The sequence below is a fragment of the Streptomyces sp. NPDC104381 genome (assembly GCF_055583745.1).
The window spans coordinates 573,497-688,839 of the sequence record NZ_JBVJNK010000003.1; the positions used below are offsets into that span (position 1 = coordinate 573,497).

Here is a 115,343-nt window from a genome sequence, read left to right on the forward strand (position 1 = left end):
CGCTGAAGATCTTCGACCAGGTCTACATCATGACCGGCGGCGGCCCCGACGAGTCCACCCGGCCGATCCTCCAGTACGTCTACCAGCAGGGCTTCACGGGCTACCGCATCGGCTACGCCTCGGCGGTCTCGTACATCTTCTTCGCCCTGATCCTGACCGTCTCCCTGGTGCAGCCGCTGCTGTCCCGGCGCCGAGCTGAGGAGGCCGCGAAGTGAGCGGTACGACCACCGTCACCACCGGCCCCGCCGCGCGGTCCGGGCGGGCCGCCGACGGCGGGGGCCGCCGGCCCCGCTGGACGCCCGGCAGGATCGTCCTGCTCGTCGTCGCCCTGCTCCTCACCGCGGCCTGGCTCCTGCCGCTCGCCTGGGCCGTCGCCACCTCCCTGAAGCCGGAGGGCGACACGACGCGCACGCCCCTCTCCTGGATCGGCTCGCGCGTCACCTTCGAGGCGTACAGCAAGGTCTGGGAGTCGGGCGACCTGATGGTCTGGCTCATGAACTCGGCGTACGTCTCCGTCATGACCACCCTGCTGACCGTCGTGACCTGCGCGATGGCCGCGTACGGATTCACCCGCACCGAGTTCCGGGGCCGCCGGCTGCTCTACGGGCTGGTGCTCGCCGGCATCATGGTGCCTCCGCAGGTGCTCATCGCGCCCCTGTTCCGCGAGATGGTCCAGCTCGGCCTCGTCGACACGTACTGGGGGGTGATCCTGCCCCAGGTCGCCGTGCCCGCCATGGTGTTCATCCTGGTGAAGTTCTTCGAGGGCGTGCCCCGGGAGCTTGAGGAGGCCGCCTTCTGCGACGGCGCGGGGCGCTGGCGGGTCTTCTGGACGATCGTCCTCCCGCTGTCCCGGCCCGTGCTGGCGGCCGTGGCGATCTTCACGTTCATCTCCACCTGGAACAACTTCCTGTGGCCGTTCCTCGTGACCACCGACCCCGGCGGCATGACCCTGCCCGTCGGCCTCGTCAACGTCCAGTCGAGCTTCGGGGTGCGGTACGCCCAGATCATGGCCTCACTCGTGATCGCCGGGACGCCGCTCCTGATCGTCTTCGCGTTCTTCCAGCGGCAGATCGTGCGCGGCATCGCGCACACCGGTCTCGCCGGCCAATAAGAGGCCACGCCGCACGCGACGGCCCGTACGGACGGCACGGCGTCCGTCCGTACGGGCCGTCAGGCGATCTCCGCCCCCCGCGCCAGCAGCAGCGCCACATCCGCCGAGGCCGCCACCACCGTCCCCGCGAGAGCCGCCTTCCGCCATGACCGGGCCGGCCGCGGACCCGCGCACACCACCGCCGCCGCCACGGCGCAGAGGGCGACCCCGGAGAGTACGGCGGGAATCCGCCCGCCGGGCGCCCCCGAAGGCCCCAGGACCAGCACCAAGGCGGCCGCCGCGAGCGGGACGGGCAGCAACAGCCGGACACGGGCCGGGCCCAGCCGCTGGGGCAGACCGCGCACACCGGCCCGCAGATCCTCCTCGATGTCCGGCAGCACGTCGCCCAGATGGGCCGCGACGCCGAGCAGCGCACCGGCGGCCACCGCCCACCACACGGGCCACGGGCTTCCCGGCAGGCTCAGGGTGACCAGACACGGCAGGCTGCCGAAGCCGATCGCGTACGGCAGCCACGACAGCACCGTCCCCTTGAGCCGCAGGTTGTACGCCCACGCCGCCGCGACCCCGGTCAGATGGGCCGCGCCCGCCGAGGCGCCGCACGCCAACGACAGCACCGCGCACAGGAACAGCGCGGTGAACGCGGCGGCCCACACCGTGCCCCGCCCCACCGTGCCCCGGGCCACGGGCTTCCCCGGGCGTGCTGCCCCGGCGTCGCGGGCGGCGTCGAACGCGTCGTTGCACCAGCCCACGGAGAGCTGTCCGGCCAGCACGGCGGCCGCGACCAGCACCGGACGGCCGTGATCAGCACCCGAACCGACGGCCAGCGCGGTGGCGAGCCCGGTCACCGCCACGACCGGGCCCGGATGACAGGACAGCGCGAGCCCGGCCGGCGCGCGGGACAGGCGCGGGGCCGCGGAGCGCGCCGGAGGCCGGTCCGTGGTGTCCATGGGCCGATCGTAGGGACACCCCGGCGCACGAACACGGCAGCCGCGCGCGTCGCATGTGCGCCGATTTGCCCGGTTCTGTAGGCAGGATGTCAGGCATGACCTCTCCGAAACGGTGGCCACGGTGACCCGCGTCGCGGCTGTGCACGGAGCCCTGCCGCCCCACCGCCACGCCCAGGCGGACGTCACCGACATGGTGGCCCGCACCTGCCTGCCCCCGGGAGCCGACCGCCGCGTACTGGACCGGATCCACGCCAACGCGGGCGTACGCACCCGGCACATGGTGCTGCCCCTGGAGCGCTACGGCGAACTGGACGGCTTCGGGGCGGCGAACGACGTGTTCGTCGGCGCCGCCGTCGAACTCGGCGCCGAGGCCGTGCGCGGCGCCCTGCGCAAGGCCGGGCTGCGCCCCGACGACGTGGACCTGCTGATGTTCACCTCGGTCACGGGGATCGCGGTGCCCTCCGTCGACGCGCGGCTCGTCGGACGTCTCGGCCTGCGCCCCGACGTGAAGCGGCTCCCCGTCTTCGGACTCGGCTGCGTCGCCGGAGCCGCCGGGGTGGCGCGGCTCCACGACTACCTGCTCGGACGGCCCGGGCAGGTCGCCGTGCTGCTCTCGGTCGAGCTCTGCTCCCTGACCTTCCAGCGCGACGACGCCGGCCCCGCCAACCTGGTCGCCACCGCCCTGTTCGGCGACGGCGCGGCGGCCGCCGTCCTCGTCGGCGGCGACCACCCGGCACCGGCGGACGGCCCCGAGGTGGTGGACACCCGCAGCCGCCTCTACCCGGACACCGGGCACGTCATGGGCTGGGACATCCGGGACTCCGGCTTCACCGTCGTCCTCGACCCCGCCGTCCCCGACGTCGTACGCCGCCATCTCGCCGAGGACGTCAGCGGGTTCCTCGAACAGCACGGGCTGAAACCGAAGGACATCGGCCGCTGGGTGTGCCACCCGGGCGGGCCCAAGGTCCTGGAGGCGGTCACCGACGTCCTGTCCCTGCCCGACGGCGCCCTCGACGTCACCTGGAGCTCCCTCGCCGAGGTCGGCAACCTGTCCTCCTCCTCGGTCCTGCACGTCCTGCGGGACACGATGGACCGCCGGAGGCCCGAACCCGGCACGCCCGGCCTGCTGATGGCCATGGGCCCCGGCTTCTGCTGCGAACTGGTGCTGCTGCGCTGGTAGTCCGGAGGAACACATGATCTGGTACGCGGCCCTCGTGCTGGCCGTCGCCGCCGAACGCCTGGCCGAGCTCGCGGTGGCGCTGCGCAACGCACGCCGGAGCCTCGCCCTGGGCGGCACCGAGGCCGGACGCGGGCACTACCCGGTGATGGTCGCCCTGCACACCGCGCTGCTCGCCGCGTGTCTCGCCGAGACCTGGGCGGGCGGCCGCCCGTTCGTACCCTGGTCCGGCTGGACCATGGTGGCCGTGGTGGCCGCCGCCCAGGGGCTGCGCTGGTGGTGCGTCGCCACCCTGGGCCACCGCTGGAACACCCGGGTCATCGTCGTCCCCGGCCTGCCCCTGGTGACCGGCGGGCCCTACCGGTGGCTGCGCCACCCGAACTACGTGGCCGTCGCGGCCGAGGGAGCCGCCCTGCCGCTGGTCCACGGCGCCTGGATCACCGCCGTCCTGTTCACCGTGCTCAACGCCGCCCTCATGACCGTACGCGTCCGGTGCGAGGAGGGCGCCCTGTCCCGCCTCGCGGGGGCGGAGGCCGGCGCGTGATCGACATCCTGGTGGCGGGCGGCGGGCCCGCCGGTCTCGCGGCCGCGATCCGGGCCGCCGGGGCCGGCCTGGAGGCCGTCGTCGTCGAACCGCGCCCCACCCCCGTGGACAAGGCCTGCGGCGAGGGGATCATGCCCAGCGGAGTGGCCGCCCTGCGCGCCCTGGGCGTCACCCCGGCGGGCCGCGACCTCCTGGGCATCCGGTACGTCGAGGGCGCCCGGCAGGCGGAGGCGGCCTTCCGGGGCCACCCCGGGCGCGGCGTCCGGCGGACCGAACTGCACGCCGCCCTGCACCGGCGGGCCCAGGACCTCGGGGTGCGGATCGTCGAGGGCCGGGCGGCGGAGGTGCGCCAGGGGCCGGACAGCGTCACGACGGCGGGGCTCACGGCCCGCTGGCTGATCGCCGCCGACGGCCTGCACTCCCCGCTGCGCCGGGCGCTGGGCCTGGAACGCCCCTGCCCCGCCCCGCGCAGATACGGACTGCGCCGCCACTACCGCGTCGCCCCCTGGACGGACCTGGTGGAGGTCCACTGGTCGCGCCACGGCGAGGCGTACGTGACGCCGGTGGGGGAGCGGCTGGTGGGCGTCGCCGTGCTCAGCCGCCACCGCCGCCCCCACGAGCAGCACCTCGCCGCCTTCCCCGAACTGGCCCGCAGGCTCACCGGCCTGGAAGCGGGCGCCGTACGCGGCGCCGGCCCGCTGCGCCGCAGCGCGAGCGCGCCGAGAGCCGGACGGGTCCTGCTGGCCGGTGACGCCGCCGGCTACGTCGACGCGCTCACCGGTGAGGGCATCGCCCTGGCGGCGGCCACGGCGTCGGCGGCCGTCGACTGCCTCGTGGCGGGGCGGCCCGAGGCGTACCCCGCCGAGTGGGCCCGGCTGACACGACGCCACCGGCTGCTCACCGCGGCACTGCTGCGCGCCGCGGGGCACCCCTGGACCGGCGGTCTGATCGTGCCCGCCGCCCACCGGCTCCCCCCGCTCTTCGCCGCCGCCGTACGCGCCCTGCAGTAGCCGCCCGCCGTCACCGGGCTCCCGCCGGAGGGCCGGGAGTCCGGTCTGCCATCCTGTGCGGGTGCCGCCCACACCCCGTACGCCGCAGCCCGTCACGCCCGACCCGCCCCACCCGGCGATGGACCCGCTGATGACGCAGTCCTGGCTGGACCTCGCCTTCCTGCACTGGGCGGCCGACCCCGGCGACGTCGCGCCGCTCCTGCCCGCCGGGACCGAGCCGGACACCCTGGACGGGGTGACGTACGTCGGGCTGGTGGCCTTCCGGATGCACCGCGTCGGCTGGCTCCGCCTCCCCGGCATCCCCTATCTGGGCACCTTCCCCGAGACCAACGTCCGGCTGTACACCCGGGACGCGCAGGGCAGACGCGGGGTGTCCTTCCGTTCGCTCGACGCCTCCCGGCTGATCCCCGTGGCCGTCGCCCGGGCCGCCTTCAGGCTGCCGTACATGTGGTCCCGGATGGAGATCCGGCGCCGGGCCGACACCCTCACCTACACCAGCAGACGGCGTGTCCCCGGCCCCCGGGGCGCCCACAGCCGCATCGTGCTGCGCACCGGCGGACGCATCGACGAGCCCACCGAGCTCGAACACTTCCTGACCGCCCGGTGGGGCATGCACAGCACCTTCCACGGACGCCCGCTGTATCTCCCGAACGCGCACCCCCGCTGGCCCCTGCACCGCGCACAGCTCCTGGAGTGCGACGAGAGCCTGGTGACGGCGGCGGGACTGCCCGCGCCCACGGGTGACCCGCTGAGCGTGCTGTACTCGCCCGGTGTTCCGGTGCGCTTCGGCCGCCCCGGGGCACCGTAGCCGTGCCGACGCTCCGCAGAGGGCGCCCGGTCCCGCACCTCACGGCTCCGCGTGACCGCACCGGGCGGCGAGGAGGCGGGAAGCCGTGTAGAAAGGGGGGCATGGCCGGACGCTACGGCCGCCCGCGTTCGTTTCTCGGGATGAGAAGCCTCGCTGGTCAGGTCTTTCTCCTGCAGGTGGCGATCGTGGTGTTGCTCGTCGCTGCATCCGTGGCCGCGCTCGTGCTGCAGTCGCGGGCCGACAGCGAACGCGAAGCCCGCAATCGCTCGGTCGCCGTGGCCGAGACCTTCGCGAACGCCCCCGGCGTGGAAGCGGCGCTGCAGAGCCCCGATCCCACCGCCGAGCTGCAGCCGAAGGCGGAGGCGGCGCGCAAGGGCTCGGGCGTCGACTTCATCGTCGTCATGAACCTGCAGGGCATCCGCTACACCCATCCGCTGCCCGACCGGATCGGCAAGAAGTTCGTCGGCACCATCGGCCCCGCCCTGGAGGGCCGTACCGTCACCGAGACGGTGGACGGCACCATCGGCCCGCTCGTCCAGGCCGTGGTGCCCGTGACCGGGGCGAACGGCGAGGTCGTGGGCCTGGTCTCCGCGGGCATCACCATCAAGAACGTCAGCGGCGTCGCCGAGGGCCAGTTCCCCCTCCTGTTCGGCTCGGCAGGCGGGATCCTGCTGCTCACCATGGGAGGCACGGCGCTCGTCACCAGGCGCCTGAAACGCCAGACCCGGGGTCTCGGCCCGACCGAGATGACCCGGATGTACGAGCACCACGACGCCGTTCTGCACGCCGTGCGGGAGGGGGTGCTCATCGTCGGCGGCGACGGACGGCTGCTGCTGGCCAACGACGAGGCGCGAAGGCTCCTGGGCCTCCCCCCGGACGTCGAGGGCACGCCCGTCACGGAGCTCGGGCTCGACCAGGTCATCAGCGGGCTGCTGACCTCGGGACGCAGCGCCACCGACGAGGTGCACCCCGTCGGCGACCGACTGCTCACCGTCAGTCAGCGGTCCACGGACCGCAACGGCGGACCACCGGGCACCGTGACCACCCTGCGGGACACCACGGAACTCCAGGCCCTCACCGGCAGGGCGGCTCTGGCACGCGGCAGGCTCAAGCTCCTCTACGACGCGGGCACGGAGATCGGCACCGCCCTGGACGTCGTACGGACGTGCGAGGAGCTGGCGGACTTCGCCACGGCCCGGTTCGCCGACTACGCCACCGTGGACCTCGCCGAGGGCGTCCTGCGCGGCGAGGAGCCCACGGCCGTCCGCGCCACCACCGACGGGCTGCGCCGCTCGGCGTTCAGCGGCCCCCGTGACGACACCGGACTCCACCCCCTGGGGTCCGTGATCCGCTTCCTGCCGTCCACGGAGATCGGCGCCGGCCTGCTCAGGGGGGAAGCCGTCCTCGACACCGACCTGGCGCGGCTCGCCGGCTGGCAGCAGCAGAACCCGGAACGCGCCGAGCGCATCGTGGAGAGCGGATTCCACTCGCTGATGGCCGTCCCGATGCGGGCCAGGGGCGTGATCCTCGGCGCCGCCCTGTTCTGGCGGTCCCAGAGCCCCGATCCGTTCGAGGACGAGGACCTGTCCGTCGCGGAGGAGCTCGTCGCCCGCGCCGCCGTGAGCATAGACAACGCCCGCCGCTACTCACGCGAGCACAACGTGGCGGTCACCCTGCAGCGCAGCCTGCTGCCCCAAGGGCTCCCCGACCAGAGCGCCATCGACGCCGCCTACCGGTACCTCCCCGCACAGGCCGGGCTCGGCGGGCTCGGCGGCGTCGGCGGCGACTGGTTCGACATCATCCCGCTGCCCGGCGCCCGGGTCGCCCTGGTGGTCGGGGACGTGGTGGGGCACGGACTCCACGCCGCCGCGACCATGGGGCGCCTGCGCACCGCGGTCCACAACTTCTCCACCCTGGACCTGCCCCCCGACGAACTGCTCTGGCACCTGGACGAGCTCGTCGCCCGTATCGACCAGGACGAGTCGGCCGAGGGCTCCGAGGGCGGCGGCGTCACCGGGGCCACCTGCCTCTACGCGATCTACGACCCGGCGTCCGGCCGCTGCACCATGGCCCGGGCCGGCCACCTCCAGCCGGCGATCGTCAGCCCCGAGGGCGACGCCGTCTTCGCGGACGTGCCCGGCGGCCCGCCCCTGGGCCTCGGCGGCATGCCCTTCGAGACCCTCGACATGCAGCTTCCGGAGAACAGCCGCCTGGTCCTCTACACGGACGGCCTCGTCGAGGACCGGCAGCGCGACATCGACGAGGGGCTGGAGATGCTGCGCGACACCCTCTCCGGACACCCCGACCGGACACCCGAGGAGACCTGTGAGGCCGTCCTGCGCGTCCTGGTGCCCGCCAAGGCCCGGGACGACGTCGCGCTGCTCGTCGGCCGTACGCGCCGCCTCGCCGCCGAGAACGTCGCCGAGTGGGACGTCCCCTCGGACCCCTCGGCGGTCGCCCGGGTCCGCTCCGACGTCTCCCGCAAGCTGACCGAGTGGAACCTGATCGAGGAGGCGTTCACCACCGAGCTGATCCTCAGCGAGCTGGTCACCAACTCCATCCGCTACGCCAACGGCCCCATCCGCGTACGTCTGATCCGTGACAGGACGCTGATCTGCGAGGTGTCCGACCGCAGCAGCACCTCGCCCCATCTGCGCCAGGCCGCCAGCATGGACGAGGGAGGCAGGGGACTGTTCCTCGTCGCCCAGCTGGCCGAACGCTGGGGCACCCGCTACACCGACGACGGCGGCAAGGTCATCTGGACGGAACAGGTGCTCCAGCCGGAGATCGACGGGCTGGTGTGAGCGCGCCGCGGATGCCGCGCGCGGAGCCGGATTCCGTCGAACGACTCGACGGGCGCGCAGTCCCCGGGTGCGGCCGGATACGCGATCGCCGTGGCGGCGGATCCTGGAGGAGATCGGCCCGTCCTACCGGGTCCTGGGGGAAGCCGCCCTGATCGACGCGCTGGTGCGGCGGCTCCCCGGCCTGGCGCCGGTCCACACCTTCCTCTGGATGGAGGCCACATCCCCCTCCGGTGCCGCCACCGCAGACGTGAGGTGGCTGAACGCCCGCGAGGAGAAGGAGGCGACCTTGCTGTTCGACAGCGCCTCGGCATGACCAAGCGCCTGTTCGGGGCGGCGCACATCGCGGCCCGGTGAGGCCAGGGGGCACCCCGGATCCGAGGTGGTCAGCCGTCCACCTCGGGTCGCTGCGGGGCACGAGCCGCCGCGACGATCCGCTCCAGGGACGCGGCATGGTCCCGGAAGCTCCGCCTGCCGTCGGACGTGAGCCGTACCAGGGTGCGGCGTCCGCCGACGTGCTTGTCCTTCCGGACCTCGACGTACCCCTTGGCGGCGAGCGAGGAAAGGTGCTTGGAGAGCGCGGAGTCACTGGTGGGGATGGCGTCCCGCAGGAATCCGAACTCCGTCCAGTTCGCCGGCGCCAGCAGGGCGACGATCGTGAGGCGCGCGGGGACGTGCAGGAACTCGTCGAAGCCCTCGTCCATCAGCGACGCACGCTCTCACCGCGCCCGCGCTGTTCACGCGCCACGACCGCGGCGCCCCACCCGTGGGCGATCAGCACCCCTGCGACGCACACGGCCGCGGCCGCCGCCACGTGCGGGGCCGGTACGCCGACGGAGCCCGCGAAGTCCGAAAGCAACCGGAAGACACCCACCAGCACCAGCCCGATCGCTACTCCCTGGAGCGCGTTCCTGTGCGTGAGAGGCATGCGGACGGGCGCCTTGCGCACATGGACCGTGATCGTGCCCGCTGCCAGCAGCAACGAGGGGATCAGCACCGCCCCGCCCCATGGATTCGGCAGATCGTAGGAGGCGAACGCCGCGAACACGAGCAGTGCCTCGACAAGAAGGTAGGGCCAGGAGAGTCCGTGGCGCACGTGCTCGGCGCGGGCCTGCTCGCCTCGGCGCCGGACCTCGTCCAGTGCGTTCTGCGCGTCGTGAAATGTCATGTGGCTCCCTGCCCCGCCCGGCACACGTACTTTCCTCACAGGAAAGTAGCAGGTGTTTTCCTCCGAGGAAAGTAGCGTCCGGCCGGGACGTCACCGGCGGCACTCCAGGAACAGGTGGGGTTCGGGCACGGATCCCGGGAGGTCCGGCGTGAAGACCGTGCTGTCCTCGTGCACGACCGTCAGCCCGGCCCCGGCCACGAGCGCCCTGAGCGCCTCGGGCCCGAAGCTGGTCACCCGTACGTCCTGGCCCATGAAGACGGCGCTCACGCCCTCCACGTCCAGCGGCACGGTCGCCAGGACCAGATGGCCGCCCGGCCTGAGCGCCCGCGCCAGGCGGAGCACGAGGGAGCGCTGCTCGTCGCGTGACATCTGCAGCAGGGAGAAGTACACGCAGACCGCGTCGAAGCCCGACTCCTCCAGCCGGACCTCACGGATGTCGGCGCAGCGGAACGACGCCCCCGGGACACGACGCGCCGCCAGCTCCACCATGACGGGCGAGACGTCGACGCCCAGCACGTCGTGCCCCGCAGCGGCCAGGGCCTCGGCGGTCGGCCGGCCCGTCCCGCTGCCGACGTCCAGGACCCTGCTGTGCGGCGCCAGCCGCTCCAGCAGCCGGTCCAGCGACTCGCGGTGCGCGGCCGAGCCGGCGAAGGCCGTCTCGTAGTCGGCGCCGATGGCGTCGAACGCCTCGGCCGCCGGGTGCCTGCTGCCCTCTGCCATGAGGTGCGTCCCCTTCCGGGCTCTGTTCCGACGGAATACGGCTAGGGGATCGGGATCACGGGCTACGGGATGCGGCCGACCGCGACGTAGACGCCGCTCAGCTCCGGCTGCGGGGCCGGCGTGCCGCGGAACCACTCGGGGGCCGTCACGAGACCGGGCTCGACGATGTCCAGGCCCTCGAAGAAGCGGGCGAACTCGGCCCGGGTGCGCAGCGCGAGCCGGATGCCGCCCTTGCCGTACTCGGCCGCGCCCTGTTCACCGCGCTCGGGGTTGACGTCCGAGGCGCCCTGGGACAGCACCACATAGCTCCCGGCCGGCAGGGTGTCCACCAGGGTGCGCACGAGGGCCCGCGGGTTCAGGTCGTCCGGGAGGAAGTGCAGGAGACCGAGGAGCGAGAGGGCGACGGGCCGGTCGAAGTCCAGCACCTCGCGGGCCGCCTCGACGATCGTCGCGGGCTCGCGCACATCGGCGTGCACATAGTCCGTGGCGCCCTCCGGGCTGCTGATCAGCAGGGCCTCCGCGTGCCGCAGGACGATCGGGTCGTTGTCGCAGTAGACGACCCGCGACCGCGGTTCGATCTCCTGGGCGATCTGGTGCAGATTCGGCGCGGTCGGGATCCCCGTGCCGATGTCGAGGAACTGGGTGACGCCCTCGCCCGCCAGCCAGGCCGTCGCGCGGTTCATGAAGGCACGGTTCTGGAACGCCCCGGCCTTCGCCTCGGCCGGCAGCTGCCGGGCCACCGCCTGGTCCACCGGGTAGTTGTCCTTGCCGCCGAGCAGCGAGTCGTACACGCGTGCCGAGTGGGGCCTGCTGGTGTCGATCGGGGGCCGGGGTGTCCCAGTCGTCATGACGCGCTCCGTCGCAGATGAGGTGAACCGCTCCGCCCGTGAAGTCTGCCACAGCAACTCACGGGAGGGCGGCAGACGTTGAGCTCGCGAGGTAGCGGCAGCGGCCCCGGGAGTACGCGCCTCCCGGGGCCGCGCACGGGCCGGGTCTCAGGGGGCGTCGACCAGGTCGTGCTTGGGCACGGTCACCGTGCGGGCGCCCGCCTTTCCGCCCAGGACCACCTTCCGCAGGGCGCTGTTGTTGCCGAGGTCGGTCTCCTTGAGCCGGTTCTCCGGGTTGGCCAGCACCTGGATGTAGTACGTGCCGTTCGGCAGCCCGGTGATGTCGAAGGACTGCCCGGGAAGGTCCTGGGTGTACGTGTCGCCGGAGCCCACGTCGAGCACCTCGCGTACGGAGATGGAGTTCTCCTGGCCGCACGCGGTGGACAGATCGGTGTTGTCCGGGTGCCAGTTGGCGTTCTTCACCGTGTAGTCGACCGCGTCGGTGTTGGCCAGGCAGAAGGCCTCCTTGCCGCTGCGGACGGTCTCCTTCTTGTCCGCCTTCAGCAGCCGGTAGCTCGCGAAGTCGGTGAAGTGCCAGTGCTCATGGCCCGGGCGGGGATCCCACTCCATGGTGCCGGTCGGGGTGTAGCCGACCTGCTTGCCCGAGGCGTCGTAGAAGTACTGGTAGGCGTCCATCAGCTCGTTGCCCGGCTTGCGGAAGCCGTCCACCACCAGCTGCGCGGGACCCGCGTTCCACACGTTCGCGCTGAAGGCCAGGTAGTCCCTGTCCGGTGCGTCGGCGTCGCCCTCACCGATGGTGATGCCGTACGCCGGCAGGGAACGCAGATCGGGCTTGGGGACGTCCGGCACGCTCGCCCTGCCCGTCGGGCGCTGCGCGTTCGGCCCGACGGCGGGTGCCTGCCGGGAGCCGTCCGTACGCCCGGGACCGTCGCCCTGCGCCGACCTGAACCCCACCCGGTCGGCGGCCCACGGCACGGCGGCGGGCGCGGGCGGGTACGGGCCGTGGCCCACGTTGTACGAGGTGCCCGCACCGGTGGTCGCGGACACCGGGGCGGGGGGACGGGCCGCGGCGTGGCCCGCGTGGCCCGCCGCGTGCGCGGCGTGCCCGGTCGCGGAACGGGTCCCCGGGGCCGAGGCGGTGTTCTCCTCCTCCCAACTGCGCTCGCGCACGGTGACCTTGACGGTCTTAGGTTCGTCGGCGATCCCGAACAGGTCGCGGTAGCGCTGGGTGACGGCCACCTCGGCGGTGTACTTCCCGGCGGGGAGGACGACCGGCTCCGCGTAGTAGCCGGCGTAGGTGTTGGAGGCCCAGCCGTTCTCGACGCCCCACACCGAGCCGAGCGTGAACGGGTTCGTGGGGCAGCTCTCGGGATACTTCGACGTGGCGGGCGCGTCCGGCTGCACCCTGCCCGACGCGTTGTTCGGGCAGAACGGCTCCGTCCGGGTCACCACGGACTTGCCCGCGGCGTCCCGGACCGTGATCCGGACGAAGTCCGGCAGCCCCGAGAAGTTCTTGACCAGGCCCTTGGGCAGCGCCTTGGTCCGGGTCTTCTTCCCGTCGCGGATGATCTGGGTGGCGACGACCGGATCCTTGTAGCTCTTGCGGGTCACGCGCAGTTCGAGCGGGGCGCCGGAGGCCGTCAGATAGGTCCCGAGGTCCAGGTAGACACCCGGGTCCTCCTTCCACGAGTCGAGCGTGACGGACGCCGACGCGGCGACCAGCCCGAGCCGCGGAACGGTGGACGTCCTGCCGGTGTCGGGCGAGGCGGCGGTGACGCCGGCGGTCACGGCGATCGCCGCGGCGGCGGCGAGTGCCGGGCGCCACAGCCGGCTGCGGGGGGTTCTGGTGCTCATCCTTCTCCGATGTCCGAGTGCCCCGTGGGGCGGTGGAGTCGCTTTGCCCATGAGAGAGGACAACCACGGCCGGAGGTTGTCCGAAATCCCGCGAGGCACGGAATGTTGGCCGAAATCAGGCATTGAGGTGTGCAATCAGACATTTCCCTGTTGTTTCCGCCCCGGCCTCCGGAGGGCTGTGCTAGGCGCCCGAGGTCCGTGTGACCGCTCACGGGCGCGAAACGGGCGCGGTTCCGGGCGAAGCAGGCGCCGGACGGGCGCCGTTCCGATGACCTCGTACGACCACCAGCGAGGGTGCCCGCAGCGAAACGGGCATGAACGGGCACAGCCGGGTACGCGAAGGAGCTGGTCGTGGAGCCGTTTCTGCTTGTACAAACAGTGCGTGGGCCCGAACGGACGCCGGGGCCACACCGGATTTCGCACTAGTGCAGGGATGTGTCGTGGGCACCGAGGAACGCCGACGGGGAATTCTCGAAACGGCCCGGCGGGACGGTTCGGTCGACGTGAACCGGCTGGCCGAACAGTTCGAGGTGGCCAAGGAGACCATCAGGCGCGACCTGCACACCCTGGAGGAGCACGGTCTCGTACGGCGCACGCACGGTGGTGCGTACCCGGTCGAGAGCGCGGGGTTCGAGACCACCCTGGCGATGCGCACCACGCACCACGTCCCGCAGAAGTCACGGATCGGCGCGGCCGCCGCCGACCTGCTCGGCGACGCCGAGACGGTCTTCGTCGACGAGGGCTTCACCCCGCAGCTCATCGCCGAGGCACTTCCCCGCGACCGGCCGCTGACGGTGGTCACCGCGTCCCTGGCCGTCGCCACGGTCCTCGCGGACGCCGAGAAGATCGCCGTGCTCCTGCTCGGCGGACGTCTGCGCGGCAGCACCATGGCGACCGTCGACCACTGGGCCACCCGTATGCTCGCCGACTTCGTCATCGACCTCGCGTACGTCGGCGCCAACGGCATCTCCCGCCAGTACGGGCTCACCACCCCGGACCCCGCGGTCGGCGAGGTCAAGGCACAGGCGATGCGCAGCGCCCGCCGCCGTGTCTTCGCCGGCGTCCACTCGAAGTTCGGGGCGGTGAGCTTCTGCCGGTTCGCCGGGGTCGGTGACTTCGAGGCCATCGTCACCGACACCGGCCTGCCCTCGGCGGAGGCGCAGCGCTACTCCCTGCTCGGCCCGAACGTGATCCGCGTCTGACAGCACGTCGGGAACACCCCCGCTTCCCCAGAACTCCACCCCGCCCCCGTCCCCGTCCCCGCCCTACCCAGGGAGGCCGGGGCCGGAGGGCAGCCCCGCCATGCCCGTGACCGTCAGGAGAGCCGGAGAGCACGGGCGCCGATCCACGAGCCGCTACGACCGATCAGGAGAACTTATGCCCCACCAGCAACGACGCCGTGGGACCCGCGTGCGTGCGGTCGCGGGCACGGCAGTGATGACCTTCCTCGCCGCCGGGTGCGCCGGAGCCGGCGGCACCGCGTTCGGAGGAGGTGACGCACTGAACGTACTCATGGTGAACAACCCGCAGATGGTGGAGTTGCAGAAGCTCACAGCCGAGCACTTCACCGAGGAGACCGGCATCAAGGTCCACTTCACGGTGCTGCCGGAGAACGACGTCCGCGACAAGATCAGCCAGGACTTCTCCAACCAGGCCGGGCAGTACGACGTCGGCACCATCAGCAACTTCGAGGTGCCGTTCTTCGCGAAGAACGACTGGCTGCACCCGCTCGACACCTACGCCGCCGAGGACACCGCCTTCGACCAGGAGGACATCCTCGAACCCCTGAGGGACTCGCTCACCGCCGAGGGCAAGCTCTACGCCGAGCCCTTCTACGGCGAGTCGTCCTTCCTCATGTACCGCAAGGACGTCTTCGAGGCCGAGGGCCTCACGATGCCCGACCACCCCACCTGGCAGCAGGTGGCCGACCTCGCGGCCGGCGCGGACGGTGCCGAGCCCGGCATGAAGGGCATCTGCCTGCGCGGACTCCCGGGCTGGGGTGAGCTCATGGCCCCCCTCACCACCGTCGTCAACACCATGGGCGGCACCTGGTTCACCGAGGACTGGAAACCCCAGCTCACCTCGCCCGAGTTCAAGAAGGCCACCCGCTTCTACGTCGACCTCGTGCGCAAGCACGGCGAGCGCGGCGCCTCCCAGTCCGGGTACGCCGAGTGCCTCAACAACATGACGCAGGGCAAGACGGCCATGTGGTACGACGCCACGGCCGGCGCGGGCTCGCTGGAGGCGGCAGGCTCCCCGGTGAAGGGCAAGATCGGCTACGTACCGGCGCCGGTGGAGAAGACCAAGAGCTCCGGCTGGCTCTACACCTGGGCCTGGGGCATCCAGAAGGCGTCCAAGAAGTCCGACGACGCCTGGAAGTTCGTCTCCTGGGCCTCCAGCAAGGAGTACGAGTCACTCGTCGGCGAGACCAGCGGCTGGTCCAACGCCCCCGCCGGCAAACGCGCCTCCACCTACGAGAACCCCGAATACCGCAAGGCCGCAGGCGCCTTCGCGGACGTCACCGAGCAGGCCATCTCCGGGGCCGACGCGAAGAACCCGGGCACCCAGCCACGCCCCGTCCCGGGAATCCAGTTCGTCGGCATCCCCGAGTTCACCGATCTCGGCACCAGGGTCGCGCAGGAGATCAGCGCGGCCATCGCGGGCCGCCAGTCCGTCGACAAGGCGCTGGCCACCTCCCAGAAGCTCGCCGAGCAGGTCGCCAAGGAGTACCGATGACCACAACAGTCGGCACCACCCCCCAGTCACCACCCCGGCCGTCCGCGGCCCCGGCCCCCAGGGCGAACCGCGCCAAGGCCTGGGCCACCAGGGCCCCGCTCCTGCCCGCGCTGGTCTTCCTGATCGTCGTCACGCAGCTGCCGTTCGTGGCGACCCTGGTGATCTCCCTCTTCGACTGGAACTCCCTCAGCCCCGACAAACGCGCCTTCAGCGGGCTCGACAACTACGCCTCGGTGTTCACCGACGCCGCGCTCCGCGACTCGGTCCTCACCACCATCCTGCTGACCGTCGGGGTCGTCCTCGCCACCGTCGTCATCGGACTGGCCCTCGCGCTGCTCCTGGACCGTACGTTCTTCGGCCGGGGCATGGTCCGCACCCTGCTCATCACACCGTTCCTGATCGTGCCCGTCTCCGCCGCCCTCCTGTGGAAGCACGCCCTCTACAACCCGGAGTACGGCCTCCTCAACGGCACACTCAGCTGGATCGGCGACCTCTTCGGCGACACGGACCCGAGCCAGCCGGACTGGATCGCGGACATGCCGCTGCTCGCCGTCATCACCGCCCTGGTCTGGCAGTGGACGCCGTTCATGATGCTGATCCTGCTCGCCGGGCTCCAGAGCCGGCCCGCCGAGGTCGTCGAGGCCGCGCGCCTGGACGGGGCGAGCGCCTGGCAGACCTTCCGCTACTTGACCCTGCCGCACCTGCGCAGGTACCTCGAACTCGGGGTGCTGCTCGGCGCCGTCTACATCGTGCAGAACTTCGACGCGGTGTTCACCATCACCGCCGGCGGGCTCGGCACCGCCAACCTTCCGTACACGATCTACCAGACCTTCTACCAGGCCCATGAATACGGACTGGCGTCCGCCGCGGGAGTCGTGGTGGTGATCGGCACGATCATCATCGCCACCTTCGCGCTCCGGACCGTCTCGTCCCTCTTCAGCGAGGAGGCGAACCGCGCATGACCACAGCCACCGTCCCCGCCCCGTCCGCGTCACGGATCCTGCGGCGCGCCAAACGCCGCTCCACCGCGCTGGGCCTGCTGGCCTGGGCGGCAGGACTCGCCTTCTGCCTGCCCGCGCTGTGGATGCTGCTGACCTCGCTGCACGCGGAGTCCGACGCCGCCACCAACCCGCCCTCCGTCTTCGCGCCGCTCACCCTCGACGGCTACCGGGCCTTCTTCGGCGCCGACACCGGTGTCACCCCGTGGCCGCCGCTGCTCAACTCCCTGGGCGCCTCGTTCTTCTCCACGGTCCTGGTGCTCCTGCTGGCGCTCCCGGCGGCGTACGCCCTGTCCATCCGGCGCGTGCGCAAGTGGACGGACGTGATGTTCTTCTTCCTCTCCACGAAGATGCTGCCCGTCGTCGCCGGGCTCCTCCCGGTCTACCTGTTCGCCAAGAACGCCGGGATGCTCGACAACATCTGGCTCCTCGTCCTGCTCTACACCTCGATGAACCTGCCGATCGCGGTCTGGATGATGCAGTCCTTCCTCGCCGACGTACCGGTGTCCGTCATCGAGGCCGCCCAGGTCGACGGTGCGCGGCTGCCGACGGTCCTGGCCCGGGTGGTCGCGCCGATGGCCGCCCCCGGCATCGCCGCCACCGCGCTGATCTGCTTCATCTTCAGCTGGAACGAACTGCTCTTCGCGCGGGTGCTCACCGGCGTCGTCGCCCAGACCGCACCCGTCTTCCTCACCGGATTCGTCACCAGCCAGGGCCTCTTCCTGGCCCAGCTGTGTGCCGCGTCCGTCGTCGTGTCCCTGCCGGTGCTCGCCGCCGGCTACGCCGCCCAGGACAAACTCGTCCAGGGCCTGTCTCTCGGAGCAGTGAAATAATGCGGGCAGCGATCGTCGAAGCACCCGGCAAGATCTCCGTCACCACCGTCCCCGACCCCACGCCCGGCCCCCGCGAGGTCGTCGTCTCCGTGGCCTCGTGCGGACTGTGCGGCACCGATCTGCACATCCTCCAGGGCGAGTTCGCGCCCAGCCTGCCGCTCGTCCCGGGCCATGAGTTCGCCGGGGAGATCGTCGGCGTCGGGCGCGACGTCACGGAACTGGCCGTCGGGGACCGCGTCGCCGTCGACCCCTCCCTGCACTGCCACGAGTGCCGCTACTGCCGCAGCGGACGCGGCAACCTCTGCGAACGCTGGGCCGCCATCGGCGTCACCGTCTCCGGCGGCGCTGCCGAGTACGCCGTGGCGCCCGTCGCCAACTGCGTCCGGCTGCCCGAGCACATCGACGTGAAGGACGCCGCCCTCATCGAGCCGCTGTCCTGCGCGGTCCGGGGCTACGACGTACTGAGCAGCACCCTCGGCGCCGAGGTCCTGATCTACGGCTCCGGGACCATGGGCCTGATGATGCTGGAGCTCGCCAAGCGCACCGGGGCGGCGTCCGTGGACGTCCTGGACGTCAACCCCGACCGACTCGCCACGGCCGGCCTCCTCGGATGCTCCCGCTCGGCGGCCGGTGCCGACGAGCTGGAGCGGCCCGGCGGCTGGGACGTCGTCATCGACGCCACGGGCAACGCCGCCGCCATCCAGGACGGCCTGGGACGCGTCGCCAAGGGAGGGACCTTCCTCCAGTTCGGGGTCGCCGACTACGCGACGACGGCCGTCATCGAGCCGTACCGCATCTACAACCAGGAGATCACCATCACCGGGTCGATGGCCGTCCTGCACAGCTACGAACGCGCCGCCGCGCTGTTCGCCACCGGGGTCCTCGACCCCGCCGTGTTCATCAGTGACCGGCTGCCGCTCGACCAGTACCCGCAGGCCATCGACCGCTTCAAGGCGGGCATCGGCCGCAAGATCGTGGTCGAGCCGTGACGGGCGGCCCGGGCGCCGTCCTCGTCCTCGGCGAGGCCCTCGTCGACCTCGTACCCGTGGCCGGGGACGGCGGCGTACGGGCCGCGCAGTTCGGCGGGGCACCGGCCAACGTCGCCGTCGGGCTGGCCACGCTCGGCACCCCGGCGGCGTTCGCCGGAGGGCTGGGCGGCGACGGCTTCGCCCGGATGATCGAGGACCGGCTGCGGGCCGCCGGGACCGACCTCATGCTGTGCGCACGCTCCGGCCTGCCCACCGCGCTTGCGGTCGCCGAGCCCGGCGAAGGGGGGAACGGCTACCACTTCCACCTCCAGGACACCGCGACGTTCCGGCTGCCGGACCTGTCCGCGCGGGTCGCCGGATTCGGGGCCGTGTACGTCGGAGGGCTCGCGGCCGTCGTGGAGCCCGCGGCCTCGGCCGTACGCGCGACCGCCGCCGCGGCCTCCGAGCACTCCCTCCTCTTCGTGGACCCCAACGTCCGCCGTGACCGCACCCTGGGCGCGGACGACGGCGCGGCGGCGCTGCGCGAACTGTGCCGCCTCGCCCACGTCGTGAAGGCCAGCGACGAGGACCTGGAGCTGCTGTGGCCGGGGGCCGGCCCGGAGGAGACCTGCCGGGAACTGGCGGCCGGAGGACGGCTGGTGGTCCTCACCCGGGGGGCGCGGGGGAGCACGGCCTACACCGCGTCCGCCCCGCCCGTGTCCGTCGCGGCCGCCCCCGTCGAGGTCGTCAACACCATCGGCGCCGGGGACGCGTTCGCCGCGGGCCTGCTGAGCCGGATGGGCTCCCGCGGCTCGTTCACCGCCGCACAGGATCCGGAGGAGGTGCGGGACATGCTGGTCTTCGCCTCCGAAACGGCCGCCTCGGTGTGCGCGCGGGCGGGGACGGAGCCCACCGCCCCCGCGGGCATCTGACCGAGCCCGCCGCGACACGGCCGGGATGCGTACCCACCGGTGGGTGCCCATCCTGGCTGTGTGGCCCGGAGCCCCGACTGCGTCGCAGACGCGAGGGTGAGGCATCCTCTGCTGGTCGGGCAGAACGGGCCCGCGGAGGCGAGTGGCTTGTCCCCCGCGGTCTGTGACGGAGAAGGATTCGGACCAGATGGCAGAGAACTCGGACCTGTTGGCCTTCGTGCGGGCGCGCCTCGCCGAGGAGGAGGACATCGCGCGCGGGGCGGGCGGCGACGGCTGGCGCACTCCGGCCGAGGCGCCCGGAGAGGTGCACGACCGTACGAGCGGTATCGCGTTCGTCGTACGGTCGCGGGGCTACGACCGGCACATCGCCTTCCAGGACCCGGCCCGGACCCTGCGCCGCATCGAGACCACCCGGGTCCTCCTGGACGAGTACGAGGAGATCGCGGCCCTGGACACCGACCGTCCGGCCCAGGACTTCACCTCGGGCCGCGCCGTCGGGCTGGGGTTCGTCGTCCGGCAGATGGCCGCCGAGCACGCCGGGCACCCCGACTACCGGGTGAAGTGGCTGCCCCGCTTCTCCCACTGGGGCCCCTCCACCCCGGAATGAGGCACCTCCCTCCCGGGTCCGTCCCGCAGGGCGACCGGCCTCCGGGAATGCTTAGGTGGAAGGACCGCGCGTGAGCCGACCCCCTGGAGGAGACGCGTATGACGGGCACAGCCGGTCCTCTGGAGGGCCGTGTCGCCGTGGTGACCGGCGCCGCACGGGGGCTCGGCGCGGCCCTCGCACGGGAGCTGGGGAACCGCGGCGCCACGCTGGCCCTGATCGGCCGGGAGGCCACGGGGCTCGCCCGCGTACGGGACTCGCTTCCCCGCCGGGCATGGTGCTGGGAGGCCGACGTCACCGACGACGCGGCCATGGCACGGGTGGCCGAGGAGGTCCAGGAGCAGCTCGGGCCCGCCTCGGTGGTGGTCGCGAACGCGGGGCTGGCCGAGGGGGGACCCTTCGGCGAAACCGACCCGGCGACCTGGCGCCGCGTGATCGAGGTGAACCTGATCGGCAGCGCGATCACCGCACGCGCCTTCCTGCCCCAGCTGCGCGCCACCCGCGGCTACTACCTCCAGATCGCGTCGCTGGCCTCCATCGGCGCGGCGCCCATGATGAGCGCCTACTGCGCCTCCAAGGCCGGGGTGGAGTCGTTCGCGCACTCGCTGCGGGCCGAGCTCGCCCACGAGCACGTGGGGGTGGGCATCGGCTATCTGAACTGGACCGACACCGACATGATCCGCGGCGTCGACCAGCACCCCGTACTGCGTGAGCTGCGGGCGCACATGCCGAGGCCTGCGCGGAAGGTCTACCCGGCGGAGACCGTGGCGCGCCGCATGGTCCGGGCGGTCGAGCGGCGCAGCGCCGCCGCGTACCTGCCGGGGTGGCTCCGCGCCACGCAGCTGGTGCGCGCCGCCATGCCCCCGGTCGTCACGGCGCTGTCGAAGCGCGAGCTGCCCGTACTGGCGCGGAAGACCCCGTTCGTGGCCACCGGCCTGCTGGGGGCAGGCGGCAGGGCCGACGCGGCAGGCCGGGGAGGGCAGGACGGCTGAAGCGGCACCGTGCCGGGGCCGCGGCCCGTCACCAGCGCCGGTTCACGGCCGCCTTGCCGCCGGTGACCAGCGTGGCCGGCGGTACGTCATCGGCCACCACCGCCCCGGCGGCCACCACGGCGTCACGGCCGATGCTGACGCCGGGAAGGATCGTGGCACCGGCGCCGATCCACACGTTCTCCGCCACGTCGATGGGGCCGCCGCTCAGCCACTCCCGCCGCTCCCCGGGATCGACGGGGTGGCCGACGGTGATGAACGTGACCTTCGGTCCCACCATCACGCGTTCGCCGAGCCGGATGCCGGCGTAGTCGAGGAACGTGCAGTTCTGGTTGATGAACACCCGCTCCGCGAGATCCAGCCGAAGACCGTGGTCCGTGTAGAACGGCGGGTAGAGCGTGACCCTCGGCGGCAGCGGCCTGCCGAAGATCCGCTCGAACAGCTCCGCCTTGCCCGTCTCGTCGTCGAAGGGCAGGACGTTCAGGCGGGAGGTCAGCTCGGTGACCCGCAGGACCCGCTCCGCCATGGCCGTGAACTCGGGGCTGTGGATGCGCATGAGGTGGTCGCTGGGCATGCCGCGATCCTTTCTGGTGTACGGGGTGACCGGACAGGGCCCGCCCGCCGTGGTCAGCGGCCGGCGGTGTCGCTTCAGGGGCGTCGAGCCGTCGCCCAGGACGGGCGCCAGACCGCTCCGGGGAGCGCGGGCAGGCTTCCGAGGTGGTCGATGACCCCACGCAGCGCCGGATGGGGGTTCGTACCCGGGACGAGGAGGGAGAGCGGGTACGCGAGGACCGGATCCACGACCGGGATGCGGCGCAGGTCGTGACCGGCCGGCCAGAGGTAACGGTCACGCGCCCCGACGAGGGTGGCCACATCCGCCGAGGCCGCGAGGGTGTCCAGGAGCACCTCGTCCCCGAAGTGCGGGCCGGCCGCGTCGACGCGCAGGTCGAACGAGGTGGTGAGCTGATCGTAGAACTCCGACCATTCACTGCGGGGCGCGATGCCCGGCACCCAGATCCGGTGCCCGCGCAGCCGCTCCGGTGTGAGGCTCCGCGCGGAGGCCAGCGGATGTCCCGGGCCCACCAGGAGCTCCAGCGGGGAGTCGAACGCGTGGATCATCCGTACGTCCTGCGGCAGCGCGTCCTGGGTGGTGACCGTACGGAACGAGGCGTCGACGTCGCCCGCCGCCACGGCGGCGGCCGCCACACGCGGGTCGTCGACCCGCAGGGTCACCACGTCCAGGCCGGTTCCGGGGCGCGACCGCCAGTACGCGTGGAGGACGACGGCCTGCGCGCTGCGCAGGCCGAGCACGTCGATCCGCAGGGACCGGGAGCCCCGCCCGACCGCGCCGACGGCGCGCTCGACCCCGGCGACGACGCCGCGCGCGTGCGGAAGGAACGCCTGGCCGTCGAGCGTCAGCTCGACTCCCCGGGCGGTACGGGTGAACAGGCTGACCCCCAGCTCTCGCTCCAGGGCGGCGATCCGCTTGGAGACCGCCTGCTGCGTCACCCCCAGCTCGTCGGCCGTACGGCTGAGCCGTCCGAGCTCGGCGGCCCGGACGAACGATCGCAGTGCTTCGGTGTCCACCGGTTCACCCTAGGCGCGCACAACCGACGGTTGTGGCCCCCCGGGCGCCGGTTGTGGACCCCCGGCGGCGCCCTGCGCGTACGGCTCGGCCAGACTGGCGCCCACGCCGCGCGGTCCGGCCGGCCGCGACCGAGTCGTCACAGGGGAGACGCCGCCGTATGAACACGCCACCACCACCGTCCGGAGACGGGCGGGCCGACGGTCCGTCCGTGCTGATCGGCTTTCTCGCCCCCTTGACCCGGCCGGGCTGGGCCGAGGCGGGCCGCCACCTGCTCGCCGGATGCCGGCTGGCCGTGGCGGAGGTCAACGCGGCCGGCGGCATCGCCGGCCGGCCGCTCGAACTCGTCGTCCGGGACACCGCGGCCGATCCCCGCCGGGCCGTGGCCGCGGTGGACGAGCTGGCCGGCCTGGGGGTGACCGCCCTGGCGGGGGAGTACCACAGCGTCGTCGCCCGCGCCGTCGCCGCCCGGGCCGACGCCCTCGGAGTGCCGTACCTCTGCTCGTCGGCGGTTCTCGACGCGCTCACCGAACGGCCCACGGAATGGGTGGCGCGCCTCGCGCCGACGCAGTCCCACGGCTGGCGGATCTACGCCGACTTCCTGCTCGGCGCGGGCCACAGCCGGATCGCCGTGGCCGCCCAGCCGAGCGTCTACTGGGCGTCGGGGGCCCGCGTCCTGCGCGACCACCTCGCTCCTCGCGGCGGCACCGTCGTCGAACTCGGCGTGAGCGGAACGGACTTCACGGAGCTGTGCGACGAGCTCGCCGGCACCGGCGCGAGCGCTCTCCTTCTCCTGACCGGCTGTCCCGAGCCGGCGGTGTCGATCGTGGGGGCGGTCCGCCGGGACCGGCGCCTGGCCGGAATCATGATCGGCGCTCCGGCCGGGCAGCCGGAGTTCCCCGGGTGGGCCGCGTCGCTGGGCGAGGACGGCGCCGCGATCCCGTTCCTGCGCTACCTGCCCGAACGCCTCGGCCCGCTCGGCGCGCGGGTCGGGGCCGACCTCCGCGAACGGCTGGCCGAAGCACCCTCCTTCGTCGCCTTCGAGGGATACGACACGGTCGCCGTCCTCGCCGATGCGCTCCGCTCCCACGGAGCGGACCGGGCGGCCGTCGCCCGGTCCTGGCCGGACGTCGCTGTCGAGGGCACCCGCGGGCGCATCCGCTTCTCCCGCGTTCCCGGCACCGGCGTCCGGCAGTGGGCCTGGCCGCCGGTCCAGGTCGTCGACCGGGATCCGGCGGATCCCGGCCGCTTCCGGGTCCTGCACACCGGCTGAGAGGACGCCCCCGTAGGTACGTTCCCGGTCCGGGCGCGAGGGGGAGTGAGTACGGGGATCGGGCCGTCTGAGTACGCGGCCCGATCCCGGCGGGGGCCGGCACCGGTCGAATGGAGCCATGGTCCCCGCCGCGCCCACGCGCCCCCGTATCCAGAACCTGACCACCGCCGGCACCGCGCTGGCCGTGACCCTGCTCCCGCTGGCCGTCGGCGTCCTGCTGGCCAGGACGATGGCGCTGGATCCGATGGCGCCGGTGAACGCGTTGGTCACCAGCGGCGGGCAGCGTGCCCGTCTCGCCCCCTCGCGATGGATGCTGAAGGCTCGAACGCGCGAGCTTCTTTCCCGTCGGTAATGGAACGATTGTCCAGGTAAGCGCTGTCGCTTCTGTTACACGGATCCGACCGGCCGGGACGGGGGTGCCCGGGGGAGCGCGGGCGGGGTGAACGGGGCGCCATGACCAGGCGAACGGTCCCCCGAAAGGGTCGGTGCAACGATCAACGGTTGACAGGTATACGACCGCGTGGATCCATGCCGGATGCAGTCGTGTGTGACAGAAATGTCCGTACTTCGTCACACGAACCAGGGCACCTTTCGGCCACCTCGAAAGCGGGACAAAGTTTGCGTTCCCGGCACGTCGCCGGGATCGGAAAACGCCCGGAACTCCATTCCGGGCCTGCATGATGAGGGGTTTCCATGTCCCGTTCCGCACGACGGATCACCGCCACGGTTCTCGCCTCGGGCGCCCTGCTCGCCGCAGCGGCCCTCCCGGCATCGGCCGATGGCCGGGACCACGGCCAGCACCGGCCGGCGCAGCGCTCCAACGTCGTCCTGGGCAAGATCCAGTACGACAGCCCCGGCCGCGACAACGGCTCCAACCGCAGCCTGAACGCCGAGTGGGTCACCGTCACCAACACCGGCCGTCACGCCGTCAACCTCCGCGGCTGGACGCTCTCCGACGAGAGCGGCCGTTCGTACACCTTCGACCTGCGGCTGGCCGGCCGCTCCTCCGTCCGCGTCCACACCGGGGTCGGCCGTGACACCCGCCACGACGTGTACCAGGACCGGCGCAACTACGTCTGGGACAACAAGGACACCGCCACGCTCCGCGACAACCGCGGGCACAAGGTCGACTCGGAGTCCTGGGGCCGGCACCACCGTGGCGGCGGCCACCGCGGCCACCGCTGAACCGCACCGGCAGGGGGGAGCGGCGTTCTCCCTGACCGGGTGACCGACTGAAACGGCGTACCACGGGCGGCCCCCGTGGTACGCCGTACGCGTGCGGCGCGCACCCGCCGTGGGGCGGGGCCTGTGCATCGGGAGCCGACGGGTGATGTCAGGATGGGGTTCATGACCATCAAGGCGTATTTCGACATCACCATCGACGACCAGCCCGCCGGGCGGATCGTGTTCAACCTCTTCGACGACGTGGCCCCCAAGACCGCGGAGAACTTCCGTGCGCTGGCCACCGGTGAGAAGGGCTTCGGCTACGCGGGCTCGCCGTTCCACCGCGTCATCCCGGACTTCATGCTCCAGGGCGGTGACTTCACCAACGGCAACGGCACCGGCGGCAAGAGCATCTACGGCGAGAAGTTCGCCGACGAGAACTTCACGCTGAAGCACAACAAGCCCGGCCTGCTCTCGATGGCCAACGCGGGCCCGAACACCAACGGTTCGCAGTTCTTCATCACCACCGTCGTCACCCCGTGGCTGGACGGCAAGCACGTCGTCTTCGGCGAGGTCGCCGACGAGGCGAGCATGGAGCTCGTCCGCAAGATCGAGTCGTACGGTTCCTCGACCGGCAGGACGAAGTCGAAGATCGCCGTCTCCGAGTCCGGCGTTCTCTGATCCACCGCACGGGGCTCCCGGCCGGTTCGCCCGGCCGGGAGCCCCGAGCCGTTGCCGTGGCCCGATCCGGCCGGGAGCCCGGTGACGGGTTCCCCGTACGGACCGGTGGGCGTTCCGGGCCGGGGAGTGCCAGGGTGGAGACCCCGCACACCGCGGGCACGGGACGGAAGGACCAGCAAGGTGCGTATCGATCTCGCCGGCAGGACCGCTGTCGTGACCGGCTCCTCGCAGGGCATCGGGCTCGCCGTCGCCACCGGGCTGGCCGGCGCCGGAGCACGTGTCGTACTGACCGGGCGGGGCCAGGAGCGGCTCGACGGCGCGGCGGGCGAGCTGCGCGGCAGCCACCCGGACGCCGACGTCCTCACGGTCGCCTGCGACCTCACCACGGAGCAGGGGGCGGCCGAGCTCGGCGAGGCCGTGCCCGACGCGGACATCCTCGTCAACAACCTCGGCATCTTCGGCTCCCGGCCGCCGCTGGAGATCACCGACGAGGAGTGGCGCACCTACTTCGACACCAACGTCCTCAGCGCGGTGCGGCTGATCCGCCGCTATCTGCCCGGCATGACCGAGCGCGGCTGGGGCCGGGTGCAGAACATCGCGAGCGACTCCGCGATCGTCATCCCGGCCGAGATGATCCACTACGGCATGTCGAAGACCGCCCTGCTCTCCGTCTCCCGCGGCTTCGCCAAGGAGGCCGCGGGCACCGGGGTGACCGTGAACTCCGTGATCGCCGGGCCCACGCACACCGGCGGTGTCGAGGACTTCGTCCGCGAGCTGGTGGGCGACCTCCCGTGGGACGAGGCCCAGCGCGAGTTCATGCGGCTGCACCGACCGCAGTCCCTGATCCAGCGCCTGATCGAACCCGAGGAGATCGCCAACCTCGTGGTCTACCTCAGCTCCCCGCAGGCGTCCGCCACCACGGGCGCCGCCGTGCGGGTGGACGGCGGCTACATCGACTCGATCGTGCCCTGACCTTCCGGGCTGGCATGATCAGGGGCATGGAACAGCGCATCATCGCCGCGTGTGACGGGGCATCGAAGGGCAATCCGGGACCTGCCGCCTGGGCGTGGGTCGTGGCCGATGACCAGGAGAACCCCCGGCGGTGGGAGGCGGGCCCGCTGGGTACCGCCACCAACAACGTCGCCGAGCTGACCGCCCTGCTGGAGCTGCTGAGGTCGACCGACCCCGCCGTGCCCGTCGAGGTGCGCATGGACTCGCAGTACGCGATGAACGCGGTGACCAAGTGGCTGCCGGGCTGGAAGCGCAACGGCTGGAAGACCTCGGCGGGCAAGCCGGTCGCCAACCGGGAGCTGGTGGTCGGGATCGACGACCTGCTGAGCGGCCGGACGGTGACCTTCCGCTATGTGCCGGCGCACCAGGTGGACGGCGATCCGCTGAACGCCCTGGCCGACCAGGCCGCGAGTGAGGTGGCGGTCTCGCAGCAGGCCGCGGGGACCGCGTACGGAACGGCGGACCTGCCGGTGCCGGCCCCGGCCCGCTCGACGAAGAGCAGGGCGGCGGGGGCCGCCAAGGGCGGACCGACGGCCGGCTCCACGGGGCGGGCGCGCTCCGGCGGCGGCACGATCCGGGCGAAGTTCGCGGGCCGCTGCCACTGCGGGAAGCCGTACGCGGCCAAGGACACGATCGCCAAGAACCCGAACGGCTGGGGTCACCCGGAGTGCCGGGTGGCGCCGGCCTGAGCAGCGGGTACCCGGGCGCGGCGGCGGGTGAGCCGGGCCGCGCCGGTGGCGGGGGCGGCGGAGGTCCTGCTGTCCGCCGCCCCCGGTGGCCGCCCCTACCGGCGGATCGGGTACCGCTCGCTTGCCGGCCTCACGGCTCCTGCCGCCCTGCGGCCTCGGTCCGCCGGTGCGCGGTCATCAGCAGGGTGCCGGGCCGCACGGTCGCCTGGGCCACGGGCCGCACCTCCTGGTGGTGGGGCGGGAGAGCGAAGCGTACGCGCCTGATGATGGTCGAGACGGCGGTGACCAGCTCGGTGAGGGCGAACCGGTCTCCGATGCATTTGTGCTTGCCCGCTCCGAAGGGGAGGAAGGCGCCGGGGGTGAATGCTTCGGCCTGTGCGTCGTCCAGCCACCGGTCCGGGTCGAAGGTGAGGGGATCGGGGAAGAACGCGGGATCCCGGTGCAGGGCGTGCTGGCAGTAGGCGAGTTCCGTGCCCGCGGGGATCGACCAGGGGCCCAGCCGGGTCCGGGTCACGGTGCGGCGGGTGACGAGCCAGCCGGTGTGGTGAAGGCGCAGGGCCTCCCTGATGACCCGGTCGAGGTAGGGCAGGCGCGGAAGGTCCGCGAACGCGATGGGGCGGTCGCCGAGAACGGTGTCGAGCTCGGCCAGCACCGCGCGTTCGACGCCGGGATTGCGGGCGAGCTCGTAGAGCGTCCAGGACAGTACCGACGCGGTGGTCTCGGTGCCCGCGACGGCGAGGGTGAGGATCTCCGAGCTGATCTGGTGGCCCGTGAGCGGCCGGCCGGTCTCCTCGTCCGTGGCGCGCAGCAGCAGGGAGAGCATGTCGCCGGTGTCCCGCCCCGTCTCCTGGAGCTCGGTCACGGCCTTCTCGATGGTGGCCCGCACGGCGTCCCGGGCCGCGTTGAAGCGGCGGTTGTGGGGCAGGGGGAGCCGTTCCACCCAGTCGGGCAGCATGACGCGTGCGCCGACGCCGTTCATGACCACGGAGAGGTCGTCACGGAGCCGGCGGAAGGTCGCGTCGTCCAGGCTGTCGGCGAAGATGGTCTTGGCCAGCATGTCGAGGGACAGCCGGATCATGGCTCTGTGTACGTCGAGCTGCCGGCCAGGGGTCCAGGTGTCCACGGCGCTGTCGGTCTCGGCGCGCATGATGTCGACGTAGTGGGCGATCTTCGGGCGGCCGAAGGCCGGTTGGAGCTGGCGTCGTTTCCGGACGTGTTTCTGGCCCGCCGCGGTGACGACGGAGTCACCCAGCAGCTGGCCCATCTTCTCGAAGAAGCGGCCCTTGTCGAGGCTGGGGCCGAGGTCGGTCAGCATGGTGCGGATGAGGTCGGGGTCCTGGACGATCAGAGTGCGGGTGCCTGGCTGAAGAGTGATCTCGACCAGCGGGCCGTAGTGGGTACGCAGTGAGGCGATGAAGCCGAGGTTGTCGCGTATGAGCTGCATCGCGTGACCCAGCAGCGGCACGGAACCTGCCGCTCTGGGTATGGGGGGAGGCGCTACGAGCGTCACGGGGGCATGCTCCTTTTCGAGCCGATCTTGGGCGCTTCATGGCTGCCCTGATCGTTCCCCCGGGCAATCCGGCCCGAGGAGTGGTATACGCCACTCCGGTGCGTGTTTGTCGCCTGCCAGGCGGGGAAGCCCCCGGCCGGCGGTTCGGCCCGACGACGGATCACCACTGACCGACGCCCTCAGGGGAATTGGCCCAGGGTTCCGGGCATGGATTGCCCCGTGCGTCCGGTCGACCCGCCGCTGAGAATGGTGTTCACGCGGGCGGCGAAGACGCCCGCCACCCAGGGGGAGTGCATTCGATGAGCAGTATCGGTACCGACTTTGCGCCAGTGGTGACTCGGGCCGCCGAGGCGGAGACGACGAGCGACCCCAGCAGTGTGATGACGCTGCTGGCGGACTCCGAGGCGACGGGCGGGCTGCTGACCAGCTACCGCTCGACCTTCGCCGAGGGAGCGGTGGGGGCGCCGGCGCACTTCCACACCCGAGCCGCGGAGATGTTCCACGTCGTGGACGGATCTCTGCGCGTCCTCGTGGGGGAGGCGATCACCGTGCTGACCGCGGGTGACTTCCTGCTCGTCCCGCCGCGCACTCCGCATGCCTTCGCCGCGGCCCCGGGGTGCACGGCGGACGTGCTGTTCACCTTCACTCCGGGGATGGCGCGCTTCGACTACCTGCGCCTCCTGGGCCGGGTGACGCGCGGCGAAGCCGACTTCGCGGAGATCAAGGAGTCCTCGGAGCGCTTCGACAACCACTACGTCGACAGCCCCGCGTGGAAGGCCGCGCTCGCCGCCGGCTGAACCGCAGGGCGGCCTCCGGCCGTACGGCGGACGCGGGCCGCCGCGAGACGGGAGGGGCCGCCTCCGCGTGGGTTCGGGTGGCGCCCCCGGCGGATCCCGCGGCGTCAGATGTCGGCCCAGACCAGCCGGCCGGACACGCTGGTCCGGGTGCCCCACCGGGTCGCCAGCGCGTCCACGAGCATCAGCCCCCGGCCGTCCTCGGCCACCGAGGCCAGGCTGAAGCCGTCGTCCGTGCCGTCCGGCTCACCGCAGGTGACCGGGCCGGGGCCCTCCGCCCCGTGCAGGCCCTCCACGGGCCCGTCCGACGGCTGCGGGGTCCGTGGGCCGGGCAGCGCCGGGATGTGCCGGCGGCCGCGGTTCCAGACGCAGATGCGCACCCGGCCGCTGGTCCTCAGCAGACGGCACCTGATCCGCCGGCCCGCGGTGTGCTCCACCGCGTTCGTGACCAGCTCGGTCATGACCAGGGCCGCCGCCTCGACGCGCTCGTCGGGTTCTCCCCACCCCCGCATGGCCTTCTGCACGCGGTGCCGTGCCACGGGCACGGCCCGGGGCAGGCGGGGCATCCACCAGCTCTGTGCGCTACGCCCGCCCGATCCCTCCGGTGCCGAACGCACGCACGTGACTATTTCCGACATGTACGTACTCTCCGTGCAAAGTGCATACTTTGCAAGAGGCAGAATGTCAGGATGGTTCCGAATCGGCTGCGGAACCGCCCCGATCGGCACCACATCGGCGCATGCGAGGAAAGGACATGGATGAGGCCCCGGTCCGGCCCCACCGTCGAGCACCGTGTCCTGGCGGCGCGCCTGCGGATACTGCGGGAACGCGCCGGCGTGAGCCTCCAGGCGGCGGCCGTGGCACTGGGTGCCCACCCCGCCACCGTCCGGCGCATCGAACGCGCCGAGACCGGGCTCGACCCGTACCAGGTCCGCGTCCTCCTGGAGCGCTACGAGGTCTCCGCCGAGGTCGCCGAGCCGATCATGGCGGGAATCGCCGCCGCGAACCTGCCGGGCTGGTGGCACGCCTGGCGGGACGCGATGGAACCCTGGCAGCAGGAGGTCATCGGCATCGAGTCCTCCGCCGCGCTCGTACGGACCTGGCACCCCGCCCTGGTCCCCGAACTGCTGCGCACCCCCGCCTACGAGGAGGCCCTGCGCCGGGCCCTGACCGCCGACCCGCCGCGCCTGCGTGACCGGCACCTCGAACTGCTGGGGGAGCGGCAGCGCCGGCTGGAGGCGCGCGGCGCGGCCCTCTGGGCCCTGTTCCCGGCCGCCGCGCTCCGTACGGACGTCGGCGGCCCCGCCGTGATGGCCGGGCAGCGGGCGGCGCTGGAGGAGGCCGTGCACCGGCGGCACCTCACGGTGCAGGTGGTGCCGCTGGACTTCCCGCCGCACCCCATGACCGGTGTCCCGTCGCTGCACCTGCTGCGCGTACCGGCCCCGGAGATCGGTGACCGGGCCGTCCTGGAGACCGCGGGCGCCCGGGTCGACATCATCGACGAACCGGCCACCGTCATGGACTACCGCATCCGCCTGGACGGCGCGTGCGCGGCCGCCCCCCATCCGGGTTCGCCGCTGCCGGAGGACGGGCGGAGCGCGGGAAACCCGTGAAGCCCACGGCCTGTTGTGGTTTCGAACGCCGGATGACGGTCACGCGCACAGTGCGGTACACGGACATCAGGCGCAACCCAGCAGAGACCGACAGGCCGTTCCCGGCGAGAAGGAGTGAGAGACATGGACAACTGGCGCATGCACGCGGCGTGCCGCGAAGAGGACCCCGACCTGTTCTTCCCCATCGGCAGCAGCGGCCCCGCCCTCGTACAGGCCGAGGAGGCCAAGGCCGTCTGCGGGACCTGCCCCGTGCGGGAACAGTGCCTGGAATGGGCCCTGGAGAACGGGCAGGACGCGGGCGTGTGGGGAGGCCTCGACGAGAACGAGCGCCGAGCCCTCAAGCGCCGTCGCGCCCGGCAGCAGGCAAGGAGCCACGGGTGACACCTGCGGGCTCCGGCCGCCCCGCCGGGAGAGGATGAGCCATGGACACCTCGGTCTGGCTCCTCATCGGCGCGCTCGTGCTCCTGCTCATGGCGGGTGCCGCGGCCGTCCTGCTCGTACGCGTGATCCGGGCCAGGAAGCTCCTGGTCGACGCGGGCATCCCGGTGCGCGACAAGGCGCTCTTCTGGGCGTCGGTGATCTACACCGTGTCGCCCGTCGACCTCCTGCCGGACCCCGTCTACCTAGACGACATCGGCTTCCTGCTGCTGGCCCTGCGCTCACTGCACGCGGCGGCGCACAAGGCCGGTGTGGGGCGGGAGCGGCCCGCCGCGACACGGACGAAGTCCGACGGCAACCTTTCGGCGTCCGGGAGCAACTGAGGGGGCGTAAGCCGTCCCCTGCCCGAAGGTGCCTCCCGTGGAGCCTCTCCTTCCCCGCCCCCTCTCCCGCCCCCGCCGCAGACGCCGCACCACCCGTACCCGCGCGCTGGTGGGTGCCCTGGCGGCCGGGCTGCTCGCCGCCGGCGGTCTCGTCGCACTCGGCCCCGCCTCCCAGGCCGCCACCGCCCGGCAGGCCGAGGCGCTCGACCGCGGCGTCGTGAGCGTCCACACCGACAGCGGGAACCTCGTCAGCTGGCGCTGGCTGGGTACCGACCCCGACAACGTCGCCTTCAACGTCTACCGGGCGGGCACCAAGGTCAACGCCTCGCCGGTCACCGCGTCGACGAACTACTTCCACTCCGGCGCGCCCGCCACCGCCGACTACACGGTGCGGGCGGTCGTCGGCGGCGTGGAGCAGAGCGACTCGGTGCACGCGATCCAGTTCCGCGCCGGATACAAGGACCTCCCCATCAGCCCGCCCGCAGGCGGCACGACACCCGACGGGGTCGCCTACACCTACGAGGCCAACGACGCCTCCGTCGGCGACCTGGACGGGGACGGCGCCCTCGACTTCGTACTGAAGTGGCAGCCCACCAACGCCAAGGACAACTCCCAGTCCGGCTACACGGGCAACACGATCGTCGACGGGATCCGCCTGGACGGCACCCGCCTCTGGCGGATCGACCTCGGACGCAACATCCGCTCCGGTGCCCACTACACCCAGTTCCAGGTGTACGACTACGACGGTGACGGCCAGGCCGAAGTTGCCATGAAGACAGCCGACGGCAGCGTGGACGGTGCCGGGAAGGTCATCGGCAGCTCTTCGGCCGACTACCGCAACTCCTCCGGATACATCCTGTCGGGACCCGAGTTCCTGACGATGTTCAACGGACGGACCGGTGCGGCGATGGGCACCGTCGACTACGTCCCCGCGCGCGGCACGGTCTCCTCGTGGGGCGACTCGTACGGCAACCGGGTCGACCGCTTCCTCGCCGGGACGGCCTATCTCGACGGCGCCAGGCCCTCCCTGATCATGGCGCGCGGCTACTACACGCGCAGCGTCATCGCCGCCTGGGACTGGCGGGGCGGCGCCTTCACCCGCCGCTGGACCTTCGACACGAACAGCTCGACCAACTCCGGCAAGGGATACGACGGCCAGGGCAACCACCAGCTGTCCGTCGCCGACGCCGACGGGGACGGCAAGGACGAGATCATCTACGGCGCCATGGCTGTGGACGACAACGGCAGCGCGCTCTGGACGACGAAGAACGGCCACGGCGACGCCCTGCACGTCGGCGACCTCGACCCCTCCCGGGCGGGACTGGAGGAGTTCAAGGTCGACGAGGACAGTTCGAAGCCGTCCTCCTGGATGGCGGACGCCAGAACGGGCCAGATCCTCTGGTCCACCCCCGCGAGCGGCGACAACGGCCGCGGTGTGTCCGGCGACATCTGGTCCGGCAGCCCCGGCGCCGAGTCCTGGTCCTCCGCCGTCTCCGGTGTGCGGAGCCCGAGCGGCGGCGTGGTCAGCAGCCGTAAGCCGTCGAGCACCAACTTCCTGTCCTGGTGGGACGGCGACACGACCCGCGAGCTCCTGGACGACACCCATATCGACAAGTACGGCACCTCGGGCGACACCCGCCTGCTGACCGGGGCCTCGGTCCACTCCAACAACGGCACCAAGGCCACCCCGGCGCTCTCCGGCGACCTCTTCGGGGACTGGCGCGAGGAAGTCGTCTGGCCGACCACCAACAACACGGCCCTGCGGATCTACTCCACGCCGTACGAGACCGGTACCAGGATCACCACACTGCTCCACGACACCATGTACCGCACCGCGCTGGCCTGGCAGAACACCGCGTACAACCAGCCGCCGCACCCCAGCTTCGCCATCGGTGACGGGGCGCCCACCGCGCCGCGGCCGAGCATCACCACGCCGTAGCGCGGACGTCGCGACACCACGGCGAACCGGAGACCGGCGACCCTACTCGCCGGTCTCCGGGTCGCGCCGGGTGAGGCAGTAGACGCCGCCCGAGGGATCCCGCATCACCAGCCAGGCATCGCCCCGGCCGACGAACTCGGCGCCATGGGCCTCGTGCCACGTCCGGCCGGCCTCCAGATCCGGGCAGGCCACGTCCAGATGGGCGGAGGCGGGACGCGGCGCGTCCAGACGCTGGACGATCAGATGGACCGGCAGACCGAGGGCCGGGCGCAGTACGTGGAACTCCGCGTGCTCACCGGGGGACGCGTCCCAGCCGGTCAGCTCCGCCCAGAAGGCGACCTCGGCGTCGAAGGCGTCGGGTGCCACGTCCAGACTGATCTGGTCCGCCCGGCTGCGCACCCCGCCGGGGCCGGTGACCACCGGCGGGACGGACCGCTGCCCGCGCCAGGGCACCAGACAGAACGGCTGGCCGGCCGGCGAGCGCAGGACCGTCAGCTCCGGCCGGCGGGCCCGGACGGTGGCGCCGAGCCCGGTCGCCCGCCCGGTGAAGGCGGTCATGTCCTCCACCGCGAGGTCCGGGTGCGCACCGCCCGGCCCGCCGACGGCCTGCGTCACCAGGCAGGTGTCGGCTCCCTCGGCGAGCAGTGAGGTGAACTCGCCTTCGTCGCCCCAGGGTTCGGAGGCGCGGGTATCGGTGCCCGAGGCCCAGAAGGCCGTCGCGCGGGCGGCGGTCGCCGCGGGCCGGTCGAGGAATGCGTACGTCCAGCGGATCATCGCGGCCTCCGGGGTCTCAGGGGTTCGGCGGGGTGAGGTGCTGCCACAGGAAGGTGTACATCAGGGCCTCGTTGTGGGCGGCCTGTTCGTTGTCGCCGGCGCCCGAGTGGCCGCCGCCGGTGTTCTCGTGGAACAGGACGCGGTGGCCGAGCTCCCGCAGCCGTGCGGCCGCTTTGCGGGCGTGCCCGGGGTGGACGCGGTCGTCGCGGGTGGAGGTCGTCAGCAGTACCGGGGGATAGACCCGGTCCGCCGTGAGCCGGTGGTACGGGGAGAGCTCCCGCAGGTGCGGCAGATCGGCGGCGTCGTCCGGGTCCCCGTACTCGGCGGTCCAGGACGCCCCGGCGAGGAGCCGGTGGAAACGCAGCATGTCCAGCAGCGGCACATGGGCGACGACCGCCCCGAACAGCTGCGGGTCGCGGGTGAGCATGGCGCCCATGAGGAGACCGCCGTTGCTGCCCCCCTCGGCGCCCAGCATCGCCGGGGTGGTGACACCCCGTGTGACGAGGTCGGCGGCGACAGCCGCGAAGTCCTCGTACGCACGCGGCCGGCCGGCGCGGAGCGCGGCCTGGTGCCACTGCGGTCCGTACTCGCCGCCGCCCCGGATGTTGGCGATGACATGGGTGCCGCCGCGCTCCAGCCACGCGCGGCCGGCCACCGCGTCGTAGAAGGGGGTGAGCGAGACCTCGAAGCCGCCGTAGCCGTGGAGCAGGGTGGGTCCCGGGCCGGTGCGGGAGTGGTCGGGACCGATCACGAAGTACGGGACCCGGGTGCCGTCCAGGGAGGCCGCGAAGAACTGCCGCACCGTCAGGCCGGCGGCGTCGAAGCGGTGCGGGGCCTGCTTGAGGACGTCCGTGGTGTCCGCGCCGCCGATGTGCCCGTGGTACAGGGTGGAGGGCTGGAGGAAGCCGGACACGTTCAGGAAGTACTCGTCGGAGACGTCCGGGTCCGTGTCCACGACACTGCCGTCGGACAGTGCCGGGACGTCCGCGAGCGGCCTGCGGGCCCAGGGGCCACCGTCGGGGCCCGGGGTGAGGACCTCGATCCGGGTGCTGACGTCGTGCATCGTCTCCAGGATCAGATGGTGGCGGGTCCACGCGTGCCCGGCCAGCGCCGTCCGCCCGTCGGGGGTGAACAGCACCTCGGGGGTGCGGTCACCCGCCAGGAACGCGTCGAAGCCGAACGCCAGCAGGGAGCCCGCCGGCTGCCCGAGCCACTCGGACCTCAGGGTGACGATCAGGTGGCGGCGGTGGGCGTAGGCGGAGGCGTCGTCGGGGACGTCGATCCTGATGCGTGTGCCGTCGGGGGCCAGGAGGTAGGTCTCGTCGCGGTAGAAGTCCATGGACCGGCCGACGAAGCTGCGTTCGAAGCCGGGCGTGGTGTCGTGGCCTCCCCAGGCCGACACGTCCGTGGTCTCCGCCTCGAAGACCGGCTCGGCCTCGCCCGCCGGGGTGCCGCGCCGCCACCGGCGTACCGTGCGCGGATAGCCGGCGCCGGTCATCGACCCGGGCCCGAAGTCCGTGCCCAGGAAGACCGTGTCCGCGTCGATCCACCCGACCTGGGTCTTCGCCTCCTCCACCTGGAACCCGTCCTGGACGAAGGCCCGGCCGGCGAGGTCGAACTCGCGCACCACCGTGGCGTCACCGCCGTCGCGGGACAGGTGCACCAGCGCCCGGTCGTGATCCGGGTGGCGCACCCGCGCGCCGGCCCACACCCACTTCTCGTCCTCCGCGGTGGCGAGCGCGTCGACGTCGAGGAGGACCTCCCACTCGGGGGAGTCCTTGCGGTACTGCTCCAGCGTCGTACGCCGCCACACGCCGCGTACGTGTCCGGCGTCCTGCCAGAAGTTGTAGAGGTACGCGCCCCGCCGGACCGTGTAGGGGATGCGGTCCGAGGCGTCCAGCACCTCCCGCAGGCTCTGCTTCAGGGAGGCGAACCCCGCCCCGTCGGCCAGCGCGGCCCTCGTCTCGGCGTTCCGCTCGGCCACCCAGGCGAGAGCGGCCTCGCTCTCGAGGTCTTCCAGCCACAGGTACGGGTCGTCATCAGTCACACCCCGCATTGTGCCGGTCCCCGCCGCCCGGCAGGACCGCGCGTCGGACGAAGGGCAGGGACCCGCGTTCACCACTCGTTCACCGGTCGGATCCGTCCGCGGCATTCCCTCGCACGCTCCGGGCACCTACGCTCGGCCGCGAATCGATCAACGTGGCCGACGCCGCTGTCCGGACGGTGTTGACAACGTTGTCCCCCTCTCAGTCGGAGGTATCCGAGAACATGCCCTCCAGACCGTCCCCGGCCCGGCGTCACGCCGCACGGGCCGCCGCGATCGTCCTCGCCGGAGTGCTCGCCGGAGCCGTCACCCCGCCCGCCGCCCAGGCCGAGGCGCCGGTCACCCGCCCCACCGCGTACGTGGACCCGATGATCGGCACGGCGAACGGCGGCAACACCTACCCCGGCGCCGTCCGCCCGTACGGCATGATGGCGTGGTCGCCGACCAGCACCACGGGCGACCAGACGAGCACCGGTGCGGCCAACGGTTACGAGTACGGGGTGACCCGGATGCGCGGGCTCAGCCTCACCCATGTCAACGGGGCCGGGTGCAACCCCGGGGCCGCGGGTGACGTGCCGATCATGCCGTTCGTCGGCGACGTGACGTCCTCGCCATCCGCCGACACCAAGGACGCCGTCTACGCGTCGGGCTTCTCCCACGACGACGAGCGCGCGGTGCCCGGCCGCTACACCGTCGGACTGGACTCCGGAGCCACCGCGGACCTGGCCGTGAGCGAACGCGCGGGTGTGGCCGACTTCGGCTTCCCCGCGGACAAGCCCGCCAACCTGCTCTTCCGGGTGTCCAACTCCCTCAACGGCAGCGAGGACGCCGAGATCGAGATCGACACCGCGCACCGCAAGGTGACCGGCTCGGTGCTCACCGGGGCCTTCTGCGGCCGGCGCGCCAACGGCGGTACCAACAACCGCAAGAGCTACTACCGGCTCTACTTCAGCGCCTCCTTCGACCGCGCCTTCTCCACCACCGGCACCTGGCGGGACGGCACCCTCGCCCCGGGCGCCACCAGCGGCAGCGGCGGCGAGGGGTACGCCACCGGGGCGGACCGCGCCGGGCGCGGCTCCGGCGGCTGGGTCGGCTTCGACACCGCGGCCGACGACGACGTCCGTATGCGGATCGGGATCTCCTACGTCAGCCGGGCCGGAGCCGAGGCCAACCTCCGCCAGGAGATCGCGCCGAGGGCGAGCGTCGACGACGTGGCCCGGGCGGGATCCGCCGCCTGGGACCGCGAGTTGTCCTCGGCGCGCGTCGGCGGCGGCAGCGAGGCGCAGCGCACCACGTTCTACACCGCGCTCTACCACTCGCTGATGCAGCCGAACCTGATCAGCGACAGGGACGGCCGCTACCCCGGCATGGACGGGAAGCCGCACCGCGTCACGCGCGGTCAGAAGGCGCAGTACAGCAACTTCTCCGGCTGGGACCAGTACCGCGCCCAGATCCAGCTCCTGGCCCTCCTGAAGCCGAGGATCGCGGGCGACTTCGCCCAGTCGCTCTACAACTTCGCCCGGCAGAACGGCGGCGTCTGGGACCGCTGGGTGCACGTCAACGGCGCGACGCACGTGATGACGGGCGACCCCACGGCCGCCACCCTCGCCACCTTCTACGCCATGGGCGTACGCAACTTCGACTACGAGGGCGCCTTCGAGTCCCTGGCCGAGCAGGCCACCGTGCCCCATCCGGACGGCCTCTCCGACGCGGGATGCCCCGGCCAGTGCACCGGGCAGCGGCCCAACCTCGCCCAGTACCTGGAGTCCCACTACGCGGCCCAGGACGTCTGCCACTGCTGGGGCGGCGCCGCCGAGACCCTGGAGGACGCGGTCGCCGACGCGGCGCTCGGCCGGTGGGCCCGGCTGCTCGGACGGGACGAGGAGGCGGCGGCCTTCGAGGAGCGCGGCCTCTGGTGGCGCAACGTCTTCAACCCCGAGGCCGGCGACGGCGCCGGGACCACCGGTTACATCCAGGCACGCAACCTCGACGGCTCCTGGGTGACCCCCTTCAGCCCGGGCAGCGACCGGGGCTTCGCGCAGGGAACCAGCGCCACGTACACCTGGATGGTCCCGCAGGACGTGCAGGGACTGGCCGAGGCGATGGGCGGCCGGGACGTGGCGGCGCAGCGGCTGGACGGCTTCTTCCACACGGCGGACGGCTCCTGGTCGGTCAAGGGCGGCGACGCGCTGCGCTACGACCCGACCAACGAGCCCGGCATCCACGCCCCGTGGCTCTACAACGCGCTGGGCAAGCCCTGGAAGACCCAGGAGACCGTACGGGAGATCGTGAACACGGTCTACGGGACCGGCCCGCGGGGTCTGCCCGGCAACGACGACCTGGGCACGATGTCGGCCTGGTACGTCTTCTCCGCGCTCGGCCTCTACCCGCAGACGCCCGGCAGCGCGGCCATGCTGCTCGGAGCGCCGCTGTTCCCCTCGGCGGTGCTCGACCGGCCGCAGGGCGGGGACATCCGCATCACCGCCCCGGAAGCCGATGCGACACATCCGTACATCGACGCGGTGAGGGTCGGCGGGCGGACGACGGACCGGTCGTGGACGGACGCCCGGCTGGTCACCCGGGGCGGGTCCCTGGCCTACCGGCTCGCCGACCGGCCGAACACGTCCTGGGCCACGGGACCTGCGGGTCTTCCCCGGTAGCACACCGACCGGCCCTGGTTCCCGGCCCGGTGGGCGGCGCGACGCCGCCCACCGGGTTCCGGCCGTCCGGCGTGGGAGGCGGCGGGGGTCTCGATTTTCTATCGTTGAAAATTCTGCGTGCACGACCGTTGTCAGGTGTTTGAGGCTGTGGCTCAATGTTCGACTATGTGCAGTGCTCCGCGGTTCGGGGCACTCCGGCTTCTTCGACGAGGACGACGCCTTGATACGACAACTAGCCCGCCCCCGCACGCTTTTGAGATCCCTCGCCTGTACGGCGGCGCTGCTGCTTCCCGTCGGGGCCACCATGGTCCCGGCCACCGCCGCCGCGGCTCCCGCGCCGGACACCGCCACCGCCTCGGCGTTCGTGAAGGACGACCCCTCCACCGAGGTCCACGGGCTCAAGGGCGAGTACTTCGCCATGTCCGCCCCGGGCGCCCGGGACTTCGCCGAACTCGGCGCGACCGCGCTCGACCCGGACATCAACTTCCCCGGGCTGACCGGTGCCTTCGAGTCGGCCACGGGAAGGACCGAGCACACCACCGCCCGCTGGACGGGGCAGATCGAGGCCCCGGAGACCGGCGACTACACCTTCGCCGCCATCGGTGACAACGGCTTCCGCCTGTTCATCGACGACAAGGCCGTCATCGACCACTGGGAGCCGGACTGGGACAAGGAGCAGACCAGCGCTCCGGTCGCTCTGAAGGCCGGTGAACAGCACACGTTCCGGCTGGAGATGTTCCAGGACACCGGCGGCGCGAACATGTTCCTGCGCTGGTCGAGCGCGAAGCTCGCCAAGCAGATCGTGCCCGAGTCCGCCTTCACCCCGCCCGCCGACTTCGAGGTCTACCCGGTCGGGCTGAGCGTCGCGGAGAACGGCCTGAAGGTCCAGGCGACCTTCGACCACGAGGTCAGCGGCTACAAGGACCTGAAGGACCACCTCGCCGTCGAGGCGGACACCACGCCGATGCCGGTGAAGTCCGTCGCCAAGGCGTCGAACAACCGCAAGGCGCTCGTCGTCACCCTGGGCGCGGCCGTCCAGAAGGGCCAGCAGGTCAAGGTCGTCTACGACGGCAAGGGCGGCCTGAAGAACGGCGACGAGACCGTCCCGGAGATCAGCCGCAGGGCGAAGAACCTCTCCACCCACCGGCTGACCACGCCGTGGGGCGACAAGGTCGACCCCAGGAACCCGCTGCCCGAGTACCCCCGCCCGCAGCAGGTGCGCGACGACTGGAAGAACCTCAACGGCCAGTGGGAGTTCGCGGGAGCCACCGCCGGTGAGAAGCCGGTCTTCGGCAAGAAGCTCGACGAGCGCATCACGGTGCCCTACCCCGTCGAGTCGCAGCTCTCCGGACTGGAGCGCCACGAGGACCACATGTTCTACCGCAAGCTGATCACCGTGCCCAAGAGCTGGTCGGTCGGCAAGCGGAAGAGCGACGACCGCCTGACGCTCAACTTCGGCGCCGTCGACTACCAGGCGCGGGTCTGGGTCAACGGCAAGCAGGTCGCCGAGCACACCGGCGGCTACACCGCCTTCAGCGCCGACATCACCGACGCGCTCAAGGGCAGCGGCACCCAGGAGATCGTGGTCGCGGTCACCGACACCACGGGAGCCGACCAGCCCACCGGCAAGCAGTCCGCCAACCCGAGCGGCATCTTCTACACCGCCTCCTCCGGCATCTGGCAGACCGTCTGGATGGAGCCCGTCGCCCCGGCCGCCGTCGACTCCCTGACGACGACGCCCGACATCGACAAGGGCCGTCTCGCCGTGAAGGTCAACTCCGAGGGTGCCTCGAAGTCGGCCAAGGTCACCGCCGTCGCGCGTGACAAGAAGGGCAAGGTCGTCGGCACCGTCTCCGGCCCGGCCAACAGTCAGCTGAGCCTGCCGGTCGCCAAGCAGCACCTGTGGACCCCGGACGACCCGTACCTGTACGACCTGGAGGTCACCCTCAAGGACGGCCGTTCCAAGGACACCGTCGACAGCTACTTCGGCATGCGCTCCTTCGGTGTCGCCGAGGTCGGCGGCTACCAGAAGCTGGTGCTCAACGGGAAGCCGTTCTTCTCCCTCGCCCAGCTGGACCAGGGCTTCTACCCGGACGGCCTGAACACCGCGCCCAGCGACTCCGCCCTGGTCTTCGACCTGAAGGCGCAGAAGGACCTCGGCTTCAACTCCGTCCGCAAGCACATCAAGGTCGAGCCGGCGCGCTGGTACTACCACGCCGACCAGCTGGGGCTCCTGGTGTGGCAGGACTTCGTCTCCGGCAACATCACCGGCGAGAAGGGCCAGAAGGCCTTCCTCGACCAGGGTGCCGAGATGATGGAGCAGCTCCACAACTACCCGTCCATCGGCGCCTGGATCGTCTTCAACGAGGGCTGGGGCGAGTGGGACCGCACCGAGACCGGGAAGATCACCGAGAAGGTCCAGGCCGCGGACCCCTCGCGCGTCGTCAACGCCCACAGCGGTGTCAACTGCTGCAACTCCAAGGGCGACTCCGGCAAGGGCGACATCATCGACCACCACGACTACAACAACACCGACCCGGCGTACCCGGACGAGAACCGGGCCGCGATGGACGGTGAGCACGGCGGATTCACCCTGCGCATCCCCGGCCGCATGTGGCCCGGTGCCCCCACCGCGATCTACAGCGGTGTCGCCGACAAGGACGCCCTGACCGCCAAGTACGTCGACAACACCCGCACGTACTACCTGGACGCGGCCCGCGCCGAGCTCTCCGGCTCGATCTACACCCAGGTGACCGACCTGGAGAACGAGCTCAACGGTCTCTGGACGTACGACCGCCGGGAGATCAAGGTCGACGCCGCCAAGGTGCGGAAGATCAACCGTGAGGTCATCGCCGCCGGCGCGGCGGCGGGCGAGCGGGACGAGATCAAGGGTGGCGGTGCCTGGTCCCTCGACGAGAACAAGGGCACCAAGGCGGCCGACAGCGGCCCGAACCACAAGGACCTCACCCTCTCCGCGGGGACGTCCTGGACGCCCGGCGTGCAGGGCTCCGCGCTGAAGTTCGACGGCGCGGGCCAGTTCGCCGAGACGGACGGGCCGGTCGTCGACACCACGGGCGACTACACCGTCTCCGCCTGGGCCTCCCTGGACGCCCTTCCGGGCAACTACGCCACCGTCGTCAGCCAGGACGGCCGGCGCCAGGAGAACCCGTTCTACCTCCAGTACGGGCAGGGCGCGTTCGCCTTCTCCACTCCGGGCGCCCACCGGGCCCGGCTGGAGATCGAGCCCGAACTGGGCCGCTTCTACCACCTCGTCGGCGTACGCAGCGGTGACGAGATCAAGCTGTACGTCGACGGCAAGCTCGCCTCCACCGCGGAGGCCGGCACCGCCGACGTCAGCACCGGCTCGCTCTCCGTGGGCCGCGCCAAGTGGTCGGGCGGGAACACCGACTTCTGGAACGGCTCCGTCGACCAGGTGAAGGTGTACGACAAGGCGCTCACCGACCAGGAGGTGACCGCGCTCCACGACGGCGAACAGCCGTAGTCCTGGACCGCTGAACCGCTCCCGGCGGTGTGCGCACGCGCCGCACCGCCGGGAGCTCCGCGCGTCCGCACCGAGGGCCTGACGACGAGGGGCCGTACGGGCGTCACACCGGTGAGACCGGCTCCCCGGTGCTCTCGCGGGCCAGCACACGGTGCGGCACCACGATGCGGCGGGCGGGCAGCGCCTCCAGACGGCCGAAGACCCGCTCGGTGAGACACTGCACCGCGCGCTCGGCGATCTGCTCACGGTCCGGGGCGATCGTGGTGAGGGACGGGGCGGCGAACCGGCCGTCCTCGATGTCGTCGAACCCCATCAGCGCCAGGTCGTCCGGCACCCGCACCCCCTGCTCGGCGGTCACGCGCAGGGCGCCGAGGGCGAGTTCGTCGCTGAAGCAGAACACCGCGTCGGGAGGCCCGGGCAGCCGCAGCAGTTCACGCAGGGCCCGCGCCCCCTCCGCCCGGTGCAGGTCGGCCACCTCCACCTCGGCCACCGGAGCCAGGCCGGCCTCCCGCAGCCCCTGCCGGAAGCCCTCGGCACGCAGTTCTGCCGTACCGTGGCCGAGCCCCGACTGCAGGCCGATCGCCGCGACGCGCCGGCGGCCCCGGGAGACCAGATGGCGGACGGCGTCCCGGGCGGCCCCCACGTTGTCCAGGGCCACGTGGTCGATGGCCCCGTCCGGCTCCAGCTCGCCCAGGACGACCAGCGGCAGGCCCCCGGCGCGTGAGGCGAGTTCGGCAGGGGAGGTCGACCACGGGCTGATGATCATCCCGTCGACCTGGTGCCCCGCGCTCCCGTCGAGCAGCCGCCGCTCCAGGTCCGCGCGCCCGCCGGTCCGTTCCAGGAGTACGGTCCAGCCGCGCTCCTGGGCCGCGTCGATGAGGAGACCCGTCAGCGCGCCGAAGTAGGGGGAGTGGATCTCCGGCACCACCACCCCGATGAGCCCCGTGCGGCCCTGGCGCAGGTTCCGCGCGGCGAGGTTGGGGCGGTAGCCCAGCTCCTCGACCGCCGCCATGACCCGGGCACGGGTGTCCGGTGCGACGGCCGAGGCGTTGCTCACGACGTTGGAGACGGTCCTCACCGACACACCGGCGAGCGCGGCGACGTCCTTGAGTCTCGCTGCCACAGCCGGTGCGCTCCCGTCCCTCTGCCCGCGGGGCGGTCGGCGGACCGCGCCCTCTGCGCGTGCACCGTAACAGGCCCGGACGAGTCAGGCGCGTACCGCCTCTTGCCACGTTGATTGCAACGTTGCAACATGGAGGGGCCGACGGGCCGGCAGGGCAGGAACACCGGCCCGCGTCCGCATGCCGCCCCAGCTTCCCCACTGCCGAAGGGTTCCGCCGCCATGCCCGAGACCGACCTCGCCCCGCACCCCGACCCGGCCGTCCAGGACCTGTACACCGCCGGAATCACCGCGCACCGGGGCGCGTTCACCCCGCGGTGGGCCGACACGATGCGCGAGGACATCGAGGAGGCCTTCGCCGAGGCGCGCGGCCGGGAGGGCGGGGCGGTCGGCCGGGGACCCCACCGCTACTACGTGGAGATCCACCCCGAGCAGCTGCGCGGGTTCGTGGACCTCGTCGACCATCCATGGGTGCGCGCGGTCGCCGAGGCGGTCCTGGGGCCCGACTACCGGATCGTCGAGCTCGGCTTCGACGTCCCGCTCGCCGGCGCGGTGAACCAGCCCTGGCACCGGGACTTCCCCATGCCGGACGCCACCCGGCACGGGCGCCGGCTGACCTCTCTCGCCTTCAACCTCACGGCGGTGGACACGCGCGAGGACATGGGCCCGTTCGAGATCGCGCCGGGCACCCAGTGGGACGACGACCCCGCTTTCGGCCACGGGATGTTCCCGCCCCGCGACACCTACCCGCGCTACGAGGCCCTCGCCGAGCGCAAGTACCCGATGCGCGGGGACATCTCGGCCCGTTCCGCGCTGACGATCCACCGGGGGACCGCGAACCACTCGCCCGACGCCCGGCCGGTCCTGGTGCTGGGCGTCGACGCACCCGGCGCGGGCAACGACGCACAGCACGACATGGCGGTGACCCGCGCGTACTGGTCGTCGCTGCCCGGCCGGGTGCGGGCCCATCTGCACTGCCCGGTGGTGGAGCGGCTGACCCCCATCGTGCAGAAGCACACCATCGAGGGGCTGGTCATGGGCGACGCGTGACGCGTGGAGCCTCCGGACCCGGCGGACGGTCACCGGGCCCGGAGGCTCTCACCTCAGGGCGCCCAGGGGGCGTCCACCGCCCAGGTGGTGTCCTCGGTGAAGGTCGCCGCGTTGTCCCACGCGTGACCGCCGCCCGGGGTGGCCAGCCACACCTCCGAGTCGATGTGGCGCAGATAGCTGCCGGGCAGATTGGCGCTCGACAGCCGTACGCCGCCCTGGCCCGCCACGGCGCACCAGGTGGCGTCGGCCTTGAAGAGGGCCGAGCCGTCGTTCGCGTCGCGGCGTACCCGGAAGTCCCGGTGGCGCAGGTACTCACCGGGGTAGTTGCGGGACTCGAACGAGTAGCAGTTGCCGTTCGCCAGGCCGGTGACGACCTTCCAGGTGGCGTCGTTCTTCAGCAGCGCCGTGCTGCCGCTGTCGACGACCGCCGTGTAGGCCAGCTCCTGGGAGTGGCGCAGGTACTTGTTCGTGTGCCCCGGGGTGGTGACCCGGAGCGACCTGTTGCCCGTGGGCAGGGTGACCGGCGCCGGAGGAGTCTTCGACGCCTGGATGAGTGCCTGGTTGGCGGCCTTCACCCTCGCGGTGTCCACCTTGACGACCTGGCGGTCGTAGGTGAGCAGCCCGTTCGCCTCGTTCTCCACGTCGGTGATCTCCGTGTACACCGAGGCGGAGAGCCCGGCGGGCAGTTGCCCCACGCGGATCGCGTCGATGAGGCCCACGAAGCGGTTGTTCAGGGCGGAGAGGCTCGCCTGGTCCTCGTAGCTGAACCCGCCGCCCGGATACCACTCGTGGCCCGGCACCTTGTAGCCCAGCCCGCCGAACTCGCCGAGGACCGCGGCCCGGGTCGCCGTCGGTGCGGTGTTGCCGGGGCCGACGTAGATGTGGTTGTCGATCACGTCCCCGTTGCCGCCGTCCACAGAACCGCAGCAGTTGACCCCGCTCATGTTGTTCACCAGGCGCGACGGGTCGTACGCCTTCACCTCGTCGGCGATCCTGGCCTGGTCGTACTGGCCCCAGCCCTCGTTCTGGTTCACCCACATCACCACCGAGGGCGAGCTGCGGTGCTGGTCGATGACCGCGTGGTACTCCGCCTCCCACTGGGTGCGCGCGGCGGAGTCGGGGGTCTTCCCGGTGTCCATCGCGGGCATGTCCTGCCAGACGAGGAGCCCCAGCTTGTCCGCCCAGTAGAACCACCGCTGCGGTTCGACCTTGATGTGCTTGCGGACCATGTTGAAGCCGAGGTCCTTGTGCGCCTGGAGATCGGACTTCAGGGCGGCGTCGGTGGGCGCCGTGTAGATGCCGTCCGGCCAGTAGCCCTGGTCGAGCGTGCCGGTCTGGAAGACGAACTTCCCGTTGAGGACCGGGCGCAGGATGTTGTCCACCTTCGCGATGCCGATGGACCGCATGCCCGCGTAACCGCCCACCGTGTCCACCACGGTGGTCCCGTCGAGCAGCTCGGCGCGTACGTCGTAGAGGAACGGGTCGTCCGGGCTCCACAGCCGGGGGCCGGGCACGGGCACGGAGATGTCCGCACCGGGCGCGCCCGTCGCCGTACCCACGACGGTGCCGCCGCTGGAGACGGTGACCCGTGCGGTCCGGCCGCCGCCGGCCGCCGCCTGCACCTTCACCCGCAGGGTGCTGTTGCCGAGGTTCGGCGTCATGTCCAGGCGCGTGACGTGCGAGGCCGCGACGGGCTCCAGCCAGACGGTCTGCCAGATCCCGGAGGCACCGGTGTAGAAGATGCCGCCGCCCTCGTGCGGGTTCACCTCGTTGATCCGCTGCTTGCCGACGGCCTGGCCGCCGGTCTGCGTCGGGTCGTAGACGGAGACGACGACGGTGTTCGTGCCACCGTTCAGCTGAGGGGTGATGTCGTACGAGAACGAGTCGAAGCCGCCCTTGTGGGCGCCGACCTGGGTGCCGTTGACCCAGACCGTGGTCTGCCAGTCGGAGGCGCCGAAGTTGAGCACGGTCCGGCGGCCGTTCCAGCCGGACGGCACGGTGAAGGTGCGCTTGTACCAGAGCTTGTCGTTCTGGGTGATCTTCCGCTTGATGCCCGAGAGCGAGGACTCCGCGACGAACGGCACCCTGATCTGCTCGGAGAACGAAGCGGGCTGCCCGGCGTCGCGGCCGGTCACCGCGAAGTCCCAGATGCCGTTGAGATTGGCCCAGTCGGGGCGGGTCAGCTGCGGGCGGGGGTATTCGGGAAGCGGGTTGTCGACGGACACCTGGTTCGTCCAGGGCGTCGTCATGGGCGCCGGCTTCGGGGTCCAGGCCGTGGGCGCGGCGGCGGCCGGTGCGGTACCGGCCCCGACGAGTGCGGTGGCGAGCAGGGCCAGCAGGCCGCCGCCGGCGGTTAACCGTCTCCACCAGGTGCCGCGGCGCGGCGCGGGTGCGGATCGCATTGCAGGTACTCCTTGATGAGGAGGAGCCCCCGCGCCGGCCGGCGCGGGGGATGGGACGTCTGCGGGGAACCGCCGCTCAGAGCAGCCGCCAGAGATGGTCCGCGGTCCCGTTGTCGTCGAACTGCACGACATGGGCGCTGTCGGCGGTGGACATGGCGTCCACGCCGAGCACCTTGCCCGAGTTGCGGTTGCGGACGCGGTACCAGCCGTCGCCGTCCGGCACGAGCTGCCACAGGTGGTCGGCGGTGTCGTTGTCGTCGAACTGCACGACGTGGGCGCTGTTCGCGGTGGACATGAGGTCCACGCCCAGCACCTTGCCCGAGTGCTGGTTGCGGATGCGGTACCAGCCGTCGCCGTTGGCCACGAGCCGCCACAGGTGGTCGGCCGTCCCGGTGTCGCCGAACTGGACGACGTGGGCGCTGTTCGCGGTGGACATGCCGTCCACGCCCAGCACCTTGCCGGAGTTGCGGTTGCCGATCCGGTACCAGCGGTCCGCGAGCCAGGGCTCCGCGCCGGGAGCCGCCGTCGGGAAGGAGGTGATCCGCAGGCGCGCCGCGCCCATCGGGACGAGCGTGACCTCCTCGACCGGCTCGGTGCTGCGCGCGGGGCTCCGCTGGAGGGGCGCCACCACGTGCTCGTCGTCGGCGCCCCACTCGGGGATGCGGCGGGCCCGGGCGGTCATCACGAGCGGGGTGCCGTCCAGGGTGAAGGGGTTCGCGTCGGCCGCGCGACGGCGCGTCGGGACGGGCAGCCGCGCGCCGTCCAGGACGAGGCCGTAGTTCCAGGCGCTGGTGGCGTGCACGGCGTACTCCGGGAACTGCTCGGTGCCGCCGATGCGCTCGTACGACTCACCGATGCGCAGCGAGTAGGTGAGCGGCCCGTGGTCGACGCTGACCGAGCCCTGGTTGTCCGCCCAGGTGCGTACGGTGGTCCGCTGCGGGAAGCGCAGGGTGACCCGGTCTCCGTCGGCCCAGGTCCGCTCGACCCGGGTGAAGGCGGGGCCCGCCGGAGCGGATACGCGCTGCCCGTTGACGCGGATCTCCGGCTCGGCGCACCAGGCGGGCACGCGCAGCACCAGGGGGAAGCTCAGCCGCTTCGGGGCCCGGAGCGTGAGGGTGACCGTGTCCGTGAACGGGTAGCCGGTCTCCTCGGTGAAGGTGACCTCCGTGCCGTCCGCGACCTTCGCGGTGACCTCGCAGGCCGCGTACATGGCGGCGGCGAGACCGCCGTCCGGCGTGGCGAGCCACAGCTCCTCGACGAAGTAGGGCCAGCCCATGCCGTAGTTGTGGGGGCAGCAGCGGTACTGGTCGACGCCCGGCAGGTAGGCCTGCATGGCGAAGCCGTTCTGGAACTGCCGGTCCCGCTTGGGCACGTCGTCCAGGTCGACGCTGTTGGCGCTGGTGATGTAGTGGATCGCCCTGCCCGACGGGTCGAGCGAGGCGGGCAGCGAGTTGAAGGCCAGCTCCTCGCAGCGGTCCGCCCAGAGCGGGTCGCCGGTGATCCGGGTGAGCAGCTGGTGGCTCGCCATGAACTCGACGATCCCGCAGGTCTCGAAGCCCTGGCGGGGGTCTCCGTGTCCGGGCCGGGCGTTCTCGTCGCCGGCGAAACCGCCACCGGGGAACTGCCCGTACTGGTCCATGGCCTTCGCGTACGTCCCGTACGTGTTCCGGGTGTCCTGCGCCGATCCGCTGCGCAGGGCGTACTGGGCGGGTTCCCGGAAGCCCTGGGCGATGTTGACGTTGTGCGGGTTGACCAGGTTGTCGCCCCAGTCGGCGCCGTAGCGGTGGATCTTGTCGGCGAGATCGAGCAGGAAGGCGTCACCGGTGCGGTTGAACAGCCAGTAAACGCTGTCCAGGCCGTCGCCCCAGCGCAGCGCGATCCAGCTGGTGTCGAAGGCACCGGGGCCCTGGGCGTTCATGTAGCGGAAGAACCTGCTGAGGAACGGGATGATCCGGTTGTCGTCGCTGTACTCCTGCCAGGAGCGCAACGCCTGGATCAGCGGCAGGAACGGCCAGAAGTCGGGCCCGCCGTTCAGCGACGTGCGCAGCGCCTTCGGCCCGAAGAAGCCGTCGGACTGCTGGGTGGTGAGGATCGCGTCGATCCACCGGCGTGCGGAGGCCAGCGCCTTCGCGTCGCCGGTGACGATCGCCAGGTCCGTGTAGCCGCGCAGCCAGTAGGGGACTTCCTCCCAGCCTCCCCGGTCCGGGCGGACCCAGCCGGTGGCCTCGAAGTCGAGGAAGTGGGAGAACTCCTCGTAGCGGCCGCACAGTCCGTCCAGCTGGAGTTCGAGCTGGCCGGCGAGCCAGCCCTTGGCGGTGACCCGGCCGGGCGGCAGCTTCAGGAACGCCGTCGGGTGCAGCGGCGCGGCGTTGGGGGAGTAGTGGCCGCCGCGCGCGGCGGCCGCGACGCCTTCGGCGGCGGTCGCGGTCGTGGCCCAGCGGCCGGCCGAGGTGGCCGCGGCGGCGGTGACCAGGGCGCTCGCCATGAGTTGTCTGCGGTTCAGGGGCATCGTGTGGGGACTCCGCTTCTGCTCTGCCGGACAGGGGCGCGGTGACCGGCCCGGACCGGGCAGGGGTGGGGTGACCGGCCCGGACGGGCCGGCGCATGGCGAAGATGGCTGTCGCGCCGAGGGGGCGACGGCACGACAACTCGCTTGCAACGTTGGAAAATTGATGTCGGCGGTATGACAGCACGCGGTCAAGCCGGTGTCCAGAGGTGGCGCAGCAGCTGGTGCCGTCCCGCCCCGGCGGCGGCTCCATGACGGGCCGCGCCTCCGGGTGACACATTTTGGAAACGCATCGACAACTCTCTTGCCGCCTGCGCCACCGCGCCTATATAACGTTGTAAACCGAGCCGCCGAGAGGCCGCACAAGCCCTCACGACCATAGTTTCCGCAGCTCGCAGCGGGGTCGTGAGGGATGCAGCGTCAACTGCCGCCGAGCGGCTGACGCACCGTCCCGCCATGCCCGACCGCACGCCGAACGGTGTGCCGTCACCCCGCCAAGGAGCGTCCCGCGCATGATGATCCAGCGTCGATCCCGTACCCTCGCCGCGGCCTGCCTGATCGCCGCCACCGCCACGCTGGCCGTTTCCGGCTGCTCCAAGTCGGAGACCTCGGACAACGCGGGCGGTGACAGCAGCCAGGGAGCCCAGGCGGCCAAGTCCCCCGAGGCCGCCTCCGGCCCCGGCTGCTCGCTGCAGAGCTACGGCGCGCCCAAGATCGACCTCAAGAACGCGATCGTCGGCTTCTCCCAGTCGGAGAAGGAGGCCAACCCGTTCCGGATCGCCGAGACCCAGTCGATCAAGGACGAGGCCGCCAAGGTCGGCGTCAAGAAGCTGCTCACCACCAACGCGCAGTCGCAGCTGTCCAAGCAGATCAGCGACATCCAGGACATGCTCTCCCAGGGCGCCCAGTTCCTCATCATCGCGCCGCTGAACTCCGACGGCCTGGAGCCGGCGCTCAAGGCCGCGGCGGCGAAGAAGGTGCCCGTCCTCACCATCGACCGCAAGGTCAACTCCACGGCGTGCAAGGACTACGTGGCCTTCCTCGGCTCCGACTTCGTCGAGCAGGGCAAGCGCGCCGCCGACGCCATGATCAAGGCGACCGGCGGCAAGGCCAAGGTCGCCATCCTTCTCGGCGCCTCCGGCAACAACGTGACCACCGACCGGACCAAGGGCTTCGTCGACCAGATCAAGGCCAAGGCGCCCGGCATCGAGATCGTCGCCCAGCAGACCGGCGAGTTCGCCCGTGACAAGGGCCAGCAGGTCATGGAGCAGCTCATCCAGTCCAAGCCCGAGATCAACGCCGTCTACGCGGAGAACGACGAGATGGGCCTCGGCGCCGTCACCGCGCTGAAGTCCAACGGCAAGAAGCCCGGCAAGGACGTCAAGATCGTCTCGGTCGACGGCACCCGCAACGCCGTACAGGCCCTGGTCAACGGCGAGTACAACGCCGTCATCGAGTCCAACCCGCGCTTCGGCCCGCTGGCCTTCGCGACCGCCCAGAAGTTCTACGGCGGCGAGGAGATCCCGGAGAACGTCATCATCACCGACCGCGCCTACGACGAGACCAACGCCAAGGAATCGCTCGGCGGGGCGTTCTGATCCGCTCCTGAACCCAGCGGCCCCGGCCGCCGTGGCGCCCGTACCGGGCCACGGCGGCCCCCGGGCCCTCACCCCTTGGACAGCGGAAGGCCGAGAAGACCCATGGCACCACCCGAAGCAGTACCTCAGGCACCGGAGGCGGCCGGCGACACGGCGGCCACGGTGCTCGAAGCCCGCTCGGTGAGCAAACGGTTCCCCGGCGTCGTCGCTCTCGACGACGTCACCTTCTCCCTGCGCGCGGGGGAGACCCACGCGCTGGTCGGGGAGAACGGCGCGGGCAAGTCCACCCTCATCAAGGTGCTGACCGGCGTCTACCGCCCGGATGGTGGCGAACTGCGGATGGCGGGGGAACCGGTCAGGTTCTCCCGGCCGTTCGAGGCACAGCAGGCCGGAATCTCCACGATCTACCAGGAGGTCAACCTCGTCCCGCTGATGAGCGTGGCGCGGAACATCTTCCTGGGCCGTGAACCGAGGAACCGCTTCGGCCTCATCGACTTCGCCCGCATGCACCGCGAGGCGGGCGACCTGCTCGACGGGTTCGGCGTACGCGTCGACCCCCGGCGCCCCCTGCACACCCTCGGCGTCGGCACCCAGCAGATGGTCGCCCTCGCCCGGGCCGTGTCCGTCAACGCCCAGGTCGTCATCATGGACGAGCCGACCTCCTCGCTCGAACCCCGCGAGGTGGAGACCCTCTTCCGCGTCATCGAACGCCTGCGGAGCCAGGGCATCGCCGTCCTGTACGTCAGCCACCGCATGGACGAGCTCTACCGGATCTGCGACCGCGTCACCGTCCTGCGCGACGGACGCCACATCCACACCGGCGACCTCGCCGACCTCGACCGGATGCAGCTCGTGTCGATGATGCTCGGCCGCGACCTCTCCGAGGTACGCCGCTCCGGCGTCACCAGCTTCGCCACGGAGGGACACGAAGCGGCCCGTACGCCCGTACTCACCGCGACCGGTCTCTCCAGCCGCCTCCAGCTGCACGACATATCCGTGTCGCTGTACGCGGGCGAGGTGCTCGGCCTCGGCGGACTCCTCGGCTCCGGCCGCAGCGAGACCGCCAAGGCACTGTCCGGCGCACTGCCCCTGGACAAGGGCGAACTCACCGTCGACGGCACCACGCTGAAGCGCCTCACCCCGGCCGCTGCCATCCGCGCCGGCATCAGCCTGCTGCCCGAGGACCGCAAGGCCGAGGGCATCGTGCCCGGTCTCTCCGTACGCGAGAACATCGTCCTGGCGGCCATGCCCCGCCTCTCCCGGGCCGGTGTCGTCTCGCGCGCCAAGCAGGACCGGATCGTCGACATCTTCATGAAGCGCCTGCGGATCAAGGCGTCCAGCCCCGAGCAGAAGGTCGGCGAACTCTCCGGCGGCAACCAGCAGAAGGTCCTGCTGGCCCGCTGGCTCTGCCTGGAACCCAAGGTCCTGCTGCTCGACGAACCCACCCGGGGCATCGACGTGGGAGCCAAGGCCGAGGTCCAGAGCCTCATCGACGACCTCGCCGGAGAGGGCCTCGCCGTCCTGCTCATCTCCTCCGACATCGAGGAGCTCATCGAGGGCGCCGACCGGATCGTCGTCCTGCGCGGCGGAGCGGTCGCCGGAGAGCTGTCCGGCGACGACGTGGCCGAGGACCGGCTGCTCGAAGTGCTCGCCGACCACGCACCGCAGCCGGCGGACCGGGCCCCGGCCGCCCAGGAGGACCCCCGATGACCCAGACCGCCGTCGCCCCGCCCGCGAAGAGCGACAAGCCCGACAACCCGGCGAGCCCCCTGGCCCGGCTGCGCGACCCCGCCTGGTACCAGCGCTACGGCGTGTACGTCGCCGTGGCCGTGGTGCTGCTCTTCAACGCCCTGTTCACCGACCACTTCATGACCGCGGACAACTTCCGCACCCAGCTCGTCCAGGTCGCCCCCATCGTCATCGTCGCCCTGGGCATGGCCCTGGTCATCGGCACCGAGGGCGTCGACCTGTCCGTCGGCTCGACCATGGCGCTCGCCGCCGCCTTCCTCCCGCTCTACCTCGGATACGGACTCGTACCGGCCCTGGTCGTCTCCCTGCTGGCCGGCGCGGTCGTCGGAGCCGTCAACGGCGCCCTCGTCTCCCTCGTCGGGCTCCAGCCCATCGTGGCCACGCTCGCCCTCTTCGTCGGAGGCCGCGGCCTCGCGCTGGTCATGGCCGACGGCCAGCTCAAGCAGATCGTCAACCCCGACCTGCTGTCGCTGGGCACCGGCTCCTTCCTCGGCATCCCGCTGGTCGTGTGGATCGCCGCGGTCCTCGCCGTCGCCGTCGCCTTCCTGGTGCAGCGCACCACCTTCGGCCGCCAGGTCGTCGCCATCGGCGGCAACCGCTCCGCCGCCGCCCTCGCCGGACTCCCCGTCAAGCGGGTCCTCATCGGCGTGTACGTGCTCTGCGGAGTGCTCGCGGCCCTCGCCGGCATCCTCGCCACCGCCAGGCTCACCGCGAGCGACCCCTCCTCGCTCGGCACCCTCATGGAACTCTCCGCCATCACGGCGGTCGTCGTCGGCGGCACCCCCCTCAACGGGGGCTCCGTCCGGGTGCTCGGCACCGTCGCGGGCGCCCTGCTCATGCAGCTGCTGCGCGCCACCCTCGTCAAGCACGACCTGCCCGACTCCACCGCACAGATCGCCCAGGCGGCCATCATCATCGCCGCCGTCTACGTCGCCCGGGAGCGTCGGTCCCGATGAACGAAACCAAGCCCGCCACCGCAGCCCCGGCCCCGCCCGCGCCGAAGGCGCCCGCGGCCCGCCCCGCAGCCGGCCCCGAGCAGACCGGCCGGCAGCGCGCCGCCGAACTCCTGCAACGCCAGGGCGTCCTCGCGGTCCTGCTGACCGTCGTGATCGCCGCCTCCTTCATCTACCCGACGTTCGCGTCCCTGGACAACGCCCGCGGTGTCACCATCCAGGCCTCCTTCCTCGCCGTGGTCGCCCTCGGCATGACGATGGTCATCATCACCGGCGGCATCGACCTGTCCGTCGGATCGGTCTTCGCCCTCGGCGGAGTCCTCGCCGCCTGGGCCTCGCAGTACGGATTCCTCGCCGCGCTGCTGCTGCCCCTCGTGGTCTGCGGCGGCGTCGGCCTGCTCAACGGGTTCCTCATCGCCCGCGGGAACATGGCGCCCTTCATCGTCACCCTCGCCACCCTCCTGGGGGCCCGCGGCCTGCTGCTCGCCCTCACCGACGAGGGCGCCACCACCTACCTGGTGCCCAAGGACTCCGCCTTCGGCGAGCTCGGCCAGGGCAGTGTCTGGGGCTTCGGCTACCCGATCATCATCGCCCTCGTGCTCTTCGGGGCCGGCGGACTCGTCCTTCAGCGCACCTCCTTCGGACAGTCCCTCTTCGCGGTGGGCGGCAGCAGCGACGCGGCCACCCTGATGGGCCTCCCCGTCGCCCGTACGAAGATCCTCGTCTACACACTCAGCGGCCTGCTCGCCGGACTCGCCGGCGCCCTCAACGCCGCCAGGCTGTCCTCCGGCGTCACCATCGTCGGCGTGGGCATGGAACTCGACGCGATCTCCGCCGTCGTCATCGGCGGAACCCTGCTCATCGGCGGCGCCGGATCGATCAGCGGAACCCTCTGGGGCGTCCTGCTGCTGGCCGTCATCCAGAACCTGATCAACCAGATCGGCTCGCTCAACTCCTCGTACCAGTCGGTCGTCAGCGGCGGTTTCCTTATCGTTGTCGTGGTGGCGCAGCGCTATCTCGCGCGCAGTCGCAGAAGCACCTGACGACAGGCCGGCCGCATACGGGCCGGCCACAGAGCCAAGCCGAGCCGAGCCGAACCAAGGAGTGCCGTGGGCGTCAGCCTCAAGGACGTTGCACAACGGGCGGGCGTGTCCATCAAGACCGTGTCGAACGTGGTGAACAACTATCAGCACGTCACACCCGCGATGCGCGCCAAGGTGCAGCAGGCGATCGACGAGCTCGGCTACCGGCCGAACCTCACCGCCCGCCATCTGCGCAAGGGCCGCACCGGCATCATCGCCCTCGCCGTCCCCGAATTCGGCAACCCGTACTTCGCGGAACTCGCCGGAGCCGTCATCGACGCGGCCGCCCGGCACGACTACACCGTCCTGGTCGACCACACCGCCGGACTCAGGGAGAAGGAACTCCTGGTCAGCCAGGGCTTCCGGTCCCATGTGATCGACGGTCTCATCCTCAGCCCCATCCATCTGGAGACCGAGGACCTCATGGCGCGCACCGAGACCGCGCCACTGGTCCTGCTCGGCGAGCGCGAGTACGAAGCGCCGTACGACCACATCGCCATCGACAACGTGGCGGCGGCCCGCGCCGCCGTACGCCACCTCGTCGGCCAGGGCAACCGCCGTATCGCCTTCCTCGGATCACGCACCGGCCAGGAACGCCAGCCCGCACACCTCAGGCTCCGGGGCTGGCGCGAGGAGCTGGAGGCCGCCGGCATCACACCCGACGAATCACTCGTCGTGGTCACCGACGGCTACGGCCGCGAGGACGGCGCCACCGGCATGGCGCAACTCCTCGACCAGGGACAGCGCCCCGACGCCGTGTTCGCGTACAACGACCTCATCGCCATCGGCGCGATGCGGACCATCACCGAACGCGGACTGCGGATCCCCGAGGACATCGCCGTCGTCGGCTTCGACGACATCGAGGAGAGCCGCTACACGACCACCACGCTCACCACCATCGCCCCCGACAAGGAAGCCATCGCCCGCCTCGCCGTCGACAGCCTCGTCGAGCAGCTCTCGGGCACGCCCGTCGCCGAACCGCGCAGGCCACGCCCCGGCTACCGCCTCGTCGTCCGCGAATCCACCCAGGCCGGGACCGACTCCGGCCGCACCGAGGATCACTGATGCCGCGCCCCACCGTGCACCGCACCCCCTTCGGCTCCGTCCAGGGGACCCGGACCGACCTCTGGACCCTCGACAGCGGTACGGGGGTCCGAGCCGAGGTCCTCACCTACGGCGCGACCCTGCACCGCCTCACCGTGCCGGACACCACGGGCGCCACCGCGTCCGTCGTCCGCTCGCTCCCGGGCCTCGACGACTACACGGCCAAACACCCCTACTTCGGCGCCGTCGTGGGCCGCTACGCCAACCGCATCGCCCACGGCCGCTTCGTCCTGGACGGCACCGAGCACCACGTCCCCGCCAACGACCGGGGCCACGCGTTGCACGGAGGACCGGACGGCTTCCACACCAAGGTGTGGGAAGCGGCCTCCGACCGCACCGACGACACCGTCTCCGTGCGGCTCACCCTGCACAGCCCCGACGGCGACATGGGCTTTCCCGGGGCACTGGACGTCACCGTCACGTACACCCTCGACACCGAGGGCACCCTGGCCGTCGACTACGCGTCGGTCACCGACCGCCCCACGGTCGTCAACCTCACCAACCACGCCTACTTCGAGCTGACCGGCCACGACGGCGTGCTCGGCCACCGCCTGGAGGTCGACGCCGACACCTACCTCCCGGTGGACGACGACGGCATCCCCCTGGGAGCGCCCGCCGAGGTCCGAGGGACCCCGTTCGACCTCACCACGCCCCAGGTCCTCGCGGAACGCCTCGGCACGGAGGACGGACAGCTGCGCTCCGCGGGCGGCTTCGACCACTCCTGGGTGCTGCGGGACACCGGAGCCGGCCTGCGCCGCGCCGCACGCCTCACCGCCCCGGACGCGGCCCGCATCCTGGAGGTGTGGACCACCGAGCCCGGCATCCAGGTCTACACCGCCAACCAGCTCGACGGCTCCTTCACCGACGGCGCCGGCCGCCGCCACGAACGGCACGGCTCCATCTGCCTGGAGACCCAGCACCTGCCCGACTCACCCAACCGGCCGGACCTGCCCAGCACCGTGCTGCGCCCCGGCGACACCGCGCGCAGCCGTACCGAACTGCGCTTCCCGCACCTCCGGGATTAATCGATTGCCGCCCGGCGGGGCGCCCTGCTGTAATCCCCGAACCAGCCGACGAACCAGGGAGATGTCCATGCGCCGAGCTTCTGTGTCCACCCAGACAGGAATTCACCCCTATCTCGAGGACCCGAAGCTCAGTGCACACATTGAACCTGGGAATTCTGGCGCATGTCGACGCCGGTAAGACGAGCCTGACCGAGCGGCTGCTCCACACCGCCGGGGTCATCGACGCGGTCGGCAGCGTCGACGACGGCAGCACACGGACCGACACCCTCGCCCTGGAGCGGCAGCGCGGCATCACCATCAAGTCCGCCGTGGTGTCCTTCGCCCTCGACGGCGTCACGGTCAACCTGATCGACACCCCCGGGCACCCCGACTTCATCGCCGAGGTGGAGCGCGTCCTCGGCGTGCTCGACGGCGCCGTGCTCGTGGTCTCCGCCGTCGAGGGCGTCCAGGCGCAGACCCGGATCCTGATGCGGGCCCTGCGCCGCCTGCGGATCCCCACGCTCGTGTTCGTGAACAAGACCGACCGGGCCGGCGCCCGGTACGAGGGGGCCCTGGCCGACATCGCGCGGCGGCTGTCCCCCGCGGTCGTCGCGATGGGCCCCGCCGACGCCCTGGGCACCAGGGAGGCGCGCACCCGGCCGTTCACCGCCGCCGACCCGGCCTTCGTCACCGCGCTGACCGATCTGCTCACCACCCACGACGACGACCTCCTGACGGCGTACGTCGAGGGCGGGGCAGGCGTCCCGTACGGCCGGCTGCGCGAGCGACTGGCCCGGCAGACCCGTCAGGCGCTCGTGCACCCCGTGTACTTCGGCTCCGCGGTCACCGGCGCAGGCGTGGCCGAACTGGCCGCGGGCATCGCGGAGTTCCTTCCCGTCACGGACCAGGACACCGCCGGCCCGGCCTCGGGCACCGTCTTCAAGGTCGAACGCGGCCCGGCGGGGGAGAAGATCGCGTACGCCCGGATGTTCTCCGGGACGGTACGCACCCGGGAACGCGTCCGGCTGCGGGGCGACGGCGAGCAGGAGGGCCGCGAGGGCAAGATCTCGGGCATCACCGTCTTCGACCACGGGACCGACGTCCGTGAGACCGTGCTCCCCGCCGGAAGGATCGGCAGGCTCCGAGGCCTGCACGCCGTCCGGATCGGGGACAGGATCGGCGAACCGGCCGCGGAGCCCGCGCGCACCCACTTCGCCCCGCCGACGCTGGAGACCGTCGTCACCCCCTGCCGCCGTCAGGACAGGGGTGCCCTGCACATCGCGCTCGGTCACCTGGCGGAGCAGGACCCGCTGATCGGCGTACGCCGTGACGACCTCCGCCAGGAGGTGTCCCTGTCGCTCTACGGCGAGGTGCAGAAGGAGGTCATCCAGGCGACGCTGGCGGACGAGTACGGCATCGAGGTCGGCTTCCGGGAGACGACGACCATCTGCCTGGAAAGGCCCGCCGGAACGGGTTCGGCCGTCGAATTCATCGACACGGAGCCGAATCCCTTTCTCGCCACCGTCGGACTCCGCGTGGAGCCCGCCGCATTCGGCAGCGGGGTGGAATTCCGCCGGGAGGTCGAGCTCGGCTCCATGCCGTACGCGTTGATGCGGGCGGTGGAGGAGACCGTCCTGGAAACGCTCGGCCAGGGAATTCACGGATGGCGGGTCACCGACTGCGTGGTCACCATGACGCATTCCGGGTACTGGCCCCGGCAGAGCCACTCGCACGCGGTGTTCGACAAGAGCATGTCGAGTACGGCGGGCGACTTCCGCCATCTGACGCCGCTGGTGCTGATGGACGCCCTGAGGCGGGCCGGGACCACGGTGTACGAGCCGATGCACCGCTTCCGTGCCGAGATCCCCGCCGACGCCCTGGGCCCGCTCGTGCCCGTGCTCGCCCGGCTGCGCGCCGTCCCCGGGCCCCCGGAGACGCACGACGGTGTCTGCGTGGTGGAGGGCGTGGTCCCGGCGGCCCGGGTGCATGAGCTGCAGCAGCAGCTGCCGGGGCTGACGCGCGGTGAGGGCGTGCTGGAGTCCGCCTTCGAGGGACACCGGCCGGTCGACGGCCCCGTCCCGTACCGGTCCAGGACCGACCGTGACCCGCTGAACCGCAAGGAGTACCTGCTGCGGACCCTGCGCCGGGTGGACGGCGGGCGGTGAGAGCCGGGCCGGTGTGACGGACGCGTGCGCCCGCGCGTCCGTCACACGGTGGCTCACTTCAGATAGGGACCCGCCGCGCCGATCTTCCCCGGAGCCGCGTTCTCGCCGCCGAGGTCGAGGACGTACACCCGCAGGTTGCCCTTGCCCGGCGCCGGTACGGCGAGCGTCCCGCCCGTCACCACCTGGGTGTCACCCGTGACGGCGTCCTTGTACGTGCCGTTCGGGATGCCCGTGTACGTGGCGCCGCCCGAGACCGTCACCAGCGCGAAGCTGTCCGTGCCGCTCGCCGCGTCGGTGTAGCGGCGCTTGTACGCCATCGAGCCGGTGATGCCCTCGGTGGAGTACTGCCCCATCTGCAGGGCGGGCACCGCACGGCGGATCTGGTTGAGCCGCTGCACATGCTTGACCAGCGGCTTCGCCAGGGTGTCGGCGACCGCGCCGGTCGCCGACGCGACCGTGCCGAAGTCCGACGCCTTGACGTCGCCCGCGAGATGGGCGCCGTAGTACGCCCGGCCGGTCGTCGCCAGCGGGCAGGTGGGCCCGCAGTCGATCTTCTTGCCGGCCTGGAACTCGATCTCGGAGCCGTAGTACAGCGTGGGGATGCCCCGGAAGGTCCACATCAGCGACATGTTCTCCGCCCAGGCGTCCGTGCCGCCCGCGTACCGTTCGCTGCTCTTGTTGGGACCGTAGTCGTGGCTGTCGACGTACACGACGTTGTAGGTGGCGTCGTTGTAACTGTCGTCGGAGTCCTTGCCGTTGCTGAAGGCGTTGTTGGCGTCACCGAAGTTCATGTGCATCCGCATGTCGATGACGTTCATCCCGGAGAACCGGCTGTGGTCCGGTGTGTGGTAGGTGTTGCCGTTCAGGAAGGCGTTGGTGGACGTCGGCTGTGATCCGGTGCCCTGCTGCTGCTCGTAGTCGTACATCTCCAGAGCGGCCTTCTCGTCGTCCGCGCTGTACTCCTTGCGTTCCTTCCAGGTGTAGAACTGGGCGGAGTGGTTGACGGAGCCGCGGTTCCACTTGTCGTTGACGAAGGCGGCGACCTCACCGAAGACGAAGAAGTTCTTCGCGGCCTCGGCGCCGAACCGCTGGGTGACGCGTTCCTGGATGGCGGGCAGGAAGCGCCGGTTCCAGGTGGTGCGGGGGATGTGCACGGCGGTGTCGACACGGAAGCCGTCGACGCCCATGTCGATGTACTTGTCGTAGGCGCCGATCAGATAGTTCTGCACGGGCGCGCTCTCGGTGTTGAAGTCGGCGAGATCGTCGTGCAGCCAGCAGCTGCGGGAGTCCTCGCCCTCCCAGTTGCCGATCCAGCAGTTGTGGTAGTACGCCTTCGGGAACATGCCCGATGTGGGGCTGGGCCACTGGCAGTTGTAGATCCTGTAGCTCTCCGGGGAGGTGGCCCCGGTGGGCGTGCCCCAGTTGACGCAGGTGTTGCCCGAGGGCTCGGCCGTGGACCACAGGTCGCCGTTGTAGTACGACTTCCCGGACTTCGGCTCGACGGTGAGGCCGTCGTACTCGAAGCCGTCGTTCCTCTCGTCGTAGTACCAGCTCCACTGGGTGTCGCGGACCCCGTACGTCGTCGGGGTGAACAGGCCCTTGGCGCCCCAGCGCGAGGAGTGGTTGTAGACGACGTCCTGGTAGATCTTCATGCCCTTGGCGTGGGCCGCGTCGATGAGGTCCTGGTACGAGGCCCCGGCCGACTCCAGCCGGGAGTCGACCTCGTAGAAGTCGTAGCCGTGGTAGCCGTGGTAGTCGTAGTCGGACCGGTTCAGGACCACGGGGGTGATCCAGACGGCCGACATGCCCAGCCCCTTGATGTAGTCGAGCTTGTCGACCAGGCCCTTGAAGTCGCCCCGGAACATCGGGTCGCCGTTGGCGGCGTTGCCCGACTTCTCGTGCTGGCTGCCGCCCCGGTTGTTCGTGGTGTCACCGTCGTTGAAGCGGGCGGTGAGGACGAAGTAGACGGGGTCCTTGCGGGGGTCGGTGCCGAGCGGTTTCCCGGCGGCCGGGGCCGCCGGCTTCTCCCCGGTGGTGGCGGTCGCCACGGCGGACGCCGCCGAGACGTTCCCCGCGGCGTCGACGGCCCTGACGGTGTAGCTGTAGGCCGTCCTCGCCTCCAGACCGGTGTCCGAGTACACCGTGGACCCGACGTCGGTCACCGCGGTTCCCTTGGTCCCGCCCGTCCGCGTGACCTGGTACTTCGTCACGCCGCGGTCGTCGGTGGACGGATCCCAGGTCAGCACCACGGACACCCCGTCCGCGGCGGCCGAGACCTTCGCCGGGGCGGTGGGTGCCTGGGTGTCCGGCGTCTCCGCGGCGCAGGGGTCCGCCGCGCCGGCGGTGACCTTCCCGTCCTTCACCGTGGTGAGACCGGCGGGGACCGTGTAGTCGGCGCCGTTGTTGTTGTCCCAGACCCCGTTGCCGTTGTTGAAGGCGGCCTGCATCGAGGTGGCGGTGCCGAGGTCCGCCGTCCTCCTGACCCAGCCGGTGCAGGCCGGTTCCATGCCCACTCCGGGAACGGTGGTCCAGGAACCGCCCGCGGGCCGGTAGTGGAGGTTGGTGGTCGTCCAGCCGACCGAGGCCGTCGAGTAGTAGACCGAGGCCGTACGGCCCTCCGCGTCCTCCTCCTCGGGGGCCGTTCCGGTGCCCGCGCAGGGGTCGCTGTGGGCCACCACACCGTCCTTGACGGTGACCGTGCCGGTGCCCAGGGCGTAGTTCTTGCCGGCGTTGTTGTCCCAGACGCCGGAGCCGTTGTTGAACGTGGCGGCGAGGCCGGACGCGCCGCCCAGCGTGACGGTCTGCTTCACCCAGTCCGTGCAAGCGGCCTCCATGGCCACTCCGGGAACGGTGGTCCAGGAGCCGCCGTCGGGCGCGTAATGCAGCCGGTAGGAGGACCAGTTCTTGGTCTTCGTGTAGTAGAAGACGGTGGCGGTGGACTCCGAGGCGGCCACCGGTACGGCCGGCTCCGCTCCGGACGGGCCGGGCGCCGGGGCCAGGAGGCCCAGCGTCACCACCGCGGCGACGGCCGCGGCAGCCGGTCGTCCGAGCAGCCGGACAGGGGTACGTCTCATGCGTGTGCTCCAGGGGAGGGCCGCGGGCGGGTGGACCGCGACTGCCGACAGCACAGCCGCTCCGCGAGCGGCTGCCAGGACCCCGCCGGAGAACCCGGACGCGCCTCGGGGTTCGGGCGAGCAGTGCTTCTGGCGGAAATCTCCGTCAGAACCTTTCTGCAATCTCTTGCATCCAGGAAGTTAGCGGGACATGACAGGTCCGTAAAGGGGGTGCGCACTCGTGAGCGCCTGTGACGGTGAAGTACTGGGAACAGTAGGGCGGTTGGCCCGGCCGGGGCCCGCCCGGCCGGGCCGTCATCCCCGCGGCGGCGGGCCCGTGCTCGCCCGGACGACCAGGTGGGTCGGGACCAGGGTGGTGCCGTGCTCCGTCGTCTCGTCGCGGATCTGCCGCAGGACGCCCTCGACGCACCGCCGGCCGATCTCGGCGAAGTCCTGGTGGACGGTGGTCAGGGGCGGAAGGAACGAAGCGGAGTCGGCGATGTCGTCGAAGCCGACGACGCTGACGTCCTCCGGGACGCGCCTGCCGCGTTCCTGAAGGGCGCGCAGGACGCCCAGCGCCATCTGGTCGTTGGCCGCGAAGACCGCGGTGCAGGACGGGTCCGCCGCCAGGACGAGGCCCGCCTCATATCCCGAGGCGGCCGACCAGTCGCCGTCCACCGGTGGCGGGACCGGACGGCCCGCCTCCTCCAGGGTCTGCCGCCAGGCGTGCGCGCGGCGCTGGGCGGCGTACGACTCCGACGGGCCGGCGACGTGCGCCACCGTGCGGTGGCCGAGGTCGAGGAGATGGCGCACGGCGGCCCTGGCACCCCCCGACTGATCGGTGTCCACGACGCTGTAGCGGTCGCCCGCGTCGGAGTCGGCCACCACGACATGGGTGTGCGGCGGCAGTGAGATGGCGGCGTCCAGGAGCCGGACTTCCATGATCACGATGATGCCGTCCACGACCTGCTCGCCGAGCATGGTCACGGCGCCCCTGACCCCCGTGCTGGTGGGCGTCGCGACGGGCAGCAGGGTGATCGCGTAGCCCTCGTCCGCGGCGGAGGCGGAAATGGCCTCCAGGGTGCGGACGTTGCCCGTCGTGGCGAGGGTGAACAGGACGACGCCCAGCGTGCGGAACTTCCCGCTCTTCAGGGCGCGCGCGGCGCTGTTGGGGCGGTAGTTCAGCTCCTTCATGGCGCTCAGGACGCGGTCGCGGGTCTCCTCGGACACCACCGTGCTCCCGTTGGAGACACGGGAGACGGTCTGCGAGGAGACACCGGCCAGACGTGCGACGTCGGCCATCGAGGCCTCCTTGCGGGACGGCCGGTCCATGGCCTGTTCCTTTCCCTGCACTGCGTCCGCCTCCGTCGTGGCCGTGTGAGCCTTTCGCCGTCTGGGCATGGCGTTCCGGCCGCGGGGCCGGGTGCCGGCCGCGCGTGATGTGGGGGTGCTCCGATCGGGACCGGCCCTGTCTCTGCTGCGCGTGTGGCTCGTATTCGCGTGCGGACCGAGGGGCGGACCAAGGGCATTTCTACCACTCCGGACGCCCTGCGCCGACACACGGGCACACCAGGGTGCGGCCGCTCGGAGGATCCGGCGGGCCCGGCACGTCCCAACTGGTCGGCGCAGCAGGCAAACCGAGCCTTGACCATGGCGTGAGAGACGTGTAGACATCACTTCACCGAGAAATGTTTACGTAAACATCCGCATGGATGTCCGCGTGGACTTCGGCCCCCTCAAGCACAGCGCCTCCACGATGTCCGGTGTCTCCATCCGGCCGGGGCCCTGCACAACGCCGGACCAACAGGAGTACCCATGACGGCCGTTACGCCGATCACGACCGGACGCCGTCCACCAGCCCGAGGGTCCCGCGGCCGGCGTGTCCGCAGAGGCAGGCGCGGGCAGGTCGGCTGGGTGTTCGTAGGGCCCTTCATGGCCGTGTTCGCCCTGGTGTTCCTGGCTCCGATCATCTACTCGCTGTATCTGAGCTTCTTCCGGGACCAGTTGGTGGGCGGGACGTCGTTCGTCGGCCTGGAGAACTTCCAGCGGGCCTTCGAGGACGAGCAGTTCTGGGCGGCCGTGAGCCGGGTGGCGCTCTTCCTGGTGGTGCAGGTCCCCATCATGCTCGGTCTCGCCCTGCTCGTCGCCCTGGCCCTGGACAGCGGCCGGATCTACGGCAAGAGCTTCTTCCGGATAGCCGTCTTCCTGCCGTACGCCGTGCCCGCCGTCGTCGCCACCCTGATGTGGGGCTTCATCTACGGCACCCGCTTCGGGCTGGTGGGCAACTTCAACGACGCCTTCGGTGTGACCCTGCCCGACCCGCTCTCCCCGTCCCTGGTGCTGGCGAGCATCGGCAACATCGTCACCTGGGAGTTCATCGGCTACAACATGCTGATCTTCTACTCGGCGCTGCGGGTCGTCCCCAAGTCCCTCTACGAGGCAGCCGAGATCGACGGAGCGGGCCAGTGGCGGATCATCACCGCGGTCAAGATCCCCGCGATCCGCGGTGCGCTGGTGATCGCGACGATCTTCTCGGTGATCGGCAGCTTCCAGCTGTTCAACGAGCCCAGCATCCTGCAGAAGCTGGCGCCCAACGCGATCACGACCTACTTCACGCCCAACTTCTACACCTACACGCTGTCCTTCTCCGGACGCCAGCAGAACTACGCGGCGACGGTCTCCCTCGTCATGGGAGTCGTCACGATGATCATCGCCTACGCGGTCCAGCTGCGCGGCATGCGAAAGGAGGCGTGAACGATGAGCGCCCCCTCCTTCACCGCCGAGCAGACGCCCCGGCGTACCACCCACCGCGCCCCCGCGCCCCGTCGCGGCTCCCGCGCCCGCCACTCGCCGGACAGGCCCCGCCGCAGCGTGCTGCTCACGGTGCTCATGGGCGTGACGGCGCTCTACGCGCTCATGCCGCTGGCCTGGCTCGTCATCAACGCCACCAAGACGCAGAAGGGGCTCTTCGGCTCCTTCGGCCTCTGGTTCAGCGGTGACTTCGCCCTCTGGGACAACATCTCCCAGACGCTCACCTACGACGACGGCATCTTCGTCCGCTGGTTCCTCAACACCCTGCTGTACGTCGTCGCCGGCGCCGGCGGTGCCACCTTCCTCGCCGTCCTCGGCGGCTACGGGCTGGCCAAGTTCGACTTCACCGGCAAGCGCGCCGTCTTCGCCGTGGTCATCGGCGCCGTGGCCGTGCCCGCCACCGCGCTGGCGGTCCCCACCTTCCTCATGTTCAGCAAGATGGGGCTCACCAACACGCCGTGGGCCGTCATCATCCCCTCGCTGATCTCACCGTTCGGGCTCTACCTCATGTGGGTGTTCGCCGCAGAGGCCGTCCCCACCGAGCTCCTCGAAGCGGCCAGGATGGACGGATCCGGCGAGCTGCGGACGTTCTTCCGCGTCGCGCTCCCGCTGCTGGGCCCCGGCATCGTCACGGTCCTGCTCTTCACCATGGTGCAGACCTGGAACAACTACTTCCTGCCGCTGATCATGATCAAGAACCCGGACTGGTACCCGCTGACCCTGGGGCTGAACGCCTGGAACGAACAGGCGTCCACCGCCGGCGGCCAGCCGGTCTTCAACCTCGTCATCACGGGTTCGCTCCTGACCATCGTGCCGCTGGTCATCGCCTTCCTGCTGCTCCAGCGCTACTGGCAGTCCGGCCTGGCGGCGGGAAGCGTCAAGGGATGACCCCTTCCCCGGCCCTGCCGGCCACCCCAACTCCGCGCCCCGGGACCGGTCATCCACGGCCCCCCACCGGCGCGGCGCCCCACCCCTCGCCGGCCACGCACCCCCGTGCGGCCGTCCGACGGTTCCCGCACCACCCTCACCACAACGGAGTGAAGCAATTATGAGAACCATGACCAGACGCGCGATGCGTGGCGTCGGCCTGCTGTGCGCGGCCGCGCTGAGCCTCACCGCGTGCGGGTCCTCCGACGGCGACGCCGGCTCATCGGACAAGACGGTATCCGGAGGTGACCTGCGGGCGGCCCTCAAGAAGGGCGGTTCCATCACGGTGTGGGCGTGGGAACCGACGCTGAAGCAGGTGGTCAGCGACTTCGAGAAGGAGTACCCGAAGGTCAAGGTGAAGCTGGTCAACGCCGGTACCGGCAACGACCAGTACACCGCCCTGCAGAACGCCGTACAGGCCGGGTCCGGGGTGCCGGACGTCGCGCAGGTCGAGTACTACGCCGTCGGACAGTTCGCCCTCGGCAAGTCCCTCGAGGACCTCAGCCGGTACGGCGCGGGAGAGTTCAAGGCCGACTACTCGCCGGGCCCGTGGAACGCGGTCGCCGTCGACGACGCCGTGTACGCGCTGCCCATGGACTCCGGCCCGATGGCGCTCTTCTACAACAAGAAGGTGCTGGACAAGCACCAGATCGCCGTCCCCACCACCTGGGACGAGTACCTCGAGGCGGCCCGTGCCCTGCACGCCGCCGACCCCAAGGCCTACATAGCCAACGACACCGGCGACGCCGGGTTCACCACCAGCCTGATCTGGCAGGCCGGCGGGACCCCGTTCAAGAACCGCGACACCGACGTGACGGTCGACCTCACCGCCGACAAGGGTGTCCTCGCCTACACCAAGGTCTGGCAGAAGCTGATCGACGAGAAGCTCCTGGCACCCGTCACCAACTGGAGTGACGAGTGGTACAAGGGCCTCGCGGACGGCACCATCGCCACCCTCGCCACCGGCGCGTGGATGCCCGCCAACTTCGTCTCGGGCGTCGAGTCGGCCTCGGGTGACTGGCGTGCCGCGGCGCTCCCGCAGTGGGAGAAGGGCGGCGAGGTCAGCTCCGAGAACGGCGGCAGCGCCCTCGCCGTGATGAAGGACGGCAAGAACAAGGACCTGGCGTACGCGTTCAACGAGTACGCCAACCACTCCGACGGCGTCCAGGCACGCCTGGAGGGCGGCGCCTTCCCCGCGACCACCGCCGACCTGTCCTCCCCGTCGTTCCTCGACACCACCTTCCCGTACTTCGGCGGCCAGAAGGCGAACGAGATCTTCGCCCGGTCCGCCAGCCAGGTACCGGAGGACTGGTCCTACCTGCCGTTCCAGGTGTACGCGAACTCCGTCTTCAACGACTCCGTGGGCAAGGCGTACGTCTCCGACACCACGCTGGCCGACGGCCTGAAGGAATGGCAGAAGGCCGCCGTCGCCTACGGCAACGACCAGGGCTTCAGCGTCAACAAGTGACCTCCAGCCGCTGAACCGGCACGGGGCGGCCGCCCGCCGACGGGCGGCCGCCCCCTGCCGCACTCGCACCCCGTATCCGAAAGGATCATCATGACCCCCGCCTCCGAGCGCCACTGGCTGCGCCCGCCCTCCGACGACCGCCCCGCGCGCTTCGCCTACGGGGCCGACTACAACCCGGAGCAGTGGCCGCGCGAGGTGTGGAAGGAAGACGTCCGGCTGATGCGGGAGGCCGGGGTCACCGTCGTCTCCGTCGCCATCTTCTCCTGGGCGCGCCTCCAGCCGGCCGAGGACCGGTGGGACTTCGAGTGGCTGGACGAGGTGCTCGACCTGCTCCACGCCGGCGGAATCGCGGTGGACCTCGCCACCGCCACGGCCTCGCCGCCCCCCTGGCTCACCACCCTGCACCCGGAGATCCTGCCGGTCACCCGCACCGGGGAGACCCTCTCCCAGGGCGCGCGCCAGCACTGGCGGCCCACCTCGCCCGTCTTCCGCAGACACGCCCTGCGGCTGGTCGAGGCCATGGCCACCCGGTACGCGGACCACCCCGCCGTGGTCGCCTGGCACATCTCCAACGAGCTCGGCTGCCACAACATCTACGACTACTCCGACGACGCCGCCCAGGCCTTCCGCGACTGGCTGCGCGCCCGCTACACCACCCTGGAGGAGCTCAACCGGGCCTGGGCCACCTCCTTCTGGTCGCAGCACTACGGGGACTGGGCACAGATCCAGCCGCCGCGCCTGGCCGCGAGCCACGCCAACCCGACCCAGCAGCTCGACTTCAAGCGCTTCTCCTCCGACGCGCTGAAGGACTACCTCCGCGCCGAACGCGAGATCCTGCGCCGCGTCACCCCCGAGATCCCGGCCACCACCAACTTCATGGTGATGAGCGGGACGAAGGGCATGCATTACCCTGACTGGGCCGCGGAGATCGACTTCGTCTCCAACGACCACTACGCGCACCCCGGCCCGCAGCGCCTGGACGAGCTGTCCTTCTCCGCCTCGCTCACCCACTCCATCGCCGGGGGCGCGCCCTGGTTCCTGATGGAGCACTCGACGAGCGCGGTCAACTGGCAGCCCGTCAACGTCGCCAAGCGCGAGGGCGAACTCGCCCGTGACTCCCTGGTGCACGTCGCCCACGGGGCCGACGCGGTCTGCTTCTTCCAGTGGCGCCAGTCCGCCGCGGGCGCCGAGAAGCACCACTCCGCGATGGTGCCCCACGCCGGCCCGGACAGCGAGCTGTTCCGCGCGGTGACCGCCCTCGGCCGGACCCTGGAGGCCCTCACCCCGGTGACCGGCTCCGTACGGCAGCCCGCTCGGGCGGCGCTGGTGTTCGACTGGGAGTCCTGGTGGGCCGTCGAACGCGACTCCCAGCCCTCCTCGCTGGTGCGCTACCGGCAGGAGGCGCTCGACTGGTACTCCGCCTTCCTCGCCCTGGGCGTCCGGGTGGACGTCGTCACCACCGCGACCGACCTCACCGGGTACGACTTCGTCGCGGCCCCCCTCCTCCACGTCGTCCCGCAGGCGCTCGCCGCCCGGCTCGAGACGTATGTGAACGGCGGCGGCCACCTCGCCACCACCTACTACTCCGGGATCGTCGACGAGAACGACCACGTCCACCTCGGCGGCTACCCGGGGGCGCTGCGCGATCTGCTGGGCATCCGCATCGAGGAGTTCGGCCCCCTGCTGGAGGACGAGGAGGTGCGGCTCGACAACGGTCTGACCGGCACCCTGTGGTCCGACCGGATCGACCTGACCGATCCCGAGGTCACGGTCCCGGCACGCTACGCGAGCGGGGACCAGGCGGGACGCCCCGCCATCACCCGGCGTGCCCTGCCCGGGGGCGGGTCCGCCGCGTACGTCTCCACCCGGCTGGGCCGCCACGGACTGCCCGAGGTGCTGCGGTCCCTGCTGTCCGGTGCCGGCGTGACCGCCGAGCTGCCCGCCGAGGCGCGGGGGAGGGCCGAGCTGACCGTACGGACCGACGGCACCCACGCGTACTGGTTCCTCGTCAACCGTACGGACGAGCCGGTGGAGTTCGGCCCCGTCGACGGAGAGATCCTCACCGGGCCCTCGCCCGAGGCCGGCGGCCTGGTCCTTCCCCCGCGTGGCGTCGCGGTGCTCCGCGTCGCCTCCGGGAGCACGCCCTTCCGCCAGGGCGCCGCGTAGCGCCGTGTGCCCCGTGGGACGGGTCCGTCCCACGGGGCACGGGCGGTTCAGCCGGGGGCGGTGAACCGGTGCGTGCCCGACCCCGCCGAGAACACGGCACACCCCTCGTCCAGCCGGAGGAAGACCGCGGGGCCCCGGCCCGCGCTCCGTTCGTCGCCGCCCGGCACCCACACCTCGGCGGTCGTGTTCGCCGGCAGGACGACCTGGAGGGCGAAGCCGTCCGCGTCCTTGCGCCAGCTCGTGGCGACCGGTCCGTACCGTGAGTCGAACCGGCCCCCGGCCCGCGTCACCCCGCCGCCCGGTCGCGGGCGCACGACGATCTTCCGGAAGCCGGGCGCCCCGGGGGCGATGCCCGCGATGTTCGCGTACATCCACTCGCCGACCGAGCCGTACGCGTAGTGGTTGAAGGAGTTCATCCCGGCGTCCTGGAAGCTGCCGTCCGGCCGGATCGAGTCCCAGCGCTCCCACATCGTCGTGGCGCCCCGGTCGATCTGGTAGCCCCAGCTCGGGAACGTCCGCCGGGTGAGCAACCGGTAGGCGACATCCGTGTGGCCGGTGTCCGTGAGCACGGGCAGGAGCCGCGGGGTGCCGAGGAACCCGGTCGACAGATGCCAGTCCTTCGCCTCGATGAGCGCGACCAGCCGGTCGGCCGCCGGAGCCCGGTCGGTCTCCGCCAGCAGCCCCATGGACAGCGCCAGCACATAGGCCGTCTGCGTGTCGCCCTTCACCCGCCCGCCGTCCGAGACGTACGCCGCGCGGAAGGCGTCGCGCACCCGGCCGAAGAGCGTCCGGTACGGAGCCGGATCCTTGTCCAGCACCTCGGCCGTCCGCGCCACGAGGTCCGCGCTGTGGGCGAAGTAGGCCGTGGCGATGACGTCCTTGGGCGTCTCGTCCTCGATGTTGAGCCAGTCGCCGAACCCGTCGGCGGGGCGCAGCAGCCCGGTGCTGTGCGCCTCCAGATAGGCCAGCCACCGGGTCATCGAGGTCCAGGACTGCTCCAGCACCCGTACGTCGCCGTAGGCCTGGTACAGGGCCCACGGCACGGTCACCCCGGCGTCGCCCCAGCCCGCCGCCCCGTTCCCGACGCCCGGGAGGTCCGGGGCGACGTGGGTGAAGGCGCCGTCCGGCGTCTGGGCGTCGCGTAGGTCCTGGAGCCACTTGGTGAGGAAGCGCGCGGACTCCATGGTGTACGCGGCGGTGGGGGCGAACACGTTGATGTCACCGGTCCAGCCGAGCCGTTCGTCGCGGGCCGGGGTGTCCGTCGGGATGGACAGGAAGTTCCCGCGCTGCCCCCAGGTGATGTTGCTGTGCAGCTGGTCGAGCATGGGGACATCGGTGGTGAAGTCCATGGTGAACGGCGCCGAGGTGTGGATGACCCGGCCCACGACCGCGTCACGGCCCGGTGTGCCGGGGTAGCCCGTCACCTCGACGTAGCGGAAGCCGTGGAAGGTGAAGCGCGGCTCGTAGGTCTCCCTGCCGCCACCCCTGAGCGTGTACGTGTCCGTGGCGCGGGCGGTGCGCAGATTGGCCGTGTAGATCGTGCCGTCCGGGTTCAGCACCTCGGCGTGCCGCAGCCGCACCGTCGTACCGGCGGGCCCGGACACGGTGAGGCGGGGGGTTCCCACCATGTTCTGCCCGAGGTCGAACACGAAGACACCGGGCTCCGGTTCGGTCACCTCACGGGCCGTCAGCTCGCGCTCCACACGGCAGGCGCCGTCCACCTCGGCGACCGGCGTCGCCGTCACCCCGTCCACCCGGTCGGCGGGGAGCCAGCCGGCCGCGTCGAAGCCGGCGCGCGTCCATCCGTCGGTCTCCAGCCGGGCGTCGTACTCCTCGCCCGCCATGAGGTCGGCACCGGTGACCGGCCCCGCAGCGGTCAGCCAGTCGCTCCCCGACACCACGCGCTCGGTCGACCCGTCGGTGTACGTGACCTCCAACTGGGCCAGCACGGCGGGCCGTTCACCGTACTGATGGGATCCGAACCAGGCGATGTTCCCCGCGTACCACCCGGCCGCGAGGGTGATCCCGAGCGCGTTGGGGCCCTTGGCCAGCAGTCCGGTCACGTCGTACGTCTGGTACTGGACCCGCTGGTGGTAGTCCGTCCAGCCGGGGGCGAGACGGTCCTCGCCGACGCGCTCGCCGTTGAGGGACACCTCGTACAGGCCGAGGGCCGTCGAGTACAGCCTGGCCCGCGCGACGCGCTTGCGGCCCAGCCGGAACTCCCGGCGCAGCTGGGTCGCGGGGGAGTGCGCGACCTCCACCCTGCCCCAGGGGCCGGAGCCCCAGCGGGCGAGGGCCTTCGCGGCGGGCCAGGCGGAGTCGTCGTAGGTGACGGAGTGCCAGTCCTCCGGCGGTTCCACGTCGGTGGCCCGCCAGCCCGCGTCGGTGACCACCGTGGTGGTGCCGTCCGCCGTCGTCAGCTCCAGCGCCCCGAGCAGCCCGGCGGGTCCGCTGACGGCGTTCGTCGCGGATACGGCGATCACCTGGGGGCCAGGGGTGAGCCGGTCCGTCACATCCACCAGGACGGGGCGCTTCCAGTTCTCGGCCGGGCCGTCGGCCTCCGTGTGCGCCACCCGCACGCCGTTGACCCGGGCGGTGAACCCGTCGTCGGCGCTCATGACCAGACGGGCGCGGGTGACACCCTCCGGGACCTCCACCCGGCCGCGGAACCACCGGGTGGCGGCCGGCGCCTCGACGGTGGGGTCGCCCTCGGGGAACCAGATCCAGGAGGCGTCCTCCAGGGCAGGTGCGCCGGTCAGCGCGGCCGGCGACGCGATCCACCCGGCCGACCAGTCGGAGGCGTCCAGGAGTCCGGTCTCCCACCAGGACGGTTCGCTCCACGCGGAGGCCCGGCCGTCCGCGTCCCAGACCCGCACGGACCAGAAGTAGCGGGTGCGGGACGTCTGCGGCGGACCGCCGTACGGAACCAGCACGGACTGCGAGGAGTCGACCCGGCCGCTGTCCCACACGTCGGGTGCGCCGAGCCGGTCGGGGGCGGTGGCCACGCGCACCTGGTAGGCGGTCTGGACCATGCCCGGGCTCTCCGAGGCGACGGGCCAGCTCAGTCGGGGACGCGGGGTGTCCAGGCCCAGCGGACGGCGCACGTACTCGACGGTCGGCCCGGTGACGCGGGCCCGGCCGGCGGCCGTCGGCGCCGGTCCGTCCGCGGCGGTGGCGGGCGAGGACACGGCGGCGAGCGCGGCGGTGGCGGCGGTGGTGCTGAGCAGTCGTCTTCTGCTGATCACAACGCGGGCTCCGTAACGAGTTGGGATGAATCGTTTCAGTTCGGCTGAAGCTAGGGTTCTGACCGTGCCCTGTCAAGAGTTCTCGCGCGATCGCGCCTTCCCTGGCGCGGTGCTCATGAGGCTGTGGTGTGTGGCATTGACGGCTTTGCGGGGGCGGGTCTATCTTCGCTCGCAGGAGGAGTTGAAACCTTTCATGCGCTGGGCCGAATGGGCCTGCCCCGGCGTGGATCGTTGCGCTGTCCGGCTGACGCGGCTCAGGCTCGCCGGAGATGTGGACGAAAGGTCAGGTGTTCGCACGTCGCGGGCCCGAGAGGTCCGCGATCCGCTCCTCCACCCAAGGGAGAACGCATGCGCCTGCGCGCCCGCTGGGCACCAGCCGCTCTACTGCTGATCGCCCCGCTGATCGGCACCACCACGGCCACGGCGGACACCGGCGAGGTCCTCGTGCCGGTCGAGAAGTCGGCCCGGGCCGTGCCCGGTCAGTACATCGTCACCCTCTCGCCCGAGCAGAAGCCGGCCGCCATGGCCGAACAGCTCGGGGTCAGCACCCTCTTCACGTACAGCAAGGTCCTGCACGGCTTCGCGGCCTCACTGACGGCCGCGCAGCTCCAGGAGGTGCGCGGCGCGGCAGGCGTCCAGGCGGTCGAGGAGAACAGCGAGGCGTCCGTCTCGCCACCCGCCGCCACGACGGCGGGCAGGAAGCGGGCCGCGGCCGGGAGCTGGGGGCAGGACCGCATCGACCAGCGGAATCTGCCGCTGGACGGTACGTACGACGCGGACGGCACCGGCCAGGGGGTGACCGCGTACATCCTGGACACCGGCATCGAGGCCGCCCACAGCGAGTTGGGCGGCCGGGTCGGCGCCGGCTACGACGCGATCGGTGACGGCCGCAACGGCGAGGACTGCAACGGCCACGGCACGCACGTGGCCGGGACCGTGGCCGGCGCCACGTACGGAGTGGCCCCCGCGGCCTCGCTCGTACCGGTGCGGGTGCTCGACTGCGAGGGCTCGGGCACCTGGGCCGGGATCATCGCCGGGCTCGACTGGATCGCCCAGAACGCCGAGCAGCCGGCGGTCGTCAACGCCTCCCTCGGCGGACCCGCGTCGTCCGCCGTCGACGACGCGTTCGACGCGCTCGCGGCGGAGGGCACCCTGCCGGTGGTCGCGGCGGGCAACGAGAACCAGGACGCCTGTGACGTCTCGCCGGCGCGCGCCGACGGCGTGCTCGCCGTGGGGGCCAGTGACGACCAGGACCGGCAGGCGACCTTCAGCAACTGGGGCACCTGTGTCCAGCTGTACGCCCCGGGCGTGGACATCGTCTCCGCGAAGCTCGGCGGCGGTTCGACGACCCTGAGCGGTACGTCCATGGCCAGCCCGCACGTCGCCGGTGCGGCGGTCCTCTACAAGGAGCAGAACCCGGACGCGACGCCGCAGCAGGTCGCCGACGCGCTCGCCGAGGAGGCCACCCCGGACGTCCTGACGGGCCTGGGCACCGGCTCGCCCGACCGGCTCCTGTACACCGGCGGTCTCTGACCTCCGGCCGGCTCCGAAGGAGCGGGGTCCGCGTCCTGCGGGCCCCGCTCCTTCGCTGTGCCGGGGGAACGCGGAGCAGGGACTTTCGTCCGGCTTGCGTCGGAACGCAAAATCTTACGTACAGACGGGCCGGTCGCCCGCGTGCCGCATCCGCGCATCTCTTCGTCCAAGTGCCCTTTGCGGGGCGAGGCTTGTGTGACCCGCGCACCGCCTCGTCCCGTTCCGGTTTCTGTCGCAACCGTGGACGCTCTCGCATTTCTCTGCAACTCTCTGACCGCTAAGCGCAAAACTCAGCTCAGTGTGTGCAGAAACAAGTGCCGCAGGGCTGTTCCGACAGAGCCGCGCCCTCGGCGTGTCCCGCGCCGAGGCCGAAGATCGGGGACTTATGAGAGCCCAACGCTGGAGATGGCGGACCCTTTCCGCCATGGTCGCCACCAGTCTTCTGATGATCGGATGGCCGTCGCTCACCGCCGCGGCGGCCGACGGTCCCAACATCGCCGCAGGCCGGGCCGCGGCGGCGAGCAGCGCAGGTGACGCGTACGGCGCCAGGAACGTGACCGACGGCAATCAGGCCACGTACTGGGAGGGCTCCGGCGGCACCCTGCCGCAGTGGGTCCAGACCGACCTCGGCTCCGCCGAACGGGTCGACGAGGTGACGCTGAAGCTCCCCGCCGGCTGGGAGAGCCGGCAGCAGACCCTCTCGCTCCAGGGGAGCGCCGACGGCACCAGCTTCTCGACGCTGAAGTCCTCGGCGGCGTACACCTTCAGCCCCGGTGCGTCCAACGAGGTGAGGATCTCCTTCCCGGCCACGCGGACCCGCTTCGTGCGGGTGGACATCACGGCGAACACGGGGTGGCGGAACGCCCAGCTCTCCGAGCTGGAGGTCCGGACGGCCGGGGAGTCGTCGGTGAACCTCGCCGCCGGCAGGACGCTCAAGGCGAGCAGCTACACCGAGACCTACGTGGCCGCCCACGGCAACGACGGCAACCGGGCCAGCTACTGGGAGAGTAAGAACAACGCGCTCCCGCAGTGGATCCAGGCGGACCTCGGCTCCTCGGTCCGCGTCGACCGCGTCGTGCTCCGGCTGCCCGACGGCTGGGAGCAGCGCACCCAGACGCTGAAGATCCAGGGGAGCGCCGACGGCACGCAGTTCAGTGACCTGACGGCCTCCAAGGCGTACACCTTCGGGCCCGCGAGCGGGCAGTCGACGACGATCTCCTTCGACGCGGTCACCACCCGCCATGTGCGGGTGCTCGTCACCGCCAACTCCGTCCAGCCGGCCGCCCAGCTCTCGGAGCTGGAGATCTACGGCCCCGCGACCGGCGACACCCAGGCGCCGACCGCTCCCTCCGGCCTGGCGTTCACCGAGCCGTCCACCGGGCAGGTAAAGCTGACCTGGAAGGCGTCCTCCGACGACACCGGTGTCACGGGCTACGACGTCTACGCGGACAACACCCTGCTGACGAGCGTGGCGGGAGACGTCACCACGTTCACCGACACCCGTCCCGCGGGTGAGAGCGTGTCCTACTTCGTGCGTGCCAGGGACGCGGCGGGCAACGAGTCGGGCAACAGCAACACCGTCACCCGCAAGGGCGACACGGGTGACACCCAGGCGCCGACCGCCCCCTCCGGCCTGGCCTTCACCGAGCCGTCGGCGGGCCAGATCAAGCTGACGTGGCAGGCATCCTCCGACGACAAGGGGGTCACCGGCTACGACGTCTACGCCGACAACGTGCTCCGCAAGAGCGTGGCCGGAACCGTCACCACCTGGACCGACACCCAGCCCGCCGGTGCCACCGTCAGCTACGTGGTCCGGGCCAGGGACGCAGCGGGCAACATATCCGGCGCCAGCAACACCGTGACGCGCAACGGATCCACGGCCGCCGCCTCCAACCTCGCCGTCTCCAAGCCGATCACCGCCTCGTCCGTGGTCCACACGTTCGTCGCGGCCAACGCCAACGACAACTCCCTCACGACGTACTGGGAAGGGGCCGGCGGCAGCTACCCGAACACCCTGACCGTGGCGCTCGGCGCCAACGCCGACACCGAGAGCGTCGTCGTCAAGCTCAACCCCGACAGCAGTTGGGGGGCGCGCACCCAGAACATCCAGGTGCTCGGGCGGGAGCAGAACGCCACCGCGTTCACGAGCCTGGCCGCCGCCAGGAACTACGCGTTCGACCCGGCCACCGGCAACACGGTGACGATCCCGGTCACGGCACGGGTGGCCGACGTCCAGCTGAAGTTCACCTCCAACACCGGGTCCGGCGCCGGCCAGGTCGCCGAGTTCCAGGTCCTGGGCACTCCCGCCCCCAACCCGAACCTCCAGGTCACGGCGGTCACCGCATCGCCGGCGGCGCCGGTGGAGTCGGACTCCATCACCCTGTCGGCGACCGTACGCAACACGGGCGCGCTGGCCTCTCCCGCCGGCAAGCTCGACTTCGAGCTCGGCGGGTCCAAGGCCGCCACCGCCTCGGTGGGCGCACTCGCCGCCGGTGCCTCCGCCCAGGTCACCGCAAGCATCGGATCACGCGACGCGGGCAGCTACACGCTGGGTGCGGTCGTCGACCCGGCGGGCGAGATCATCGAGGAGAACGAGACCGACAACCGCTACACCAGCGGCACCCCGCTGGTCGTCAAGCCGGTCTCCAGCTCCGACCTCGTCGCGAGCGCGGTCACGACCTCCCCGTCGTCCCCGTCGCAGGGCGACACGGTGACCTTCTCCGTCGCCGTGAAGAACCAGGGGTCGGTCGCCTCGGCCGCCGGCGGCCACGGCATCACCCTCAGCCTGATCGACTCCAAGGGCGCCACGGTGAAGACCCTCACCGGTTCCCACAACGGCGCCATCGCGGCGGGCTCCACGACGGCGCCCGTCTCCCTCGGCACCTGGACGGCGGCCGACGGCTCGTACACGGTGAAGGTCGTGCTCGCCGACGACGCCAACGAACTGCCGGTGAAGCGCGGGAACAACACCACCACCGAACCGTTCTTCGTCGGACGCGGCGCCGACATGCCGTACGACATGTACGAGGCCGAGGACGGCGTCACCGGTGGCGGTGCGAAGGTCGTCGGCCCGAACAGGACCGTCGGCGACATCGCGGGCGAGGCGTCCGGCCGCAAGGCCGTCACCCTCGACAGCACCGGCAACTACGTCGAGTTCACGACCAGAGCGCCCACCAACACCCTGGTCACCCGCTTCTCCATCCCGGACTCCGCGGGCGGCGGCGGCATCGACTCGAAGCTGAACGTCTACGTCGACGGCACCTTCCTCAAGGCCATCGACCTCACCTCGAAGTACGCCTGGCTGTACGGGAACGAGACCGGCCCCGGCAACGACCCCGGCTCGGGTGCGCCCCGGCACATCTACGACGAGGCGAACCTCATGCTGGGGAAGAACGTCCCGGCGGGCAGCAGGATCCGGCTGCAGAAGGACGCGGCCAACACCAGCACCTACGCGATCGACTTCGTCAGCCTGGAGCAGGTCGCGCAGAAGGCCAACCCCGACCCCGCGCGCTACACCGTGCCCGCCGGCTTCACCCACCAGGACGTCCAGAACGCCCTGGACAAGGTCCGGATGGACACCACGGGGACCCTCGTGGGGGTCTACCTCCCGGCCGGTGACTACTCCACGGCCAGCAAGTTCCAGGTCTACGGCAAGGCCGTGAAGGTCGTCGGCGCGGGGCCCTGGTTCACCCGGTTCCACGCCCCTTCGACGCAGGACAACACCGACATCGGATTCCGGGCGGAGGCGAGCGCGAAGGGCTCCTCCTTCTCGGACTTCGCGTACTTCGGCAACTACACGTCCCGCATCGACGGGCCCGGAAAGGTGTTCGACTTCTCGAACGTCTCCGACATCGTGATCGACAACATCTGGAACGAACACATGGTGTGCCTCTACTGGGGCGCCAACACCGACAACGTCACCATCAAGAACTCCCGGATCCGCGACATGTTCGCCGACGGCATCAACATGACCAACGGATCCACGGACAACCATGTGACCAACAACGAGGCACGGGCCACCGGGGACGACAGCTTCGCGCTGTTCTCGGCGATCGACGCCGGCGGCGCCGACATGAAGAACAACGTGTACGAGAACCTCACCTCCCTCCTCACCTGGCGGGCCGCGGGCGTGGCGGTGTACGGCGGCTACGACAACACCTTCCGCAACATCCGTATCGCCGACACCCTGGTGTACTCCGGGATCACGGTCAGCTCGCTGGACTTCGGCTACCCGATGAACGGATTCGGGACCGGTCCCACGACGATCGAGAACGTGTCGGTCGTACGCGCGGGCGGGCACTTCTGGGGAACGCAGACCTTCCCGGGGATCTGGCTGTTCTCCGCCTCGAAGGTCTTCCAGGGCATCCGGATCTCGCACGTGGACATCGTCGACCCCACGTACAGCGGGATCATGTTCCAGACGAACTACGTGGGAGGACAGCCGCAGTTCCCCATCAAGGACACGGTGCTCACCGACATCACGATCTCCGGCGCGCGCAAGAGCGGTGACGCGTTCGACGCGAAGTCCGGCTTCGGGCTCTGGGCCAACGAGATGCCGGAGGCGGGCCAGGGCCCCGCGGTCGGTGAAGTCACCTTCAACGGGCTGAAGTTCAGCGGCAACGCCCAGGACGTCAGGAACACCACCTCCACCTTCAAGATCAACATCAATCCGTAGGAGGGCGGAGCGGTGTGCCGAGGGGTGCTTCCCGGGTCCGAAACGGCCCGGGAGGCGCCCCTCGGCGCGTAACGGCTTGCAGTGAGCAGTCCGTCTCTTGCGGGCCTCCGCTGTCCGGTCTGCGGCCTACCTGGGGGTGCTCCCGGGGCGCGAGGGGGTGTCCGGGCGGGGTGTGGGCCTGCTCCTGCCTGGCCCCTCACATGCGGAGTGCTGTCAAACATTTACGAAAACTGCGCGAGATATTGCGCTCGCATGTCGCCGGTGGTTGAGTATGCCGCGCCCCGGCAGACAGCCGGCCGAGGCCTCCGCGCACCTGCCCGAAGGGGACCACCGATGAGAAGTGCTGGGTTCCGCCGTACCCGCCGTGCCTCCGCGGCCGCCGTCGTCACCGCGCTCGCCCTGACCGCCCTTGCCTCCTGCGGCACGAGCAGCAGCGGCGACGGGAACGACGACTCCGGCAGCGGCTCGTCCGACCCGTCCGCGCCGCTCGACCCGAAGGCGAAGGTGACGCTGTCGATCGACTGCATGCCGCCCGCCGCGAAGGCCGCGGAGCTGCGGGAGTGGAACGAGGACGTCAAGACGTTCAACAAGACGTACCCGAACGTCAAGATCAACGGGAAGTCCACGCCCGGTCAGTGCCTCGAGCCCCCGCGCTTCACGGCCATGCTCAAGGGCAAGTCGCAACCCGACGTTTTCTACGCCTACTTCACCGACCTCCAGCAGGTGCTGGACAACGACGGCGCCGAGGACATCTCCGCGTACGTCAACGACACCTCGGTCCCGGCGCTCAAGGACATCCAGCCCCAGGTGCTCGACGTGGCCCGCAAGGACGGCAAGCTCTACGCGCTGCCGACCAGCAACTACACCATGGGCCTCATGATCAACCGGAAGCTGTTCACCCAGGCCGGACTGGACCCCGACACCCCGCCGTCGACCTGGGAGGAGGTCCGCGCCGCGAGCAAGAAGATCGCGGCCCTGGGCAAGGGCATCGCCGGCTTCGGCGAGTACAGCGCGGGCAACAACGGAGGCTGGCACTTCACCGCCACCCAGTACGGCCTGGGCGGGGACGTCGTGGACGCGAGCGGCAAGAAGGCCGCGTTCAACGACGACAAGGGCAAGCAGGTCCTCCAGCAGCTGCACGACATGCGCTGGGAGGACGACAGCATGGGCAAGACCCAGCTGCTGAAGTGGGGCGATCTGCAGAAGCAGATATCCACCGACAAGCTCGGCATGTTCCTCGCCGCCCCCGACGACATCGCCTACATGGTGCAGCAACTGGGCGCGAAGTACGAGAACTTCGGGCTCGGCCCGATCCCCGGCGGTGAGGGGACCCTCTTCGGCGGCAACAACTACATGGTCAAGAAGGGCACCTCGCCCGACACGATCAAGGCCGCCGTCGCCTGGCTGAACTTCAAGAACCTGACCCCCGGCAAGGGGCAGTTCGAATGGTCCCGCACCAAGGCCGACCAGCTGCCCGTCGGGCTGCCGCAGCCGAACTTCTTCACGGGTGAGAGCAAGACGAAGGACGACGCCGCACGCGCCGCGAACGCGACCATGCCCGTCGAGAACTTCAAGGCCTTCATGGACAACCCCGTCCAGGGCAAGGCCGAGCCGCCGAAGGCCCAGGAGATCTACAAGATCCTCGACAACGCGATGTCCGCGGTCCTGACCAACAAGGACGCCGACATCGACAAGCTGCTCGACACCGCCGAGCAGCAGGTCAACCAGGTCCTGGCGAACCAGTAACGGACGTGCGGAGGCCGGGCCGGGCGGGCCCGGCCCCGCATCCGGCCGTCCGTGAACGTCCGCACCGGCACCGAGGAGAGACCATGTCGGCCCCCACCCTGTCCACCGGGAAGGCGAGCGCACCGCCACCCGGGCACCACCCACGCCCCGCCGGGCCGGACTCCGCCCGTGAGGAGTTCGTGCGCGCCCTGCGCCGCAACATCTCGGCGCACGGCTTCCTGATCGGAGCCGTCCTCTGCTTCTCCTTCTTCTCCTGGTACCCGATGGTCAGGGAATTCCTCCTGGCCTTCCAGAAGACCGAGGACGGCACGACGACCTGGGCCGGCTGGTCCAACCTCAGCTACGTCTTCAACGACCCCGCGTTCTGGCAGGCCTGGCGCAACACCCTGCTCTTCACGGTCCTGGCACTCGTGCTGGGCTTCGCGGTGCCGTTCGTCGTCGCCGTCGTGCTCAACGAGTTCCGGCACGCCCAGGGGTATCTGCGGCTGCTGGTCTACCTGCCCGTCATGCTGCCGCCGGTCGCCTCCGTCCTGCTCTTCAAGTACTTCTACGACCCCGGCTACGGACTCTTCAACCGCATCCTGGAATTCCTCCATCTGCCCGCCCAGCAGTGGCTCCAGGACCCCGGCACCTCGATGCTCTCCGTCGTCATCGCGTCGACCTGGATGAACATGGGCGGGGCCACCCTCATCTACCTGGCCGCCCTCCAGGGCATCCCGGGCGAGCTGTACGAGGCGGCCGAGCTCGACGGCGCCGGACTGCTCCGCAAGATCTGGCACGTCACCATCCCGCAGACCCGGCTCATCCTGTCGCTCCTGCTGCTCATGCAGATCATCGCGACGATGCAGGTCTTCACCGAGCCGTTCCTGCTGACCAACGGCGCGGGCCCCGAGGGCTCCACCACGACGGTCGTCTACCTCATCTACCAGTACGCCTTCAACTTCAACAACTACGGCGGAGCGGCGGCCCTCGGCCTCCTCCTGCTCGTCGTCCTCGCGGGCTTCTCCGCGGTGTACGTACGCCTCAGCCGCAGCAGCGAAGACTAGGACGGGAGCACGACGATGGCATCGAGCACACTTGTCTCCCGGCGCGGCCCCGGCAGGCCCGGCAGCCGCAAGGCCCGCCGCCGGGACGCGGACCCGGGCCGCCAGCGGACCCTCATCTCACCGGCCCAGCTCGGCCGGCCCCGGGGAAAGGCCGTCTACTGGATCGTCTTCGCCCTGGTGGTGGCGGTCTTCACCCTGGCGTTCCTCGGCCCCCTGTACTGGATGGTCACCGGCGGCCTCAAGACCACCCAGGAAGTCGTACAGAGCCCGCCCACCGCCTTCCCCTCCTCGGTCCACACGGAGAACTACTCCCAGGCGTGGAACGTGATGGACCTGGCCCAGCTGCTCTTCAACACCCTCTACTACGCGTTCGGCGCGCTCGCCTTCCAGCTGGTCCTCGACGTGGCCGCCGCCTACTCGCTGTCCAAGCTGCGGCCGGTGTTCGGCAAGGTCATCCTCGGCATGATGCTGGCCACGCTGATGATCCCGGCCACCGTCCTGGTCGTACCGCAGTACCTCACGGTCCTCGACGTACCGATCTTCGAACGCAACCTGCTCAACTCGCCCTGGGCGATCTGGCTGCCGTCGGTCACCAACGCCTTCAACATCTTCCTGCTGAAGCGGTTCTTCGACTCCATCCCGGGCGAACTCCTCGACGCCGCGGCCATCGACGGCGCGTCACCCCTGCGGACCCTGCGCTCCATCATCCTGCCGATATCCCGGCCGATCCTCGGGGTCGTGTCCATCTTCGCGGTCGTCGGAGTCTGGAAGGACTTCCTCTGGCCCATGCTCACCCTGCCCGACCCCGGCAAGCAGACCCTCAACGTCGGCATCTACTCGCTGTCCAACGGGGTGCCGCAGAACGTCCTCATCGCCGCGCTCACCATCGCGTCCGTCCCGACGCTGCTCATCTTCCTGCTCTTCCAGCGCAACATCATGAGCGGACTCACCGCGGGCGGCCTGAAGGGCTGAGCGCCCCCGAACCACCGCCTCCCACCAGCACTCCGCCGCCGGCCCTCCGACCACACGCCCCGCGTCCGGGCCGGGGGCGGAGTACCTCCTGCCCGAAAGGAACGCCACGTGGCAGCCAACCGTCCGACCGAGGCCACCGCACCGTGGTGGCGCGACGCCGCCATCTACCAGATCTACGTACGCAGCTTCGCCGACGGCGACGGAGACGGCACCGGCGACCTCGCGGGGGTACGGGCCAGGCTGCCCTACCTTGTCGAACTGGGCGTCGACGCCCTGTGGTTCACGCCCTGGTACCTCTCGCCCCTCGCCGACGGCGGCTACGACGTGGCCGACTACCGGGCCATCGACCCGGCGTTCGGCCACCTCGCCGAGGCCGAGAAGCTCATCGCCGAAGCCCGGGAGCTCGGCATCCGCACCCTGATCGACATCGTCCCCAACCACGTCTCCGACCAGCACAGCTGGTTCCGGGCCGCGCTGGCCGCGGCCCCCGGCAGCCCCGAGCGCGAGCTCTTCCACTTCCGGGAGGGGCGCGGCAGCCACGGGGAGATCCCGCCCAACGACTGGGTCTCCGAATTCGGCGGCACCCCGTGGACCAGGATCGACGACGGCCAGTGGTACCTGCACCTGTTCGCCCCCGGGCAGCCCGACCTCAACTGGGCGCACCCGGCGGTCCGCCAGGAGCACGAGGACGTCCTGCGCTTCTGGTTCGAACGGGGCGTCGCCGGCGTCCGGATCGACTCGGCGGCCCTGCTCGCCAAGGACCCCGCCCTGCCCGACTTCGTCAAGGGCACCGACCCGCACCCGTACGTCGACCGCGACGAGCTCCACGACATCTACCGCTCCTGGCGCGCCATCGCCGACGCGTACGACGGCATCTTCGTCGGCGAGGTCTGGCTCCCCGACTCCGAGCGCTTCGCCCGCTATCTGCGCCCCGACGAACTGCACACCGCGTTCAACTTCAACTTCCTGGCCTGCCCCTGGGACGCCGGGCTGCTGCGCAGCGCCATCGACGACACGCTCGCCGAGCACGCCCCGGTGGGGGCCCCCGCCACCTGGGTGCTGTGCAACCACGACGTCACCCGCACGGTCACCCGTTACGGACGTGAGGCGACCGGCTTCGATTTCGCGGCCAAGGTCTTCGGCACACCCACCGACCTGGAACTCGGCACCCGCAGGGCACGGGCGGCGGCCCTGCTCTCGCTGGCGCTGCCGGGCGCCGTCTACCTCTACCAGGGCGAGGAGCTCGGCCTGCCGGAGGCCGACATCCCCCGCGAGCGGATCCAGGACCCCATGCACCTGCGCTCCGGCGGCGTCGACCCGGGGAGGGACGGCTGCCGGGTGCCCCTGCCGTGGTCCGCCGACGAGCCGTACGCGGGCTTCGGATCCACCGTCGGACCCTGGCTGCCGCAGCCGGACGCCTGGCCCTCGTACGCCGCCGACCGGCAGAGCACCGATCCCGGCTCGATGCTCACCCTCTACCGGAAGGCGCTGCGGCTGCGCCGCGACGAACCGGGCTTCGCCGCCGCACCCGGAGAGACCGCCGACGGCCGGCTGGACTGGCTGCCGTCGAAACCGGGCGTCCTCGCCTTCCGGCGGACCCACGGCCTGATCTGCGTCGTCAACCTCTCGGGAAGCCCGGTCCCGCTCCCGGACCATCACGAGATCCTGCTGACCAGCGCCCCATCGGACCCCTCGGGTCTGCTGCCGGACGATACGGCGGCCTGGCTGCGCGAGAAGCGATAGCGGGGGAGCGGGGGCTGCGGCACAGTGGTCGTATGGATGATCTCAACGCTCTCGCCGACGAGCATCTGACCGCGGCCCGCGCCGACGCGCACGGCCGCAGCGCGCACCTGCTGCTGCGCCAGGAGCCACTGCGGCAGACGGTGATCGCGCTCACCGCGGGCTCCGCCCTCGACGAGCACAACGCCCCGCCCGCCGCCTCGCTCCAGGTACTGCGCGGCGCGGTCCGGCTCACCGCGGGATCCGGGGACGTGGACCTCACGGCGGGCCTGCTGCACCCCATTCCCCAGGAGCGGCACGGACTGCTGGCCCTGGAGGACGCCGTGGTGCTGCTCACCGCCGTCAACGACTGAGCCGCCCTGGAGTACAACCGCGGGACCGAGGCATGAGAGAAAGGGAGCAGCCGGGCCGCCGAGAGGCGTCCCGGCGTCCACCCTTCCTTCGTCCCCCGGAGTATCCGCGTGCCCAGCAGGACCGACGACCCCGTCGCGGAACGAACCGACCCCCCGGCAGGGCGCACCGCACGGAGGCACTGGCGCACCGCTCTGCGCCGTACCCCCGTGTCCCTGTGGAACGACGACCTCTCCGACTGGGCGGCCGCCCTCACCTACTACGCCATCCTGGCGCTGCTCCCCGCGCTCCTGGTCACCGTCTCCGTCATCGGCCTGGCCAACCCCGGGGCCACCGACGCGCTGATCGCCGACATCACGGCCTTCGCGCCGGCCGAGTCCGGGGCGGCGCTGCGCCGGCCCCTGGAGGCCGCCACCCAGGAGCGCGCCGCGGTCTGGCTGCTCGTGGTCACCGGCAGTGTGAGCGCCGTGTGGTCGGCCTCCAGCTACCTGGCGGTCTTCCGCAGGGCGATGCACGCCATGCACCGGGTCAAGGACACCAGGCCGCCGCTGCGCCAGGCGCACATCATCGTGGTCTCGGCCGTCGGGCTGCTCGTCCTGCTGATGGCCAGCGCCTTCGCCCTCGTGCTCACCGGGCCCCTGGCACGCTGGCTCGGACGCCGCGCGGGCCTGGCCCAGGCCGGGGAGACGGTGTGGGAGGGCCTCAAGTGGCCCGTGCTGCTCTGCCTGGTCGCCTGCCTGATCCTGGTCCTCTTCAGCACGGGTCCGCGTTCCGCGCGGAGCCTGCGCGGGGCACTGCCCGGCGGGGTGCTCGCGGCGTTCCTGTGGCTGGTCGCCTCGGCCGGATTCGCGCTGTACGCGACCCACATCGCCAGCTACAGCCGGCTGTACGGTTCGCTGGCCGGGGTGGTGGTCTTCCTGATCTGGATCTGGTTCACCAACCTGGCGCTCCTGACCGGCGCCCAGTTCAACGTCGAGCTGGCCCGCACGGACGAGCAGGGGCGTGAGGAGCCCTGAGTGCCCCGCGGGGCCTTGTGGGAGCGCTCCCAGCGAGCAAGGATGTGGCGATGACCCGGACCGCGTACGTACGCCCCTACCGGCCCGCCGACCAGGAGGCCCTCGCGGACATCTGCGTCCGCACGGCCGACAACGGCGGGGACAGCACGCATCTGTACCCCGACCCCGGGCTGATGCCCGCCCTGTTCGCCGCGCCCTACGCCCATCTGGAACCGGAGCTGACCTTCGTCCTGGACGACGGCTCGGGGCGGGCGGTCGGCTACGTGCTCGGGACCGCCGACACCCGGACGTTCGTGGAGGCCTTCCGCGAGACCTGGCTCCCTCGCGTCACGGACCGCTTCCCCGAGCCGCAGGGGGAACCGGGAACGCCCACCGAGTCGATGACGGCCCTCCTGTACCGCCCCGAGCGCATGATCCTCCCGGAGCTCGACGCGCACCCCGCACACCTGCACATCGACCTGCTCCCGCCGTGGCAGCGCAAGGGGTACGGCAGGGAGCTCATGGGCACCTTCCTGGGCGCCCTGCACCGGAAGGGGGTCGGGGCCGTCCATCTGTCCATGCTGACGGCGAACACCCCGGCCAGGGCGTTCTACGACCGGCTCGGGTTCCGGGTGATCGACGTACCCGACCCGGGGCCGCTCACATATCTGGGGCGCTCCACCGAGGGTGTGGAGCCGACGGGCTGGGCAGGTAGTGGGTGGCGAGCCCGGGAGAGGGCCCGGGTCGCCGGTTCGGAGGGGTGAGTGGCATGACGGAGCAGAGCGCGTGGAGTTTCGCGGACGACCGGGGCCAGCTGGTGGCGGCGGACCGCCGGCCGGCCCGGGTGCTCGCGTACGTCCAGGCGGGCGCGACACTGTGGGACTACGGGATACGCCCGGAGGGGATCTTCGGCTCCGGACACGACGGCGCGGAGCCCGACCGGGCGAAGACCGGCACGCTCCCGCTGGACACGGTGGACTACCGGGGCGCGGGTGACGACCTGGACGTGGACACGCTGTTGCGCGGCAGGCCCGACCTGGTCGTCGCCGTCAGCTACGGCCACGGCCAGCTCTACGGACTGGACCCCGACACCGCCAAGCACCTGGAGGAGCGCGTCCCGGTCGTCGTGATCGACGTGGGCCAGGCGCGCACCCTGGACCGGGTCGCCGAGCGGTTCGCCGCTCTCGCGCGTTCGCTCGGCGGCGCGCCCGTCCCGGACGCCTCGGACGAGCTGGACGCGGCGCGGGAGCGGCTGCGCACGGCCGCCCATGCCCCCGGCGCCCCCAGGGTGGTCGCCCTCTCGCCCGCGGGACCGGAACAGGCGTACGTCGCCCGGCCCCAGATGTGGCCCGAACTGCGGGTGCTGGCCGAGCTCGGAGTCGGCCTCGTGGCCCCGCCCGCCGGGACCGGGGTCAACTGGGCCACCGTCGACTGGGCGCAGGCCGCGGCCCTGGAACCCGGCATCGTCCTGACGGACATCCGGTCCAACGCGGCCCCGCTCGACGAGATCACCGACCCCGCCTGGGAGGCAGCCGGCCGGGGCACGCGCACCGTGCCGTGGAACCCGGAACCCCTGTGCAGCCCGCAGGCCCACGCCCGCTTCCTCGCGCTGGTCGCGGACGCGGTGGAGGGGGCGGCCGGCTGAACACGCTCTCGACGATATTCCTGCCGGCCGGCGCGCTTCTGTGGGCCCGGCGCACCCCCTCCGTCCCGCGGGCCGTCCCCGTCCCCGAGGGGGACGGAGGCTGATCCGCTGCTCCGTACGGACGCCCCGGATCGCGCCCGGCCCCGCCGTTGGGGACGCTGGCCCGGAGCCGGGACGCGAGATCCCCGTACTTCCAGGAGCCGAGATGCAGCAGGACAAGCACCCGTCGTACCGTCCCGTGGTCTTCCGCGACCGTTCCGCCGGGTACGCCTTTCTGACCCGGTCCACCGCGTCGAGCGAGCAGACGATCGACTGGGACGACGGCAACAGCTACCCGGTCATCGACGTGGAGATCTCCGCCGAGAGCCACCCCTTCTTCACCGGCAGGGCGCGGGTGGTCGACACCGAGGGGCAGGTCGCCAAGTTCGAGCGCCGTTACGGTGACGAGGGGCGCGGGGACGCCTCCTGAGGCCCGGGTCTCCACGGCCGTCCCCGCACGGGGCAGAATCAGCGGCAGTGTGCCCCGTGACCGCCACGCCTCACCGGGGCAGGACCGCCCGCGTTCCCCAGGAGACCCGTCCCCATGCCCGACAGCCCCGCCCTGCTGGTCATCGGCGAATGCGTCGCCGACATCGTCCGGCTGCCGGGCGCCCCGGACCGGACCCACCCCGGCGGCAGCCCCGCGAACGTCGCGTACGGTCTGGCCAGGCTCGGCCGGGACACCACCCTGGTCACCCAGCTCGGCCCGGATCCCGACGGCCGGCTGATCGAGGAGCACCTCGCCTCGGCCGGGGTGCGGGTCCTCACCGACGGCGCCGACGCGCCCACCCCGGCCGCCACCGTCGACCTCGACGACGAGGGCCGGGCCACGTACGGCTTCAGGATCACCTGGACACTCGGGCCCGTCGCGCTGCCCGGGGAGCCGCCCCACCATGTCCATACCGGTTCCATCGCGACCGCCGTGGGGCCCGGGGCGGACACCGTCCTCGACGCCGTACGGGCGCTCCGGGACGTGTCGACCGTCAGCTACGACCCCAACGTGCGGCCCGCGCTGATGGGGGACCGCCTCCCCGCCGTGCGACGCGCGGAGCGCTTCGTCGCGCTCAGCGACGTCGTCAAGGCCAGCGACGAGGACCTGCGGTGGCTGTACCCCGACGAGGCCCCGGAGAAGGCCGCCGAGCGGTGGCTCGGCACCGGGCCCGCGCTGGTCCTGCTCACCCGGGGCGCCGGGGGAGCGACGGCGTTCGTCCCGGGCGCGACCGTGAGTGCCGGGCCGCCACCCGTCCGGGTCGTCGACACCGTGGGCGCCGGGGACGCCTTCATGTCCGGCACGCTGCACGCCCTCGCCTCGTACGGACTGCTCGGAGCGCCGGGCCGCGCACGGCTGCGCGACCTGGACACCACCGTGCTGGGCGACGTGCTGCGCCTCGCACTGGCGTCGGCCGCCGTGACCGTCGCACGGGCGGGCGCGCTGCCTCCCGACGAGGAGGAGCTGGCAGCGGCTCTGACCAGCGGAGCGGACCCTGAGGGGTAGGGAGTTCAGGGGGTGTCCTCGCCCGCACCACGATCGTTGATTTCTACATGACCGTGACCCTTGCCGACATCGCCCCACCGTCCACCACCGAACTGCTGACCGGCGTCCTCCTCGGTCCGGAACACCGCCGTGAACACGGCTTCTGGCAGCGGCTGATCAGCACAGAACCGTTCCGCCGCCCCGCCGGCGGAACGCCCGAAGAGCGACTGGACCTCGCCTACGACCGGTTGCGGATCCTCAACCTCTCCCTCGACAGCGGCGCGCGCCTCGCCTCCGACCCACGGGCACTGGCCGCCCTGCACGCCTGGCTCGGCCCGGTGGACCCCGCGCTGACCACCGTGGCGGGCATCCACTACAACCTCTTCCTCGGCAGCCTCCTCGACCACGAATGCGCGGGCCGCCGCGATCTGTCCGACTACCTGACGATGCGTCGCATCGGCACCTTCCTCTGTACGGAGGTGGCGCACGGCAACAACGCGGCGGCGATGGAGACCACCGCCACGTACGACCGTGAGCGGGACGGTTTCGTCCTGCACACCCCCAACGCGGGCGCGCAGAAGTTCATGCCCAACACGAGTCCGGCGGGCGGGGCGAAGTCCGGCCTGGTCGCCGCGCGCCTGGTCGCCGACGGGGCCGACCACGGGGTACGCCTCTTCCTGGTGCCGCTCACCGACGACGTACGGGCGTTGCCGGGCGTCCGGGTGCGCCGGCTTCCGGCCCGGATGGGCAGCCCGGTGGACCACTGCCTCACCTCGTTCGACCAGCTCTTCGTGGAGCGGGACGCCCTGCTGGGAGCCGCCGAGGAGGGCGACGCTCCGGGGGAGTTCAGGACCGGTCCGGGAGACCGGCGGCGGCGCTTCCTCACCTCGATCGGGAGGGTCACCCCCGGCCGGATCTCGATGAGCGCCTGCGCGGCGGGGTCGGCCCGCGCGACCCTGGCGGTCGCGGTGCGCTACGGCGGACACCGGATGATCTCCGGCAGCCGGGGCGCGCCACCGGTGCCCGTCAACGCCCACCGGACCCACCACGGACCGCTCGCCTCGGCGATGGCCACGGTCTTCGCCATGAGCCTGCTGTACCGCAGGGCGCAGGAGCGCTGGGAGGCCTGCACGGACGAGGACGGGCGCACCGAGGCGGGCAGGCTCGTCGACGTCGCCAAGGCGTGGATCACCTGGCGGGCCCGTGAGGTCATCGTCGAGAGCCGCGAACGCTGCGGCGCCCAGGCCCTGTTGGAGAACAACGGCATGACCGAACTCGTCACGGGCGTGGAGGGCGCCATCACGGCCGAGGGCGACAACATCGCCCTGTATGCCAAGGCGGCCGCCGACATGCTCTTCGCCGCCGCGCCCGGCCGCGACGACGCCCCGGGCCCGGCACCGCACCCCGGCGACCTGGCCGACCCCCGCTTCCTGGGCCGGCTCCTCGCCTCAGTCCAGGACATCTGGTTCGCCAGGGCCAGGGAGCGCGCTCTCCGGGCGCCCGACGCCGACACCCTCGGCCGGTGGAACGCGGCCTCGGGCCCGGCCCTGCGCGGGGTCGAGGCCTACGCCTACCGGCAGGCCGCCGAGGCCTACGCCGAGGCCCGCGCGGCACTTCCCCCGGGGGAGGCCAGGGACCGGCTGGCGGAGCTGGAGCGGCTGTTCGCCGTCGAGTGGGTCGCCCGCAACAGCGGTGACCTGCTGGCCGCCGGCCTCCTGAGCGGCGACCAGGTGGCCGCCCTGCACGAGGCCGTCGAGGAGCTCGTCGCGGCCGTCGCCGCACACGCCCCGGAACTGGCCGAGTCCTTCGCGCTGCCCGAGCGGCTCCTCGCCGACTGGCCGATCGCCGGACCCGGCTACGCGGACGCGTACGACGATCCCGCCGGCCCGTGGAACACCGTCCCGGCGGACGCCCGATGAGCGCCGGACGCGGGGGACGGAGCATCTGCGAGCGCCTGGAGATCCTGGGCCTGCGCGCCGTCCTGCTCGCCTACTGGGGCACGACGTCCGTGCTCGCACGCCGGAGCGTGAAGCCGCTCACCGACGGAGGCGAATCGGTTCACCCCAAGGGCTGAGCTGTCCGACGGCCCGCCGGTACGGAGCAGCACCCCCGTTCTCCGTACCGGCGACGGCCCCGGGGCCGCCCCCACCCCGCGTGATAGCTTGCAGACGCCAGTCACACTCCACGTGGAGTCAGGGAATCCGGTGCGAATCCGGAGCTGACGCGCAGCGGTGAGGGGGACGGGCGGGGCCACGGCCACTGGGACACCCTCGGGTGCACCGGGAAGGCGCCCCGTCCGGACGAACCCGAGTCCGAAGACCTGCTGGCACCCGCTCCCGCACCGGGAGCGGTACTCCGTACCGGGCTTCGCGCAAGAGCCCTGAGAACGCCGAGGGACTCCGTGCCGCTCATACCCAGCACCGTACGCCGCACTGCCCTGCTCCTCGCGGGACTCGTCCTGCTGACCGCCTGCGGCGGAGGCGGGAACGAGTCCGCCGCGGGCGGCGCGGGGGACGACGCCCCCGCCGGCTACCCCGTGACGCTGAAGAACTGCGGCCGTACGGTGACCGTCACCGCCCCACCACGTCACGCCGTCTCCCTCAACCAGGGATCGACGGAGATCCTGCTCTCCCTCGGCCTCGCCGACCGGATCGCCGGCTCCGCGACCTGGACGGACCCGGTGATGAAGGGCCTGGAGAAGGACGAGTCCACGGTCCCCCGCCTCGCCGAGAACCAGCCCTCCTCCGAGAAGGTCCTCGCCGAGGAACCCGACTTCGTCACCGCCTCGTTCGAATCCACCCTCGGCAAGGGCGGTGTGGCCTCCCGCGACCAGTTCGAGGAACTGGGCGTACCGACCTACCTCTCGCCCTCCGACTGCGCCGGCAAGGACAACACGGGCAGCGGCGACGGCTCCCGCGCCGAGAAGCTGACCATGGACGCCGTCTACGGTGAAGTACGCGACCTGGCCCAGGTGTTCGGCGTCCCGGAGCGGGGCGAGAAGCTGGTGACGAGCCTCCGGAACCGCGTCGACGAGGCGACCGCCGGCATCGACGCGTCCGACACCACGGTGCTCTACTGGTTCGCCAACGCCGAAGCCCCCTACCTGGCGGGGTGCTGCGGAGCCCCCGGCATCATCACCGACGCGCTCGGCGCGAAGAACGTCTTCGACGACACCCACGAGGAATGGCCCCAGATCAACTGGGAGACCGTCGCCGACCGCGACCCCGACGTGCTGGTCATCGGTGACCTGACCCGTAAGTCGCAGACCGCGGAGAGCGCCGGGAAGAAGATCGCGTTCCTGGAGTCCAACCCCGCCACGAAGAACCTGGACGCCGTCAAGCACAAGCGGTACGTCCTGCTGAGCGGCCAGGCCATGAATCCGACCATCCGGACCGTGGAGGGCGTGGAGCGGGTGGCGGCCGGGCTGCGCTCGTTCGGACTCGCGGGGTGACGGACACCGCGTCCCGGCTCCTGCGCGGCGGCCTGCTGTGGAGCGCCGGGGCCGCCCTGCTGCTCCTGTCCGTCGCGGTCGCCGTCACGATCGGTCCCGCCCGCATCTCCGTCCCGGACGTCTGGTCGGCGGTGGCCTCGCACCTCGGCCTCGGGCAGGGGCGGCTGACCCCGATCCGGGACGGCATCATCTGGAACCTGCGCATGCCCCGCACCCTGCTCGCCGCGGTCTGCGGGGCCGGACTCGCGGTCTGCGGCACCGTGATGCAGTCGCTGCTGCGCAACCCGCTCGCCGACCCCTTCGTCCTCGGCGTCTCCTCGGGGGCGTCCACCGGCGCGGTCGTGGTCGTCGTCCTGGGCGTCGGCGGGGGAGCGGTCTCCGTCTCGGGGGGCGCGTTCGCCGGAGCCCTGCTCTCCTTCGCTCTCGTCCTGCTGCTGAGCCACACGCTCGGCGGATCCACCGACCGGGTCGTCCTCTCCGGGGTCGCGGCCATGCAGCTCTTCTCCGCGCTCACCTCCTTCGTCGTGATGACCGCCGCCGACGCCGAACAGACCAAGGGCGTGCTCTTCTGGCTGCTCGGCTCCCTGAGCGGGGTCGGCTGGAGCGATGTGTGGATGTGCTCGGCCGTGCTGGCCGTGACCCTGCTGATCTGCCTGGGCCACGCCCGTACGCTCGACGCCTTCGCCTTCGGGCAGGACGCCGCGGCCGCGCTGGGGGTACATGTGACCCGCACCCGGATCGTGCTGCTCTGCACCACCGCGCTGCTGACCGCGGCCCTCGTCAGCTCGGCGGGCGCCATCGGGTTCGTCGGCCTCGTCCTGCCGCACGCGGCCCGGGCACTGACGGGGTCCGGGCACCGGAGGCTGCTGCCGGTGACGGCGCTCGCCGGGGCCGTGTTCCTGGTCTGGGTCGACACGCTGGCCAGGACCGTCCTCGACCCCCAGGAGGTGCCGGTCGGCGTGGTCACCTCCCTCATCGGGGTGCCCGTCTTCGTCCTGATCCTGCACCGCACGCGGAGGAGTTCATGAACCGGGAGGGAACCCCCGGCGACGGCCTGCGGGCCACCCGCGTCAGCAGGGAGGCCGGCGGGAGGATCGTCCTCGACGGGGTGAGCGTCGCGCCGCCCTCCGGCACCACCGTCGGGCTCCTCGGGCCGAACGGATCCGGGAAGACCACGCTGCTGCGGGTGATGGCGGGCGTCCTCACCCCCGGCGCCGGCGTCGTCACCCTCGACGGCCGCACCCTCGCCGAGACCGGCCGGCGCGCCGTGGCCCGCCGCGTCGCCGTCGTCGACCAGCACGCCGTCACCCAGGTCGACCTGAGCGTGCTGGACGTCGTACGCCTCGGACGCATCCCGCACCGGCGCGCCTGGTCCGGGCCCGGGCCGGGGGACGAGGACGCCGTACGCGAGGCTCTGGAGCGCACCGGACTGGCCGACCGCGCCGGGCAGTCCTGGCACACCCTGTCCGGCGGCGAGCGCCAGCGCGTGCAGATCGCCCGCGCCCTGGCCCAGCAGCCGCGTGAGCTCCTGCTGGACGAACCCACCAACCACCTGGACATCCAGCACCAGCTGGAGCTGCTGTCCCTGGTCGCCGCGCTGCCCGTCACCGCCGTGATCGCACTGCACGACCTCAACCTGGCCGCCATGTTCTGCGACCGGGTCACCGTCATGAAGGAAGGACGGGTGGTCGCCGGCGGTACGCCCTCGGAGGTGCTCACCGAGGAACTCATCGCCGATGTCTACCGGGTACGCGCGGTGGTGACGCCGGAAGGGCCCGACGGCCGCCCCTCGGTGCGGTTCCTGCCGGGCGGGGCCGTCGACGGACGGCGGAAGTGCGACGAGAGGGCGGGCCCGTGAACCACCCGGGTCCGCCCCTCGCTACTGTCGCGCGGCCTTTCGCCGCTGTGTGAGGGGGTCAGCGACGACGTCCCTGGCCGAACTCGCCGCCCGTGTCCTTGCCGCTGCCCATGTCGTCCTTGCCGTCCGCGTAGTCGATCTTCTCCTTGCGGAGCTCGGCGGAGACTTCCTTCTGCTCGGTGACCCTGCTGGTTTCGAGACGGACCCGCTCCACCGGGACCGCCTCCTTGCGGACGGTGGCTCGTTCGGCGTGGAGGGTGACTTCGACATCCTGATCGCCGAGGTCGGTCCCCTTCATTCCGGTGACCTTCTCGCCCGGCTGCAGAGGCTCGCGCACCACGCGCACCTCCTCGTGGGACACCGGCACCGTCCGCGTGACGTTCTCGGTCACGACGTACTTGTGCAGGCGCGCCTTGCCGCTCTCGTACTCCTCCGTGCCGACCTGGAGCTGCTCCTCGGAGCGGACCATCTCGTCACGGCCTCCGGCACCCGCGGCGGACCGCTCGGCTCCGGCTCCGGCGAGCGGGCGGGACGTGGCGGACGTGTCCATGTCGCGGTGCCTGCCCGTTCCCGCGGGGGTGCCGGTGGCCTTGGCCTGACCGCCGGTGCCCGAGCGAGCGGTGCCGGCCGCGCCGGCTGCTCCGGCCGCGCCCGCGGCACCCATGGCGCCCGTTCCGGTCCCGGACGTCGTGCGCGCGTCGCCACCCGCTCCGGCGGGCCCGGTTCCCTTCTTGGTCATGCCGTAGTGCCGGTAGAGCTCCTCCTCCTCCGATACGGAGAGGTGCGCGTCCGCGTCCACCCGGGGGGCGTCCTTGACGCGGTCCTTCGGATGCGAGACGTGCAGGTCGGAACCCACCCGGCGAGCCCCGGCAAGCGGTACGAAGCTCTCCTTCATACCGAACATGCCGGTCTTGACCGTGATCCAGTCGGGCTTGCCGGTGTCGTCGTCGACGTACACCCGCCCCACTGTGCCGACCTTCTCTCCGTCGCTGTCGTAGACGGTCAGACCGTCGAGTTCGCCGGAATCCGTGAAACCGTCAGCGGCTCCCATGGCCGATTCCTCCTCGCCCGGGCGCGTCCTGCGGGTGGTTCCAGCAGGGGAGGCGCGTCCGGATTCCATCGCGCCTCACCCGGTTGGACGGTGCAACTTCCCGGCCCGGGCGGCGAGTGGCCCAGAACACCGGGGAGGGGCGGTGGCCCCGCTCCACGCGGTTATCCGCCCGCAGCCCGCATTACGCCATACGGGTGAGGCGGCGGTCCCGGGTGCGCCGGAATCGCGGCCCGGGACCGCCCGTATGATCGACGCGCGCCGCCGACCGCCGGCCGGCCCGTTCCCGGGGGAGTCCGTCATCGCATCCGTAGGGGTCCGCCTGCCCCGGCAGCGCGGCGAGCTGCTGTCCCGCCGGGAGGACGGCCTCGGGCTGCACCATCTGGTGTGGCGGCTCGGGCCCGGCTGGCGGGTGTGCAGCAGCGCCGTGCTCGGCGGCGGCATCGGCCCGCGCGCCTGGATCCTCAACGCCCAGGTGCCCGGCGGCTACCCCCGCCTCGACCCCGACCGGCACCTCGCGGAGATCGCGGCGGCCGAGGCACTCGGAGGTCCCGGCGCCGGACTGATGACAGCCGCGGACGTCACCGCGTACACCGTCGCCGACGACGGCGGAGTGACCGCGACCGTCACCAGCGGCCTCGGCGTACGGGGATGGGCCGCGGCCCCGGCGGAAGGCACCGACGGCCCGCCGCCCCCCGGCACCGTCAACATCGTCATCACCCTGCCCGTGGCACTCTCCGACGCCGCCCTGGTCAACGCGGTGGCCACCGCCACCGAGGCGAAGGTCCAGGCCCTGGTGGACGCCGGACTCGACTGTTCCGGGACGCCGACGGACGCGGTGTGCGTCGCCGCGCCGGACCCGGAAGGGCAGCCCGGGGAGCCGTTCGCCGGCCCGCGCTCCCGCTGGGGCGCGCGACTCGCCAGAGCCGTGCACCGCGCCTGTCTGGAGAGCGCGCTGCGGCAGTCTTGAGGCCCACGGGCCACGCGAGCGGCCCGCCGACGAAGGGAACCTCCCATGACCACCGCATCCCCCGCCGACGCCGCCCCCGGCACGCCGACCGTCGCGGTCCTCGGCACCGGGATCATGGGATCCGGGATGGCCCGCAGCCTGCTCAGGGACCGGCTCCCCGTCCGGGTCTGGAACCGCACCCGGTCCAAGGCCGAGCCGCTGGCCCGGCACGGCGCCACGGTGACGGACACGCCCGAGGAGGCCGTACGCGGCGCCGACATCGTCCTCACCGCCCTGACGGACGCCCGCTCCGTGGCGGAGACCCTCACCGCGGCCACGCCCGGTCTGCGCCCGGGGCAGGTCTGGCTGCAGAGCGCCACCGTCGGCCTGGACGCCACGACCGACCTCGCCCACCGGGCCGCCGGACTGGGGCTGGTCTACCTCGACGCCCCGGTCTCCGGCACCAAGCAGCCCGCCGAGCAGGGCACGCTCACCGTCTTCGTCTCCGGCCCGTCCAGCGCCCGGGCGACGGCCCTGCCCGCCCTGGAGGCGATCGGGCAGCGCACCGTATGGGTCGGGGAGGAGCCCGGAGCCGCCAGCCGGCTCAAGCTCGTCGCCAACACCTGGGTGATCAACATGGTCAACAGCGTGGCGGAATGCCTCAACCTCGCCGAGGGGCTCGGGCTGGACCCGCAGCTCTTCCTGGACGCGATGAAGGGCGGCCCGCTGGACACCCCGTACCTCCAGGGCAAGTCCGCGGCGGTGCTCTCCGGTGACCTCACCCCGAGCTTCGCGCTGTCCACCGCGCTCAAGGACTCCCGGCTGATCCTCGACGCGGCCGAGGCCTCCGGAGTGACCCTCGACCTGGTCGCCGCCTCCGCCGAGCGGTTCGCCCGGGCGGAGGCGGCCGGACACGGCGACCAGGACATGATCGCGACGTACTACGCGGGGCGGCCCGCCTAGCGCTCCGGCGGGGAGCCCTGGCGGAGGGCCGCGCCACGGATCAGGCGTGCGCGTTGGACGGGGTCCCGCGAAGCACGCGCCGCGGCGAGGGCGAGGCCGAACGCGCCGTCCAGGATCGCCCGGTCCGCGGACGGCGAGGTGCCGTGGTCCGTGAACGCGGCGGTGTGCGGTGTCGCGCCCCCCACGTCGTACCCGAGCAGTGGATGGATGGACGGGACGAGGTGGGACACGTTGCCCATGTCGGTCGACGCGAGCGCGGCATCGGTCACCTCGACGTCCCGGCCGCGGGAGATCATCGCGTCCCGGTAGAAGCCGCTCAGCGAGGGGTCCTGGCGGAGGTCGGCGAAGTCATTGCCGACCGGGGTGAGTTCGAGGGTGCAACCGGTGGCGAGAGCACCGGCTTCGAGGCAGGCGCGTACCCGTCGCTGGATCACCCGGAGATCGCCGAGCGAAGGGGAGCGCATCTCGATCGCCGCCCGGGTCCGCTCGGGGATGACGTTGACCGCGCTGCCGCCCTCGGTCGTGATCGTCGAGACGACGGACCGCGGAGGGAGTTGTTGCCGCGCCAGGGCGACGGCGGTCTGCGCGATCACGAGGGCGTCGAGTGCGTTGACGCCCCGCTCCGGTGCCGCTGCTGCGTGCGCGGGAGCCCCGGTGTAGGTGAAGTCCCAGCGGCACAGGGCGAGTGAGCGTCCGCCGACGGCGTCGTGGTCCGCCGCGTGGGCCATCATCGCCAGCGCCACGTCGTCGAAGTGTCCGCTCTCGATCAGGCCGGCCTTGCCGCCGAAGGTCTCCTCCGCCGGGGTGCCCAGCACCTTGACGCTCACCTCCAGGGTCTCGGCGAGAGCGCCGAGCGCGAGGGCTGCGCCGACGGCGGCAGCGGCGTTCACGTTGTGGCCGCAGGCGTGTCCCAAGCCCGGCAGCGCGTCGTACTCGACACAGACGGCCACCACCATCGGCGCGGCACCCTTCCGGTAACAGAACGCGGTCGGAAGGTCCGCCGGCGTGGGCTCCCGCTCGAATCCGTGATCGCTCAGCAGGGAACCGACGCGCTGTGCGGCACGGACCTCCTCGCCGCTGAGTTCGGGGTCGGCGTGCAGCGCGTGGCTCAGGGCGACGAGCGGTGTCCGGTGCTCCTCGACGAGGGACGCGACCCGCTCGACGAGCTCACTCGGCATCCCGGGCATGCCCGTCACGCGGCCACGCCGTCCGGGCTGACGGCCGCGGGCCGTACGTAACGCATGGCCGTCAGGGAAGCGGCCAGCGCACCGGCCGCGAGCGTCACCCAGATCGCGACGAGTCCGCGCGACGAGATGGCGCCGCCCGACAGGAAGGCCGACGACAGCAGCTTGACGACCGCGGCACCGACCACGATGCCGATCGACAGGGCCAACTCGTTGATGCCCGCGGCGGTCGCGGTGAGGCCGGGGTCCACGCCCTCCACGGCGAGAGCGCGGGTGGACGCCTGGTAGAGGCCGAGACCGAGGCCGAACAACGCGAGCCCGACGCAGTATCCCGGCAGTGAACGGTGGAGCAGACCCATCACGGCGAACGCCGCGCACAGCACCAGTCCCGCACCCACCAGCGTGGCCCGCTCCCCGGCCCCGCGCAGCAGCCGGGTGGTGAGCAACGAGGCGACGAAGGAGGTCATGGACACGATGAGGAACAGGGAAGCGATCTGCAGTGAGCTGAGCCCGAACCCGTAACCCGCCGTCGCGGAGTCGGAGAAGAGGAAGATCGCGTTGGTGCTGAGGTAGCTGATGGAGGCGAAACCGAAAAAGAAGGTCGCGCCCGAGACGACACGCACCTGCCGGAGCCTGAACATCGACAGGTCGACAAAGGTGTGGTGCCGGGTGGAGTCCCGTCGGACCCAGACTGCGAGGAGCAGCACCCCGCACACGCCCGACGCGAGGATGCGCGGATCGGTCCAGCCCCAGTCCGCGCCCATCGAGAGGGCGGTCACGAACCCGGTCAGCCCGAGCGAGCAGGCCAGCAGCGGGCCGACGGCGATCCGTTCGCGGGTGGGGGAGCCGCCCTCGGGCACCAGCGGAACGAGAGCGAGCGCGGCGACGGCGAAGGGGACGGCGACCCAGAACCCCCGGGTGGGCGTGTGCGACCCCGCCAGGCCGGCGAGCAGACCACCCACTCCGACGGTGACCATCAGCACCGCGATCATCGAGCTGACCCCGGCGCGCAGCCGGCCGGGCCCGGCCGACCGCAGGATGCCCATCATGAGCGGGATGAACCCGACCACGCCCGTGAGCAGGACGACGCCGACCATGACGGTCCACAGCGTGGGGTGCACCGCCATCAGTACGACCCCGGCCGCCACCAGCAGGATGCTCACGCGCAGAACCGGCCGGTACCCCCACGAGTCTCCGAGCGTGGAGATGATCGGTGTCAGCACGGCGAAGCCGAGCTGCGACAGCAGGAAGATGCCGTTGATGGTGGCGTCGTCGATCGACAGCACCGGGCCCAGCGCCGGCAGCAGCGGGTTGATGTAGCCCTGCGTGATGCCGCTGAGTGCCTCGATCAAGGCCATCGCCACGATGACCGTGCCCATGCCTCGACCGGCCGGCACTGATACCTCGCTCCGGGTGTCCGTCCCCATGGTTCCTCGCTCTCACTCGTCCCGACTGCTTCGGTCGAAGGGATGCCAAGGTAGGGTCGCCGCCATCACAGTCCGCCGAATCGATCCGAATCGGCATCGGAAGGGCCCCGTATGCAAGAATCGGTCATCCTGTCCGAGCTCGATCTCGCGATCCTCAACGCGCTGCAGATCAGGCCGCGCGGTGAGTGGTCCCGCATCGGGGCGGCGCTCGGCATCACGGGGGCGACCGCGGCACGGCACTGGGACCGGCTCACACGGGAGCGTCTCGCGTGGATCGCGACCATGCCCGGTCCCCGGTTCGGCGACGCGGGGCACGCCGCTCACGTCTTCCTCGCCGCGACGCCCAGCCACCACACCGAACTGGCCGAGCGGCTCTGCCAGGAGCCTGCCGCGGCCACGGTCACCCGCGTCACCGGCGGGCACGACTTCCGCGTCGACTGCTTCACCAGCACGCAGGAGAGCCTCGACCAGATCGTCTCCGAACGGTTCTCGTCCCTCCCCGGCGTGATGCGCACCGAGACCGCCTACGTCACCCGGGTGCACCGCCAGAGCTCGTCATGGCGCAGCGGCATACTCGACCAGCGGCAGTCACGGTCCGTGGCCGCCGATCCGGCGGCCACGCCCTCGCGACGGACGGCCTTCGACGCGGTCGACTCGGCGCTGCTCGACGCCCTCGGTGACGACGGCCGCCTCAGCTGGGCCGAGCTCGCGGCTCTCTGCGCCGTCTCCCCGCAGACCGCGCGAAGGCGGGTCGAGCAGCACCTGGCGTCCGGATACCTCGCTCTGCGTTGCGAGTTCGCGACGTCCGTCGGTCTGCCGGCCCGGGAGGCGAGCCTGATCCTCAACGTCCCCGGGCGCCATCTGGAGGCGGCCGGCCGGTACATGGCCGGCCTGCCCAACTGCCGGGTGAGCATCGAGGTGTTCAGCGTGCACAACCTCGTGGCGACCTTCTGGGTCCACGACCTGAATGAGATCCACGCCTACGAGCGGGAGCTGGAGGCGCGCGCTCCGGGAACCGTCGTGTCCTCCCGGAGCGTGACCCTGCGCACCTACAAAAGGGTCGGCCACATCCTCGACCGGGAAGGCCGCAGCGTCGGACGGGTGCCCCTGCCGATGTGGCGGCGGGGCTGACCTCCGGCCCGTCAGACCACCGTCACCGGGTGCCGTACCACCGCGTCGAAGAGGTAGCCCTGCGTGTTGTACGCGGCCGTGGTCGGCTGGGTGCGGCCCGTCCGGTCCGTCGCCCGCGCGAGGAGCACGCCCGGGCCGGGCGCCGTCGGGACCCAGTCGGCGGTCCAGCGGACCCAGCTCCCCGCCCTCGGCTCGTCGCGCAGCCGCGCGGGGCGCCAGCGGGTGCCGCCGTCGGTGCTGACCTCGACCTGGCGCACCGGCGCGCCGCCCGACCAGGACCGGCCGGTGAGCAGATGCCTGCGGCGGGCGGTGAACGACGCCCCGGGCGCGAGCTCGAAGGCGCTCTTGAGCGTCTGACGGGTCAGCGGGGCGCTGCCCCCGGGCGGGTGGCCGGGGCCGAAGAGCCGGTACAGGCCCGTGTTCCACGGGCTCAGCAGCGGCTCCGCGCTCACCTCGATGTCGCCCACCCACTTGATGTTCGCTATGCCCACCCAGGACGGCACGATCAGCCGGACCGGGGCCCCGTGGTCGGGCGGCAGCGGCTCGCCGTTCATCTCGTACGCGAGGAGCACGTCGTCCAGGGCCTTCGCCACCGGCAGGGGCCTGCGGACCCGGCCCAGGTTCGTCCCGTCGCTGACGACCTCCGCGTCCAGTCCGCGCGGCAGCACGTCCACCGCCTTCCGGCCGATGCCGGCCCGGCGCAGCACCTCGGCGAGCCGCACCCCGCGCCAGCGCGCCGTCCCGATCGCGCCCAGGGTCCACGCGGTGCCGCTGACCTGCTGGCCCTGCTGCGAGGTGAAGAGGCTCCGGCCGTTGCCCGCGCACTCGACGAACGCGGTGCGGGAGACCGACGGCAGCGCGCGCAGCGCCTCGTACGAGAAGTCCACCGGACCGCCGGTCAGCCCGCTGCCCCAGACCGTCAGCTTCCAGTCCGCCACGTCGACGAGCGGCGTCGTGGTGTGGTTGCGGACGAAGAAGCGGTCGACGGGAGTCAGCAGCCCGGTGTCCCGCAGCGCCGCGAAGTTCGTCTCGGCGTTGGTGCCCCGCACCGTGAACAGTTCCGGCGGCAGTGGCTTCACCACCCCGTCGAGCGTCTGCCCCGCGTGGGCGGGCGCAGCCGCGGTGGGGACCAGCGACGCCGCGGCCGAGGCCGCGGCGACCAGCTTCAGCAGATCACGGCGGTCGATACCCGCCGATCTCGCACCACCGCGGGCCCATTGCCGGATCCTTTCGCGGTCGTACGAGGCCTCGGACTGAACGGAATTCATGAGCGCTCCAGGGGGAGGGTCAGCGGTGCGGGGGAGCCGGGACGAGCGGGGGCAGCAACTCCCTTACGAGAGAGCCCACCTGGTCGGTCTCGATCAGGAACCCGTCGTGCCCGTACGGGGATTGGATGATCCGGAGCCCGTCGGCGCCCGGCAGCAGCGCCGCCGTCTCCGCCTGCTGCTCCGGTGGGTACAGCCGGTCAGAGTCGATGCCCGCGATCAGGGCCGGCATGTCCGCCCGGCGCAGCGCCCGCGCGACACCGCCCCGGCCCCGGCCCACGTCGTGCGCGTTCATCGCCTCGGTGAGCACCACATAGCTGCCCGCGTCGAAACGCCGTACCAGCTTGGCGGCGTGATGATCGAGGTACGACTCCACCTGGTAGCGCCCGCCCCGCGAGGGCAGTTCGCCGGGCTGCGCGCGACGGCCGAACCGCGCCGCCAGCTCCGGTTCGCTGCGATACGTGACATGGGCGATCCGGCGGGCCAGACCGAGCCCCAGGTGGGGGCCCGAACCGGGCGGGGCGTCGTGGTAGCCGCCGCCCCGCCACCCCGGGTCGCTCCGGATCGCGGCGATCTGGGTGCTGCCCCAGGCGATCTGCTCGGCCGAGGACGCGGCAGGGGCGGCCAGGACCAGCAGCGATCCGGTGCGCTCGGGCCGGCTCACCGCCCATTCGAGTGCCCGCATCCCGCCCATCGAGCCGCCGATCACCGCCGCCCACCGGCCGATCCCCAGGGCATCGGCCAGCAGCGCCTCGGCCGCCACCTGGTCACGGATCGTCAGATAGGGGAAGTCGCCGCCCCAGCGCGTTCCGTCGGGGCGCCGGGACGAGGGGCCCGTGCTGCCCTGACAGCCGCCCAGGACGTTCGGCGCGACGACGAACCACCGGTCGGTGTCCAGGGCCAGGCCCGGACCGATCAGCGCGTCCCACCAGCCGGCGGTCGGATGCCCGGGCCCGGCGGGGCCCGCCGCGTGGCTGTCACCGGTCAGCGCGTGCAGCAGCAGCACCGCGTTGGAGCCGTCCGGCGCCGGCCGGCCCCAGGTCTCGTACGCCAGCCGTACGCCCGGCAGGGAGGCACCGGACTCCAGCGTCAGCGGCGCGTCGAGCGACACCCAGGAGCGGCGGCCGGGCGGGTCCCCCTCCCGCCGGCCTCCGGAAGCCGGCGGAAGAGGGAGAACGGGGGGTGCGGCGACGCGGTTCAGGACGCGGCCTTCGCGGCGCGGAACCCTGCCTCCAGATCCGCCTTCAGGTCGTCCACGTTCTCCAGGCCGACCGAGAGCCGCACCAGCCCCGCGGTCGCGCCCGTGGCGGCGAGCTGCTCCTCGGTCAGCTGGCTGTGCGTGGTGGACGCCGGGTGGATGATCAGGCTCCGTACGTCACCGATGTTGGCGAGGTGGCTGAACAGCTCGACCGCGTCCACGAACCGCTTGCCCGCCTCCACCCCGTCCCGGAGCTCGAAGGCGAGCACGGCGCCCGCGCCGCGCGGCAGATAGCGCTGCCCTGCCTCGTACCAGGGGCTCGACCCGAGTCCCGCGTAGTGCACCGCCGACACCTCGTCGCGGGCCTCCAGCCAGCGGGCCAGCGCCAGAGCGTTGGACGTGTGCCGCTCCAGACGCAGGCTCAGCGTCTCCACCCCCTGGAGGAGCAGGAAGGCCGAGTGCGGCGACAGCGCGGGCCCGAGGTCACGCAGCAGCTGGACCCGGAGCTTCACCGCGAAGGCGCCGTGCCCGAGGTCCGGCCAGTACCGCAGACCGTGGTAGCTGGGGTCGGGGGAGTGGAAGTCCGGGAACCGCTCGGGGTGGGCGCCGAAGTCGAAGGTGCCGCCGTCCACGACGACACCGCCGATCGTGGTGCCGTGACCGCCCAGGAACTTCGTCGCGGAGTGGATCACGATGTCCGCTCCGTGCTCCAGCGGCCGCAGCAGATAGGGCGTGGGCACCGTGTTGTCGACGATCAGCGGGACGCCCGCCTCGTGCGCGACGTCCGCCACGCTCCGGATGTCGAGGACGTCGCCGCGCGGATTGCCGAGCGTCTCCGCGAACACGGCCTTGGTGCCGGGCCTGATGGCCGCCCGCCACGCCTCGATGTCGTCGGGGTCCTCGACGAACGACACCTCGATGCCGAACCGGGGGAGCGTGTGCCGGAACAGGTTGTACGTACCCCCGTACAGGGAGGCGGAGGAGACGACGTGGTCCCCGGCGCCCGCCAGCGTCAGGAGCGCGAGCGTCTCCGCCGCCTGGCCGGAGGCGAGTGCCACGGCGGCGACCCCGCCCTCCAGCGCGGCGATGCGCTGTTCCAGGACGTCCTGCGTGGGGTTGTGGATCCGGGTGTAGATGTTGCCGGGCTCGGCCAGCGAGAAGAGGTCGGCCGCGTGCGCGGTGTCCTTGAAGACGAAGGAGGTCGACTGGTAGATCGGCACCGCACGGGCGCCGGTCGTCGGATCCGGGACCGCGCCGGAGTGGATCTGCTTCGTCTCGAAGGACCAGGCGGCCCCGGCGTCCTGCTGGTCGTGGTCCTCAGGGGTGTGGCCGGCGGTGACGGAGTCGACGGGCTGGCTCATGGCATACCTCGCACGGTCGTTCGGGGGGATGTCCGCGCGGGCACGATGGCGACGCTGCGGCCTACTGATTACGGACCGTAGAGGCCGTCCGCGTTGGGACGGAAGCAGGTCGCGCACGTGGCCACGAAGCTGCAATGCGGCCGCAACAGACACGTCGGGCCGGCCCCGTCCCCACGGAGCCGGCCCGACGTCGCCCTGCGTCAGTCCTCGGTGAACATCCCGTCGCGCAGCTTGCCGAGCAGACGGCTGAGCAGCCGTGAGACATGCATCTGCGAGATGCCGAGCTCCTCGCCGATCTGAGCCTGTGTCATCTCCTGACCGAACCGCATGTCGACGATCCGGCGCTCACGCGCGTCGAGATCGCCCAGCAGCGGGGCGAGCGCATGGAGGTTCTCCACCGTCTCCATCGCGGGATCGGGCTCGCCCAGCACATCCGCCATGGTGCGCCCGCCCGAGGCGCGGCCCGCCGGTTCCGCGGAGTCGGCCGGCAGGTCGAGGGATCCCGCCGTGTAGCCGTTGGCCGCGACCAGCCCCTCGGTGATCTCCTCCTCGTCGAGCCCGAGGTACTCGGCGAGCTCTCCCACCGTGGGGTCACGGTCGAGGTCCGTCGCGAGGGCCTCCTTCGCCTTGGCGAGGTCCACCCGCAACTCCTGCAGCCGCCGCGGGACATGCACGGACCACGTGGTGTCCCGGAAGAACCGCTTGATCTCACCGACGATGTACGGCACGGCGAACGAGGTGAACTCGACCTCACGGGAGAGGTCGAAGCGGTCGATGGCCTTGATCAGGCCGATCGTGCCGACCTGGACGATGTCCTCCATGTCGCCGCTGCCCCGGTTGCGGAAGCGGCCGGCGGCGAACCGCACGAGGGACAGGTTCATCTCGATGAGGGTGTTCCGGGCGTACTGGTACTCGGGGGTGCCCTCGTCCGCCGCCGTCAGGGCGTCGAAGAACAGCTTCGACAGTTTCCGCGCGTCCTGGGGGGCGATCTGCCCGGCGTCCTCGATCCAGGGAAGTCCGTCCGGGGCACCTGCTCGTTCCGCTCCGGCGGTCTGTGCAGCGTGCACGGTCATCCCGTCACCCTCCTCGGATTGTGGGCCGTGAGGTGTAGGCGCCTGCCCGGTGGCCCGCAACTCATGCGGGAAACAGCAGTTTTGGGCCATGAACGCGCCGGTATTGGCCGAAAATAGTCGGGATCGTCCGCCGGAGTCGTCACGGGGGAGCCCCGCCGACTGGGGGCACACAGAACCGCCCCACCGGTACGGGGGAGCCCGGTGGGGCGGCCGTCTCCAGAGTGCCACAGGCCGAGGCGGGTTGGGACCGTATCCCGCGCAGTCGTACGTGATTCGCCGGGACCGGCGGTGCGGCCGGCCGCCGTACCGTACGGTCCGCGGCCCGCACGCCTCCCCGACCGGGCGGCCGTACGGGCCGGAAGGCGGACAGGGGCGCGCCGGGAGGCGCCCCCGGGGACAGGGTGCCCGCGGTCCCGGCGGGCCGACGTCAAGGGCTCCGCGCGGCACCCGGGCGAGCCGCTTTGATTGCGTGTTCGTGAACGGACCGGCCGCCCGGGAATAGGCGCGGGGCCGGTCCGCCTTTTCCCCCTGTCGCCGGACGCCGAATCAACCGGAGTGAGAGAGTCCATGCCCGAGGCCACACCCCTGCCCACCCATCCGCCCACGCCGCGGACGAAGGAACCGACCACGGCGGGGGCATCCGGCGCCGAAGCGGGGACCGGCGCGCCGCATCCGCTGGACAACCCCGCGCGCGCCTCGCTCACCGGTCCGCACGCCCACTTCGCCGAGCGCCGTGGCCGCATCCTGCGCTACCGCCCCGACGTCACTCCCTGGCTCGCTCTGCCGGATGCGCCCGACGCCCAGGACTGGGCCGATGTCGCCGCGCTCGCGGGCCCTGGCCGGCCCGTCACCCTCACCGCCTTCCGCGAGCCCCCGCCGGCCGACTGGGAGATCGTCTTCCACGCCGAGGGCGTCCAGCTGGTGGACGACACCGTGGACGCCGCCCCGGACCCGGAAGCGGTGCTCCTCGGCCCCGCCGACGTCCCGGAGATGCTGGACCTGGTCGAGCGCACCCGCCCCGGCCCCTTCCTGCCGCGCACCGTGGAGCTCGGGACGTATCTCGGCATCCGCCGCGCAGGGGTACTGGTCGCGATGGCGGGGGAGCGGCTCCACCCGCCGGGCTGGACCGAGATCAGCGGGGTCTGCACGGACAGCTCCGTACGGGGCCAGGGGCTCGCCTCGCGCCTCGTCAGGGCGGTCGCCCACGGCATCCGGGAGCGGGGCGAGACCCCCTTCCTGCACGCCGCCGGATCGAACACCTCCGCCATCCGGCTGTACGAGTCCCTCGGCTTCACCCTGCGCCGCAGGACCGCCTTCCTCTCGGCCCTGGTCCCGGCGGACGCGGAGCCCGGCGCCGACGCCAGGACCGGCGGCCAGGGGACGGGTAGCTTGGAACACGTGGGGCGTTAGGGACGGAACAGGCGGGAGGCGTGCCGTGGTCATGGGGCTCCGGCGCCCGTCGGCGGCGCGCAGCGTGCCGCTGCCCGGCACGGACCAGGCGGAGGTCTCCGCGGGCGCCAGCCGGATCGGCAACTGGGCGCTCGCCCTGTGGCTCCTCCTCCTGACCGCCGTCGTCGTCGTCCTCGACGCCCTCACCGGCAACGACCTCCCCCTCATCCCGCTCCTCGTCGTGCTGCCGGCGCTGGCCTCGGTCTACTGCACCGTGCGCCAGACGACCGCCGTCGCCGTATGGGTGACGCTGGTCGTGGTCGGCTCCCGGATCGCGTCGACCGGCGCCTTCTGGGACGTGGTCTTCCTCATCGGCTTCTCCGCTCTCGCCAGCGCGCTGGGTGTCGTCGCCTGCGCGGCACGCATCCGCCACGCCACCGAGATGGCGAGGCTGCGCTCGGCCGCGGTGGCGCTCCAGCGCCAGATCCTGCGCCCGCTCCCCGTCACCACCGAGCAGATCTGTGCCCACGGCATCTACGAACCGATCGAGGAGGACCGCTTCGTCGGCGGCGACATCTACGAGGTCGTGCAGTCGCCCCACGGGACGCGCGTGATCATCGGAGATGTGCAGGGCAAGGGGCTGCCCGCGATCGGGGCCGGTTTCGCCGCGCTCGGCGCGTTCAGGGAGGCTGCCGTCAGGGAGCCCGAGCTCACCTCGGTGGCGGACGCCGTCGAGGACGCGGTGGTCCGGCACAACACGTTCTCCGCCGAGACCGGTGAGGCCGAGCGCTTCGTCACCGCCCTCCTGCTGAGTTTCGACGGTGGCGACCGGGTGCGGGCCGTCAACTGCGGTCATCTGCCGCCGCGCCTGCTGCACGACGGACAGGCGTCCACGGTCGCCCTGCACCGGACGTCCGTACCGCTGGGCATGGCGGACCTCGGCGGAGAGGCGCGCGCCGCGGAGTGGATCCGGTTCCCGCCCGGCGCGGCCCTGATGGTCTACACCGACGGGGTGACCGAGGCGCGCGACGCCGCCGGTGTCTTCTACCCGTTCGACGAGCGGCTCCGCGGCTGGGCCGGGAGCGACCCGGACCAGATCCTGGAGGCCCTCCAGGCCGATCTGGCGGCGTTCTCCGGAGGAGTGCGGCGCGACGACGTCGCCGTGCTGGTCCTGAGCAGGCCGCCGGACGGCGAGGGCGCGGCCGGGTGCCCGGACGGCCCCACGGACGACGGTTCACCGGAGTGACACGCGCACCCCTCCTGACGCGACCACAGGACCGGGCCGCGCCGCCGGAAGGTCTGGATCATGAACTCCCGCGCCCCTACGCTCGTCCCATCCCGCCCCCCACACGCAGGAGTTACCCATGGGACAGCACCCCGTCGCGATCGACCCCGCCGGCCGCGACATCCACGGAGAGGCGGACGCACTCCGTGCCCGGGGCTCGGCCGCACGGGTCGAACTCCCCGGCGGGATCGGCGCCTGGGCGCCGACCGGCCACCAGGTGCTGAGGCAACTGCTCGCCGACGACCGGGTCTCCAAGGACCCCGACCAGCACTGGCCCGCCTGGATCGAGGGCGAGTTCCGGGAGACGTGGGTCAACTCCTGGGTGGGGGTGACCAATATGTTCACCGCCTACGGCACCGACCACCGCCGTCTGCGCAAACTCATCTCCCCGGCCTTCACCAAGCGCCGCACCGACGCGCTCGCCCCGCGCATCGAGGAGATATCCGCCCGCCTCCTCGACGAGATGGCCGAGACGGCCGCCGGGGAGCCCCTGGACCTCCGGGCCGCCTACGCGCACCCCCTCCCGATGGAGGTCATCTGTGAGCTCTTCGGCGTCCCCGAGGACAGCAGGGCGGACACGGCGAGGCTCGTCGGCGAGGTCATGGACACCACCGCGACGCCCGAACAGGCCCTCGCCACCTGGCAGGAGGTCCACGCCCTGCTGGCGGGGCTGGTCGCCGCCAAGCGGGAACAGCCCGGCGACGACCTGACGAGTGTCCTGATCGCCACCCGGGACGAGGAGGGCTCCGGCCTCGCCGAGGACGAACTCATCGACACCCTCCTGCTCGTCATCGGCGCGGGGCACGAGACCACCGTCAACCTCATCGGCAACGCCGTCCACGCACTCCTGACCCACCCGGACCACCTCGGGAGGGTGCTCGCAGGCGACATCCCCTGGGGCGAGGTCGTCGAGGAGACCCTGCGCTGGGCGCCGTCGATCGCCAACCTCCCCCTGCGGTACGCCGTCGAGGACATCGAGCTCCCCGACGGGATCACCATCGCCCGTGGTGACGCGATCCTCGCGACCTACGCCGCCGCGGGCCGCGACCCGCGCCGCCACGGAGGGGACGCGCACCGGTTCGACCCCACCAGGCTCGACAAGGACCATCTCTCCTTCGGCCACGGAGTGCACTACTGCGTCGGCGCACCCCTCGCCCGCCTGGAGGCGTCGATCGCACTGCCGGCGCTCTTCGCCCGCTTCCCGGCCCTGCGCCTCGCGGACCCGTCGGTCCCCGCCGCGCAGGTGGAGTCGTTCATCGCGTACGGATTCGGGGCGCTGCCCGTGCGTCTGGGCTGACCCCCGAAGCGGCCCGGACGAGACCCGGCGGGGCCCGCGGAGGCCGCCGTCGCAGTCGCGAGGAGCGTGAGCGCCGCCTGGGGCCCAGGCGGCGCGTCCACCTCGCGACACGTCACGTTCACCATAGGGACTCATGGGATCTTGTACGTGTAGCGTTCACTCATCCGACGTGATGCCGTCAGGAACCCCATGGATGTTGTCGCCCATGGACATCCCCCGTTTCGGAATCCCCGAGAAGCTCGCCGACCGCATGAGCATGGCCGAGCAGCACGCCTACCTGCGCGCCCGGCTCACCCGGCGCCGTGTGCTCCGTACGAGCGTGGCGACCGCCGCCGTCGCGGGCGGCGGCCTGGCCTCGGGCCTCGCCTCCTCGCCGGCGTACGCCGCCGCCCCGGACGCGGTCACCTCGCGCGCCGGCTCGGCACAGGTGGACGGTTCACTGGTCGCCCCCTTCGGCCGGCACCTCGCGTACGGCGCGGACGCCAGGACGCAGATGACGGTCTCGTGGCAGGTCCCCTTCGCGGTGAAGCGCCCGTACATCCGCATCGGGCTCAAGCCCTGGGCGCTCAGCCGAAAGATCGACGCGGAGGTACGGCATCTGACGACACCTCTGCTCGACGGGGGCAGGATCGCGGCCGCCGAGCAGTTCTACGTCCACGCCGCCCTGGAGCGGCTGAAGCCCGGAACGACGTACTACTACGGCGTGGGGCACGACGGGTTCGACCCCGCCGACGCCCGCAACCTGGGCACGCTCGGCACCCTCACCACCGCGCCCGCCCACGCGGAGTCCTTCACCTTCACCGCCTTCGGCGACCAGGGCGTCAGCTACCACGCGCTCGGCAACGACCAGCTGATCCTGGGGCAGAACCCGGCCTTCCACCTGCACGCGGGCGACATCTGCTACGCCGACCCGTCCGGCTCAGGGCAGTCCACGGACTCCTACGACGCCCGCACCTGGGACCAGTTCCTGGCCCAGACCGAGACGGTGTCCAAGACCGTGCCGTGGATGGTGACCACCGGCAACCACGACATGGAGGCCTGGTACTCGCCCGACGGCTACGGCGGCCAGAACGCTCGCTGGACCCTGCCGGACAACGGCCCCGACCCGGTCGGCCAGCCCGGCGCGTACTCCTTCACCCATGGCAACGTGGGCGTGATCGCGCTGGACGCCAACGACGTCTCGTACGAGATCCCGGCCAACTTCGGTATCAGCGGCGGCAAGCAGACCCGCTGGCTCGACCGGCGCCTGGGGGAGCTCCGGGCCCGGCACGACATCGACTTCATCGTGGTGTTCTTCCACCACTGCGCGTTCTCCACGACCAACGCCCACGCCTCGGACGGCGGGGTGCGCGACGCCTGGGTGCCGCTCTTCGAGAAGCACCAGGTGGACCTGGTCATCAACGGCCACAACCACGTCTACGAGCGCACCGACGCGATCCTGAAGAACGCGGTGCGGCGCCCGGTGCCGATCGGCGAGCGCACCGACCCGACGCGGGACGGCATCGTGTACGTCACGGCCGGCGGCGCGGGCAAGGCGCTCTACGACTTCCCGGCGCCGGACAGCTACGAGGGCCATGTCGCGGACCTGGAGAGCGTGAACACGTACCACGTGGTCAAGGGCGGCGGAAAGGCGGCCGAGACCGTCGAGTGGTCCAGGGTGCGCTACACCGGCTTCTCGTTCCTCGCGGTGGAGGTGGAGACCGGCCGGCACCCCCGGATGAAGGTCACCGCGCTCGCCGAGTCGGGGGAGCGGGTCGACCACTTCGAGATCAGCCGGGGCTGACCGGCCCGGGGCGCGGGTCCGGCCGATCGTGCGTCGTCCGGGACGCAGGGGGTACGCGAGGTGCGGGACCGACGACCCGCGCCGGCCCTGAACCCACCGACGGGAGCACCGCATGACCGACCGCAGGCCCCAGGGAACCGCCTACACCGGGGCGGAGGGAAGCCCGCCGCCGGTCCCCGCCGACATGCCCGACCAGCAGGCCCAGGAGGGCGAGGACGCGCTCGACGTGATCCTGCCGCCGGGCACCGCACGTCCCGAGGAGGACGCCGGGCCGGACGCCGACAGGCCCGACCCCGACGAGGCCGGATCGGGCCGCAGCGGCGCCCGTAACGCGGGCGTCCACCCCGAGCAACCCACCCCGGACGAGTCGACGGGCTGACCCGGGCCGGCACGCGGGTGCGGGCGGCCGTGCCGCCCGTCCCGCGCCGCGCCCGGAGCGGACGGCCCCGGTGATGAGCGCTCCGCGCCCACCCGGGGCCGTCCGAGGCGTGGTTACAATGGGCGCCATGGGTTCGTACTACTTCTTTCTCTGATGTCCGGCCAGGACGCCGCCGCGCGACGCTGAGCGTCGCCGCGTGACCCCGTAGGGGCCCCGCCGTCGGCCGCAGTCCCTTCCGCCGTCCGACACCCCGTCCCCCGGTGCGCTTCCGTCCATGACGTCGATGTGCGTGCCGCCGCGGACCCGTCACTTCAGGGAAAGCACCCATGTCTCTTCTGCGCCCCCGTGCCCAACTCGCCATGACCGACGTCTCGAAGACGTACGGCGACCGGACCGTCCTCGACCAGGTGTCCCTCACCGTCCGCCCCGGCGAGAAGGCCGGCGTCATCGGCGAGAACGGGTCGGGGAAATCCACCCTGCTCCGGCTGATGGCCGGGGCCGAGACCCCGGACAGCGGTGAGATCACCGTCAGCTTCCCGGGCGGCACCGGCTACCTCGCCCAGATGCTCGCCCTCGACCCCCGCCGCACGGTCCAGGACGCCGTCGACGCGGCCCTCGCCGGACTCCGCGCCCTGGAACGGCAGATCCGCACGGCGGAGGAGGAGCTGTCCGGCGGGGGCGCCACCGACGCCCGACTCGCCGCCTACGGCGACCTGCTGACGGCGTACGAGGAGCGCGACGGATACCGCGCGGACGCCAGGACCGACGCCGCGCTGCACGGACTCGGGCTCGGTCACCTCACCCGGGAGCGCGCACTCGGGACGCTGTCCGGGGGTGAGCAGTCCCGGCTGGCCCTGGCCTGCGTACTGGCCGCGGCGCCGGAGCTCCTGCTCCTCGACGAACCCACCAACCACCTCGACGCCTCCGCCGTCGACTGGCTGGAGGACCACCTGCGTGCCCACCGGGGCACCGTCGTCGCCGTCACCCACGACCGGGCGTTCCTGGAGCGCATCACCACCGTGATCCTGGAGGTCGACCGCGACCTGCGGGGCGTCTCCCGGTACGGCGACGGATGGGACGGCTACCGGACGGCGAAGGCCGCCGCACGCCGCCGATGGGCCCAGGACCACGAGGAGTGGCTGGCCGAACTGGCCCGTACCGAGGAACTGGTGGACGCGGCCGGCCGACGGCTCGCGAGCACCGGCAAGGACCCCGGACAGGGCTTCGGCAAGCACCGCAGGTCGCACGAGGCCAAGCTGTCGGGCCGGGTCAGGGCCGCCAGGACCCGGCTGGAGACGCTGCGCCGCACACCCGTCCCGGCTCCTCCCCGGCCGCTGCGCTTCACCGCCGACCTCACCCTCGCCGGTGCGCACGGATCCCCGCAGGACGCCGACGGCCGCCCCGGCCCCCTGGCCGAGCTGGACTCCGTCGTCGTCGGGGAACGGCTCGACCTGCCCTCCCTGAGCGTCGAGCCGGGCAGCCGGCTGCTGGTCACCGGCCCCAACGGCGCAGGGAAGACCACCCTCCTGCGCGTCCTGGCCGGCGACCTCGCACCGGACGCCGGCACGGTCCGGCGGCGGGGCAGGACCGGCTACCTCCCGCAGGAACTCCCCGTCGTACCCACCCGCCGCACCCTGCTCGCCACGTTCGCCGCGGGACGCCCCGGATTCCCCGACGAGTACGCCGACGGACTGCTGGCCCTGGGCCTGTTCCGTCCCGAGGACCTGTCCGTGCCCGTGGCCTCCCTCTCCCTCGGTCAGCAGCGCAGGCTCGCCCTGGCGCGGCTGGTGACGCGCCCCGCGGATCTGCTGATCCTGGACGAGCCGACGAACCACATCGCGCTCGGCCTGGTCGAGGAGCTGGAGGAGGCGCTCGCCCGGTATCCGGGAGCCGTCGTGGTCGTCTCGCACGACCGGAGCTTCCGCAGCCGGTTCACCGGCGACCACCTCGAACTCCGGGCGGGCCGCGCCGTGCCGGGCTCCGGGGTACCGGCTGCGGGGGCTCGACCCTCCCGTACGTAGGCACCCCCGGTCGGCCGCCGCCGAGGGGCAGGGTGGCCCCGGTCGGGTGCTGACCGGCCCAGGCGCCGCGACTCCCTGCTTGCGAGGCTGGAACCGGATGCCTCGGAACCGGCCCGACAGCCGGTCGAGAGTGGTTCGAGGCGGCTCGACAGCGCCTCGGCAGCGGACAGAAGTCCTGGCAGGACGTCCCTGACCCGGGCATCGAGGAAGCGGGCGACGCGGTGGTCCGCGTGGACGCGGTCACCATCTGCGGGACGGATCTGCACATCCGGAAGGGAGACGTCCCCGAGGTACGCCCCGGCACCGTCCTCGGCCACGAGGCGGTGGGCGAGGTGGTGGAGACGGGCCCCTGAAGCGGTGAGGCAACCGGTGGGAGGCGGCCGGGGAGTCGGCGGCGGGCCCGGGATCAGCTGTCCGTCTGCCCCTGCTCCTGTTCCCGAGCCTGCGTCGCGATGACCGCGGCCTGCACCCTGCGCTCCACTCCCAGCTTGGCCAGCACACGCGAGATGTGGTTCTTCACCGTCTTCTCGGACAGATAGAGCCGCTTGCTGATCTGCCGGTTGGTGAGGCCCTCACCGATGAGGTCCAGGACGGCCCTCTCGCGCTCGGACAGG

93 protein-coding genes, 1 pseudogene and 1 riboswitch (2 of these 95 running past the window's edge) are annotated in these 115,343 nt (G+C 71.8%); of the genes and pseudogenes, 68 read left to right on the forward strand and 26 right to left on the reverse strand.

Going from position 1 to position 115,343, the window contains the following annotated elements; genetic code table 11:
• Together ACZ607_RS12020 and ACZ607_RS12025 are read left to right on the forward strand one after the other, a co-directional pair.
• Positions 1 to 215 carry the final stretch of a carbohydrate ABC transporter permease gene (locus ACZ607_RS12020; protein WP_469734336.1) on the forward strand. 748 nt of this gene lie to the left of the window's left edge, so 215 of the gene's 963 nt are visible here — the last part of the coding sequence; its start codon lies off the left edge, out of view; the stop codon is at positions 213 to 215.
• Entirely contained in the window at positions 212 to 1,111 is a 900-nt protein-coding gene (locus tag ACZ607_RS12025) for a carbohydrate ABC transporter permease (protein WP_469734338.1), read from the forward strand. The genes ACZ607_RS12020 and ACZ607_RS12025 overlap by 4 nt, the downstream gene beginning before the upstream one ends.
• A 59-nt stretch (positions 1,112 to 1,170) precedes the next feature.
• Here the strand turns inward: ACZ607_RS12025 and ACZ607_RS12030 are convergent, their stop codons facing one another.
• Complete coding sequence (locus ACZ607_RS12030) at positions 1,171 to 2,058, reverse strand: UbiA family prenyltransferase (protein ID WP_469734340.1); 888 nt, start codon at positions 2,056 to 2,058, stop codon at positions 1,171 to 1,173.
• Between the two features lie 121 nt (positions 2,059 to 2,179).
• Here ACZ607_RS12030 and ACZ607_RS12035 point away from each other — a divergent pair, with 121 nt between their 5' ends.
• From ACZ607_RS12035 to ACZ607_RS12060, 6 genes are all read left to right on the forward strand, one after another.
• Positions 2,180 to 3,238, forward strand: a complete 1,059-nt coding sequence (locus ACZ607_RS12035) for a type III polyketide synthase (protein ID WP_469734342.1) — start codon at positions 2,180 to 2,182, stop codon at positions 3,236 to 3,238.
• A gap of 13 nt (positions 3,239 to 3,251) precedes the next feature.
• The gene (locus ACZ607_RS12040; protein ID WP_469734344.1) at positions 3,252 to 3,779 is read left to right on the forward strand and encodes an isoprenylcysteine carboxyl methyltransferase family protein; all 528 of its coding nucleotides are present in this window, start codon (positions 3,252 to 3,254) and stop codon (positions 3,777 to 3,779) included.
• On the forward strand, positions 3,776 to 4,789 hold the full coding sequence (locus ACZ607_RS12045) for an NAD(P)/FAD-dependent oxidoreductase (RefSeq protein ID WP_469734346.1): 1,014 nt from the start codon (positions 3,776 to 3,778) through the stop codon (positions 4,787 to 4,789). Before ACZ607_RS12040 ends, ACZ607_RS12045 begins: the two co-directional genes overlap by 4 nt.
• Positions 4,790 to 4,850: 61 nt before the next feature.
• On the forward strand, positions 4,851 to 5,597 hold the full coding sequence (locus tag ACZ607_RS12050; protein ID WP_469734347.1) for a YqjF family protein: 747 nt from the start codon (positions 4,851 to 4,853) through the stop codon (positions 5,595 to 5,597).
• 101 nt (positions 5,598 to 5,698) lie between these two features.
• Positions 5,699 to 8,401 carry a SpoIIE family protein phosphatase gene (locus tag ACZ607_RS12055; RefSeq protein WP_469734349.1) on the forward strand — a complete coding sequence of 901 codons (2,703 nt, stop codon included), beginning with the start codon at positions 5,699 to 5,701 and terminating at the stop codon, positions 8,399 to 8,401.
• 67 nt (positions 8,402 to 8,468) lie between these two features.
• Complete coding sequence (locus tag ACZ607_RS12060) at positions 8,469 to 8,714, forward strand: hypothetical protein (protein ID WP_469734351.1); 246 nt, start codon at positions 8,469 to 8,471, stop codon at positions 8,712 to 8,714.
• Positions 8,715 to 8,784: 70 nt separating this feature from the next.
• Here the strand turns inward: ACZ607_RS12060 and ACZ607_RS12065 are convergent, their stop codons facing one another.
• From ACZ607_RS12065 to ACZ607_RS12085, 5 genes are all read right to left on the reverse strand, one after another.
• Positions 8,785 to 9,102 (reverse strand): transcriptional regulator, encoded by a 318-nt coding sequence (locus tag ACZ607_RS12065; protein WP_469734353.1) that lies wholly within the window; start codon positions 9,100 to 9,102, stop codon positions 8,785 to 8,787.
• Positions 9,102 to 9,566: a hypothetical protein gene (locus ACZ607_RS12070; RefSeq protein WP_469734355.1), complete on the reverse strand. Its 465-nt coding sequence runs from the start codon at positions 9,564 to 9,566 to the stop codon at positions 9,102 to 9,104. The genes ACZ607_RS12065 and ACZ607_RS12070 overlap by 1 nt, the downstream gene beginning before the upstream one ends.
• 90 nt (positions 9,567 to 9,656) lie before the next feature.
• Positions 9,657 to 10,286, reverse strand: a complete 630-nt coding sequence (locus tag ACZ607_RS12075; RefSeq protein WP_469734357.1) for a class I SAM-dependent methyltransferase — start codon at positions 10,284 to 10,286, stop codon at positions 9,657 to 9,659.
• Between the two features lie 62 nt (positions 10,287 to 10,348).
• Entirely contained in the window at positions 10,349 to 11,134 is a 786-nt protein-coding gene (locus tag ACZ607_RS12080; RefSeq protein WP_469734359.1) for an SAM-dependent methyltransferase, read from the reverse strand.
• Between the two features lie 147 nt (positions 11,135 to 11,281).
• Positions 11,282 to 12,988, reverse strand: coding sequence for a lysyl oxidase family protein (locus ACZ607_RS12085; protein WP_469734361.1), 1,707 nt, complete (start codon positions 12,986 to 12,988; stop codon positions 11,282 to 11,284).
• Positions 12,989 to 13,428: 440 nt separating this feature from the next.
• Here ACZ607_RS12085 and ACZ607_RS12090 point away from each other — a divergent pair, with 440 nt between their 5' ends.
• From ACZ607_RS12090 to ACZ607_RS12125, 8 genes are all read left to right on the forward strand, one after another.
• Positions 13,429 to 14,190 (forward strand): DeoR/GlpR family DNA-binding transcription regulator, encoded by a 762-nt coding sequence (locus ACZ607_RS12090; RefSeq protein WP_469734363.1) that lies wholly within the window; start codon positions 13,429 to 13,431, stop codon positions 14,188 to 14,190.
• Positions 14,191 to 14,365: 175 nt separating this feature from the next.
• Positions 14,366 to 15,724 carry an ABC transporter substrate-binding protein gene (locus ACZ607_RS12095; RefSeq protein ID WP_469734364.1) on the forward strand — a complete coding sequence of 453 codons (1,359 nt, stop codon included), beginning with the start codon at positions 14,366 to 14,368 and terminating at the stop codon, positions 15,722 to 15,724.
• Positions 15,721 to 16,686 (forward strand): carbohydrate ABC transporter permease, encoded by a 966-nt coding sequence (locus ACZ607_RS12100; protein WP_469734366.1) that lies wholly within the window; start codon positions 15,721 to 15,723, stop codon positions 16,684 to 16,686. Before ACZ607_RS12095 ends, ACZ607_RS12100 begins: the two co-directional genes overlap by 4 nt.
• Positions 16,683 to 17,555: a carbohydrate ABC transporter permease gene (locus ACZ607_RS12105; protein WP_469734367.1), complete on the forward strand. Its 873-nt coding sequence runs from the start codon at positions 16,683 to 16,685 to the stop codon at positions 17,553 to 17,555. Before ACZ607_RS12100 ends, ACZ607_RS12105 begins: the two co-directional genes overlap by 4 nt.
• Entirely contained in the window at positions 17,555 to 18,544 is a 990-nt protein-coding gene (locus ACZ607_RS12110; RefSeq protein WP_469734369.1) for a zinc-dependent alcohol dehydrogenase family protein, read from the forward strand. Before ACZ607_RS12105 ends, ACZ607_RS12110 begins: the two co-directional genes overlap by 1 nt.
• Complete coding sequence (locus tag ACZ607_RS12115) at positions 18,541 to 19,455, forward strand: PfkB family carbohydrate kinase (protein WP_469734371.1); 915 nt, start codon at positions 18,541 to 18,543, stop codon at positions 19,453 to 19,455. The genes ACZ607_RS12110 and ACZ607_RS12115 overlap by 4 nt, the downstream gene beginning before the upstream one ends.
• Before the next feature lie 187 nt (positions 19,456 to 19,642).
• Entirely contained in the window at positions 19,643 to 20,062 is a 420-nt protein-coding gene (locus tag ACZ607_RS12120) for a DUF6221 family protein (protein WP_469734373.1), read from the forward strand.
• A 98-nt stretch (positions 20,063 to 20,160) separates the two neighbouring features.
• The gene (locus ACZ607_RS12125) at positions 20,161 to 21,051 is read left to right on the forward strand and encodes an SDR family oxidoreductase (RefSeq protein WP_469734374.1); all 891 of its coding nucleotides are present in this window, start codon (positions 20,161 to 20,163) and stop codon (positions 21,049 to 21,051) included.
• Positions 21,052 to 21,079: 28 nt separating this feature from the next.
• On the opposite strand, the gene ACZ607_RS12130 is transcribed toward ACZ607_RS12125, so the two are convergent.
• Together ACZ607_RS12130 and ACZ607_RS12135 are read right to left on the reverse strand one after the other, a co-directional pair.
• Positions 21,080 to 21,622 (reverse strand): DapH/DapD/GlmU-related protein, encoded by a 543-nt coding sequence (locus ACZ607_RS12130; RefSeq protein WP_469734376.1) that lies wholly within the window; start codon positions 21,620 to 21,622, stop codon positions 21,080 to 21,082.
• 74 nt (positions 21,623 to 21,696) lie between these two features.
• Positions 21,697 to 22,635, reverse strand: a complete 939-nt coding sequence (locus ACZ607_RS12135; RefSeq protein ID WP_469734378.1) for a LysR family transcriptional regulator — start codon at positions 22,633 to 22,635, stop codon at positions 21,697 to 21,699.
• A 158-nt stretch (positions 22,636 to 22,793) separates the two neighbouring features.
• Between ACZ607_RS12135 and ACZ607_RS12140 the strand changes: the two genes are divergently transcribed.
• From ACZ607_RS12140 to ACZ607_RS12165, 6 genes are all read left to right on the forward strand, one after another.
• Entirely contained in the window at positions 22,794 to 23,906 is a 1,113-nt protein-coding gene (locus tag ACZ607_RS12140) for an ABC transporter substrate-binding protein (protein WP_469734380.1), read from the forward strand.
• A 118-nt stretch (positions 23,907 to 24,024) separates the two neighbouring features.
• Positions 24,025 to 24,258, forward strand: coding sequence for a hypothetical protein (locus ACZ607_RS12145; protein ID WP_469734382.1), 234 nt, complete (start codon positions 24,025 to 24,027; stop codon positions 24,256 to 24,258).
• Positions 24,259 to 24,599: 341 nt separating this feature from the next.
• Complete coding sequence (locus ACZ607_RS12150; RefSeq protein ID WP_469734384.1) at positions 24,600 to 25,091, forward strand: lamin tail domain-containing protein; 492 nt, start codon at positions 24,600 to 24,602, stop codon at positions 25,089 to 25,091.
• A 162-nt stretch (positions 25,092 to 25,253) separates the two neighbouring features.
• A complete protein-coding gene (locus ACZ607_RS12155; protein ID WP_383897506.1) occupies positions 25,254 to 25,751 on the forward strand; it encodes a peptidylprolyl isomerase in 498 nt (165 codons plus the stop codon).
• Positions 25,752 to 25,931: 180 nt separating this feature from the next.
• Entirely contained in the window at positions 25,932 to 26,723 is a 792-nt protein-coding gene (locus ACZ607_RS12160; protein WP_469734386.1) for an SDR family NAD(P)-dependent oxidoreductase, read from the forward strand.
• 26 nt (positions 26,724 to 26,749) lie between these two features.
• Complete coding sequence (locus ACZ607_RS12165) at positions 26,750 to 27,451, forward strand: ribonuclease H family protein (protein WP_469734388.1); 702 nt, start codon at positions 26,750 to 26,752, stop codon at positions 27,449 to 27,451.
• 130 nt (positions 27,452 to 27,581) lie between these two features.
• Here ACZ607_RS12165 and ACZ607_RS12170 read toward each other — a convergent pair whose 3' ends face one another.
• Positions 27,582 to 28,961: a cytochrome P450 gene (locus ACZ607_RS12170; protein WP_469734390.1), complete on the reverse strand. Its 1,380-nt coding sequence runs from the start codon at positions 28,959 to 28,961 to the stop codon at positions 27,582 to 27,584.
• Between the two features lie 299 nt (positions 28,962 to 29,260).
• On the opposite strand from ACZ607_RS12170, the gene ACZ607_RS12175 reads away from it, so the two are divergent.
• The gene (locus ACZ607_RS12175; RefSeq protein ID WP_469734392.1) at positions 29,261 to 29,758 is read left to right on the forward strand and encodes a cupin domain-containing protein; all 498 of its coding nucleotides are present in this window, start codon (positions 29,261 to 29,263) and stop codon (positions 29,756 to 29,758) included.
• A gap of 104 nt (positions 29,759 to 29,862) precedes the next feature.
• On the opposite strand, the gene ACZ607_RS12180 is transcribed toward ACZ607_RS12175, so the two are convergent.
• A complete protein-coding gene (locus tag ACZ607_RS12180) occupies positions 29,863 to 30,267 on the reverse strand; it encodes an ATP-binding protein (protein ID WP_469734921.1) in 405 nt (134 codons plus the stop codon).
• Between the two features lie 246 nt (positions 30,268 to 30,513).
• Here ACZ607_RS12180 and ACZ607_RS12185 point away from each other — a divergent pair, with 246 nt between their 5' ends.
• The 4 genes from ACZ607_RS12185 to ACZ607_RS12200 all read left to right on the forward strand — a co-directional run bounded on the left by ACZ607_RS12185 (position 30,514) and on the right by ACZ607_RS12200 (position 34,068).
• On the forward strand, positions 30,514 to 31,368 hold the full coding sequence (locus ACZ607_RS12185) for a helix-turn-helix domain-containing protein (protein ID WP_469734394.1): 855 nt from the start codon (positions 30,514 to 30,516) through the stop codon (positions 31,366 to 31,368).
• A 123-nt stretch (positions 31,369 to 31,491) separates the two neighbouring features.
• Complete coding sequence (locus ACZ607_RS12190) at positions 31,492 to 31,749, forward strand: WhiB family transcriptional regulator (protein ID WP_469734395.1); 258 nt, start codon at positions 31,492 to 31,494, stop codon at positions 31,747 to 31,749.
• A 41-nt stretch (positions 31,750 to 31,790) separates the two neighbouring features.
• Positions 31,791 to 32,129: a YkvA family protein gene (locus ACZ607_RS12195; RefSeq protein ID WP_469734396.1), complete on the forward strand. Its 339-nt coding sequence runs from the start codon at positions 31,791 to 31,793 to the stop codon at positions 32,127 to 32,129.
• A gap of 37 nt (positions 32,130 to 32,166) precedes the next feature.
• Positions 32,167 to 34,068 (forward strand): rhamnogalacturonan lyase, encoded by a 1,902-nt coding sequence (locus ACZ607_RS12200; RefSeq protein WP_469734398.1) that lies wholly within the window; start codon positions 32,167 to 32,169, stop codon positions 34,066 to 34,068.
• Between the two features lie 42 nt (positions 34,069 to 34,110).
• Here the strand turns inward: ACZ607_RS12200 and ACZ607_RS12205 are convergent, their stop codons facing one another.
• Together ACZ607_RS12205 and ACZ607_RS12210 are read right to left on the reverse strand one after the other, a co-directional pair.
• Positions 34,111 to 34,842: a VOC family protein gene (locus ACZ607_RS12205; protein ID WP_469734401.1), complete on the reverse strand. Its 732-nt coding sequence runs from the start codon at positions 34,840 to 34,842 to the stop codon at positions 34,111 to 34,113.
• 16 nt (positions 34,843 to 34,858) lie between these two features.
• Complete coding sequence (locus ACZ607_RS12210; RefSeq protein WP_469734403.1) at positions 34,859 to 36,898, reverse strand: prolyl oligopeptidase family serine peptidase; 2,040 nt, start codon at positions 36,896 to 36,898, stop codon at positions 34,859 to 34,861.
• Between the two features lie 212 nt (positions 36,899 to 37,110).
• Between ACZ607_RS12210 and ACZ607_RS12215 the strand changes: the two genes are divergently transcribed.
• Together ACZ607_RS12215 and ACZ607_RS12220 are read left to right on the forward strand one after the other, a co-directional pair.
• Positions 37,111 to 39,546, forward strand: coding sequence for a GH92 family glycosyl hydrolase (locus ACZ607_RS12215; RefSeq protein ID WP_469734406.1), 2,436 nt, complete (start codon positions 37,111 to 37,113; stop codon positions 39,544 to 39,546).
• A 172-nt stretch (positions 39,547 to 39,718) separates the two neighbouring features.
• Positions 39,719 to 43,048 carry a LamG-like jellyroll fold domain-containing protein gene (locus tag ACZ607_RS12220; protein WP_469734408.1) on the forward strand — a complete coding sequence of 1,110 codons (3,330 nt, stop codon included), beginning with the start codon at positions 39,719 to 39,721 and terminating at the stop codon, positions 43,046 to 43,048.
• Positions 43,049 to 43,151: 103 nt separating this feature from the next.
• Here ACZ607_RS12220 and ACZ607_RS12225 read toward each other — a convergent pair whose 3' ends face one another.
• Entirely contained in the window at positions 43,152 to 44,171 is a 1,020-nt protein-coding gene (locus ACZ607_RS12225) for a LacI family DNA-binding transcriptional regulator (RefSeq protein ID WP_469734410.1), read from the reverse strand.
• 219 nt (positions 44,172 to 44,390) lie between these two features.
• Between ACZ607_RS12225 and ACZ607_RS12230 the strand changes: the two genes are divergently transcribed.
• Entirely contained in the window at positions 44,391 to 45,218 is an 828-nt protein-coding gene (locus ACZ607_RS12230) for a phytanoyl-CoA dioxygenase family protein (protein ID WP_469734412.1), read from the forward strand.
• Between the two features lie 53 nt (positions 45,219 to 45,271).
• Here the strand turns inward: ACZ607_RS12230 and ACZ607_RS12235 are convergent, their stop codons facing one another.
• Both ACZ607_RS12235 and ACZ607_RS12240 read right to left on the reverse strand, forming a co-directional pair.
• Positions 45,272 to 47,620 (reverse strand): AbfB domain-containing protein, encoded by a 2,349-nt coding sequence (locus tag ACZ607_RS12235; protein ID WP_469734414.1) that lies wholly within the window; start codon positions 47,618 to 47,620, stop codon positions 45,272 to 45,274.
• 76 nt (positions 47,621 to 47,696) lie between these two features.
• Complete coding sequence (locus tag ACZ607_RS12240) at positions 47,697 to 50,129, reverse strand: RICIN domain-containing protein (RefSeq protein ID WP_469734416.1); 2,433 nt, start codon at positions 50,127 to 50,129, stop codon at positions 47,697 to 47,699.
• Between the two features lie 509 nt (positions 50,130 to 50,638).
• Here ACZ607_RS12240 and ACZ607_RS12245 point away from each other — a divergent pair.
• The 7 genes from ACZ607_RS12245 to ACZ607_RS12275 all read left to right on the forward strand — a co-directional run bounded on the left by ACZ607_RS12245 (position 50,639) and on the right by ACZ607_RS12275 (position 59,781).
• Positions 50,639 to 51,724 carry an ABC transporter substrate-binding protein gene (locus ACZ607_RS12245; RefSeq protein WP_469734418.1) on the forward strand — a complete coding sequence of 362 codons (1,086 nt, stop codon included), beginning with the start codon at positions 50,639 to 50,641 and terminating at the stop codon, positions 51,722 to 51,724.
• 102 nt (positions 51,725 to 51,826) lie between these two features.
• Positions 51,827 to 53,434, forward strand: a complete 1,608-nt coding sequence (locus tag ACZ607_RS12250) for a sugar ABC transporter ATP-binding protein (protein WP_469734420.1) — start codon at positions 51,827 to 51,829, stop codon at positions 53,432 to 53,434.
• On the forward strand, positions 53,431 to 54,429 hold the full coding sequence (locus ACZ607_RS12255; RefSeq protein ID WP_469734422.1) for an ABC transporter permease: 999 nt from the start codon (positions 53,431 to 53,433) through the stop codon (positions 54,427 to 54,429). The genes ACZ607_RS12250 and ACZ607_RS12255 overlap by 4 nt, the downstream gene beginning before the upstream one ends.
• Positions 54,426 to 55,469 carry an ABC transporter permease gene (locus ACZ607_RS12260; protein WP_469734424.1) on the forward strand — a complete coding sequence of 348 codons (1,044 nt, stop codon included), beginning with the start codon at positions 54,426 to 54,428 and terminating at the stop codon, positions 55,467 to 55,469. The genes ACZ607_RS12255 and ACZ607_RS12260 overlap by 4 nt, the downstream gene beginning before the upstream one ends.
• 66 nt (positions 55,470 to 55,535) lie before the next feature.
• Positions 55,536 to 56,573 (forward strand): LacI family DNA-binding transcriptional regulator, encoded by a 1,038-nt coding sequence (locus ACZ607_RS12265; RefSeq protein ID WP_469734426.1) that lies wholly within the window; start codon positions 55,536 to 55,538, stop codon positions 56,571 to 56,573.
• Positions 56,573 to 57,637, forward strand: coding sequence for an aldose epimerase family protein (locus ACZ607_RS12270; protein WP_469734428.1), 1,065 nt, complete (start codon positions 56,573 to 56,575; stop codon positions 57,635 to 57,637). The genes ACZ607_RS12265 and ACZ607_RS12270 overlap by 1 nt, the downstream gene beginning before the upstream one ends.
• 131 nt (positions 57,638 to 57,768) lie before the next feature.
• On the forward strand, positions 57,769 to 59,781 hold the full coding sequence (locus tag ACZ607_RS12275; RefSeq protein ID WP_469734430.1) for a GTP-binding protein: 2,013 nt from the start codon (positions 57,769 to 57,771) through the stop codon (positions 59,779 to 59,781).
• Between the two features lie 53 nt (positions 59,782 to 59,834).
• Here ACZ607_RS12275 and ACZ607_RS12280 read toward each other — a convergent pair whose 3' ends face one another.
• Entirely contained in the window at positions 59,835 to 62,855 is a 3,021-nt protein-coding gene (locus ACZ607_RS12280) for a carbohydrate binding domain-containing protein (protein WP_469734432.1), read from the reverse strand.
• A 294-nt stretch (positions 62,856 to 63,149) separates the two neighbouring features.
• Complete coding sequence (locus tag ACZ607_RS12285) at positions 63,150 to 64,166, reverse strand: LacI family DNA-binding transcriptional regulator (protein ID WP_469734434.1); 1,017 nt, start codon at positions 64,164 to 64,166, stop codon at positions 63,150 to 63,152.
• A gap of 483 nt (positions 64,167 to 64,649) precedes the next feature.
• Between ACZ607_RS12285 and ACZ607_RS12290 the strand changes: the two genes are divergently transcribed.
• From ACZ607_RS12290 to ACZ607_RS12305, 4 genes are all read left to right on the forward strand, one after another.
• Entirely contained in the window at positions 64,650 to 65,588 is a 939-nt protein-coding gene (locus tag ACZ607_RS12290) for a carbohydrate ABC transporter permease (protein ID WP_469734437.1), read from the forward strand.
• A 3-nt stretch (positions 65,589 to 65,591) separates the two neighbouring features.
• Positions 65,592 to 66,533, forward strand: a complete 942-nt coding sequence (locus ACZ607_RS12295) for a carbohydrate ABC transporter permease (protein WP_469734439.1) — start codon at positions 65,592 to 65,594, stop codon at positions 66,531 to 66,533.
• A gap of 160 nt (positions 66,534 to 66,693) precedes the next feature.
• A complete protein-coding gene (locus ACZ607_RS12300) occupies positions 66,694 to 68,040 on the forward strand; it encodes an ABC transporter substrate-binding protein (RefSeq protein WP_469734441.1) in 1,347 nt (448 codons plus the stop codon).
• Positions 68,041 to 68,130: 90 nt separating this feature from the next.
• The gene (locus tag ACZ607_RS12305) at positions 68,131 to 70,206 is read left to right on the forward strand and encodes a beta-galactosidase (protein WP_469734442.1); all 2,076 of its coding nucleotides are present in this window, start codon (positions 68,131 to 68,133) and stop codon (positions 70,204 to 70,206) included.
• Positions 70,207 to 70,253: 47 nt separating this feature from the next.
• Here the strand turns inward: ACZ607_RS12305 and ACZ607_RS12310 are convergent, their stop codons facing one another.
• A complete protein-coding gene (locus tag ACZ607_RS12310) occupies positions 70,254 to 73,451 on the reverse strand; it encodes an alpha-L-rhamnosidase (RefSeq protein ID WP_469734444.1) in 3,198 nt (1,065 codons plus the stop codon).
• 348 nt (positions 73,452 to 73,799) lie between these two features.
• On the opposite strand from ACZ607_RS12310, the gene ACZ607_RS12315 reads away from it, so the two are divergent.
• From ACZ607_RS12315 to ACZ607_RS12395, 17 genes are all read left to right on the forward strand, one after another.
• Positions 73,800 to 74,984, forward strand: coding sequence for a S8 family peptidase (locus tag ACZ607_RS12315; RefSeq protein ID WP_469734446.1), 1,185 nt, complete (start codon positions 73,800 to 73,802; stop codon positions 74,982 to 74,984).
• A 385-nt stretch (positions 74,985 to 75,369) separates the two neighbouring features.
• The gene (locus ACZ607_RS12320) at positions 75,370 to 79,659 is read left to right on the forward strand and encodes a discoidin domain-containing protein (protein ID WP_469734448.1); all 4,290 of its coding nucleotides are present in this window, start codon (positions 75,370 to 75,372) and stop codon (positions 79,657 to 79,659) included.
• Between the two features lie 333 nt (positions 79,660 to 79,992).
• Positions 79,993 to 81,405 (forward strand): extracellular solute-binding protein, encoded by a 1,413-nt coding sequence (locus ACZ607_RS12325; RefSeq protein WP_469734450.1) that lies wholly within the window; start codon positions 79,993 to 79,995, stop codon positions 81,403 to 81,405.
• An 83-nt stretch (positions 81,406 to 81,488) separates the two neighbouring features.
• Entirely contained in the window at positions 81,489 to 82,451 is a 963-nt protein-coding gene (locus ACZ607_RS12330; RefSeq protein ID WP_469734452.1) for a carbohydrate ABC transporter permease, read from the forward strand.
• A 15-nt stretch (positions 82,452 to 82,466) separates the two neighbouring features.
• Complete coding sequence (locus ACZ607_RS12335; RefSeq protein WP_469734454.1) at positions 82,467 to 83,423, forward strand: carbohydrate ABC transporter permease; 957 nt, start codon at positions 82,467 to 82,469, stop codon at positions 83,421 to 83,423.
• Positions 83,424 to 83,531: 108 nt separating this feature from the next.
• Positions 83,532 to 85,166 (forward strand): glycoside hydrolase family 13 protein, encoded by a 1,635-nt coding sequence (locus tag ACZ607_RS12340; protein WP_469734455.1) that lies wholly within the window; start codon positions 83,532 to 83,534, stop codon positions 85,164 to 85,166.
• 32 nt (positions 85,167 to 85,198) lie between these two features.
• Entirely contained in the window at positions 85,199 to 85,516 is a 318-nt protein-coding gene (locus tag ACZ607_RS12345; protein ID WP_469734457.1) for a cupin domain-containing protein, read from the forward strand.
• Positions 85,517 to 85,624: 108 nt separating this feature from the next.
• Entirely contained in the window at positions 85,625 to 86,530 is a 906-nt protein-coding gene (locus ACZ607_RS12350) for a YihY/virulence factor BrkB family protein (RefSeq protein ID WP_469734459.1), read from the forward strand.
• Positions 86,531 to 86,580: 50 nt separating this feature from the next.
• Positions 86,581 to 87,273 carry a GNAT family N-acetyltransferase gene (locus ACZ607_RS12355; protein ID WP_469734461.1) on the forward strand — a complete coding sequence of 231 codons (693 nt, stop codon included), beginning with the start codon at positions 86,581 to 86,583 and terminating at the stop codon, positions 87,271 to 87,273.
• A 5-nt stretch (positions 87,274 to 87,278) separates the two neighbouring features.
• The gene (locus ACZ607_RS12360) at positions 87,279 to 88,154 is read left to right on the forward strand and encodes a substrate-binding domain-containing protein (RefSeq protein ID WP_469734463.1); all 876 of its coding nucleotides are present in this window, start codon (positions 87,279 to 87,281) and stop codon (positions 88,152 to 88,154) included.
• A gap of 205 nt (positions 88,155 to 88,359) precedes the next feature.
• Positions 88,360 to 88,623 carry a type B 50S ribosomal protein L31 gene (locus tag ACZ607_RS12365; protein WP_469734465.1) on the forward strand — a complete coding sequence of 88 codons (264 nt, stop codon included), beginning with the start codon at positions 88,360 to 88,362 and terminating at the stop codon, positions 88,621 to 88,623.
• Between the two features lie 114 nt (positions 88,624 to 88,737).
• A complete protein-coding gene (locus tag ACZ607_RS12370; protein WP_469734467.1) occupies positions 88,738 to 89,688 on the forward strand; it encodes a carbohydrate kinase family protein in 951 nt (316 codons plus the stop codon).
• A gap of 47 nt (positions 89,689 to 89,735) precedes the next feature.
• Complete coding sequence (locus ACZ607_RS12375) at positions 89,736 to 91,586, forward strand: acyl-CoA dehydrogenase family protein (RefSeq protein WP_469734469.1); 1,851 nt, start codon at positions 89,736 to 89,738, stop codon at positions 91,584 to 91,586.
• Complete coding sequence (locus tag ACZ607_RS12380) at positions 91,583 to 91,741, forward strand: hypothetical protein (RefSeq protein ID WP_469734471.1); 159 nt, start codon at positions 91,583 to 91,585, stop codon at positions 91,739 to 91,741. The genes ACZ607_RS12375 and ACZ607_RS12380 overlap by 4 nt, the downstream gene beginning before the upstream one ends.
• 81 nt (positions 91,742 to 91,822) lie before the next feature.
• Positions 91,823 to 92,009: riboswitch (cobalamin riboswitch) on the forward strand.
• Positions 92,010 to 92,068: 59 nt separating this feature from the next.
• On the forward strand, positions 92,069 to 93,118 hold the full coding sequence (locus tag ACZ607_RS12385) for an ABC transporter substrate-binding protein (protein ID WP_469734473.1): 1,050 nt from the start codon (positions 92,069 to 92,071) through the stop codon (positions 93,116 to 93,118).
• Entirely contained in the window at positions 93,115 to 94,146 is a 1,032-nt protein-coding gene (locus ACZ607_RS12390) for a FecCD family ABC transporter permease (protein ID WP_469734474.1), read from the forward strand. The genes ACZ607_RS12385 and ACZ607_RS12390 overlap by 4 nt, the downstream gene beginning before the upstream one ends.
• Positions 94,143 to 94,976: an ABC transporter ATP-binding protein gene (locus ACZ607_RS12395; protein WP_469734476.1), complete on the forward strand. Its 834-nt coding sequence runs from the start codon at positions 94,143 to 94,145 to the stop codon at positions 94,974 to 94,976. Before ACZ607_RS12390 ends, ACZ607_RS12395 begins: the two co-directional genes overlap by 4 nt.
• Before the next feature lie 58 nt (positions 94,977 to 95,034).
• On the opposite strand, the gene ACZ607_RS12400 is transcribed toward ACZ607_RS12395, so the two are convergent.
• A complete protein-coding gene (locus tag ACZ607_RS12400; RefSeq protein WP_469734478.1) occupies positions 95,035 to 96,027 on the reverse strand; it encodes a PRC and DUF2382 domain-containing protein in 993 nt (330 codons plus the stop codon).
• A gap of 244 nt (positions 96,028 to 96,271) precedes the next feature.
• Between ACZ607_RS12400 and ACZ607_RS12405 the strand changes: the two genes are divergently transcribed.
• Positions 96,272 to 96,994: an adenosylcobinamide amidohydrolase gene (locus tag ACZ607_RS12405; protein WP_469734480.1), complete on the forward strand. Its 723-nt coding sequence runs from the start codon at positions 96,272 to 96,274 to the stop codon at positions 96,992 to 96,994.
• A 45-nt stretch (positions 96,995 to 97,039) separates the two neighbouring features.
• A complete protein-coding gene (locus ACZ607_RS12410; RefSeq protein WP_469734482.1) occupies positions 97,040 to 97,936 on the forward strand; it encodes an NAD(P)-dependent oxidoreductase in 897 nt (298 codons plus the stop codon).
• On the opposite strand, the gene ACZ607_RS12415 is transcribed toward ACZ607_RS12410, so the two are convergent.
• Both ACZ607_RS12415 and ACZ607_RS12420 read right to left on the reverse strand, forming a co-directional pair.
• The gene (locus tag ACZ607_RS12415) at positions 97,933 to 99,114 is read right to left on the reverse strand and encodes an amidohydrolase (RefSeq protein WP_469734484.1); all 1,182 of its coding nucleotides are present in this window, start codon (positions 99,112 to 99,114) and stop codon (positions 97,933 to 97,935) included. The genes ACZ607_RS12410 and ACZ607_RS12415 overlap by 4 nt on opposite strands.
• 14 nt (positions 99,115 to 99,128) lie before the next feature.
• Positions 99,129 to 100,499 carry an MFS transporter gene (locus tag ACZ607_RS12420; RefSeq protein ID WP_469734486.1) on the reverse strand — a complete coding sequence of 457 codons (1,371 nt, stop codon included), beginning with the start codon at positions 100,497 to 100,499 and terminating at the stop codon, positions 99,129 to 99,131.
• Positions 100,500 to 100,658: 159 nt separating this feature from the next.
• On the opposite strand from ACZ607_RS12420, the gene ACZ607_RS12425 reads away from it, so the two are divergent.
• On the forward strand, positions 100,659 to 101,678 hold the full coding sequence (locus ACZ607_RS12425) for an Lrp/AsnC family transcriptional regulator (RefSeq protein WP_469734488.1): 1,020 nt from the start codon (positions 100,659 to 100,661) through the stop codon (positions 101,676 to 101,678).
• Between the two features lie 11 nt (positions 101,679 to 101,689).
• Here ACZ607_RS12425 and ACZ607_RS12430 read toward each other — a convergent pair whose 3' ends face one another.
• From ACZ607_RS12430 to ACZ607_RS12445, 4 genes are all read right to left on the reverse strand, one after another.
• The gene (locus tag ACZ607_RS12430) at positions 101,690 to 102,946 is read right to left on the reverse strand and encodes a sulfite oxidase (RefSeq protein ID WP_469734490.1); all 1,257 of its coding nucleotides are present in this window, start codon (positions 102,944 to 102,946) and stop codon (positions 101,690 to 101,692) included.
• Between the two features lie 19 nt (positions 102,947 to 102,965).
• On the reverse strand, positions 102,966 to 104,144 hold the full coding sequence (metX, locus tag ACZ607_RS12435) for a homoserine O-acetyltransferase MetX (RefSeq protein ID WP_469734922.1): 1,179 nt from the start codon (positions 104,142 to 104,144) through the stop codon (positions 102,966 to 102,968).
• On the reverse strand, positions 104,141 to 105,502 hold the full coding sequence (locus tag ACZ607_RS12440; protein WP_469734492.1) for a bifunctional o-acetylhomoserine/o-acetylserine sulfhydrylase: 1,362 nt from the start codon (positions 105,500 to 105,502) through the stop codon (positions 104,141 to 104,143). The genes metX and ACZ607_RS12440 overlap by 4 nt, the downstream gene beginning before the upstream one ends.
• A gap of 200 nt (positions 105,503 to 105,702) precedes the next feature.
• Positions 105,703 to 106,575, reverse strand: a complete 873-nt coding sequence (locus tag ACZ607_RS12445) for an RNA polymerase sigma factor SigF (RefSeq protein ID WP_469734494.1) — start codon at positions 106,573 to 106,575, stop codon at positions 105,703 to 105,705.
• Between the two features lie 567 nt (positions 106,576 to 107,142).
• Between ACZ607_RS12445 and ACZ607_RS12450 the strand changes: the two genes are divergently transcribed.
• The 7 genes and pseudogenes from ACZ607_RS12450 to ACZ607_RS12480 all read left to right on the forward strand — a co-directional run.
• A complete protein-coding gene (locus ACZ607_RS12450) occupies positions 107,143 to 107,985 on the forward strand; it encodes a GNAT family N-acetyltransferase (RefSeq protein WP_469734496.1) in 843 nt (280 codons plus the stop codon).
• Positions 107,986 to 108,010: 25 nt separating this feature from the next.
• Positions 108,011 to 109,210 (forward strand): PP2C family protein-serine/threonine phosphatase, encoded by a 1,200-nt coding sequence (locus tag ACZ607_RS12455; RefSeq protein WP_469734498.1) that lies wholly within the window; start codon positions 108,011 to 108,013, stop codon positions 109,208 to 109,210.
• Between the two features lie 118 nt (positions 109,211 to 109,328).
• Positions 109,329 to 110,546, forward strand: coding sequence for a cytochrome P450 family protein (locus ACZ607_RS12460; protein ID WP_469734500.1), 1,218 nt, complete (start codon positions 109,329 to 109,331; stop codon positions 110,544 to 110,546).
• Positions 110,547 to 110,751: 205 nt separating this feature from the next.
• A complete protein-coding gene (locus ACZ607_RS12465) occupies positions 110,752 to 112,329 on the forward strand; it encodes a purple acid phosphatase family protein (RefSeq protein ID WP_469734502.1) in 1,578 nt (525 codons plus the stop codon).
• Between the two features lie 112 nt (positions 112,330 to 112,441).
• Positions 112,442 to 112,708, forward strand: coding sequence for a hypothetical protein (locus ACZ607_RS12470; RefSeq protein ID WP_469734504.1), 267 nt, complete (start codon positions 112,442 to 112,444; stop codon positions 112,706 to 112,708).
• 326 nt (positions 112,709 to 113,034) lie between these two features.
• Positions 113,035 to 114,729: a ribosomal protection-like ABC-F family protein gene (abc-f, locus tag ACZ607_RS12475; RefSeq protein WP_469734506.1), complete on the forward strand. Its 1,695-nt coding sequence runs from the start codon at positions 113,035 to 113,037 to the stop codon at positions 114,727 to 114,729.
• Positions 114,730 to 114,887: 158 nt separating this feature from the next.
• Positions 114,888 to 115,076, forward strand: a pseudogene (locus ACZ607_RS12480) (alcohol dehydrogenase catalytic domain-containing protein); the annotation flags it as partial.
• 59 nt (positions 115,077 to 115,135) lie between these two features.
• On the opposite strand, the gene ACZ607_RS12485 reads toward ACZ607_RS12480, so the two are convergent.
• Positions 115,136 to 115,343, reverse strand: partial view of a response regulator gene (locus tag ACZ607_RS12485; RefSeq protein ID WP_469734508.1) — the end only. Its footprint extends 494 nt past the window's final position; only the last 208 of its 702 coding nucleotides appear in the window; the start codon falls outside the window, past its right edge; its stop codon occupies positions 115,136 to 115,138.

Bases quoted from the DNA above. Each gene is read 5' to 3' on its own strand.
- ACZ607_RS12180 (WP_469734921.1), bottom strand. From the start codon at position 30,267: ATGCGGGGGTGGGGAGAACCCGACGAGCGCGTCGAGGCGGCGGCCCTG.
- ACZ607_RS12400 (WP_469734478.1), bottom strand. From the start codon at position 96,027: ATGGGAGCCGCTGACGGTTTCACGGATTCCGGCGAACTCGACGGTCTG.
- ACZ607_RS12145 (WP_469734382.1), top strand. From the start codon at position 24,025: ATGGTCCCCGCCGCGCCCACGCGCCCCCGTATCCAGAACCTGACCACC.
- ACZ607_RS12215 (WP_469734406.1), top strand. From the start codon at position 37,111: ATGCCCTCCAGACCGTCCCCGGCCCGGCGTCACGCCGCACGGGCCGCC.
- ACZ607_RS12335 (WP_469734454.1), top strand. From the start codon at position 82,467: ATGGCATCGAGCACACTTGTCTCCCGGCGCGGCCCCGGCAGGCCCGGC.
- ACZ607_RS12465 (WP_469734502.1), top strand. From the start codon at position 110,752: ATGGACATCCCCCGTTTCGGAATCCCCGAGAAGCTCGCCGACCGCATG.
- ACZ607_RS12370 (WP_469734467.1), top strand. From the start codon at position 88,738: ATGCCCGACAGCCCCGCCCTGCTGGTCATCGGCGAATGCGTCGCCGAC.
- ACZ607_RS12300 (WP_469734441.1), top strand. From the start codon at position 66,694: ATGAGAACCATGACCAGACGCGCGATGCGTGGCGTCGGCCTGCTGTGC.
- ACZ607_RS12120 (WP_469734373.1), top strand. From the start codon at position 19,643: ATGGCAGAGAACTCGGACCTGTTGGCCTTCGTGCGGGCGCGCCTCGCC.
- abc-f (WP_469734506.1), top strand. From the start codon at position 113,035: ATGTCTCTTCTGCGCCCCCGTGCCCAACTCGCCATGACCGACGTCTCG.
- ACZ607_RS12030 (WP_469734340.1), bottom strand. From the start codon at position 2,058: ATGGACACCACGGACCGGCCTCCGGCGCGCTCCGCGGCCCCGCGCCTG.
- ACZ607_RS12320 (WP_469734448.1), top strand. From the start codon at position 75,370: ATGAGAGCCCAACGCTGGAGATGGCGGACCCTTTCCGCCATGGTCGCC.
- ACZ607_RS12080 (WP_469734359.1), bottom strand. From the start codon at position 11,134: ATGACGACTGGGACACCCCGGCCCCCGATCGACACCAGCAGGCCCCAC.
- ACZ607_RS12155 (WP_383897506.1), top strand. From the start codon at position 25,254: ATGACCATCAAGGCGTATTTCGACATCACCATCGACGACCAGCCCGCC.
- ACZ607_RS12185 (WP_469734394.1), top strand. From the start codon at position 30,514: ATGAGGCCCCGGTCCGGCCCCACCGTCGAGCACCGTGTCCTGGCGGCG.
- ACZ607_RS12105 (WP_469734367.1), top strand. From the start codon at position 16,683: ATGACCACAGCCACCGTCCCCGCCCCGTCCGCGTCACGGATCCTGCGG.
- ACZ607_RS12410 (WP_469734482.1), top strand. From the start codon at position 97,040: ATGACCACCGCATCCCCCGCCGACGCCGCCCCCGGCACGCCGACCGTC.
- ACZ607_RS12425 (WP_469734488.1), top strand. From the start codon at position 100,659: ATGCAAGAATCGGTCATCCTGTCCGAGCTCGATCTCGCGATCCTCAAC.
- ACZ607_RS12070 (WP_469734355.1), bottom strand. From the start codon at position 9,566: ATGACATTTCACGACGCGCAGAACGCACTGGACGAGGTCCGGCGCCGA.
- ACZ607_RS12415 (WP_469734484.1), bottom strand. From the start codon at position 99,114: ATGCCGAGTGAGCTCGTCGAGCGGGTCGCGTCCCTCGTCGAGGAGCAC.
- ACZ607_RS12240 (WP_469734416.1), bottom strand. From the start codon at position 50,129: ATGCCCCTGAACCGCAGACAACTCATGGCGAGCGCCCTGGTCACCGCC.
- ACZ607_RS12175 (WP_469734392.1), top strand. From the start codon at position 29,261: ATGAGCAGTATCGGTACCGACTTTGCGCCAGTGGTGACTCGGGCCGCC.
- ACZ607_RS12445 (WP_469734494.1), bottom strand. From the start codon at position 106,575: ATGACCGTGCACGCTGCACAGACCGCCGGAGCGGAACGAGCAGGTGCC.
- ACZ607_RS12130 (WP_469734376.1), bottom strand. From the start codon at position 21,622: ATGCCCAGCGACCACCTCATGCGCATCCACAGCCCCGAGTTCACGGCC.
- ACZ607_RS12405 (WP_469734480.1), top strand. From the start codon at position 96,272: ATGATCGACGCGCGCCGCCGACCGCCGGCCGGCCCGTTCCCGGGGGAG.
- ACZ607_RS12305 (WP_469734442.1), top strand. From the start codon at position 68,131: ATGACCCCCGCCTCCGAGCGCCACTGGCTGCGCCCGCCCTCCGACGAC.
- ACZ607_RS12255 (WP_469734422.1), top strand. From the start codon at position 53,431: ATGACCCAGACCGCCGTCGCCCCGCCCGCGAAGAGCGACAAGCCCGAC.
- ACZ607_RS12450 (WP_469734496.1), top strand. From the start codon at position 107,143: ATGCCCGAGGCCACACCCCTGCCCACCCATCCGCCCACGCCGCGGACG.
- ACZ607_RS12065 (WP_469734353.1), bottom strand. From the start codon at position 9,102: ATGGACGAGGGCTTCGACGAGTTCCTGCACGTCCCCGCGCGCCTCACG.
- ACZ607_RS12190 (WP_469734395.1), top strand. From the start codon at position 31,492: ATGGACAACTGGCGCATGCACGCGGCGTGCCGCGAAGAGGACCCCGAC.
- ACZ607_RS12250 (WP_469734420.1), top strand. From the start codon at position 51,827: ATGGCACCACCCGAAGCAGTACCTCAGGCACCGGAGGCGGCCGGCGAC.
- ACZ607_RS12140 (WP_469734380.1), top strand. From the start codon at position 22,794: ATGAACACGCCACCACCACCGTCCGGAGACGGGCGGGCCGACGGTCCG.
- ACZ607_RS12440 (WP_469734492.1), bottom strand. From the start codon at position 105,502: ATGAGCCAGCCCGTCGACTCCGTCACCGCCGGCCACACCCCTGAGGAC.
- ACZ607_RS12210 (WP_469734403.1), bottom strand. From the start codon at position 36,898: ATGCGGGGTGTGACTGATGACGACCCGTACCTGTGGCTGGAAGACCTC.
- ACZ607_RS12095 (WP_469734364.1), top strand. From the start codon at position 14,366: ATGCCCCACCAGCAACGACGCCGTGGGACCCGCGTGCGTGCGGTCGCG.
- ACZ607_RS12235 (WP_469734414.1), bottom strand. From the start codon at position 47,620: ATGCGATCCGCACCCGCGCCGCGCCGCGGCACCTGGTGGAGACGGTTA.
- ACZ607_RS12245 (WP_469734418.1), top strand. From the start codon at position 50,639: ATGATGATCCAGCGTCGATCCCGTACCCTCGCCGCGGCCTGCCTGATC.
- ACZ607_RS12165 (WP_469734388.1), top strand. From the start codon at position 26,750: ATGGAACAGCGCATCATCGCCGCGTGTGACGGGGCATCGAAGGGCAAT.
- ACZ607_RS12110 (WP_469734369.1), top strand. From the start codon at position 17,555: ATGCGGGCAGCGATCGTCGAAGCACCCGGCAAGATCTCCGTCACCACC.
- ACZ607_RS12420 (WP_469734486.1), bottom strand. From the start codon at position 100,499: ATGGGCACGGTCATCGTGGCGATGGCCTTGATCGAGGCACTCAGCGGC.
- ACZ607_RS12470 (WP_469734504.1), top strand. From the start codon at position 112,442: ATGACCGACCGCAGGCCCCAGGGAACCGCCTACACCGGGGCGGAGGGA.
- ACZ607_RS12315 (WP_469734446.1), top strand. From the start codon at position 73,800: ATGCGCCTGCGCGCCCGCTGGGCACCAGCCGCTCTACTGCTGATCGCC.
- ACZ607_RS12285 (WP_469734434.1), bottom strand. From the start codon at position 64,166: ATGGACCGGCCGTCCCGCAAGGAGGCCTCGATGGCCGACGTCGCACGT.
- ACZ607_RS12055 (WP_469734349.1), top strand. From the start codon at position 5,699: ATGGCCGGACGCTACGGCCGCCCGCGTTCGTTTCTCGGGATGAGAAGC.
- ACZ607_RS12040 (WP_469734344.1), top strand. From the start codon at position 3,252: ATGATCTGGTACGCGGCCCTCGTGCTGGCCGTCGCCGCCGAACGCCTG.
- ACZ607_RS12355 (WP_469734461.1), top strand. From the start codon at position 86,581: ATGACCCGGACCGCGTACGTACGCCCCTACCGGCCCGCCGACCAGGAG.
- ACZ607_RS12230 (WP_469734412.1), top strand. From the start codon at position 44,391: ATGCCCGAGACCGACCTCGCCCCGCACCCCGACCCGGCCGTCCAGGAC.
- ACZ607_RS12075 (WP_469734357.1), bottom strand. From the start codon at position 10,286: ATGGCAGAGGGCAGCAGGCACCCGGCGGCCGAGGCGTTCGACGCCATC.
- ACZ607_RS12085 (WP_469734361.1), bottom strand. From the start codon at position 12,988: ATGAGCACCAGAACCCCCCGCAGCCGGCTGTGGCGCCCGGCACTCGCC.
- ACZ607_RS12345 (WP_469734457.1), top strand. From the start codon at position 85,199: ATGGATGATCTCAACGCTCTCGCCGACGAGCATCTGACCGCGGCCCGC.
- ACZ607_RS12365 (WP_469734465.1), top strand. From the start codon at position 88,360: ATGCAGCAGGACAAGCACCCGTCGTACCGTCCCGTGGTCTTCCGCGAC.
- ACZ607_RS12205 (WP_469734401.1), bottom strand. From the start codon at position 34,842: ATGATCCGCTGGACGTACGCATTCCTCGACCGGCCCGCGGCGACCGCC.
- ACZ607_RS12430 (WP_469734490.1), bottom strand. From the start codon at position 102,946: ATGAATTCCGTTCAGTCCGAGGCCTCGTACGACCGCGAAAGGATCCGG.
- ACZ607_RS12295 (WP_469734439.1), top strand. From the start codon at position 65,592: ATGAGCGCCCCCTCCTTCACCGCCGAGCAGACGCCCCGGCGTACCACC.
- ACZ607_RS12125 (WP_469734374.1), top strand. From the start codon at position 20,161: ATGACGGGCACAGCCGGTCCTCTGGAGGGCCGTGTCGCCGTGGTGACC.
- ACZ607_RS12395 (WP_469734476.1), top strand. From the start codon at position 94,143: ATGAACCGGGAGGGAACCCCCGGCGACGGCCTGCGGGCCACCCGCGTC.
- ACZ607_RS12270 (WP_469734428.1), top strand. From the start codon at position 56,573: ATGCCGCGCCCCACCGTGCACCGCACCCCCTTCGGCTCCGTCCAGGGG.
- ACZ607_RS12330 (WP_469734452.1), top strand. From the start codon at position 81,489: ATGTCGGCCCCCACCCTGTCCACCGGGAAGGCGAGCGCACCGCCACCC.
- ACZ607_RS12380 (WP_469734471.1), top strand. From the start codon at position 91,583: ATGAGCGCCGGACGCGGGGGACGGAGCATCTGCGAGCGCCTGGAGATC.
- ACZ607_RS12290 (WP_469734437.1), top strand. From the start codon at position 64,650: ATGACGGCCGTTACGCCGATCACGACCGGACGCCGTCCACCAGCCCGA.
- ACZ607_RS12150 (WP_469734384.1), top strand. From the start codon at position 24,600: ATGTCCCGTTCCGCACGACGGATCACCGCCACGGTTCTCGCCTCGGGC.
- ACZ607_RS12280 (WP_469734432.1), bottom strand. From the start codon at position 62,855: ATGAGACGTACCCCTGTCCGGCTGCTCGGACGACCGGCTGCCGCGGCC.
- ACZ607_RS12360 (WP_469734463.1), top strand. From the start codon at position 87,279: ATGACGGAGCAGAGCGCGTGGAGTTTCGCGGACGACCGGGGCCAGCTG.
- ACZ607_RS12195 (WP_469734396.1), top strand. From the start codon at position 31,791: ATGGACACCTCGGTCTGGCTCCTCATCGGCGCGCTCGTGCTCCTGCTC.
- ACZ607_RS12325 (WP_469734450.1), top strand. From the start codon at position 79,993: ATGAGAAGTGCTGGGTTCCGCCGTACCCGCCGTGCCTCCGCGGCCGCC.
- ACZ607_RS12375 (WP_469734469.1), top strand. From the start codon at position 89,736: ATGACCGTGACCCTTGCCGACATCGCCCCACCGTCCACCACCGAACTG.
- ACZ607_RS12100 (WP_469734366.1), top strand. From the start codon at position 15,721: ATGACCACAACAGTCGGCACCACCCCCCAGTCACCACCCCGGCCGTCC.
- ACZ607_RS12260 (WP_469734424.1), top strand. From the start codon at position 54,426: ATGAACGAAACCAAGCCCGCCACCGCAGCCCCGGCCCCGCCCGCGCCG.
- ACZ607_RS12460 (WP_469734500.1), top strand. From the start codon at position 109,329: ATGGGACAGCACCCCGTCGCGATCGACCCCGCCGGCCGCGACATCCAC.